94 protein-coding genes, 2 tRNA genes and 1 riboswitch (1 of these 97 running past the window's edge) are annotated in these 115,343 nt (G+C 60.8%); of the genes, 35 read left to right on the top strand and 61 right to left on the bottom strand.

The genetic code is table 11. The features are described 5' to 3' along the window. The first annotated feature begins 76 nt into the window (after positions 1-76). The 7 genes from AC4IHP_RS11015 (at position 77) to AC4IHP_RS10985 (ending at position 5,437) form a co-directional block, all read left to right on the top strand. Positions 77-625 carry a hypothetical protein gene (locus AC4IHP_RS11015; RefSeq protein ID WP_490831693.1) on the top strand — a complete coding sequence of 183 codons (549 nt, stop codon included), beginning with the start codon at positions 77-79 and terminating at the stop codon, positions 623-625. A 154-nt stretch (positions 626-779) separates the two neighbouring features. Beyond that, positions 780-1,412, top strand: a complete 633-nt coding sequence (locus AC4IHP_RS11010) for a TetR family transcriptional regulator (protein ID WP_039756961.1) — start codon at positions 780-782, stop codon at positions 1,410-1,412. 300 nt (positions 1,413-1,712) lie between these two features. Then, entirely contained in the window at positions 1,713-2,213 is a 501-nt protein-coding gene (gene ureE, locus AC4IHP_RS11005; RefSeq protein ID WP_490831692.1) for an urease accessory protein UreE, read from the top strand. Further along, positions 2,210-2,884, top strand: coding sequence for an urease accessory protein UreF (locus AC4IHP_RS11000; RefSeq protein ID WP_490831691.1), 675 nt, complete (start codon positions 2,210-2,212; stop codon positions 2,882-2,884). Before ureE ends, AC4IHP_RS11000 begins: the two co-directional genes overlap by 4 nt. Positions 2,885-2,908: 24 nt before the next feature. Continuing rightward, positions 2,909-3,523 (top strand): urease accessory protein UreG, encoded by a 615-nt coding sequence (gene ureG, locus AC4IHP_RS10995; RefSeq protein WP_434767560.1) that lies wholly within the window; start codon positions 2,909-2,911, stop codon positions 3,521-3,523. A gap of 27 nt (positions 3,524-3,550) precedes the next feature. Then, positions 3,551-4,123, top strand: coding sequence for a HupE/UreJ family protein (locus AC4IHP_RS10990; protein WP_490831690.1), 573 nt, complete (start codon positions 3,551-3,553; stop codon positions 4,121-4,123). Between the two features lie 180 nt (positions 4,124-4,303). Next, a complete protein-coding gene (locus AC4IHP_RS10985) occupies positions 4,304-5,437 on the top strand; it encodes an AGE family epimerase/isomerase (RefSeq protein ID WP_490831689.1) in 1,134 nt (377 codons plus the stop codon). 95 nt (positions 5,438-5,532) lie between these two features. On the opposite strand, the gene AC4IHP_RS10980 is transcribed toward AC4IHP_RS10985, so the two are convergent. The 9 genes from AC4IHP_RS10980 to amaB all read right to left on the bottom strand — a co-directional run bounded on the left by AC4IHP_RS10980 (position 5,533) and on the right by amaB (position 16,698). Then, positions 5,533-6,438, bottom strand: coding sequence for a cation diffusion facilitator family transporter (locus tag AC4IHP_RS10980; RefSeq protein WP_490831688.1), 906 nt, complete (start codon positions 6,436-6,438; stop codon positions 5,533-5,535). A gap of 177 nt (positions 6,439-6,615) precedes the next feature. Further along, entirely contained in the window at positions 6,616-7,380 is a 765-nt protein-coding gene (locus tag AC4IHP_RS10975; protein ID WP_130900404.1) for an SDR family oxidoreductase, read from the bottom strand. A gap of 841 nt (positions 7,381-8,221) precedes the next feature. Beyond that, on the bottom strand, positions 8,222-8,938 hold the full coding sequence (locus tag AC4IHP_RS10970) for an ABC transporter ATP-binding protein (protein WP_490831687.1): 717 nt from the start codon (positions 8,936-8,938) through the stop codon (positions 8,222-8,224). Beyond that, positions 8,935-9,807, bottom strand: a complete 873-nt coding sequence (locus AC4IHP_RS10965; RefSeq protein ID WP_490831686.1) for an ABC transporter ATP-binding protein — start codon at positions 9,805-9,807, stop codon at positions 8,935-8,937. The genes AC4IHP_RS10970 and AC4IHP_RS10965 overlap by 4 nt, the downstream gene beginning before the upstream one ends. Further along, entirely contained in the window at positions 9,804-11,105 is a 1,302-nt protein-coding gene (gene livM, locus AC4IHP_RS10960; protein WP_024011385.1) for a high-affinity branched-chain amino acid ABC transporter permease LivM, read from the bottom strand. The genes AC4IHP_RS10965 and livM overlap by 4 nt, the downstream gene beginning before the upstream one ends. Positions 11,106-11,108: 3 nt before the next feature. Beyond that, a complete protein-coding gene (locus AC4IHP_RS10955) occupies positions 11,109-12,023 on the bottom strand; it encodes an ABC transporter permease subunit (protein ID WP_016771918.1) in 915 nt (304 codons plus the stop codon). Positions 12,024-12,268: 245 nt separating this feature from the next. Further along, positions 12,269-13,402 (bottom strand): ABC transporter substrate-binding protein, encoded by a 1,134-nt coding sequence (locus AC4IHP_RS10950; protein WP_041480713.1) that lies wholly within the window; start codon positions 13,400-13,402, stop codon positions 12,269-12,271. Positions 13,403-13,770: 368 nt separating this feature from the next. After that, positions 13,771-15,054 (bottom strand): L-pipecolate oxidase, encoded by a 1,284-nt coding sequence (amaA, locus tag AC4IHP_RS10945; protein WP_490831685.1) that lies wholly within the window; start codon positions 15,052-15,054, stop codon positions 13,771-13,773. Positions 15,055-15,207: 153 nt separating this feature from the next. After that, positions 15,208-16,698, bottom strand: coding sequence for an L-piperidine-6-carboxylate dehydrogenase (amaB, locus tag AC4IHP_RS10940; RefSeq protein WP_490831684.1), 1,491 nt, complete (start codon positions 16,696-16,698; stop codon positions 15,208-15,210). Positions 16,699-16,862: 164 nt separating this feature from the next. Here amaB and AC4IHP_RS10935 point away from each other — a divergent pair, with 164 nt between their 5' ends. The 3 genes from AC4IHP_RS10935 (at position 16,863) to nadE (ending at position 20,032) form a co-directional block, all read left to right on the top strand. Beyond that, entirely contained in the window at positions 16,863-17,762 is a 900-nt protein-coding gene (locus AC4IHP_RS10935; RefSeq protein WP_460123451.1) for a LysR family transcriptional regulator, read from the top strand. 214 nt (positions 17,763-17,976) lie between these two features. After that, positions 17,977-19,200, top strand: coding sequence for a nicotinate phosphoribosyltransferase (pncB, locus tag AC4IHP_RS10930; RefSeq protein ID WP_460123448.1), 1,224 nt, complete (start codon positions 17,977-17,979; stop codon positions 19,198-19,200). 4 nt (positions 19,201-19,204) lie between these two features. Continuing rightward, a complete protein-coding gene (gene nadE, locus AC4IHP_RS10925; protein WP_460123445.1) occupies positions 19,205-20,032 on the top strand; it encodes an NAD(+) synthase in 828 nt (275 codons plus the stop codon). A gap of 161 nt (positions 20,033-20,193) precedes the next feature. Here the strand turns inward: nadE and azu are convergent, their stop codons facing one another. Continuing rightward, positions 20,194-20,637 carry an azurin gene (gene azu, locus AC4IHP_RS10920; RefSeq protein ID WP_016771925.1) on the bottom strand — a complete coding sequence of 148 codons (444 nt, stop codon included), beginning with the start codon at positions 20,635-20,637 and terminating at the stop codon, positions 20,194-20,196. 341 nt (positions 20,638-20,978) lie between these two features. Here azu and AC4IHP_RS10915 point away from each other — a divergent pair, with 341 nt between their 5' ends. Next, positions 20,979-21,566 carry a cytokinin riboside 5'-monophosphate phosphoribohydrolase gene (locus AC4IHP_RS10915; protein WP_024011379.1) on the top strand — a complete coding sequence of 196 codons (588 nt, stop codon included), beginning with the start codon at positions 20,979-20,981 and terminating at the stop codon, positions 21,564-21,566. 68 nt (positions 21,567-21,634) lie between these two features. After that, positions 21,635-21,823 carry a hypothetical protein gene (locus AC4IHP_RS10910; protein ID WP_130910695.1) on the top strand — a complete coding sequence of 63 codons (189 nt, stop codon included), beginning with the start codon at positions 21,635-21,637 and terminating at the stop codon, positions 21,821-21,823. 211 nt (positions 21,824-22,034) lie between these two features. Here AC4IHP_RS10910 and AC4IHP_RS10905 read toward each other — a convergent pair whose 3' ends face one another. The 4 genes from AC4IHP_RS10905 to AC4IHP_RS10890 all read right to left on the bottom strand — a co-directional run bounded on the left by AC4IHP_RS10905 (position 22,035) and on the right by AC4IHP_RS10890 (position 31,419). Further along, a complete protein-coding gene (locus AC4IHP_RS10905) occupies positions 22,035-22,925 on the bottom strand; it encodes a transglutaminase family protein (protein ID WP_490831683.1) in 891 nt (296 codons plus the stop codon). After that, a complete protein-coding gene (locus AC4IHP_RS10900) occupies positions 22,925-25,411 on the bottom strand; it encodes a circularly permuted type 2 ATP-grasp protein (protein ID WP_490831682.1) in 2,487 nt (828 codons plus the stop codon). The genes AC4IHP_RS10905 and AC4IHP_RS10900 overlap by 1 nt, the downstream gene beginning before the upstream one ends. 88 nt (positions 25,412-25,499) lie before the next feature. Further along, positions 25,500-28,775, bottom strand: a complete 3,276-nt coding sequence (locus tag AC4IHP_RS10895; RefSeq protein WP_490831681.1) for a transglutaminase family protein — start codon at positions 28,773-28,775, stop codon at positions 25,500-25,502. A gap of 340 nt (positions 28,776-29,115) precedes the next feature. After that, positions 29,116-31,419 (bottom strand): YgiQ family radical SAM protein, encoded by a 2,304-nt coding sequence (locus AC4IHP_RS10890; protein ID WP_460123434.1) that lies wholly within the window; start codon positions 31,417-31,419, stop codon positions 29,116-29,118. Positions 31,420-31,649: 230 nt separating this feature from the next. Here AC4IHP_RS10890 and AC4IHP_RS10885 point away from each other — a divergent pair, with 230 nt between their 5' ends. Both AC4IHP_RS10885 and AC4IHP_RS10880 read left to right on the top strand, forming a co-directional pair. Beyond that, positions 31,650-34,310: a hypothetical protein gene (locus AC4IHP_RS10885; protein ID WP_490831680.1), complete on the top strand. Its 2,661-nt coding sequence runs from the start codon at positions 31,650-31,652 to the stop codon at positions 34,308-34,310. A 117-nt stretch (positions 34,311-34,427) separates the two neighbouring features. Beyond that, entirely contained in the window at positions 34,428-39,077 is a 4,650-nt protein-coding gene (locus AC4IHP_RS10880; protein WP_490831679.1) for an NEL-type E3 ubiquitin ligase domain-containing protein, read from the top strand. Positions 39,078-39,115: 38 nt separating this feature from the next. On the opposite strand, the gene dnaB is transcribed toward AC4IHP_RS10880, so the two are convergent. From dnaB to rnr, 7 genes are all read right to left on the bottom strand, one after another. Continuing rightward, complete coding sequence (gene dnaB / locus AC4IHP_RS10875) at positions 39,116-40,513, bottom strand: replicative DNA helicase (RefSeq protein WP_016771936.1); 1,398 nt, start codon at positions 40,511-40,513, stop codon at positions 39,116-39,118. A 119-nt stretch (positions 40,514-40,632) separates the two neighbouring features. Beyond that, positions 40,633-41,079, bottom strand: a complete 447-nt coding sequence (rplI, locus tag AC4IHP_RS10870) for a 50S ribosomal protein L9 (protein ID WP_003221136.1) — start codon at positions 41,077-41,079, stop codon at positions 40,633-40,635. 18 nt (positions 41,080-41,097) lie between these two features. Further along, positions 41,098-41,991 (bottom strand): hypothetical protein, encoded by an 894-nt coding sequence (locus AC4IHP_RS10865; RefSeq protein WP_122508589.1) that lies wholly within the window; start codon positions 41,989-41,991, stop codon positions 41,098-41,100. Between the two features lie 36 nt (positions 41,992-42,027). After that, positions 42,028-42,258: a 30S ribosomal protein S18 gene (gene rpsR, locus AC4IHP_RS10860; RefSeq protein ID WP_002551829.1), complete on the bottom strand. Its 231-nt coding sequence runs from the start codon at positions 42,256-42,258 to the stop codon at positions 42,028-42,030. A 29-nt stretch (positions 42,259-42,287) separates the two neighbouring features. Further along, a complete protein-coding gene (gene rpsF, locus AC4IHP_RS10855) occupies positions 42,288-42,710 on the bottom strand; it encodes a 30S ribosomal protein S6 (RefSeq protein ID WP_016771938.1) in 423 nt (140 codons plus the stop codon). A gap of 305 nt (positions 42,711-43,015) precedes the next feature. Beyond that, positions 43,016-43,780: a 23S rRNA (guanosine(2251)-2'-O)-methyltransferase RlmB gene (rlmB, locus tag AC4IHP_RS10850; RefSeq protein WP_024011372.1), complete on the bottom strand. Its 765-nt coding sequence runs from the start codon at positions 43,778-43,780 to the stop codon at positions 43,016-43,018. Continuing rightward, positions 43,777-46,407 (bottom strand): ribonuclease R, encoded by a 2,631-nt coding sequence (gene rnr / locus AC4IHP_RS10845; RefSeq protein ID WP_490831678.1) that lies wholly within the window; start codon positions 46,405-46,407, stop codon positions 43,777-43,779. Before rnr ends, rlmB begins: the two co-directional genes overlap by 4 nt. Before the next feature lie 225 nt (positions 46,408-46,632). On the opposite strand from rnr, the gene AC4IHP_RS10840 reads away from it, so the two are divergent. The 4 genes from AC4IHP_RS10840 to AC4IHP_RS10825 all read left to right on the top strand — a co-directional run bounded on the left by AC4IHP_RS10840 (position 46,633) and on the right by AC4IHP_RS10825 (position 49,873). Beyond that, positions 46,633-46,719 (top strand) — tRNA-Leu (locus tag AC4IHP_RS10840). A gap of 180 nt (positions 46,720-46,899) precedes the next feature. Then, positions 46,900-46,986 (top strand) — tRNA-Leu (locus AC4IHP_RS10835). Between the two features lie 311 nt (positions 46,987-47,297). Next, the gene (locus AC4IHP_RS10830) at positions 47,298-48,308 is read left to right on the top strand and encodes an extracellular solute-binding protein (protein WP_016771941.1); all 1,011 of its coding nucleotides are present in this window, start codon (positions 47,298-47,300) and stop codon (positions 48,306-48,308) included. After that, complete coding sequence (locus tag AC4IHP_RS10825; protein WP_490831677.1) at positions 48,308-49,873, top strand: ABC transporter permease; 1,566 nt, start codon at positions 48,308-48,310, stop codon at positions 49,871-49,873. Before AC4IHP_RS10830 ends, AC4IHP_RS10825 begins: the two co-directional genes overlap by 1 nt. A 91-nt stretch (positions 49,874-49,964) precedes the next feature. Here the strand turns inward: AC4IHP_RS10825 and AC4IHP_RS10820 are convergent, their stop codons facing one another. The 3 genes from AC4IHP_RS10820 to AC4IHP_RS10810 form a co-directional block, all read right to left on the bottom strand. Next, positions 49,965-51,899 (bottom strand): methyl-accepting chemotaxis protein, encoded by a 1,935-nt coding sequence (locus AC4IHP_RS10820; RefSeq protein WP_460123415.1) that lies wholly within the window; start codon positions 51,897-51,899, stop codon positions 49,965-49,967. Between the two features lie 139 nt (positions 51,900-52,038). Then, a complete protein-coding gene (locus AC4IHP_RS10815; protein WP_490831676.1) occupies positions 52,039-53,328 on the bottom strand; it encodes an adenylosuccinate synthase in 1,290 nt (429 codons plus the stop codon). Positions 53,329-53,382: 54 nt separating this feature from the next. After that, positions 53,383-54,570, bottom strand: a complete 1,188-nt coding sequence (locus AC4IHP_RS10810) for an ATP phosphoribosyltransferase regulatory subunit (RefSeq protein WP_016771944.1) — start codon at positions 54,568-54,570, stop codon at positions 53,383-53,385. Positions 54,571-54,659: 89 nt separating this feature from the next. On the opposite strand from AC4IHP_RS10810, the gene AC4IHP_RS10805 reads away from it, so the two are divergent. Next, positions 54,660-54,866 (top strand): hypothetical protein, encoded by a 207-nt coding sequence (locus AC4IHP_RS10805; protein ID WP_490831675.1) that lies wholly within the window; start codon positions 54,660-54,662, stop codon positions 54,864-54,866. 17 nt (positions 54,867-54,883) lie between these two features. Here AC4IHP_RS10805 and hflC read toward each other — a convergent pair whose 3' ends face one another. From hflC to AC4IHP_RS10760, 9 genes are all read right to left on the bottom strand, one after another. Continuing rightward, a complete protein-coding gene (gene hflC, locus AC4IHP_RS10800) occupies positions 54,884-55,753 on the bottom strand; it encodes a protease modulator HflC (RefSeq protein WP_016771945.1) in 870 nt (289 codons plus the stop codon). Then, on the bottom strand, positions 55,753-56,919 hold the full coding sequence (gene hflK / locus AC4IHP_RS10795; RefSeq protein ID WP_024011368.1) for an FtsH protease activity modulator HflK: 1,167 nt from the start codon (positions 56,917-56,919) through the stop codon (positions 55,753-55,755). Before hflK ends, hflC begins: the two co-directional genes overlap by 1 nt. A gap of 96 nt (positions 56,920-57,015) precedes the next feature. After that, a complete protein-coding gene (gene hflX / locus AC4IHP_RS10790; RefSeq protein WP_042607805.1) occupies positions 57,016-58,317 on the bottom strand; it encodes a ribosome rescue GTPase HflX in 1,302 nt (433 codons plus the stop codon). Between the two features lie 12 nt (positions 58,318-58,329). After that, positions 58,330-58,596: an RNA chaperone Hfq gene (hfq, locus tag AC4IHP_RS10785; RefSeq protein ID WP_016771947.1), complete on the bottom strand. Its 267-nt coding sequence runs from the start codon at positions 58,594-58,596 to the stop codon at positions 58,330-58,332. A 95-nt stretch (positions 58,597-58,691) separates the two neighbouring features. Further along, the gene (miaA, locus tag AC4IHP_RS10780; RefSeq protein ID WP_460123409.1) at positions 58,692-59,663 is read right to left on the bottom strand and encodes a tRNA (adenosine(37)-N6)-dimethylallyltransferase MiaA; all 972 of its coding nucleotides are present in this window, start codon (positions 59,661-59,663) and stop codon (positions 58,692-58,694) included. Further along, positions 59,663-61,570 (bottom strand): DNA mismatch repair endonuclease MutL, encoded by a 1,908-nt coding sequence (mutL, locus tag AC4IHP_RS10775; protein WP_490831674.1) that lies wholly within the window; start codon positions 61,568-61,570, stop codon positions 59,663-59,665. The genes miaA and mutL overlap by 1 nt, the downstream gene beginning before the upstream one ends. After that, on the bottom strand, positions 61,567-62,946 hold the full coding sequence (locus AC4IHP_RS10770) for an N-acetylmuramoyl-L-alanine amidase (protein ID WP_370593506.1): 1,380 nt from the start codon (positions 62,944-62,946) through the stop codon (positions 61,567-61,569). The genes mutL and AC4IHP_RS10770 overlap by 4 nt, the downstream gene beginning before the upstream one ends. A 51-nt stretch (positions 62,947-62,997) precedes the next feature. Beyond that, the gene (tsaE, locus tag AC4IHP_RS10765; RefSeq protein WP_130910048.1) at positions 62,998-63,468 is read right to left on the bottom strand and encodes a tRNA (adenosine(37)-N6)-threonylcarbamoyltransferase complex ATPase subunit type 1 TsaE; all 471 of its coding nucleotides are present in this window, start codon (positions 63,466-63,468) and stop codon (positions 62,998-63,000) included. Further along, entirely contained in the window at positions 63,456-64,955 is a 1,500-nt protein-coding gene (locus AC4IHP_RS10760) for an NAD(P)H-hydrate dehydratase (protein WP_490831673.1), read from the bottom strand. The genes tsaE and AC4IHP_RS10760 overlap by 13 nt, the downstream gene beginning before the upstream one ends. A 63-nt stretch (positions 64,956-65,018) precedes the next feature. Between AC4IHP_RS10760 and queG the strand changes: the two genes are divergently transcribed. After that, positions 65,019-66,083, top strand: coding sequence for a tRNA epoxyqueuosine(34) reductase QueG (gene queG / locus AC4IHP_RS10755; RefSeq protein WP_490831672.1), 1,065 nt, complete (start codon positions 65,019-65,021; stop codon positions 66,081-66,083). A gap of 33 nt (positions 66,084-66,116) precedes the next feature. Here the strand turns inward: queG and AC4IHP_RS10750 are convergent, their stop codons facing one another. Both AC4IHP_RS10750 and orn read right to left on the bottom strand, forming a co-directional pair. Continuing rightward, a complete protein-coding gene (locus tag AC4IHP_RS10750) occupies positions 66,117-66,728 on the bottom strand; it encodes a trimeric intracellular cation channel family protein (RefSeq protein ID WP_186531741.1) in 612 nt (203 codons plus the stop codon). Positions 66,729-66,861: 133 nt separating this feature from the next. After that, positions 66,862-67,404 carry an oligoribonuclease gene (gene orn, locus AC4IHP_RS10745; RefSeq protein WP_016771957.1) on the bottom strand — a complete coding sequence of 181 codons (543 nt, stop codon included), beginning with the start codon at positions 67,402-67,404 and terminating at the stop codon, positions 66,862-66,864. A gap of 107 nt (positions 67,405-67,511) precedes the next feature. Here orn and rsgA point away from each other — a divergent pair, with 107 nt between their 5' ends. The 3 genes from rsgA (at position 67,512) to AC4IHP_RS10730 (ending at position 70,301) form a co-directional block, all read left to right on the top strand. Then, positions 67,512-68,543 carry a small ribosomal subunit biogenesis GTPase RsgA gene (gene rsgA / locus AC4IHP_RS10740; protein ID WP_024011360.1) on the top strand — a complete coding sequence of 344 codons (1,032 nt, stop codon included), beginning with the start codon at positions 67,512-67,514 and terminating at the stop codon, positions 68,541-68,543. Between the two features lie 313 nt (positions 68,544-68,856). Next, entirely contained in the window at positions 68,857-69,816 is a 960-nt protein-coding gene (locus tag AC4IHP_RS10735) for a caspase family protein (protein WP_460123394.1), read from the top strand. Then, positions 69,816-70,301, top strand: coding sequence for a toll/interleukin-1 receptor domain-containing protein (locus AC4IHP_RS10730; RefSeq protein WP_490831671.1), 486 nt, complete (start codon positions 69,816-69,818; stop codon positions 70,299-70,301). The genes AC4IHP_RS10735 and AC4IHP_RS10730 overlap by 1 nt, the downstream gene beginning before the upstream one ends. A 107-nt stretch (positions 70,302-70,408) precedes the next feature. Here AC4IHP_RS10730 and motB read toward each other — a convergent pair whose 3' ends face one another. After that, positions 70,409-71,455, bottom strand: a complete 1,047-nt coding sequence (gene motB, locus AC4IHP_RS10725) for a flagellar motor protein MotB (protein WP_490831670.1) — start codon at positions 71,453-71,455, stop codon at positions 70,409-70,411. A gap of 3 nt (positions 71,456-71,458) precedes the next feature. Continuing rightward, positions 71,459-72,310 carry a flagellar motor stator protein MotA gene (gene motA, locus AC4IHP_RS10720; RefSeq protein WP_024011357.1) on the bottom strand — a complete coding sequence of 284 codons (852 nt, stop codon included), beginning with the start codon at positions 72,308-72,310 and terminating at the stop codon, positions 71,459-71,461. Positions 72,311-72,475: 165 nt separating this feature from the next. Here motA and AC4IHP_RS10715 point away from each other — a divergent pair, with 165 nt between their 5' ends. The 4 genes from AC4IHP_RS10715 (at position 72,476) to AC4IHP_RS10700 (ending at position 77,565) form a co-directional block, all read left to right on the top strand. Beyond that, positions 72,476-74,014: an HDOD domain-containing protein gene (locus tag AC4IHP_RS10715; RefSeq protein ID WP_490831669.1), complete on the top strand. Its 1,539-nt coding sequence runs from the start codon at positions 72,476-72,478 to the stop codon at positions 74,012-74,014. Between the two features lie 42 nt (positions 74,015-74,056). Continuing rightward, complete coding sequence (gene rhdA / locus AC4IHP_RS10710; protein WP_490831668.1) at positions 74,057-74,890, top strand: thiosulfate sulfurtransferase; 834 nt, start codon at positions 74,057-74,059, stop codon at positions 74,888-74,890. Then, positions 74,890-75,750 (top strand): archaetidylserine decarboxylase, encoded by an 861-nt coding sequence (gene asd, locus AC4IHP_RS10705; RefSeq protein ID WP_024011354.1) that lies wholly within the window; start codon positions 74,890-74,892, stop codon positions 75,748-75,750. The genes rhdA and asd overlap by 1 nt, the downstream gene beginning before the upstream one ends. Positions 75,751-75,816: 66 nt before the next feature. Further along, the gene (locus AC4IHP_RS10700; protein ID WP_490831667.1) at positions 75,817-77,565 is read left to right on the top strand and encodes a cyclic-di-GMP receptor FimW-related protein; all 1,749 of its coding nucleotides are present in this window, start codon (positions 75,817-75,819) and stop codon (positions 77,563-77,565) included. Positions 77,566-77,668: 103 nt separating this feature from the next. Here AC4IHP_RS10700 and serB read toward each other — a convergent pair whose 3' ends face one another. Further along, positions 77,669-78,883, bottom strand: a complete 1,215-nt coding sequence (serB, locus tag AC4IHP_RS10695; RefSeq protein ID WP_460123379.1) for a phosphoserine phosphatase SerB — start codon at positions 78,881-78,883, stop codon at positions 77,669-77,671. 134 nt (positions 78,884-79,017) lie between these two features. Here serB and AC4IHP_RS10690 point away from each other — a divergent pair, with 134 nt between their 5' ends. Then, entirely contained in the window at positions 79,018-80,529 is a 1,512-nt protein-coding gene (locus AC4IHP_RS10690) for an AhpA/YtjB family protein (RefSeq protein WP_490831666.1), read from the top strand. Positions 80,530-80,760: 231 nt separating this feature from the next. On the opposite strand, the gene AC4IHP_RS10685 is transcribed toward AC4IHP_RS10690, so the two are convergent. The 9 genes from AC4IHP_RS10685 to AC4IHP_RS10645 all read right to left on the bottom strand — a co-directional run bounded on the left by AC4IHP_RS10685 (position 80,761) and on the right by AC4IHP_RS10645 (position 90,127). Beyond that, positions 80,761-81,471: a PqiC family protein gene (locus AC4IHP_RS10685; RefSeq protein ID WP_039756820.1), complete on the bottom strand. Its 711-nt coding sequence runs from the start codon at positions 81,469-81,471 to the stop codon at positions 80,761-80,763. A 185-nt stretch (positions 81,472-81,656) separates the two neighbouring features. After that, on the bottom strand, positions 81,657-83,921 hold the full coding sequence (parC, locus tag AC4IHP_RS10680) for a DNA topoisomerase IV subunit A (protein ID WP_024011349.1): 2,265 nt from the start codon (positions 83,919-83,921) through the stop codon (positions 81,657-81,659). A 7-nt stretch (positions 83,922-83,928) separates the two neighbouring features. Further along, complete coding sequence (locus AC4IHP_RS10675) at positions 83,929-84,453, bottom strand: retropepsin-like aspartic protease family protein (RefSeq protein WP_151552195.1); 525 nt, start codon at positions 84,451-84,453, stop codon at positions 83,929-83,931. Next, the gene (locus tag AC4IHP_RS10670) at positions 84,450-85,439 is read right to left on the bottom strand and encodes an esterase-like activity of phytase family protein (RefSeq protein ID WP_460123368.1); all 990 of its coding nucleotides are present in this window, start codon (positions 85,437-85,439) and stop codon (positions 84,450-84,452) included. The genes AC4IHP_RS10675 and AC4IHP_RS10670 overlap by 4 nt, the downstream gene beginning before the upstream one ends. After that, positions 85,439-87,346 carry a DNA topoisomerase IV subunit B gene (parE, locus tag AC4IHP_RS10665; RefSeq protein ID WP_024011346.1) on the bottom strand — a complete coding sequence of 636 codons (1,908 nt, stop codon included), beginning with the start codon at positions 87,344-87,346 and terminating at the stop codon, positions 85,439-85,441. Before parE ends, AC4IHP_RS10670 begins: the two co-directional genes overlap by 1 nt. Positions 87,347-87,387: 41 nt before the next feature. Next, complete coding sequence (locus AC4IHP_RS10660; protein WP_490831665.1) at positions 87,388-87,996, bottom strand: YqiA/YcfP family alpha/beta fold hydrolase; 609 nt, start codon at positions 87,994-87,996, stop codon at positions 87,388-87,390. A gap of 157 nt (positions 87,997-88,153) precedes the next feature. Continuing rightward, entirely contained in the window at positions 88,154-88,969 is an 816-nt protein-coding gene (cpdA, locus tag AC4IHP_RS10655; protein WP_490831664.1) for a 3',5'-cyclic-AMP phosphodiesterase, read from the bottom strand. 97 nt (positions 88,970-89,066) lie between these two features. Then, complete coding sequence (locus tag AC4IHP_RS10650) at positions 89,067-89,519, bottom strand: DUF1249 domain-containing protein (RefSeq protein WP_039756811.1); 453 nt, start codon at positions 89,517-89,519, stop codon at positions 89,067-89,069. Continuing rightward, positions 89,510-90,127 (bottom strand): NUDIX domain-containing protein, encoded by a 618-nt coding sequence (locus tag AC4IHP_RS10645; protein WP_460123355.1) that lies wholly within the window; start codon positions 90,125-90,127, stop codon positions 89,510-89,512. Before AC4IHP_RS10645 ends, AC4IHP_RS10650 begins: the two co-directional genes overlap by 10 nt. 227 nt (positions 90,128-90,354) lie before the next feature. On the opposite strand from AC4IHP_RS10645, the gene AC4IHP_RS10640 reads away from it, so the two are divergent. Beyond that, entirely contained in the window at positions 90,355-91,101 is a 747-nt protein-coding gene (locus tag AC4IHP_RS10640; protein WP_071174221.1) for an RsiV family protein, read from the top strand. On the opposite strand, the gene cytX is transcribed toward AC4IHP_RS10640, so the two are convergent. Beyond that, positions 91,070-92,362, bottom strand: a complete 1,293-nt coding sequence (cytX, locus tag AC4IHP_RS10635; RefSeq protein ID WP_262138711.1) for a putative hydroxymethylpyrimidine transporter CytX — start codon at positions 92,360-92,362, stop codon at positions 91,070-91,072. The two genes, AC4IHP_RS10640 and cytX, sit on opposite strands and share 32 nt — an antisense overlap. Before the next feature lie 230 nt (positions 92,363-92,592). Further along, positions 92,593-94,482 (bottom strand): phosphomethylpyrimidine synthase ThiC, encoded by a 1,890-nt coding sequence (thiC, locus tag AC4IHP_RS10630; protein ID WP_490831663.1) that lies wholly within the window; start codon positions 94,480-94,482, stop codon positions 92,593-92,595. A 145-nt stretch (positions 94,483-94,627) separates the two neighbouring features. Continuing rightward, positions 94,628-94,733: riboswitch (TPP riboswitch) on the bottom strand. Between the two features lie 204 nt (positions 94,734-94,937). Between thiC and AC4IHP_RS10625 the strand changes: the two genes are divergently transcribed. Then, the gene (locus AC4IHP_RS10625; RefSeq protein ID WP_490831662.1) at positions 94,938-96,371 is read left to right on the top strand and encodes a TolC family outer membrane protein; all 1,434 of its coding nucleotides are present in this window, start codon (positions 94,938-94,940) and stop codon (positions 96,369-96,371) included. 91 nt (positions 96,372-96,462) lie between these two features. Here the strand turns inward: AC4IHP_RS10625 and waaA are convergent, their stop codons facing one another. Continuing rightward, positions 96,463-97,737 (bottom strand): lipid IV(A) 3-deoxy-D-manno-octulosonic acid transferase, encoded by a 1,275-nt coding sequence (gene waaA, locus AC4IHP_RS10620; protein ID WP_490831661.1) that lies wholly within the window; start codon positions 97,735-97,737, stop codon positions 96,463-96,465. A gap of 11 nt (positions 97,738-97,748) precedes the next feature. Further along, entirely contained in the window at positions 97,749-98,645 is an 897-nt protein-coding gene (locus tag AC4IHP_RS10615; protein WP_460123341.1) for a LysR family transcriptional regulator, read from the bottom strand. Between the two features lie 108 nt (positions 98,646-98,753). Between AC4IHP_RS10615 and AC4IHP_RS10610 the strand changes: the two genes are divergently transcribed. The 4 genes from AC4IHP_RS10610 to AC4IHP_RS10595 all read left to right on the top strand — a co-directional run bounded on the left by AC4IHP_RS10610 (position 98,754) and on the right by AC4IHP_RS10595 (position 102,185). Next, on the top strand, positions 98,754-99,086 hold the full coding sequence (locus tag AC4IHP_RS10610) for a DMT family transporter (protein ID WP_460123338.1): 333 nt from the start codon (positions 98,754-98,756) through the stop codon (positions 99,084-99,086). Between the two features lie 116 nt (positions 99,087-99,202). Continuing rightward, entirely contained in the window at positions 99,203-100,378 is a 1,176-nt protein-coding gene (locus AC4IHP_RS10605) for an NAD(P)/FAD-dependent oxidoreductase (RefSeq protein ID WP_490831660.1), read from the top strand. Beyond that, positions 100,375-101,187 carry an aldo/keto reductase gene (locus tag AC4IHP_RS10600; RefSeq protein ID WP_122601460.1) on the top strand — a complete coding sequence of 271 codons (813 nt, stop codon included), beginning with the start codon at positions 100,375-100,377 and terminating at the stop codon, positions 101,185-101,187. Before AC4IHP_RS10605 ends, AC4IHP_RS10600 begins: the two co-directional genes overlap by 4 nt. A gap of 32 nt (positions 101,188-101,219) precedes the next feature. After that, positions 101,220-102,185 carry a metal ABC transporter ATPase gene (locus tag AC4IHP_RS10595; RefSeq protein WP_460123332.1) on the top strand — a complete coding sequence of 322 codons (966 nt, stop codon included), beginning with the start codon at positions 101,220-101,222 and terminating at the stop codon, positions 102,183-102,185. Here AC4IHP_RS10595 and AC4IHP_RS10590 read toward each other — a convergent pair. The 7 genes from AC4IHP_RS10590 to msbA form a co-directional block, all read right to left on the bottom strand. Continuing rightward, a complete protein-coding gene (locus AC4IHP_RS10590; RefSeq protein WP_490831659.1) occupies positions 102,182-102,982 on the bottom strand; it encodes a hypothetical protein in 801 nt (266 codons plus the stop codon). The genes AC4IHP_RS10595 and AC4IHP_RS10590 overlap by 4 nt on opposite strands. Before the next feature lie 57 nt (positions 102,983-103,039). Beyond that, positions 103,040-103,726, bottom strand: coding sequence for a hypothetical protein (locus tag AC4IHP_RS10585; protein WP_490831658.1), 687 nt, complete (start codon positions 103,724-103,726; stop codon positions 103,040-103,042). Then, on the bottom strand, positions 103,727-104,701 hold the full coding sequence (locus AC4IHP_RS10580; RefSeq protein WP_460123322.1) for a glycosyltransferase family protein: 975 nt from the start codon (positions 104,699-104,701) through the stop codon (positions 103,727-103,729). Between the two features lie 130 nt (positions 104,702-104,831). Continuing rightward, a complete protein-coding gene (gene hldE / locus AC4IHP_RS10575; RefSeq protein ID WP_039756793.1) occupies positions 104,832-106,253 on the bottom strand; it encodes a bifunctional D-glycero-beta-D-manno-heptose-7-phosphate kinase/D-glycero-beta-D-manno-heptose 1-phosphate adenylyltransferase HldE in 1,422 nt (473 codons plus the stop codon). Between the two features lie 64 nt (positions 106,254-106,317). Beyond that, entirely contained in the window at positions 106,318-107,718 is a 1,401-nt protein-coding gene (locus AC4IHP_RS10570; protein ID WP_490831657.1) for a PIG-L deacetylase family protein, read from the bottom strand. A 4-nt stretch (positions 107,719-107,722) separates the two neighbouring features. Next, positions 107,723-108,619, bottom strand: a complete 897-nt coding sequence (locus tag AC4IHP_RS10565) for a GNAT family N-acetyltransferase (RefSeq protein WP_490831656.1) — start codon at positions 108,617-108,619, stop codon at positions 107,723-107,725. Then, positions 108,613-110,433, bottom strand: a complete 1,821-nt coding sequence (gene msbA / locus AC4IHP_RS10560; RefSeq protein ID WP_460123313.1) for a lipid A export permease/ATP-binding protein MsbA — start codon at positions 110,431-110,433, stop codon at positions 108,613-108,615. The genes AC4IHP_RS10565 and msbA overlap by 7 nt, the downstream gene beginning before the upstream one ends. Positions 110,434-110,558: 125 nt before the next feature. On the opposite strand from msbA, the gene AC4IHP_RS10555 reads away from it, so the two are divergent. Beyond that, positions 110,559-111,212, top strand: a complete 654-nt coding sequence (locus tag AC4IHP_RS10555) for a lipopolysaccharide kinase InaA family protein (RefSeq protein WP_490831655.1) — start codon at positions 110,559-110,561, stop codon at positions 111,210-111,212. 3 nt (positions 111,213-111,215) lie between these two features. On the opposite strand, the gene AC4IHP_RS10550 is transcribed toward AC4IHP_RS10555, so the two are convergent. The 3 genes in view from AC4IHP_RS10550 to AC4IHP_RS10540 are tightly spaced (at most 52 nt apart) and all read right to left on the bottom strand, a layout consistent with a single transcriptional unit that may run on beyond the window. Next, positions 111,216-112,676, bottom strand: coding sequence for a hypothetical protein (locus tag AC4IHP_RS10550; protein WP_490831654.1), 1,461 nt, complete (start codon positions 112,674-112,676; stop codon positions 111,216-111,218). Positions 112,677-112,728: 52 nt separating this feature from the next. Beyond that, positions 112,729-113,637, bottom strand: a complete 909-nt coding sequence (locus AC4IHP_RS10545; protein ID WP_490831653.1) for a glycosyltransferase family 2 protein — start codon at positions 113,635-113,637, stop codon at positions 112,729-112,731. After that, on the bottom strand, positions 113,630-115,343 hold the 3' portion of the coding sequence (locus tag AC4IHP_RS10540; protein WP_490831652.1) for a carbamoyltransferase family protein. 41 nt of this gene lie beyond the right edge of the window; the window shows 1,714 of its 1,755 coding nt (coding positions 42-1,755); the start codon falls outside the window, past its right edge; it ends in the stop codon at positions 113,630-113,632. Before AC4IHP_RS10540 ends, AC4IHP_RS10545 begins: the two co-directional genes overlap by 8 nt.

Raw genomic sequence — 115,343 nt, 5'->3', positions numbered from 1 at the left:
TGAACTTTTATATCGACTTATCGAGAGTAGCATTGCCCTCGTACCCACTTTATCGCCCTCCCAAGGAGCCACTATCATGAAACGCCAATTACTGCTCAGCCTTACCCTGTCGATGCTAGCCAGCACTGCTTTCGCCCTGCCCGCTGCCGATCAGGCTACTCCGCAAATCAAATCGAGCCACTCGGTGTTCAGTCAGACCGTAGCTTCCGACGGTTCCGAGCGCACTCCACAAGGTCAGACCCTGGCTGAAAACGGCCGCAACCGCCTCGAAGAAAAAGGTCTGGTTCAAGACGGCTCGGATCGCACCCCACAAGGTCAGGCCCTGGCTGAAAACGGTCGCAATCGCCTCGAAGAGAAAGGCCTGGTCCAGGACGGTTCGGATCGCACACCACAAGGTCAGATCCTCGCTTCCGACGGTACCGAGCGCACCCCACAAGGCCAAACCCTCGCATCCGACGGTACCGAGCGCACCCCACAAGGCCAGACCCTCGCAGCCGATGGTTCCGATCGCACTCCACAGGGCCAGACCCTGGCTGATGACGGCTTCGATAAAACCCCACTGGGTCAAGCCCTCGCTGAAGGCGGTGGTGACCGTGTGATCGAACGCAACAGCAAATTGAGCTGAGCCCATGACGGCCCGGCAAAAAAGCCCAATCAGCGGATTGGGCTTTTGACTTTTCAGCTTCTGTAAAACCCTCGCTGCACGACTCCCCGTTCGACGCCGACAAAGCCGATTTGCTAGAGTGCGGCGCTTGTCCTGCCGAAGAACACACCCTGCGATGCTGCCCCGCGCCGAACAGAAACAACAGACCCGCAACGCCCTGATGGACGCTGCCCGCCACCTGATGGAAAGCGGCAGAGGATTCGGCAGCCTGAGCCTGCGCGAAGTGAGCAAGACCGCCGGCATCGTGCCCACCGGTTTCTACCGGCACTTCGCCGATATGGACGAGTTGGGGCTGGTGCTGGTCAGTGAAGTCGGCCAGACCTTCCGCGAGACCATCCGCCTGGTGCGTCACAATGAGTTCGTCATGGGCGGCATCATCGATGCCTCGGTGCGCATCTTCCTTGATGTGGTCAACGCCAACCGCTCGCAATTCCTGTTTCTCGCCCGCGAACAATACGGCGGCTCGCTGCCGGTGCGCCAAGCGATCGGACGCCTGCGCGAGAACATCAGCGCCGACCTCGCGGCGGACCTGGCGCTGATGCCCAAGCTGCAACATCTGGACATCGCCGGGCTCAGCGTGATGGCCGACCTGATCGTCAAATCGGTGTTCGCCACCCTCCCCGACATCATCGACCCGCCCGCCGAAGCCTTGCCGGAGCATCTGACCCCGCAGGCGAAGATCACCCAGCAACTGCGCTTCATCTTCATCGGCCTCAAGCACTGGCAAGGGCTGGGCAGTACCGAGTAACTCCCTCCTCTCTCTGCTACCCCACAAATCCCCTGTGGGAGCGAGCCTGCTCGCGAAAGCGCTGGGTCAGTTGAATACATCTGTCTGACACGGCGCATTCGCGAGCAGGCTCGCTCCCACATTGAACATCCGCCATGGCCTCGCTTTGGTGCATGACAAATCCTTCATGCACCAAAACCTTTCAGAATCGCCGCACCTATTGAAAGATCAGGCACGCGCCGACAGCTATTTCCTACACATCGCCCGATTGGCGCGGCGCTTGCTCTAGCCCAATCAACGTTCATTGCTGGAAGCTTTCCGATGCTGGTGATTCATCGCAGAATCGAACCTCAACCCGTCTGGGCCGCTGAGTTGCACCTGACCTTCGAAGCGCGCAGCAAAAGCCGTTTGCGCTGTTTCAGTGCCGAAGGCGAAGACGTCGGGTTGTTTTTGGAGCGCGGCCAGCCACCGCTGTATGACGGCGAATGTCTGCAGGCTGAAGACGGCCGTGTGGTGCGCGTCTGCGCCCGTCCCGAACAACTGCTCCACGTCACGTGCGCCAATGCGTTCGAACTGACGCGCGCGGCCTACCATCTCGGCAACCGCCATGTCGCCCTGCAAGTCGGCGATGGCTGGCTGCGCCTGCTCGACGATTACGTGCTCAAGGCCATGCTCGAGCAGCTTGGCGCACAGGTCGAGGCTATCGAAGCGCCGTTCCAGCCGGAACACGGCGCTTACGGCGGCGGCCATCATCATTCCCGCCACGGTGACGAAGACTTCAACTACGCGCCAAAACTCCATCAGTTCGGCGTGCGCCTGTGAATCCGGCCTGGGCGCTGCTGCGTCTGGCCAGTCCGCAATTGCCGATTGGCGGCTACAGCTATTCCCAAGGCCTGGAAATGGCGGTGGATAACGGCCGGGTCCACAACCCTGACGCCGCCCGCCGCTGGATCAGCGATCAACTGCTGCTCAATCTCGCCCGCTTCGAAGCGCCGCTGCTGTTGGCGCATTGCCAAGCCGCAGCCGATGAAAACTGGGCCGAACTGCGGCAACTTTGCGAAAGTCATCGTGCCAGTCGTGAAACCCGTGAGCTGCATCTGGAGAGCCGGCAGATGGGCTACTCGTTGCAGCAACTGCTCAACGGTTTACCAGAACTCGATGCGCCCGCTCGCGACTTTCTTGAACAGATCACAGAACCGCATCTGGCCCTGTGCTGGGCACTGGCCGCGCGGGCCTGGGGCATCGGCCCGCAGGACGCCCTCGCCGCATGGCTGTGGAGCTGGCTGGAAAACCAGCTCGCCGTATTGATGAAAACCCTGCCGCTGGGCCAGCAAGCCGCCCAGCGCCTGACCAGCGAACTGCTGCCGCTGCTGCAACAGGCGCAGCACGATGCGATCCGCATAAATCCCGAACCCATCGGCAGCGCCGCTTTCGGCCTGTCCCTGGCGTGCATGGCCCATGAGCGCCAGTACAGCCGTCTGTTCCGTTCCTAGGGCCCGTCTACTTTGGAGAATCACATGAACACACAACCTCTGCGCGTCGGCATCGGCGGCCCGGTCGGTTCCGGCAAGACCGCGTTGACCCTGGCCTTGTGCCTGGCCCTGCGCGAGCGCTACAACCTCGCCGTGGTTACCAACGATATCTACACCCGCGAAGACGCCGATTTTCTGGTGCGCAACGAAGCCCTTGCGCCGGAACGCATCATCGGCGTGGAAACCGGCGGCTGCCCGCACACGGCGATCCGCGAAGACGCCTCGATCAACCTTGAAGCGGTCGATCAACTGAACCGGCGCTTTGCGGGGCTGGATCTGATTCTGGTCGAGTCCGGCGGCGACAACCTTTCAGCGACCTTCAGCCCCGAGCTGTCCGACCTGACCATCTACGTGATCGACGTTTCCGCCGGCGACAAGCTGCCACGCAAGGGCGGGCCGGGGATCTGCAAGTCCGACCTGCTGGTGATCAACAAGATCGACCTTGCGCCACTGGTGGGCGCTTCGCTGGAAATGATGGACAGCGACACCAAACGCATGCGCAACGGCAAGCCGTTCGTGTTCAGCAACCAGAAAACCGGTCAGGGCCTCGAAGAAATCATTGCCTTCATCGAACGCCAGGGCCTGCTGACCGCCGCCTGATCCACTTATCAACAAGGAAGCTTATCCATGACACTCAAACGTATTCTTGGCGCCCTAGGGTTGCTGCTGACACCGGCACTGGCCTTCGCTCACCCGGGGCATGGCGACAGCGGCCTCGTCGCGGGCATCAGCCACCCGATCGGCGGGCTCGACCACTTGCTGGCAATGCTCGCCGTCGGCTTATGGGCGGCGCAGCAACAAGGCGCGGCGCGCTGGGCGCTGCCGTGCACCTTTGTCGGCACCATGTTGCTGGGCGGTTTGCTCGGTTTTGAAGGGCTGCAGTTGCCGGCGCTGGAAAGCGGGATTGCCGCCTCGGTCTTGGCGCTGGGCCTGGCCGTGGCACTGGCCGTGCGTCCGCCACTGGTGATGGCGGTGGCAGCGACGGCGCTGTTTGCGCTGTTCCATGGCGTGGCGCATGGGCTGGAGTTGCCGGAAATGAGCAGCCCGTGGGCGTATGCGACCGGGTTTGTCGCGGCGACAGCTGTTTTGCATGCGCTCGGTTATGGCGTGGTCCGCGTGTTGCCGCAGGCAGCGGCGCCGCTGGTGCGGTTGGCGGGTGCGGCTTCGGCGGCGACTGGGGTGTGGTTGTTGGCAGGCTGATTTTTTATTGCCTGAACCGGCCTCTTCGCGAGCAGGCTCGCTCCCACAGGTTTTGTGTACGCTGCAAATCCACTGTGGGAGCGAGCCTGCTCGCGAAGACGGCCTGACAGACACCGCCTCTCTCAAGCGGTGCTCTCTGCTACCATGTCGCGCAATCGCCCCAGCCCGTGACGCCCGCCCATGCCCCACGCTTCCCGCTCCACCGCCCTGCCCGAATTGACCGCCCTGTTTGGCCAAGTGCAGCAGCACTTCCTCGACGTGATCGTGCCGCTGTGGCAAGGCCCGGGCTGGAACGCCGACATGGCGTTGCCGTACGAGGCGCTGGACGCCGCGCATCAACCGCTGCCAGCGCAACGCTATCGGGCGATGGCCTGCGCACGGCAGCTGTACCTGTTCTCCAGCCTGATCGGGGTTGTGGATAACGCCGAAGCCCGCGCCGCCGCCCTGTTTCGTTCTCTGCAACGGTATTTCCATGATGCCGAGCATGGCGGCTGGTTCTACAGCATCGATGCACAGGGCAAGCCGCTGGACCAGCGCAAGGATCTCTACACTCACGCCTTCATTCTGTTTGCCTGCGCGCATTACTGGGGCAAGTCCCGGGATTCGCTGGCCGAATCGACACTCAACGCCGCGCTTGAAATCATCGGCCGCCGGTTCGCCACCGGTGACGGTTTGTACGAAGCCTGCCTCGAGCGCGACTGGCTCACCCTGCAAACCGGCCCGCTGCAGAACCCGCTGATGCATCTGGCCGAAGCCTTTCTCGCGACTCTCGCCGTACGCGAAGACGCGCACACGCAAAAAGCCCTGCTTGAGTTATGCACAGCCATGCACAAGCAATTCGTCGACCCGCAATATGGCGTGTTGATGGAGAAGCCGCTGGGTGCTGTGGATAACTGGTACGAGCCGGGGCACCAGTTCGAATGGTATTTCCTGCTCGAATCCTCGCCGCTGTTGCGCGATTCGAAACTGCACCGGGCGCTGGATCGGGCATTTGCCTTTACCGAGCAGTACGGCGTACTGGAGTCCTGCGGCGCGGTTCGGGCGATGCTTGATCTGGAAGGCAATGGCCGTCCAAGGGACTCGACCCAGCGCATCTGGGCTCAGGCCGAATACCTGCGCGCGTTGACGTTGCGGGCGGACAGCGAAGCGGTGGTGCTGCGCCAGTTGCAGGCGCTGCAGCAGCGGTTTCTGCATGCCGGCGGCTGGCATGAGTGTCGCGATGAGAATGGAGAGGTCAGCCGCAAGGACATGCCTTCGACCACGCCTTATCATTTGGCGACCTGCTATCACGGTTTGGCTGAATATCTGCGTTGACCGAACGATTGCCTTCGCGAGCAGGCTCGCTCCCACAGCTTGAAATGCATTCACCTGGGGGAGCGAGCCTGCTCGCGAATGCCGTTACGCGGTCATCAGGCAATCCACTTTTTGTCCCCGGTGAAGCTGATCGTCAACCAGCGCGCCGCATCCGGCTCGCCCAACTGCGCCGATATCTGCTCACGTAAGGCATCCAGCTGTGCGACATCGCGCAGCGGATAATCCGCCGGCAACACCACATGAATTTCGATGAACCGCGCCCGACCGTGCTTTTGCACGTAGGACACGTAATCGTCGAAACCATGCTCGACCTTCGCCAACTCCATCACCTGCCGTACCTGATCATCCAGCGTATCGGGGGCAATACCCAGCACATCACGCAAGGCCGGGCCGAGGATCTTCAACGCCGGGAGCAGCATGGTCAGCGCCAGCACGATCAGGATCAGCGAGTCGACATAAACCGCCCACTCGCCATAGCCCTGGGACTTGAGCAGCAGCGCGGCGAGAAAACTGATCAACAAGCCCACCGAGAGCATCGCGTCGACCAGCCAACTGATGTTGTCGAACTGGATCAGGCTGGATTTGAGCGTGCGATTACGGCGGCGTACGTAGATGAAGTAGGCGAACTCGACGACGCTGAAGACCGCCGCGTAGACGATCACCAGACCCAGCTCGATATCGCGGCCACCATTGATGATGCCGAACACGCCGTTGAGAAATGCATAGATGGCAATCAGCAGCAGGAAGCTGCCTTCAATCACCAGCACCATCGGTTCCAGATGCCAGAAGCCGAACTGGAAACGCTGATTGCTTTGCTTGGCAATCAGTCGGGCGGTGATCAGCATCAGGATTTTGATAAATGTCGCGATCAGCGAAAAAAAGCCATCGAACAGGATGGATTGCGAACCTGAAACAAACCCGGTGACGATCCCGGCAATCGACACCGCCAGCATCAGCAGCGTCGACTGTTTGAGCAGTGCCTGCTCACCTCGGTTACTCACTTGAACGCCTCATGAAACCTTGAGCGCCGCGGGGTGCGGCGTGGTGGTTGAGTGAGGAGTTTAGCTTATCGACTTGGTTTGCCTGTGCCGGCCCTTTCGCGGGCAGGCTCGCTCCCACAGTTTGAAATGCATTCTCCTGTGGGAGCGAGCCTGCTCGCGAATGGCGTCAACGCGGTATCAAGCCTTGTTACGCTCGATGGCAAACCCGGCCCAGGTCTGACTCACGGGCATCAGCTCCAGGCTGTTGATGTTGATGTGTGCCGGGGTGTTCATCACCCAGAAAATCGTCTCGGCGATGTCTTGCGGCTGGATCGGTTCGGCGCCGGCATAAGTGGCGTTGTAGCGTTCCTGATCACCGGCGAAACGTACCAGCGAGAACTCGCTTTCGCACAGGCCGGGTTCGATGTTGCTGACCCGCACGCCAGTGCCTTGCAAGTCGCAACGCAGGTTCAGCGAGAACTGTTTGACGAAGGCTTTGCTCGCGCCGTACACGTGGCTGCCCGGGTACGGATAGTTGCCGGCGATGGAACCGAGGTTGACGATGCTGGCGCCACGGCCGTGGGCGATCAGCCGTGGCAGCAGCAAGCGAGTGGCGTACATCAGGCCTTTGACGTTGGTATCGACCATGGTGTCCCAATCATCCAGATCGCATTTCGGCGCAGGGTCAACGCCGAGCGCCAGGCCAGCGTTGTTGATCAGGCCACGAAGTTTGGCGAACGACGGCGGCAGGTTGGCAATCGCCTCCTCCATCGCCTTGCGATCACGCACATCGAGCACCAGACCGTGCACTTCGGTCTGCTTCGACAGTTCGGCGCACAGGGCATTGAGGCGCTCTTCACGACGGCCGGTGAGAACAAGCTTCCAGCCAGCCTCGGCAAAACGCCGGGCACAGGCTTCACCAAAACCGGACGTCGCGCCGGTGATAAACAGGGTGTCGGACATCGTGTTCTCCTTGCTTCGGCCGCCACGGCAGCCCTTGGAATAGAAAATCAGCAGGCAGCATGCCCGCCCTCGCGGATACGGGCAACACTTGCCAGCTGTACAAAAATCAACCAGACATGCCAAGGCCATAGCCCGCGTGGCCTGTAGCCATGTGCACGCATGTTATCCACAGTCTGCTCCACAGTTTCCGGGGGCAAGTGCAAACGCGCAAAGCCGCGCCATACAAGGCTTTGCGGGCGAAATGGAAAGTTTTTTGCTTGACCGTGAAGCGGAGGATGTGCGGGACAGGGCATTTTGCACGACGGACGGTGCAACCGGGTGATTGCGCGAGGCCAGCAATTACGGCCCTCAGCGAGGTATTTCCAGAGTTTAGTCACAGACTTATCCACAGGGTTGCCCACTTGGATTTGCTACGTCTTTGCTCCCCAGAAAAAGGTTGACAACCACGCGGTCCACTCCTGCAAAAATGCCTGATCAAAAAACAACCACACCCATACAAGCCACGGTTTACAAGGCGTGCAGCCAGATACACCCACGTTATTCACAGCCAGCTCCACAGTAACCGGGGACAAGTCAAAACTGTGGAAAAACAGCCATTTGCAGCGTCTATATGTCGCGCTTTGGCAGCTTGGGGAATTTGTTTTCCACAATTCTGAATTCCGCTTGATGTCATGCCTTGATTCCATGTAAGAGCTGCCGAAGGCTGCGATCTTTTGATTTTGTTTCTCAAGATCAAAAGATCGCAGCCTTCGGCAGCTCCTACACAGACATATGGTGAGTTTGAGGGATAAAAAAGCCCCGGGACTCTCGTCGCCGGGGCTGTATACAACCGCGAGAAAAATCAGTGCCCGCCCAGATAAGCGTTACGCACCTCCTCATTCACCAACAACTCTTTACCGGTGCCGGTCAGGCGAATCTCGCCGTTGACCATCACATACGCGCGGTCCGACAGCTTCAGCGCATGGTTGGCATTCTGCTCCACCAGGAAAATGGTCATCCCGGTTTTCGCCAGGTCACGCAGGGTGGCAAAAATCTGCTTCACCACAATCGGTGCCAGGCCCAGGCTCGGTTCATCGAGCAGCAACAGCTTCGGCCGACTCATCAACGCACGGGCGATGGCGAGCATCTGCTGCTCACCGCCCGACATGGTCATCGCCCGCTGATTGCGCCGTTCTTCAAGCCGTGGGAACAGCTCGAACATGCGCTGCATGTCCTCTTTGGCGTACTTGTCGCCAATCGGGATGGTGCCCATCAGCAGGTTTTCCTCGACGGTCATGTCCGGGAACACCCGGCGCCCTTCCGGCGACTGCGCAATGCCGTTGGAGGCGATGTAGTGCGAGGACTTCTGCGTGATATCGACGCCTTGATAGAGAATCTGCCCACCCGCCGCTCTCGGCTGGCCGAAGATCGACATCAGCAAGGTTGACTTGCCGGCACCGTTGGAGCCGATCAGGCTGACGGTCTCGCCTTCGTTGATCTGCAGGGAAACGCCTTTGAGCGCCTGAATGGGGCCGTAGAACACGTCCAGATTGCGCAGTTCGAGGATCGGTTGGCTCATACCAGCTCCTCTTCGTCGGCGCCCAGATAGGCTGCGATCACTTTCGGATCGTTGCGGATCGCTTCCGGCCCGCCTTCGGCGATGACGATGCCGTGGTCGAGAACCACGATGTGATCGGAAATGCTCATGACCATGCCCATGTCGTGTTCGATCAGCACCACGGTCAGATCGTGCTCGTCGCGCAGCAGCCGGATCATCGCGCTGAGCGCTTCGGTTTCCTGAGGATTGAGGCCGGCGGCCGGTTCGTCGAGGCAGATGATCTGCGGCCGTGTGCACATGGCCCGAGCGATCTCCAGACGGCGTTGTTGGCCGTACGAGAGTTCACCGGCCAGACGGTTGGCGCAGTCGACCAGATCGACCACTTCCAGCCAGTAGAACGCGACATCCAGCGCATCGCTCTCGGCCTTGCGATAGCCCTTGGTGTTGAGGATGCCGGCGAGCATGTTGCGGTTGACCCACATGTGCTGCGCGACCAGCAGGTTTTCCAGCACCGACATTTCCTTGAACAGGCGAATGTTCTGGAACGTACGGGCGAGGCCGGCACGGTTCACCAGGTGAGTACCGCCGAACATTTTGTAGTACATGCGGCTGAGGAAGGATTTCGGCGAAACGAAATCCGTCGGTTTGAACGACTCGCCCAGCAACTGAATGACGTTGGTCTGCCGGCCGCGCACGTTGAGTTCGATCTTGCCGCCCGTGGCCTTGTAGAACCCGGTCAGGCAGTTGAACACCGTGGTCTTGCCGGCGCCGTTGGGGCCGATCAGGGCAAAGATCGAATTGCGTTTGACCTTCAGGCTGACATCACTCAAAGCCTTGATGCCACCGAAATGCATCATCAGTTTTTCAACAGAGAGTACGACTTCACTCATGGCGCAGTCCTCTCGTAGTGAATGGCACCTTTGCGTGGTTTGACCCCGGTGCGGCTGATGCGAATCAGCCCGCGTGGTCGCCAGATCATCATCAACACCATCAGGATGCCGAACAGCAGCACGCGGTATTCAGCAAAGCCGCGCAGCAGTTCAGGAGCGACGGTGAGCACGAATGCGGCGATGACTACGCCAATGGTCGAGCCCATGCCGCCGAGCACGACGATGGCGAGGATCAGCGCCGATTCGAAGAAGGTAAACGAGGTCGGGTTGACGAAGCCTTGATAGGTGGCGAAGAACACCCCGGCCAGACCCGCCGTCGACGCACCGATGGTGAACGCCGAGAGCTTGACCAGGACGTGGTTGAGACCCATCGAACGGCAGGCGATTTCATCTTCACGCAGGGCTTCCCAGGCGCGACCGACCGGCATCTTCACCAGCCGATGCTTGACGTACAGCACCGCCAGCACCACCAGGAACAACACCGCGTAGATGAAGTAATACTTCACGTCCGGGTTGTATGTCAGGCCGAAGAACTCGTGAAACGGCACCCCGCCATCCTTCGCCCGCTTGCCGAACTCCAGGCCGAAGAACGTCGGCAGTGGCGCCGGCATGCCGTTCGGGCCGCCGGTCAGGGACAGCCAGTTGTTCAGCACCAGACGAATGATTTCACCGAAACCCAGGGTCACGATCGCCAGATAGTCACCATGCAGACGCAGCACCGGGAAACCGAGAATGCAGCCGGCCAGGCCTGCGGTGATCGCCGCCAGCGGCAGCACCGTCCAGAAACCCAGCCCGAGATATTGGTAACCCAGCGCCAGACCGTAGGCACCGATGGCGTAGAACGCCACGTAACCGAGATCGAGCAGCCCGGCCAGGCCGACCACGATGTTCAGCCCCAGCCCCAACAGCACGTAGATCAATCCGAGGATGACCACGCCCAGCAGATAGGAGTTGGAAACAAACGGCACGATGATCGCCAGCACAATGATCAGCGGGATGATCCAGCGCAGCCGCGATTTGTAGTCCGCCGGCAGCACGTGCACGCCGGAACCAGTGCTCTCGAATCCGTCGAGGATCTTCAGGCCCTTGGGGGTTTGCAGGAACAGGCTGAGGGCAAAGCGACCGGCCATGACGATGGCAATGATCCACGCCACGCGTGTCGCTTCGAGGTTGAAGCTGTAGCCGTCGAGGACCACGCCGACAATCGGGCCGAACACGATCAGCGCAATCAGGCCGGCAAGAATCGCCTCGACCAGACTTTTTTTGATATCGATGGATTTTTCAGTGGTTGCAGACATCGCTTACACCTTCGACACAAGAGGACGGCCCAACAGGCCCTGCGGCCGGAAGACCAGTACGAGGACGAGCAGCGAGAAACTGAACACGTCTTTGTAGTCGGAGTTGACCAGACCGGAGAACAGCGACTCGGAGATACCGAGGATGATCCCGCCGAGCATTGCACCGGGCAGTGAACCGATGCCGCCAAGCACCGCTGCGGTGAACGCCTTGATGCCGATGATGAAGCCGGCATAGAAGTCGAACGTGCCGTAGTTCATGGTGATCAGCACACCGGCCAGTGCCGCCATGGCTGCACCGATGATGAACACATAGGAAATCACCCGGTCGGTGTTGATCCCCAGGATCGAGGCCATCTTGCGGTCTTGCTGGGTCGCGCGGCACATGCGGCCGAGCTTGGTGTATTTGATGACGTAGGTCAGCAGCCCCATGCCGACGAACGCGGCGATCAGGATGAAGACTTTAGTGTAGGTCAGTTGCACGAAGCCGGTGCCGACTTCAACACGCCAGGCACCGGTCAGCAGCGTAGGCACGCCCTGTTGTTTGGCGCCCTGAGCGATCTGTGCGTAGTTCTGCAGAATCAGCGAAATACCGATAGCGCTGATCAGCGGCGCCAGGCGGGTCGAGTTACGCAGGGGTTTGTAGGCAACACGCTCGATGACCCAGCCATACACCGCCGTGACGACGATGGTGAAGATCAGCGTGCCGAGCATCAGCAGCGGGAAGGATTCGATACCGAAGTAAGCCAGCAGAGCCAGACTGATTGCCGCCAGGTAAGCGGAAATCATGTAAACCTCGCCGTGGGCGAAGTTGATCATGCCGATGATGCCATAGACCATTGTGTAGCCGATGGCGATCAGGCCATAGACCGACCCGAGGGTCAGGCCATTGACCAGTTGCTGCAGGAAAATACCATCCATAACGCAATCTCACGCAGTGAGAACCTGCGCGCCCATGGCGCGCGGTTCTTCTAGGAAAAATACAGATGTACGTCGGAGCAATGTCGGAGCGTGATCAGCCCTGACCACACGGAACCCCTTTGTGGGAGCGAGCCTGCTCGCGAAAGCGGTTGAACATTCAACGCAGAGGTTGTTTGTCAGTGCGTCTTCGCGAGCAGGCTCGCTCCCACAGGGGATCGGTGGTGATCAGATGATCGCTTCAGCCCTTACTTCTGCTTTTCCAGCTGGTGGTATTTGCCGTCCTTGTCCCACTGGTAAACCACGTAGTCGGAGACTTTCAGGTCGCCCTTGGCATCCCAGGTCTTCTCGCCCATCACGGTTTTCACCGGGTTGGCCTTCAGCCACTTGGCAGCGGCTTCGCCGTCGTTTTTCTTCGCGCCGTTGAACGCTGCCGCCAGGGTCTGAACCGAGGCGTAGGCGTACAGGGTGTAGCCTTCAGGCTCGGTGCCGGCCTTGCGGAACGCGTCCACTACGGTCTTGCTTTCCGGCAACAGGCGCGGGTCGGCGCCAAAGGTCATCAGCACGCCATCGGTGAATTGCGGGCCGCCAGCGGTGGTCACCAGTTCGTCGGTCACAATGCCGTCATCGGACATGAACTTGACGTCTTTCAGGCCTTGCTCACGCAGCTGACGAACCAGCGGACCGGCTTCCGGGTGCAGACCGCCGAAGTAGACGACATCGGCGCCGGCGCCACGGATCTTGGTGACGATGGTGCTGAAGTCTTTCTCGCCACGGGTCAGGCCTTCGTACAGCACAGGCTTGACGCCGCGTTTTTCCAACTGAGCCTTGGTGGCGTCCGCCAGGCCTTGGCCGTAGGTGTCCTTGTCGTGCAGCACGACAACCTTCTTGCCCTTGAGCATGTCGACGATGTAGTCGCCGGCGACGATGCCTTGCTGGTCGTCACGTCCGCACATCCGGAACATGGCGCTGAGGCCACGCTCGGTCACCTGCGGGTTGGTCGAGCCCGGAGTGATCGCGATGATCCCGGCTTCGTCGTAGATCTCGGACGCTGGAATGGTCGACGAGGAGCAGAAGTGCCCGACCACACCGGCGACTTTCTGGTTGGTGAGGTCCTTGGCGACCGTCACTGCCTGCTTCGGTTCGCAGGCATCATCGCCTTTGACCAGGACGATTTTCTCCCCATTGACGCCGCCCGCCGCGTTGACCGCATCGGCCGCCGCCTGTGCACCCTTCATGTACTGCTCGCCGAATGCCGCGTTGGCACCGGTCATAGGACCCGCTACACCGATCTTGATATCAGCTTGAGCAAACGCAGAAACACCCAGCGCAGTAGCGACTGCGAGGGCCAGAAAGCCTTTCTTGTAAAACGTCTGGGACATGAGGTGGTGCTCCAAGGTTTTTTTTAGTTGGCACTGCGACTTCACTTCACTCAAAGCTCAGAGCAAGGCCCGTGCCATCGGTTTTTTATTCTTCAAAAAGTCGCTGCGTTGTTGTTATTTCGACTGTTTCGGTCCCATTTTCATTGGGCGTGCAACCGTCTAAACCGCGGAAGGTGAAACCATTTGTTTTTTCAGGCGCAACCCGCACGCGCCATCATTGCAACCGCAGCGGCAAACGACGTGCAACCAGCCTGTAACAGCCCGCGTCACCGAACTGCACACTGCTGGTGCGGGACTGCTACAACCCGCACCATTACAGGCTAGTCGCTGGATGCAAAAGCGCCGCTTGCGGCAACAATTTTCAACACTCAAATGACGATGCGCAGGCACTGGCCCGCGTGATACAGGGAAAATCCGGCCTCGTACAGGCAACTGCGCAAGCCCACACCGGCCAGGGGCTGCATCGGTGCGAAGGGAATCGGCAGCGCCTGCGCATCGCCGTTGCACAGGTAATCGGCGAAGGCTTTGCCGACCACCGTGCCGGTGGTGACGCCGCGACCGTTATAACCGGTGACAGCCACCAGCCCCGGCGCCGGTTCGAACAGACGCATCAGGTGATCAGGTGTAAACGCAATGCGCCCGGTCCAGGTGCATTCCCACTCGACCGGCTTCAGATTGGGGAAATAATGCTGCTGCACCCGATCGGCCCAGGCTTTGAGAAACCAGGTCGGTTTCTGATTGCCATTGCCGAGGCTGCCGAGCAACAGGCGCCCATCCTTATCGCGACGGATGCTGCTCAATACCTGACGGGTATCCCACGAGCCCTGCCCGCCCGGGAGAATTTCTTGCGCAGCGTCTTCGCTGAGGGGCACCGAGGCGACCTGGTAGTAATAGCCGGGAAAGAAATTGCGCTTGAGCTCGGTCCAGTCGCCTTCGGTATAGGCATTGGAGGCGATGACCACTTGTTCAGCGAGTACCGAACCCTGCGCGGTCTGCACCGACCAGTTCTGCCCGATGCGCTCAAGGCGAGTCACTGGCGAATGATCGAACATCTGCCCGCCGAGCCCGCGCACGGCAGTGGCCAGCCCGGTGACATAGGCCATCGGATTGAGCGTGCCGGCGCGGCGGTCAAGCAACGCGGCGGCGATTTTCTGCGTGCCGGTGGCTTGCTCGCAGGCCTTGCCGGTCAGCAGTTCGACCGGCGCGCCACGACGTTTCCATTGCTGCTCGCGACTGCGCAGATCCGCCTCGCCCTTGGCGTTGTGCGCCATGTGCAAAGTGCCTTCGCGGCGCAATTGGCAATCGATGTTGTATTTATCCACAAGGCTGAACACCAGCGCCGGCGCCGCACCGAGCATGCGGTTCAGCTGACTGCCGACCGCCTCGCCGAAACCGGCCTCGATCTCGTCTGGAGGAATCCACATGCCGGCGTTGACCAGCCCGACATTGCGCCCGGAACCGCCATGACCTGCACGATGAGCCTCCAACACGCAGACGCTTTTGCCTTTTTCCAACAGATGCAGCGCCGCCGACAACCCGGTGAACCCGGCACCGATCACGCAGACATCGACCTTGACCTCGCCCTTGAGCGCGGTGTTATCCGGGCGTTGTGGCGTGAGCTTTTCCCACAGACATTCTTCGCGTAACGGCATTGCCAGACTCCAACAGAAACCCAACAAACACAGTGCAGATCCTGTGGGAGCGAGCCTGCTCGCGAAAGCGGTAAATCAGCCAACATCAGTGTCGACTGACCTGACGCATTCGCGAGCAGGCTCGCTCCCACAGGGCAATCGCATCAAGCTTCGTCAGTCGAATGTAATGCCCTGCGCCAACGGCAATTCCAGCGAGTAGTTGACGGTGTTGGTTTGCCGGCGCATGTACGCGCGCCAGGCATCGGAGCCGGATTCACGGCCGCCGCCGGTTTCTTTCTCGCCACCAAACGCGCCGCCGATTTCCGCGCCGCTCGGGCCGATGTTGACGTTGGCGATGCCGCAGTCACTGCCGACCGCCGACATGAACCGCTCGGCCTCACGCACGTCGGTGGTGAAGATGCACGATGACAGGCCTTGCGGCACGGCGTTGTTCAGGCGCAGCGCTTCCTCGAAATCGCTGTAGCCCACCACATAGAGAATCGGCGCGAAGGTTTCGCTGCAGACCACGTCGCTCTGCTCGGGCATTTCCACGATGGCCGGCGACACGTAGTAGGCATTGGGGAATTGCTCTTCCAGTTGGCGCTTGCCACCAAACACCCGACCGCCTTCGCTCAGCGCTTGCTCCAGCGCATCCTGCATGTTTTCGAAGCTGTGCCTGTCGATCAGCGGGCCGACCAGATTGCCTTCCAGCGGATGGCCGATGCGTACCTTCGAATAGGCCGCCTTGAGGCGGGTGACAATTTCTTCCTTGACCGACTCATGAGCAATCAACCGACGCAATGTCGTGCAGCGTTGCCCGGCGGTACCGACGGCGCTGAACAGAATCGCCCGCACCGCCATGTCCAGGTCGGCGCTCGGGCCGAGGATCATCGCGTTGTTGCCGCCCAGCTCGAGAATGCTGCGGGCGAAACGTGCGGCGACTTTCGGCGCCACTTCGCGGCCCATGCGCGTGCTGCCGGTCGCGCTGATCAGCGCAACACGCGGATCATCGACCAGCGCTTCGCCGGCATCGCGACCGCCGATCACAACCTGGCACAGGCTCGGTGGGGCATCACTGAAATTTTTCACTACGCGATCAAACAGCGCCTGACAGGCCAGCGCGGTCAGCGGGGTTTTCTCCGACGGTTTCCACACCACCGGGTTGCCGCAGACCAGCGCCAGGGTGGTGTTCCACGCCCACACTGCGACCGGGAAGTTGAACGCGCTGATCACCCCGACCACACCAAGCGGATGCCAGGTTTCACGCATGTGGTGGCCCGGGCGCTCGGAGGCGATGGTCAGACCGTACAACTGGCGCGACAGGCCGACGGCGAAGTCGCAGATGTCGATCATCTCCTGCACTTCACCCAGACCTTCCTGAGTAATCTTGCCGGCCTCCCACGACACCAGCTCACCGAGGTCAGCCTTGTACTCGCGCAACACTTCGCCAAACTGGCGCACCAGCTCACCGCGACGCGGCGCCGGCACCTTGCGCCAGTGCTCGAATGCATGATCTGCGCGACTGATGTGCTGCTCGACTTCGGCAGCGCCTTCCCAGTTCACCGAGGCAATTTCGCTGCCGTCGATGGGCGAATGCACCGGCACTTTGCCGTTCTGGTACAGGGCCGGGTTGACTCCCAGACGATCAAGCAATGCGGCTACCATCGGTCTCTCCTCAAGCAAAAACAGAATGTGTGCGACCGTCGTTTCAGCGGCCGGGCAGGCCTTTAGTTGTAGCGTCACTGCGGCGATGCAACAAACGACCTTTACGCCAGATATCATTCCGTTTATTCATGCTGCGTATAGAAAGACAAGAAAAAGGACTGGCCATGCTGAACAAACGCCACTTGCCCTCAATCACCGCGCTGCAATGCTTTGAGGCCGTGACTCGGCACCTGAGTTTTACCCGCGCTGCCGAAGAGCTGAACCTGACCCAGAGTGCGGTGAGCAAACAGGTCGCCCAGCTTGAAGAACTGTTGCAGCATTTGTTGTTCCGCCGCGTGCGACGGCGCTTGCAGATGACACCGGCCGGGGATTTGTATCTGGTCGAGGTCAGAAAAATCCTCAGCCAAGTGGAGATGTCGACGCATTACCTGCGTTCCTACGGCGGCGAAACCGAAGTCCTGCGCGTCTCCACTCCGTCGACCTTCGGCGCCCGTTGGCTGGTGCCGCGCCTGAAAGGCTGGCGCCTGCGCCATCCGTCGATTCATCTGGATCTGTGCAACGAGCAGGAAGCCGATGATCTGTTGCAGGGGCGCAGCGATCTGGCCTTCTATTTCGGCCAGGCTTCGCGACCGGGCACCGAATGCCTGAAATTGTTCGGCGAAGAACTGGTGCCAGTCTGCGCCCCGAGCAGCCTGCCGGACACGCCATTCACTGACCCGACGCAACTCACCGACCTGGTGCTGTTGCAGAATGCCTCGCGACCGCAGGCCTGGCACGACTGGTTCGACAGCCAGGGCTACCACACCGAGCACAGCTACCACGGGCCGCGTTTCGAAACCTTTTACATGTGCATCCGTGCCGCCCAGGTCGGCTGCGGCGTGGCCCTGCTGCCACGGTTTCTGGTGGAAGAGGAATTGGCCGAAGGCAAACTGGTCATACCTTGGCAGCATGCGATGCCCAGCAGCGATGCCTATTACCTGGCCTACCCCGAACACGCGGCGGAAGTGCCGAAGGTGCGCGATTTTGTGAAGTGGATGCTTGAACAAATCGATAGCCCGCTGTGAGTTCAACCGGGATCCCTGTGGGAGCGAGCCTGCTCGCGAATGCGGTGTGTCAGTTAAAGATGATGTGGCTGACCCGACGCTTTCGCGAGCAGGCTCGCTCCCACAGTGGAACTGCGGCGCTCTGAAAAAATGCTGGCAATCCCCACCGCTGATATGCGCCACTAGCGCCATCGATTTAGACCGCGCCAGGCGCGGCGCAACTGGAGACCCGTTTATGAGCGAGAGTGTGTTTGCCGATCGCATCGTGCAGAACCTGCTCGACACCGACTTCTACAAGCTGACGATGATGCAGGCGGTGCTGCACAACTACCCCAACGTCGAAGTCGAATGGGAGTTCCGCTGCCGCAACGCCGAAGATCTGCGCCCGTATCTGGCCGAGATCCGCCATCAGGTCGAGCGTCTGGCCGAGCTGAGCCTGAGTGCCGATCAGTTGAGCTTTCTCGAGCGCATCAGCTTCCTCAAACCGGACTTCCTGCGCTTCCTCGGTCTGTTCCGCTTCAACCTGCGCTACCTGCACACCGGCATCGAAAACGGCGAGTTGTTCATCCGTCTGCGCGGGCCATGGCTGCACGTGATCCTTTACGAAGTGCCGCTGCTGGCGATCGTCAGCGAAGTGCGCAATCGCTATCGCTACCGGGAGACTTCGCTGGAGCAGGCACGCGAACAGCTGTATCGCAAGTTCGACTGGCTGACCGCCAACGCCTCGGCCGATGAGCTGTCGCAATTGCAGGTCGCCGATTTCGGCACGCGTCGGCGCTTTTCCTTTGGCGTGCAGGCCGAAGTGGTCAACGTGCTCAAGCATGATTTCCCCGGGCGTTTCGTCGGTACCAGCAACGTACATCTGTCCCGCGAGCTGGACATGAAACCGCTGGGCACCATGGCCCACGAGTGGATCATGGCCCATCAGCAACTCGGCCCGCGCCTGATCGACAGCCAGATCGCCGCGCTCGACTGCTGGGTTCGCGAATACCGTGGCCTGCTCGGTATCGCCCTCACCGACTGCATTACCACCGATGCGTTTCTTGGCGATTTCGATCTGTTCTTCGCCAAGCTCTTCGACGGTCTGCGCCACGATTCCGGGGACCCGGTGGCGTGGGGTGAAAAGTGCATCGCGCACTATCACAAGCTCGGCATCGACCCGATGAGCAAGACCCTGGTGTTTTCCGACAGTCTGACCCTGCCCAAATCGCTGGAGATTTTCCGCGCGCTGCACGGTCGCATCAATGTGAGCTTCGGCATCGGTACCAACCTCACTTGTGATATCCCGGGTGTCGAACCGATGAGCATCGTGCTTAAAATGACCGCCTGCAACGGCCAGCCGGTGGCGAAGATCTCCGACGAGCCTGGCAAGACCCACTGCAAAGATCCGAATTTCGTCGCCTATTTGCGACATGTGTTTCAGGTTCCTGCCGAATCCAGTCTATCTAGCAAGGAGTGAATTCATGCAAGCCGTACAGCGTGAGATTGCTGAGCAGCTCAAGGTGCAACCACCGTTCGCCGACGATCAGGCCCTGCAGGCCGAAGTCGCCCGGCGCCTGACGTTCATTCAGGATTGTCTGGTCAATTCCGGGCTCAAGACCCTGGTGCTGGGCATCAGCGGCGGCGTCGACTCACTGACCGCCGGCCTCCTGGCCCAGCGCGCGATACGTGAACTGCGCGAAAAAACCGGCGACGACCGCTACAAATTCATCGCCGTGCGCCTGCCCTACGAAACCCAGTTCGACGAGCACGACGCCAAGGCCTCGCTCGACTGCATCGGCCCTGATGAAATCCACACCGTGAACATCGGCCCGGCGGTCAAGGCACTGGCGGCTCAGGTGTCGGCGTTCGAAGGCAAACCGGCGGCGTCGGTGGATTTCGTGCTGGGCAATACCAAGGCGCGGATGCGCATGGTGGCGCAGTACACGATTGCCGGGGTGGCAGGCGGTCTGGTGATTGGCACCGACCACGCGGCGGAAGCGGTGATGGGTTTCTTCACCAAATTCGGCGACGGCGCCTGTGACCTCGCCCCGCTCAGCGGCCTGGTGAAAAATCAGGTGCGTGCGATTGCCCGTAGTTTTGGCGCGCCGGAATCGTTGGTCGAGAAAGTGCCGACTGCTGACCTGGAAGACCTGTCACCGGGCAAGCCGGACGAAGCGGCGCACGGCGTGACCTATGCCGAGATCGATGCGTTTCTGCACGGGGAAACGGTGCGGGACGAGGCGGCGAAGATCATCGTCGATACGTACAACAAGACTCATCACAAGCGCGTGATGCCGTTTGCGCCTTGAGGTATGGAAATGCCTGTAGGAGCCGGTAGGAGCTGACGAGTGCAACGAGGCTGCGATCTTTTGATCTTCCTTTATTAAGATCAAGATCAAAAAATCGCAGCCTTCGGCAGCTCCTGCACAAAAAAAAGCGTCCCCGGGGGGACGCTTTTTTTGTGCCTGGTTTATTTGACGACGATGGTGCCTTTCATCATCGAGATATGGCCAGGGAACGAGCAGAAGAAGCCGTAGCCACCGTCAGCTACCTTGGCCACATCGAAGGTCACCGAGTCGGTTTCCTTGGCGCCGATGATCTTGGTGTGGGCGATGATGCGGGCGTCGCCGTCCTTCAGGTAGTTCTTGTCGATACCGGCTGCCAGGCCGTCGGTAGCAATCGGCTGCATGTCAGCTTCTTTGCTGATCACCAGGTTATGGCCCATGACGTTCTTCGGCAGGCTGCCGGAGTGGGTCAGTTCGACGGTGAAGGTCTTGCAGCTCTTGTCGATCACGATTTCCTTGGTGTTGAAGGACATCTGATCGGTGGAATCAACGGTGGTTTTGCACTCGGCAGCCATCAATTGGCTGCTGGCCAGCGCCAGCAGGGATACCGCAACAACTTTGGAAAACATGGTGAATCTCCAAGGCAGGGTTAACAAAAACACTAGTGGTGGAAAGACTGCCTGAAATCATCGCAAGTTCATATGACTTGAGTCAAAAATTGTATACAACTTTCAGGCTATGACACTCATCGACACAATCTACCGGCCATTTCGTTCGGCCAGCCCTATGATCGGCCCACCTACGAAACGGAGTAACTGTCATGTTCTTTAACGGCCTGTTCTGCAGCTTGCTCGCCGCCTACGCCTGTGGCGCCAGCGGTACTTTTGAATCACCCGAACGCGAAGTCTAGTCCTTGGAGCGCGACGTGCCAGCCGTTACCCTGTGCGACTGATCGACCCAGGAGTAACCCATGTCGCTGAAATCCGTTTGTGTGTTTTGCGGTGCCAATGCCGGTACCGTGCCGGCCTATACCGAAGCTGCCGTCGCCCTTGGCCGGGCACTGGCCGAGCGTAATCTGACGCTGGTCTACGGCGGTGGCGCCGTCGGCTTGATGGGCATTGTTGCTGATGCCGCGCTGGCCGCTGGCGGCGAAGTGATCGGCATCATTCCGCAAAGCCTGATGGACAAAGAGATCGGCCACAAGAGCCTGACGCGCCTGGAAGTGGTCGACGGCATGCATGCGCGCAAGGCGCGGATGGCCGAACTCAGCGATGCATTCATCGCCCTGCCCGGCGGCCTTGGCACGCTGGAAGAGCTGTTCGAAGTCTGGACCTGGGGCCAGCTCGGCTATCACGGCAAGCCTTTGGGACTGCTGGAAGTGAACGGCTTTTACAGCAAACTCACGGCTTTTCTCGATCATATCGTCGGCGAAGGCTTCGTTCGCGCGCCACACCGTGACATGCTGCAAGTGAGCGAATCGCCAGATTCCCTGCTCGATGCCCTCGATCAGTGGCAGCCGACCGTCACGCCCAAATGGGTCGACCAGAAACCCGGCTAACCCCCGGACACCGATACAGGGCAGAATACGCGCCGCTCAACCTCACCTTCGACCCCAGAGGATCGCCCATGGCCAAACCCAATTACTCCTTCGCCAAACGTCAACGAGACCTGGCAAAGGAACAGAAGAAAGAGGAAAAGCTTCAGCGCAAGAAGCAAACCGCTGAAGAAGCGGCACTGAACCCTGACGGTGAAGTGGCGACCGATGATGATGTTGATGCAACCGATGCACCGAAAGATCAGACGCCCGACGCCTGAGCCCCACCGGGTTTGATGATCGAATCAGACCCTGCGGATTTGTGACGGGGCTGGCAGTTTTGCTGCCGGCCCTCACAGCCCTGCTTTCTCCATGACGCACCAAAATTCCCTGTGGGAGCGAGCCTGCTCGCGAAAGCGGTGTATCTGTTACAAATCTATTGGCTGACCTGACGCTTTCGCGAGCAGGCTCGCTCCCACATCTGAAAACTCATCAATTCTGAGGCATCACCGTAACCCGCACTTCCGGGTCGTGATTACCGCCACCGAGAATCACCCCACGCAGGGGCGACACATCGGAGAAATCCCTTCCCCACGCCAACGTGATGTGTTCCAGCGCTGGCTGCACATTGTTGGTCGGATCGAAATCCACCCATCCCGATACCGGACAGAACACCGATACCCACGCATGCGAGGCGTCGGCGCCGATCAGGCGTGGTTGCCCCGGCGGCGGCTGCGTCAGCAGGTAGCCGCTGACATAACGCGCCGCCAGCCCACGCGAGCGCAGGCAGGCCAGCATCAGATGGGCAAAGTCCTGACAGACCCCACGGCGGCGCTCCAGCACCTCCACCAGCGGCGTCGCCACTTGGGTGGCTTCGGCATCGAAGGTGAATTCGCTGAATATCTTCTGCATCAGCGCTTGCACGCCGAGCAGCAATGGTCGCCCCGGCGCAAAGCAGCTTTGCGAGAACTCGACGAAGCTGCGCTTCAAATGCACATAGGGTGACTGGAACCGGTAGCGACAGGCTTCGAGCAAGTCGGCGGACAACGGCTGACTGCTGTAGGTCAGCGCATCGCGGGTCTGCTCCCACGGCGGCGACTGATTGAAATCCAGCGCCGGCCGCGCCAGCACCTCGACCGTCAGCCGGGCGTTGACCTGCAATTGGTCATGGGGCCGCTCAAAGGCCAAGCGCGTCAGCGGATTGCCGAACACGTCCAGTTCATCGCGGCGCATGGTCGGCTCGGGACTGATCAGCAGTTGCTGCTCGATGCAGCGCTGCCAGCTGCATTCGCGCGGCCACAGGTGCGCCAGTTGCTGTGCGAGGGAAACCGGGCTGTCGTAGTGATAACAGGTGTCGTGGAAGATCTGATATTGAGCGCTCATCACACGGACACCGTTCGCTGGCTGACATCATCGACATGGGCGAAATGGCGCAGGGCCAGACGATCCGAGACCTGGCCGCTGGCCTCGGCGATTTCCTGCAACAGATCGGCCAGACCATCCAGCGCGGCACGTACGCTGGATTTGCCGAACAGCGGATTCTCCAGACAACCGAGATCAAACCGCGACAGGCGCTCGACCAGTTGCGGCAGCGCGGTTTCGCGAGGCGCAGCGAAGTCGTCGTTCAGGCGTTTCAGCGTGCGGGTGACCAGTTTCAGTTGAAACAACACCGCGTGGGGGTTCTGCTCATCCAGCAACAGCAAATCGAGCACCGGAATCAGTTGCGCCACCGCCAGATAGCGCGAGCGATAGGTGATGCTGCTGTTACCCAACTCCAGCAACCACTCAAGCCCGGCCTGATCGAACGCACCCGCACCGCGCAGAAACGCGGCGAGGCTGCTGCTGAGAAACTGCAAGCGTTCGATGCGTCGGCCGATCATCAGAAAACGCCAACCTTCGTCGCGGGTCATGTCATCCAGGGCAAACCCCGACAGCGCCGCCAGCGACATCACCAGACGGTTGAGGAAATCCAGCAGTTCGCCGAAGTCCGGCTCATCGACTTCCAGCTCCAGCGCCTCGCGCTGCAACTCGACCAGGGCCTGCCAGTTTTCCCGGGACAGCTTGCCGCGCACTTGTGACGCCGCCCACTGCAAGCGCTGCAAGTTGGAGCGCAGGCTGAACGACCAGTCCTCGCCCAGCAGCGCAGCGAGCAGGCGCTCCGGCAGTTCGCCTTCATCCGGCAACAGCGCCAGGCGCTCACCGAGATCGACTGCCGCCTGCAACGCTTGCGGATCATCGCCATCGACGTAACGCGTGAGCATGATGCGCAGCAGCCGCGCGCTGTCGTCGCAGCGCTCGCAGTAGCGGCCGAACCAGAACAGGTTTTCCACCACCCGCGACGGCAGATATGGATCGCGCCGCACCAGATCGTGCACGCCGACATTGCGCTGCGCCTTCCATTGCTCGCCGCTCGGCGCACGGTCGCTGAGCACCCAGGTGTCCTTGCTCGCCCCGCCGCGCTGCATCGACACGACTTCTGCATCGGCTTCGGCCGCCACTCGGGTCAGACCACCCGGCAACACGCGGTAGCCGTCGTGGCTGGCAACCGCATACATGCGCATACCGATCGCGCGGGGTTGCAGATGACCGTCTTCGGCTTGCCAGACCGGCGCCTGCGACAGTTGCGCCAGCTCTTGCGCGACATAGGCATAAGGCCGCGCCTGCATACGCTGCGCCAGTTCCAGGCGCTGACTGTCGCTCAAATCACGGCCAAACACCGGGGCGAAGCTTTGCGACGGAAACGCCGGTTTGATCAACAGCTCCGGAAGTTTTTCCAGCGCCTGCGCCAGCACTGGCGCTTCACCGCACCACCAAGTGGCGATCGACGGCAGGATAAGTTCTTCGCCGAACAGGAATTGATTGATCTTCGGCAGAAACCCCAGCAGGCCCGGCGATTCCAGCACCCCGCTGCCGAGCGCATTGGCCACCAGCACCCGTCCCTGACGCACCGCTTCAAGCAGGCCGGGGACGCCAAGCGCCGAGTCGGTTCGCAGTTCCAGCGGATCGCAGAAATCATCGTCGAGGCGGCGCATGATCGCGTGCACCCGGCGCAGGCCGCTGAGGGTTTTCAGGTACACCGTGGCATTGCGCACAGTCAGATCACCGCCCTCGACCAGCGGGTAGCCGAGCTGACGGGCCAGATACAGATGCTCGAAATAACTTTCGTTGAACCGCCCCGGCGTCAGCAGTACCACCAGCGGTGCGTCATCGCCATCAGGAGCCTGACGCGCCAAAGTTTCCTGCAAGGTGCGGAAGAATCCGGCCAGATGCTGCACCTTCAGATCACGGTACAAATCAGGAAAGGCACGGGAGACGATGGTGCGGTTTTCCAGCGCATAGCCGGCACCGGACGGCGCCTGTGTGCGATCGGCAGTGACCCACCAGCGACCGTCCGGCGTGCGCGCCAGATCCACGGCGTACAAATGCAAAAAAGCTGACTCGGGCGGAGCAATGCCCTGACAGGGCCAGAGAAAATTGTTGTGCCCGAAGACCAGCTCGGCGGGCAGCAGGCCCTGGCTGATCAACCGTTGCGGACCGTACAGATCCGCCAGCACTGCATTGAGCAAGCGCGCGCGCTGAGCGATGCCGGCGGACAAGTGCTGCCATTCATCTGCCGCGATCACATGGGGCAGCAGATCCAGTTCCCACGGCCGATCAGCGCCCTTGGGATCGGCATAGACGTTGTAGGTGACGCCGTTTTCCTGAATCTGCCGCGCCAGCAAGGCCTGACGCTGCACCAGTTGCGCGGGGCTGCTGCGCTGCAACTGATCGAACAGCCGCTGCCAATGCGCACGCACTGCGCCGCTGCCGTCGAGCAGTTCGTGATAGGTGCCCGCAGTCAGCGGGTAGCGGTCTAACAGGTCAGGCATGGAAAGCTCGGCAGACAGCAGGGAACGGTCAGACTAACGCAGGCACATGACGCGCGGATATACACAAAATCCGCGTGTCATGCCGGTTTCAGAAACGTCGCAGATCAAGGGTCATCGGCAACTCGTCACTGACTTCAACTTTCGGTATCGGGAGTTTGCCCGGTGTATGTCCGAGGCGGAAAAACCGCGCCATGCGCCGGCTCTCTGCTTCGTTGGCATTGACCGGCAATGTTTCGTAATTGCGCCCGCCGGGATGGGCGACGTGGTACTGGCAACCGCCCAGCGAACGCCCCATCCAGGTATCGAGCAGGTCGAACACCAACGGCGCGTGCACCGGTATGGTCGGATGCAGACAATTGGCTGGTTGCCAGGCCCGAAAGCGCACCCCAGCGACAAACTCACCCACCCGCCCGGTCGGGTGCAACGGTACCGCGACGCCATTGCAGGTCAGCAGATAGCGTTGTGGCGGCAGGCCGTTGAACTTGACCTGCAAGCGCTCCAGCGATGAATCGACGTAGCGCACCGTGCCGCCCGCCGCACCCTCCTCGCCCAGCACATGCCAGGGTTCGAGCGCCTGACGCAGCTCCAGCTCGATGCCATTGACGGCGTAGTCGCCGACCTTGGGAAAACGAAACTCCAGATGCGCCGCGAACCACTCCGCACGCAACGGATAACCGGCATTGTTGAGTTCGACGATGACGTCGGCGAAATCCTCTTCGATAAAGTGCGGCAGCAGAAAGCGATCGTGCAGCTCGGTACCCCAGCGTGCCAGTTTCGCCGGCGCATAAGGCTCGCGCCAAAAGCGCGCGACCAGCGCCCGCAGCAGCAACTGCTGAGCCAGACTCATGCGCGCATGGGGCGGCATTTCAAAAGCGCGCAGCTCCAGCAAGCCGAGACGCCCGGTGGCGCCGTCCGGTGAATACAGTTTGTCGATGCAGAATTCGGCGCGATGGGTATTGCCGGTGACATCGATCAGTAGATTGCGCAACAGCCGATCGACCAGCCACGGCGCACATTCCTCGCCCGGCTCCGGCATCTGCGCGAAAGCGATTTCCAGTTCGTACAAGGCGTCATTGCGCGCCTCATCAACCCGTGGCGCCTGTGACGTCGGGCCAATGAACAGCCCGGAAAACAGGTACGACAGCGAAGGATGGTTGTGCCAGTAGCTGATCAGACTGCGCAGCAGATCCGGCCGCCGCAGAAACGGTGAGTCCGCCGGTGTCGCGCCGCCGAGGACGAAATGGTTGCCACCGCCGGTGCCGGTGTGGCGCCCGTCGATCATGAACTTCTCGGTGGTCAGGCGGGTTTGCCGCGCCTGTTCGTAGAGAAACTCGGTGCGCTCGACCAACTCGTCCCAGGTCGCCGATGGCTGCACGTTGACCTCGATCACGCCCGGGTCCGGAGTGACACGGAAATTGCTCAGGCGCGGATCACTCGGCGGCTCATAGCCCTCCAGCAACACCGGACAACGTAACTCTTCGGCAGTGGCCTCGATGGCCGACACCAGCTGCAGATAATCCTCGACACGCTCCAGCGGCGGCATGAACAGGTACAGCCGCCCTTCGCGGGCCTCGGCACAGAATGCGGTGCGGGTCAGCCAGTCGGCGGACTCATCGATTTTCGGCACGCGGTCATCCAGCGCCGCAGGTTCGCCGTGAACACCAAGCTGCGCGGCATCCGGCAGCTCGGCTAAGTCCTGATTCGGATCGTTGGGATGGATGAACGGATATTCCGCCGCTGTCACCCACGGCTGCGAGGCCAGCGGCAAGCGATAACCCAGCGGCGAATCCCCCGGCACCAAGCGACAGTGCTCATCGCGCAGATACCAACGCCCGCTCTGCCATTGATCGCCCTTGGCCGTGCGTGCCAGCGGCAGCACTTGGCCGATCACCTTGTTCAGGCCCTGACTGAAGACCTTGCGCAATCGCGCGCGCTCCAATGGCTCTTCCAGGCGCGAATCTTCGGCGCTGACGTTGCCGGGCAACGCGCCCTCGCGCCAGAGGTAATAGAGATGATCCTCGTAAGCCGGGAACACAAAGCGTGCAGGCAACTTCAGGCGCTCGGCAACACTGGCCAGAAAGCGCCCGGCCAGTTCGCCGTCGGCGCCGTAGTCCTGCTGTTCGTCGGCGATCAACGCGTCGTTGTGCCAGATCGGCTGACCATCGCGGCGCCAATAACAATTGAGCGACCAGCGCGGCAACTGCTCGCCGGGATACCACTTGCCCTGGCCGAAATGCACCAGCCCCTGCGGAGCGTATTGCTTGCGCATGCGCTGGAACAGTTCGGCGGACAGCCGACGCTTGTCCGGCCCCAGCGCGGCGGTGTTCCATTCGGCGCCGTCCGGGTCGTCGATGGAGACGAAGGTCGGCTCGCCGCCCATGGTCAGGCGCACATCGCCTTCGAGCAGATCGGCATCGATCTGCCGGCCCAGTGCCTGGATCGCCCGCCACTGTTCATCGGTATAGGGCTTGGTGACCCGTGGCGCTTCCCAGATTCGCTCGACCGACATTTCATGGCTGAACTGCGTCTCGCAAGGTTCGACCAGACCACTGATCGGCGCCGCCGAGGACGGATCGGGACTGCAGGCCAACGGGATGTGCCCCTCCCCGGCGAACAGCCCGGATGTGGCGTCGAGGCCGATCCAGCCGGCGCCCGGCAGATACACCTCGCACCAGGCATGCAGGTCGGTGAAGTCGACGTCGGTACCGGACGGGCCGTCGAGGCTTTTCACATCGGCGGTCAGTTGAATCAGGTAACCGGAAACAAACCGCGCCGCCAGACCGAGATTGCGCAACAGCTGCACCAACAACCATGCCGAATCACGGCAGGAACCGGAGGCGTGCTGAAGGGTGTGCTCCGGGGTCTGCACGCCGGGCTCCATGCGAATCAGGTAGCCGATGTCTTCGCTGAGGCGCTGATTGAGCGCCACCAGAAAATCCACCGCAGGCAGCGGCGTGCGGTTGATGCTGTCCAGGTAAGTCTTGAAGGTCGGGGTGAGCGGCAGGGTTTCGAGGTACGGCGCCAGCTCCTTGCGCTCGTCGGCGGCGTAGTTGAAAGGGATTTTTTCCGCATACGGTTCGAGGAAGAAGTCGAACGGATTGAACACCGCCATTTCCGCTACCAGATCGACTTCGATGCGCAGCTCGGAGGTTTTTTCGGGAAACACCAGACGCGCCAGGTAATTGCCTTGGGGATCCTGCTGCCAGTTGATGAAATGCTGCTCGGGCGAGACTTTCAGCGCATAGGACAGAATCCGCGTGCGACTGTGAGGCGCCGGGCGCAGGCGGACGATCTGCGGGCCGAGTTCGACAGCGCGGTCGTAGCGATAATGCGTGACGTGATGCAATGCGACATGAATCGACACGGCGTGCCTCCTGCGAGCCTTGGGCGTATGGGAAAGCGCGCAAGACTTATGCCATGCACAGGCTTGCGCGCTTTCGCGAAGTGCTCAAGGCAGTACAGCACCAAAACCGGGCGATGCGAGGAAATGCTTGGACTCAGTTGCACGCAAATGTTGCGAACGCTGATTCATGCGGTGTTTGATCGCACGCTTTCGCGAGCAGGCTCGCTCCCACATATGGAATGCGTTCCCCTGTGGGAGCGAGCCTGCTCGCGAAGAGGCCAGCGGCAACAACTCATTTCCCGAGGCCTGAAATGCAAAACGCCAACCCGAAGGTTGGCGTTCTGCTCAGCTCAAACAGTGTTTAGCGCGGCACGACTGGCTTGCGCGTCGGCTTCGGCCCTTTGCCTTTGGCCGCATCCTTGCGCTCCTTGGCCGCCTGCTGGTTGCGGGCGAACGCCGCAGCCTTGGCCTGTTCACGCTTGTCCCACGGATTACCGCCATCACTGGCACGCGGCGGCAGACCGGTGTGCTGGGTGAGAATCTTGGTGGTCTTCTCTTTGGCGACCTTGTGGCTGCCGGCCGGCGTCGAGTTCTTGCGACGGGCGCTCTGGTAGCTGTCGGTGGCTGGCTGATGCGCCGGGATCAGTTGATCCTTGCCCGGCCCGATCAGATCGGCGCGGCCCATGCGGATCAGCGCTTCACGCAGCATCGGCCAGCCTTTCGGGTCGTGATAACGCAAGAACGCCTTGTGCAGGCGACGCTGATCTTCGCTCTTGACGATGGTCACGCCGTCGCTCTTGTACGTCACCTTGCGCAGCGGGTTCTTGCCCGAGTGGTACATCGCCGTGGCGGTGGCCATCGGCGACGGGTAGAACGCCTGCACCTGGTCGGCACGGAAGCCGTTACCCTTGAGCCACAGGGCGAGGTTCATCATGTCTTCGTCGGTAGTGCCCGGGTGGGCGGCGATGAAGTACGGAATCAGGTACTGCTCCTTGCCTGCTTCCTTGGTGTACTTCTCGAACATGCGCTTGAACTTGTCATAGCTGCCGATGCCCGGCTTCATCATCTGGTTGAGCGGACCTTCCTCGGTGTGCTCCGGGGCGATCTTCAGGTAACCGCCGACGTGGTGGGTCACCAGCTCCTTGACGTACTCCGGCGACTCGACGGCGAGGTCGTAGCGCAGGCCTGAAGCGATCAGAATCTTCTTCACACCCGGCAGCGCACGAGCGCTGCGGTACAGCTGAATCAACGACGAATGGTCGGTGTTCAGGTTCGGACAAATGCCCGGGAACACACAGGACGGCTTGCGGCATGCGGATTCGATTTCCGGACTCTTGCAGGCGATGCGGTACATGTTCGCAGTCGGGCCGCCGAGGTCGGAAATGACGCCGGTGAAGCCTGGGACCTTGTCGCGGATCTCTTCGATTTCGCGAATGATCGACTCTTCGGAACGGTTCTGGATGATGCGACCTTCGTGCTCGGTGATCGAGCAGAAGGTGCAGCCACCAAAGCAGCCACGCATGATGTTCACCGAGAAACGGATCATGTCGTAGGCCGGGATCTTCTCCTTGCCATACGCCGGGTGCGGCACACGGGCGTATGGCATGCCGAACACGTAGTCCATTTCTTCGGTGGTCATCGGAATCGGCGGCGGGTTGAACCAGACATCCACCTCGCCATGCTTCTGCACCAGCGCACGGGCGTTGCCCGGGTTGGTTTCCAGGTGCAACACGCGGTTGGCGTGGGCGTACAGCACCGGGTCGTTACGCACCTTCTCCATCGACGGCAAGCGGATCACTGTCTTGTCGCGGGTCATGCGCGGGCTGGCCAGGATCTGCACAACCTTGGCTTCCTGCGGATCTTCGACCGGGCCCTTTTCCTGCTCAATGGCGCAGGCCTGGGTGTCCTGGGTGTTCACGTACGGATTGATGATCTTGTCGACCCTGCCCGGACGGTCGATGCGCGTGGAGTCGACTTCGTACCAGCCCTGCGGCGTGTCACGACGGATGAACGCGGTGCCGCGCACGTCGGTGATGTCTTCGATCTTGTGGCCCCACGACAGGCGCTGGGCGACTTCAACGATCGCCCGTTCAGCGTTGCCGTAAAGCAGAATGTCGGCGCTGGCGTCGATCAGGATCGAATTGCGCACGCGATCCTGCCAGTAGTCGTAGTGGGCGATGCGGCGCAAAGAGGCTTCGATGCCGCCGAGCACGATCGGCACGTGCTTGTAGGCTTCCTTGCAGCGCTGGCTGTAGACCAGGCTCGCGCGATCCGGACGCTTGCCGGCCATGCCGCCGGGGGTGTACGCGTCATCGGAACGGATTTTCTTGTCCGCGGTGTAGCGGTTGATCATCGAGTCCATGTTGCCCGCCGCGACGCCGAAGAACAGGTTCGGCTCGCCGAGCTTCATGAAGTCGTCTTTGGACTGCCAGTTCGGCTGCGCAATGATCCCGACGCGGAAGCCTTGCGACTCCAGCAGCCGGCCAATGATTGCCATGCCGAACGACGGATGATCGACGTAGGCATCTCCGGTAACAATGATGATGTCACACGAATCCCAGCCAAGCTGATCCATCTCCTCCCTGCTCATCGGCAGGAATGGCGCTGGCCCGAAACATTCGGCCCAATATTTTGGATAGTCAAATAACGGCTTGGCTGCTTGCATGTCGACGACCGGTGTTGAAGTGAAAAATCGCGGGCGCGGAATATAGCACAAATTTTGACCAATTCCGACGGCAATGGTCGGTTTCTCCATGAACCCGCCCGCCTCGTCATGCCGGGCTGACATTACGCTTTTGAATTGAACGCACGACACACGAAACGGCAAGGAAGCCGACCGCCTGTCGCCTCCATTTGGGGAATGGCGCAGCGTGAAACGTTAAAGGATGACATCCAATGCCCATCAAACCGCCCATCAGAGGCGCAACAACGGTCTCGGTGCATGTGCCGCGACTCAGCGAACCGACGCCCCTCTCCGTTTTTCGACTACCTTTCGATAGCGGGGTGGCGCACACGCACACCAGCCGCCTGCCTTCAGCAGCGACGCATACGTCGCCCGATACGGTGCATACCAGCATTACCTCTGTGCCGCCGCTGATATCGGTCAGCCCGATTGGCCGTTCAGCATCAGCAGCGGTCACGCAACCACGCTCGCTGAAGGATTACCGGATCACGCCGCTGGCCGTGCTCCCGGCTCCCGACGCCCAGGGTATTTCCCTGTTCAAGGGACGTCAGTATGTGGACCTGCCGGATGGCGGTACGGTACAGATCGCAGCAGACCCCGTCAGCGGCCTCTATCGCGCGAAATTACCCAGCGAATTAAACCCTTCGGGGCCGGTTTTACAGCCGGACGCCGACGGCTCGCTCTGGCGCCCGGTTGAACCCGTGGCGCCATTGATCTACCCGCTATCGACCACGCGTCTGCAGGCATTTCGTACCGACCTGGATTTCAGCACGGTCGATCCGGGCAGCGATCGACTGTACCGCCTCAATGGCAAGCTCTACGTCGTCATCGAACAACGTGCCTATCAGGTCCTGCACGACCTGGACGCGTCGACGCCGCGCAGGACAGTGATGCGCATCGTTCGCGCCGAAGACCCGGTCGCCACCCACGAGAACAATATCTACGTGGCCTCTCGTCCCGGCCGGTCGGAACCCATTGTTTTCGATAAGCACCACGGATGGCGGGGCACCAATGTCTTCGGTGCTGCGGGTATGCCGCGAAGAGTCGCCCAACCTTCCGGTGCGGCATTTGAGTACATGGAAATGAAGGCTGAACTTGCCGGCATTCACTATCACATCAACCACGACCACGTCGAACGTCAGCGGCTGCTGGACGCATGGGCGGAGGTGAAGGATCTGGTGGGTGAAAATGGCAGGGTGGGTGTTGGCGAGTTAAGCCTCCAATTGACTGCCATTGTGAACCGCGAATGGCACAGTCGCGAGGAGCTGATGCGACTGGACAGAGCCCTGAAATACTATGAGCGCAACAAATCAGCCATCAGATTGGTGAGGACGAAGGATGAGTATAAAAACGACGTGATCGCCTTGCACAAAGGGCAAATGTTCGCCCACCAGCAGCTCATAGAATTTGGCCTGACTCGCCGCTCACTGCAAGGACCATTGCTTGATCTGCACCCTCAGCGGCTGCCACGGACGGTCAGTTTCCTCGGCCGATTGCTGCACCGCATGAAGAAGCGCCAGGTCATTGCCGACAACCTGATGAAAAAATGGAAGGTCTCGGCAGACGATTTGGGCCAGGACATCATTTCACCGAAGGATATACATAACGTAGTTGCCTCGTGGATCCTGACGAAAAGCGTGCTCCTGGATAACCCCCAATCGAGTGGCGATGCCCCTCAGGCTTCTGATCTCGCCGTCCAGTTCGGTCAGGTGACGTACATCTACGCGGCGCTCGACAGCATTCCCCCCGCTTCACACGCTTCTGTGCTCAGTGGCCTGTCACAACAATGTGCAGCCATCCGCGACTGGTACGACCGGCTGGAACTGCCCGTCGGGCCTGTGCACGAGACCTCACGCAATGAGATCAATGTGGAAATCAACACATTCGAGCAAACGCTGGCCACTCGCCTGACCCGCGACTACAACGAACAGTCCGAAAGGCTGGCACAGCCCTTTCATGAGCAACCGATTGACTTCGACTTCGTCCCACAGCAAGACAGAAGCGGCCCTGATGCAAGACCCTGGCGACTTTTTCGCGCGAAAAAAAACGGCATCTCCAGGATCAATGTCGGCCACCCTCGACGTACCGACCGGGGAGAAGAAGTCATTGACGTGCGCGACCCCTTCGATCCGACCCGGCCGGCACAGACTTATGAGCGCAAAGACGGAGAGTGGCGCCCGGCACCAACGGTTCAGCACAAACGCGGGGCTGCTCTCAGCGCCGAGGCCAGGCATCTTTTGCGGCAGTGCGACTCGTACGTGGATGCTGCCCTCAAGCAGGAGCGCAACAAAAACAATCCGGACAACATCGTCGAGGCGCTTGAGGCCAAAGCCAGAGTACTCGAAGGCACCGCGCTCCAGCTAAGGCAGCTTGAAACGGCCGATGCCAATGTTGCGCCGCTGATCCGGAATCTCGAGCTGCAGAGTCAGCGCCTGCAAGACGTCGGCGAAGAGATTCGCCTGCGGATCTACAAGGACAAGGATTTCCTGAGCATCGACAGGCTGATTTACCTGATCGACAAAGGGCAGATAAAAGTGCGCAAGCATGGCGATCGAAAGAAAGACGGCGAACAAGACTTTCTGGACGTCTATTCGCTCATCGACGCCATGAGTAACAAAGATCTCTGGCATGCACATTTCCATTATCCGGCCAAGGACACGGAAGATCTGAGCTTCAATGTGCGAGGCGCCCATCTGAAAACCCTTGAGCAAAGCCGCATGGGCAGCTCATCACAGCGCGCAGAAGAACGGGCGGGGCGCGAACACGTCCGCATCTGGCGCGAATATTTCGATGGACGTACTGCGCAGAGAATTTTTGCCTTGGCGAAAAATTCTCTGCGCGTCGATGCCGGGCAGTCACCCCGCCCGACGTAGCCGCCGGGCCTATACAACTGTGGCAATCAGCGACACCTCCCAGGCAATGATGCCGAACAGCGCGGGAGCACCGGCTATCGAGTGCTGCCGGGCAACCTCTACAAGGAATGTAAAGACATGCCAATCAAATCACCACCCAAAGGCACTACCACCGTGGATGTCCACCTGCGACCGGACACGTCAGTGGATTCGCCCGCGCTACACTCCGATCTGACGCTGCGACCGGGTTTTGAAATCGCAACCTCGATTGGCGCGCAGCCACGGCCAGGCAGGCTGACAGAGCGCGCCGATCCTGATGCGATCGTTCCAGCGCCGAGCGTTACGGTGCACACCATTCGAACAGTAACGGACGAGGCGGATATCGTCGTCCGGCCGCTGGCGGACTATCGCCTCGCTTCGACGGACAACTTGCCCGCGGCCAATGCCGAGGGCTTGAGGCTGTTCAAGGGACGTCAGTACATCGAGGTGGCCGACGGCGGCTTCGTGCAGGTCGGCAAAGATGCGCAAAGCGGCTTGTGGCGAGCCAGACTGGCGAGCGAATCGACGCCCTCCGGCCCCGAGATGCTGCGCGACCCAGAAGGCGGACTGTGGCACGCATTGAAGGATTTGCAACCCAATACCTTCGCACTGTCAGCGACGCGTCTGGAGGCCTTTCGCACATCGCTGGATTTGAGCAACGCCCTGCGCGACAGCGATGGGCTGCATCGTCATGACGGCAAGCTTTACGCGGTGATCGACAAGCACAGCTATCAAGTGCTGCACGATCATGAAGCCTCGACACCGTGGACGCAGGTGATGCGCATCGTTCGACCCGATGATCCGGTTGCCGTTGATAGTGACAATGCCTATGTCGCAACCAGACCCGGCAGGTCGGAGCCGATTGTCTTTGATTCCGGCGCCGGCTGGCGGGGCGCCGAAGTGGGTGGCCCGGGCGGTATGAATCGCGGCGACAATGAAAGCCCGGAACAAAGAAGCCTGCGCAGCCGACTGTCGGCGCTGTTCAACCCGCGTCCCACTGCGCAATCGCGCGCGCGAAAACTTTTCCCGGGCCTTAATGACGAAGGCCTCGGCACGCTTCTGCGGCCCCAGGGTGATGACGTTCTCGCCTACCTGGCGCGGTGTGAAAGCGAATACAAAACGCTCAAGGAAGATCTGGCAGCCTGGGTCAGAACATCCACCGTGGACGGCACTGACAAAACCCGGGCGGTCGCAGCAGAACGCAGCGCTGCGGCAATCAGGCGCAGCTGGAAACGGCAGAGTGGCGACGTGCTCAGACTCGAACTGGGCAACGGCGTACTTCCCGCGTTGAGTGCTGATTTCAGTCACGTGCACGTGCTGGAGTTGGGCGCGGTGGGCTGGTCGGCTGCGGCCGACGACTTCCTCAACGGTTTTACTTCGCTCGAGCGCCTGACAGTCGCTCGCTCTACCCTGGATACGCTGCCCGCCAGCATCGTGGAAATGCAGGGGCTGACCGAGCTTACCCTGACCACCAACCGGCTGCAGCTCACGGAGCACACAGCGGCGCAGTTGAGCGGACTGAGCCAATTGCAACTCCTGAACCTGTCGCACAATCCACTGGGCAAAGCGCCGGACTTCAGCGCCATGCGCCTGCTCAGATCGGTGAGCCTGCGCGACACCCGACTCGAGCAATGGCCAAACGGGCTGCAGAATCTGCAAGCCGCGGTAAGCGTGGACTTGCGCGATAACCTTCTGCGTGAAATACCGCAGACCATCCTCTTCCCTGCAAGCGCGCAATCGCTGGCCAGCGCCCGAGTCAACAGCGTTACGCACATTGAAGGCAATCCGTTCCCGGCAGGCTACTGGCGAACCCTTGAGAAGTATTGGCAGCGGGTGAGCATCGAGCATCCACAGGCGCACGTTGGCAAACAACCGAAGACCTTCAGACTCGACGGAGCCGTCGAGGACATCGCCATGGTGCAACGCATGTATCCCGATAAAGATGCACGGGCAGCCAGGGATTATCTGCTCGGTCTGGAGGAAGGCGCGCATGGCGAGATGTCCCGGCGCTTTACGCAATTCAACGTGCTCGAGACGCAACTCGAAGCCTATATAACCGACAGTCAGAACGGTTCATCCACTGCCACCGGATCGGAGGCCATCAAGGCCCGCCGAATTGCCAGACTGATTCGCGGCTGTTGGCTGCAAGAGTCGGGGGGCGTACTGAAACTGTCTGAAGTGTACGGACATCTTCCCGCTCTGACGGCGGACTTCAGCCACGTCAAATCGCTCAGTCTCGATGCTGTAACCTGGTCCGATGCTGCCGACGCATTTCTTGGCCGGTTTGCCAATCTGGAACAACTGACCCTGACGTCGTGCAATATCGGCAAGCTGCCTGCGGTCGTCGCCAGCCTGTCGCGACTTACCGAACTGCATCTGCGTGCAAACAAAATAAAACTCGATCAGCAAGATGCCGACGCGCTGAGCAAACTGCACTCACTCAAGCACATCGACCTGGGCAACAACCCGCTGGAAATCCTGCCTGATTTCAGTGCCATGCCCGGCCTGCAGACACTCAATCTGCAGAACACCGGGATCACCGAATGGCCCAAGGGACTGCTCGACAAGACGGCTTTGACCACACTTGATTTACGCGACAATCGTTTACGTGAAGTGCCGCAGGCCAATCTCGACCCGTTACCGGATGACCTGCCGCGCGTTGCCCGGATCAATAACGTCACGCGCCTGGAAGGCAATGACTTCCCTTCCAACTACTGGAGAAAATTCGATGGTTACTGGCGTCGCCTGAAAGCCGCGCACCCTGAACTGATGACCCCCGCCCACCCCGCTGCGTTCGACAGCGAAAACTCGCGAGCACAGCGTTATCACAGTCTATACCCGCACAAAACCATCGAGACCTGCCGCGAATTCATCTGGAATCACGACAAGGCTACGGTGGCGCACCGGCTGGCGGCGCTGGAGGAGGAATTTGCCGTCCTCAAAGGCCAGCTCGATGACTGGGTTTTCTCGGGCGGTAACAACCGTCAGCGTTACATTCGAGCCAATCAGCTGCAGCACAACGTTCATACCCGAAATGACCGCAATGAAGCGCGGGATCGCATCCTCAGTTGCTGGCGCCGGGACACGCCGCAACAACACGCGAACGACGGTAGCGAAATAGGCGTTGAACTGGACCTCAGCGGCCTGACGTTGCCGACGCTGCCTGACCTGAGCATCGACTTCAGCCACGTAGGTTCGCTCAAACTGAACAACATGAACCTGACCGAGTCGCCGGAAGGCTTTCTCACGCGTTTTCGTCATGTGCGCTGGCTGAACATGGCCAACAATCGGCTCAGGGATTTGCCGCCGGCGGTTGGAGAGATGCATGGCATGACCCGCTTGTTCCTGCAGGGCAATCAACTTGAACTCAGCGCTGAAACGGCGCAGATACTGGCCGGGCGCACGACCCTCAGAGCCTTGTGGCTGCAGAACAATCCGCACCTGGGCGTGGTGCCGGATTTCAGCCTGATCACGGACATTCGCGAGGTCGATCTGGCGAACACAGGAATCGACAGCTGGCCGACAGGCCTTTTCGACCAACCGCAACTCGCCAAGATCACCCTGAGCAACAATCAGATCAGCACGCTCCCGGACTTTGTCATTGCCCCACCAGCAGACCGGCTGGCGCACTCGGTGCAGGTCAACAGCGGCACGCGAATAACCAATAATCCCTTGAGCGATGCGACTCATGAACGCCTGCGTCTTTACAGTGAGCAGTTGGCCGCCGCCGGGACCCCGCTTCGCCACCGATTGAATCTGCTGACAACGGCTCGTCCCGTCTTTCGCATTCAAGTGCCTGTCGCCAGCCCGGTGGCGCTGAACCCGCAGTGGGTTGCCGGGATGTCGGCACAACAGGCCGCAACGAAAATCACGCAGTTGAACAACCTGAGAGCCCAGGACGGCTCGGATGGATTTTTCAACATCATCACCGGCCTTGCCCATCATCAGGATTTCCGCCGGCAGGTCTGGGATGTGATCGATGTCATCAGCGAAAACGATCCGCAATCACGTGCCCTGCGCAGGGAACTCTTCGACCGCGCCTGCGAAGCAGGTTGCACGGATCTGGCCGCCGCGACCTTCACCGACCTGCAAGTGCTTGCCATGACCCACAAGGCTCGCGCGAAAGCCCGAGAGGACGGCAACGGCGCGCCCCTGGTGGAATTGTCCAAAGGTCTGTTTCGACTCAGACAAGTGGATGACATCGCCGCCGCGCAGGTCGCCGCAAGCAGGGCCATTGCCGATGATCCACAGGTGGCGGGGGGCGAGCGGAACCGCCATCGCTTGCGCATCCGCGACCCGCACGAGATGACCATGGCGTATCGCTTCGGTCTCAAGGATCGGTTGCAATTACCCTTTCAACCGCAGTCGCTGTCGTACATCGGCATGGCTGACGTCACAACAGAAATGCTTGAGGTGGCGTTTCGCAAAGTGATCGCGCTGAACGGCTCGCCGGAGGAGGTTCAGGCATTGGTTGCGACGGACTTCTGGCAGGATTTCATCACGCACAAATACTCATCGCAGTTCGATGCTGCCCGCCAGCCCTTTCAGGAAAAGCAGGCAGTGCTGGACGAGCAGTTTTCGAACAAGACATTGAACCAGGCCCGGTACGACACGCAAACCGATAACGTCACCGCACAGTTGGCAATCAGCGAAGCGACGCTGATTCAGGCGCTGACACACCAGGAACTGCAAGCGGAACATCCTGGCGCAGTGCCTGCTGAAGGCGAAACGGCTACACAGGCCGATTGAGGCAAGAGCTATGGCAGGCCGGGCTGATCGGTCTGCTGTCACTCGTCGTCGTCGAAGTTGTAGCTGCCCGGTGCGAGGTTTTCGAAACGCGTGTACTTGCCGATGAACGCCAGCCGAATGAAACCGATCGGGCCGTTACGCTGTTTGCCGATGATGATTTCGGCGATGCCCTTGTGCTCGGTTTCCGGGTGATACACCTCGTCGCGATAAACGAACATGATCACGTCGGCGTCCTGCTCGATCGCTCCGGATTCGCGCAAGTCGGAGTTCACCGGGCGTTTGTTCGGACGTTGCTCAAGGGAGCGGTTGAGCTGCGACAGGGCGACCACCGGGCAGTTGAATTCCTTGGCCAAGGCTTTCAGGGAGCGCGAAATCTCGGAAATTTCGTTGGTACGGTTATCACCACTGGAACCAGGGATCTGCATCAACTGCAGGTAGTCGATCATGATCAGGCCGACGTCGCCGTGCTCACGCACCAGACGCCGGGTCCGCGCGCGCATTTCCGACGGGCTGATACCAGCGGTGTCATCGATGAACAGTTTGCGATCGTTGAGCAGGTTGACCGCCGACGTCAGACGCGGCCAGTCATCGTCTTCGAGCTGGCCGGAACGCACCTTGGTCTGGTCGATCCGGCCGAGCGAGGACAGCATACGCATGATCAGCGATTCGCCTGGCATCTCGAGGGAGTAAACCAGCACCGCTTTCTCGCTGCGCAACACGGCGTTTTCCACCAGGTTCATCGCGAAGGTGGTTTTACCCATCGACGGACGGCCGGCGACGATGATCAGGTCGGACGGCTGCAAGCCACTGGTCTTCTCGTCGAGGTCGGTGTAGCCGGTGGACAGGCCGGTGATCGCGTCGGCGGTGTTGAACAGGGTATCGATGCGGTCGATGGCCTTGGTCAGCAATTCGTTGACGCCGACCGGGCCACCGGTCTTCGGCCGCGCTTCGGCGATCTGGAAGATCTGCCGTTCGGCTTCGTCGAGGATCTCTTCGGCGGTACGGCCTTCGGGGTTGAAGGCGCTGTCGGCGATCTCGGTGCTGATGCCGATCAGTTGGCGCAACGTCGCACGCTGGCGGACGATCTGCGCATAGGCCTTGATGTTGGCGACGGAAGGCGTGTTTTTCGCCAGTTCGCCAAGATAACCGAGGCCGCCCACCTGCGACGTCTGACCCTCCTTGTCCAATTGCTCGGCAAGGGTCACGACGTCGATCGGCGAGTTCTGATCGGCCAGTTTGGCGATCGCGCGGAAGATCAGGCGGTGGTCATGTCGATAGAAATCGCCGTCGGAGACTTGATCGAGCACGCGTTCCCAGGCGTTGTTGTCCAGCATCAGACCACCGAGTACAGCCTGTTCGGCCTCGATGGAATGCGGCGGCACCTTCAGGGCAGCGGTTTGCAGATCGTATTGCTCGGGAGCGGAGATATCGTTCATGGCCACTTGAGTATTAGTGAAAAGCAGGGAATTCAGAAAGACAAAGGGCACGACCTGTAAACAGGATCGTGCCCGATGTTAACCGCCTGGCGGACAAGCCGCCAGCCGATCCGTGTTGCTTAAGCTGCTACCACGACAACGCGTACGGTGGCTTCAACTTCGGCGTGCAGGTGCACGGCCACGTCGAATTCACCCACGTTGCGGATGGTGCCGTTCGGCAGACGAACTTCGCTCTTCTGCACTTCAACGCCGGAAGCGGTCAGTGCGTCAGCGATGTCGTGAGTACCGATCGAACCGAACAGCTTGCCTTCGTCGCCAGCGGTGGCAGTGATGGTCACTTCCAGCTCGGCCAGTTGGGCAGCACGGCTTTCAGCCGATGCTTTACGGTCTGCGGCAGCTTTTTCCAGCTCGGCGCGACGCTCTTCGAACGCAGCCAGGTTGGCAGCGGTCGCAGCGGTAGCCTTACCGAAAGGCAGCAGGTAGTTACGACCGTAACCGGCCTTAACGTTTACTTTGTCGCCCAGGTTGCCCAGGTTGGCGATTTTTTCCAGAAGGATCAGTTGCATGTGAAAATCCTCTAACTTTTAACCTTCACCGTTCGCGCTGTCGGTGTCTTTCGACACGTGACGACCGCGAAAATCAATCAGGCTGTCGACAATGGCCAGAACCACGAGCAACGGATAGATCAGCTGCATGAACAACAGCAGCGTGACGTACAACCCCACCAGCCAGAAACCGGCCAGTCGCTTCTGCCCGACCAGCCCGTGAATCAGGGCCAGCCCGGCGAACACCAGCGGTACACTGCACAACGGCGTCAACATGGCCATCTGTGCACCGAGATTCGGGCCCAGAAGCATCAACGCCAGCAGTAACATCGCCGGCCCCAGCGGGATGCGGATGGCGCGAAACTCGCGACCGAAACCACCCGGGTTGTACAACAACGCCTGCCAATGCCGCCCGACAATCAGGCTCAGCACGCTGACGATCTGCAACAAGGCCGCAATCAGTCCGGTCAGGACCGGTGCAATCAGGGACGCGAAACGCGCTTGCTCATCGACCGACAATTGCTTGTAGGTCTCACCGAGAAGTGCCGGCATGACCTTTATGAGGGCCTGTGCAAGCATCTCGATCTGGGCCGCAAACGCGACCCCGAGCACCACTGAAAACACCACTCCGATCACTACGCTGACCAGCAGCGTGCGGACCCAGGATTCGCTTGCGCGCAAAACCAACGCAAGCACCGCAGAGCCCAGCAGCACCAGAAGTGCCCGTGGGTCGTCGGCATACAGCCACCAGATCAATGCCGGCAGCAGTCCCAGCGACAGAACGCCAAGGGCGTCCGTCAATCCGCGCCGCAGCAGCACAAGGCTCCCGGCGGCAGCACCCAACCAATACAACAACGGCAATGTTGCACATCCGGCCACCACGAGAGTGGCCTGCATTCGGCCTCGCATGATGAACTCAGCTAAGGCGCGCATGCATTCAATCCTTTGCTACTTGTCGACTGCCCGGTCTCAGCGGCCGTGGCTGTCGGTGTAGGCCAGCAGGGCCAGGAAGCGGGCGCGCTTGATAGCGGTGGCCAGCTGACGCTGATAACGAGCTTTGGTACCGGTGATGCGGCTTGGAACGATTTTGCCGGTCTCGGATACGTAGGCTTTCAGAGTGTTGAGATCTTTGTAGTCGATCTCTTTCACGTCTTCAGCGGTGAAGCGGCAGAATTTACGACGACGGAAGAAACGTGCCATTTGATAGGCTCCTTAATAAGGTCCGTGGATTACTCGTCAGCGTTATCGCTGTTGTCGCTGTCATCACTGTCGGTGCCTTCGGCGCCTTCGTGCTCAGGACGGTCGCGACGCTCACGGCGCTCACTGCGGTTTTCTTCAGCCTTGAGCATCTCGGACTGGCCGGTAACGGCTTCGTCGCGACGGATGACCAGGTTACGGATCACTGCATCGTTGTAGCGGAAGTTGTCTTCCAGCTCGGCCAGGGCCTTGCCAGTGCACTCAACGTTCAGCATCACGTAGTGAGCCTTGTGAACATTGTTGATTGCGTAGGCCAGTTGACGACGGCCCCAGTCTTCCAGACGGTGGATTTTGCCGCCGTCTTCTTCGATCAGCTTGGTGTAACGCTCAACCATGCCGCCGACTTGCTCGCTCTGATCCGGGTGGACCAGAAAGATGATTTCGTAATGACGCATGAATGCTCCTTACGGGTTGTAGCCTGCCGCTCAAAAACGGTCAGACAAGGAGTGAATGACACTTATGGACTTGCTGGCGCGGGGCACATGCGTGCCTGCCGTCACAGCAAGGGGCGCAATTGTAGAGAAGGGACTGCGGGGGCGCAAGGCAATTGGTGATTATTTGAACAACCACCGATCTTCCAGACACCGTAAGCGAATGTGGGAGCGAGCCTGCTCGCGAATGCGGCCTGTCAGGCAACAATGACGTCGACTGACACTCCTCTTCGCGAGCAGGCTCGCTCCCACAGTTGATTGCGTGAAGCTTATTTCTTCGCGGCAGCCTTGGCCTTCGCACCGCGCTGGCGTTGGGCTTCGAACAGGCACACGCCAGTGGCGACCGAGACGTTGAGGCTGCTGACGCTACCGGCCATCGGCAGGTTCACCAGATAGTCGCAATGCTCGCGGGTCAGGCGACGCATGCCTTTGCCTTCGGCGCCCATGATCAGGATGGTCGGGCCGGTCAGGTCCTGGTCATAAATGCTGACTTCGGCTTCGCCGGCCGTGCCGACGACCCAGAGGCCGCGCTGCTGGAGTTTTTCCAGAGTGCGCGCCAGGTTGGTCACGGCCACCAGCGGAATCACTTCCGCCGCGCCGCAGGCGACTTTACGCACCACCGGAGTCAGCGTGGCCGACTTGTCCTTCGGCACGATCACCGCCAGCGCACCGGCTGCATCGGCCGAACGCAGGCAGGCGCCGAGGTTGTGCGGATCGGTCACGCCATCGAGCACCAGCAGCAACGGCGCGCCTTCGGTGCGATCGAGCAGCTCGTCGAGCATCGCCTCGCCCCAGACCTGGCTCGGGCTGACTTCAGCGACTACGCCCTGATGCACGCCTTCAACCCAGGCGTCCATTTCGCGGCGCTCGGCCTGGCCGACCTGAACACGGTTTTCATTGGCCAGTTCGACCAGCGTCTGCACGCGCGGATCGTTGCGGCTTTCCGCCAGCCAGATCTGCTTGACGCGCTTGGGGTGATGACGCAGCAACGCTTCTACCGCGTGAACGCCGTAGATTTTTTCCAACTGACTCATGACTTCGCCTTCGGTTTACGCGCCCCGCCACTCTTGGCTGGAGCGGAACCCGCTTTTGGCGGGCCCTTACGGTGTTTGCTCGGTTTGGCTGGCTTGCCGTCGGTCGCCCTGTCAGGCGCCGACCGCCCGGTCTTTCCCCCGGACGCCGCTTTACCACCGTTTTTCGCATCGGCCAGCAAGGCCTTCTTCAATTCACGGCTTTTGCGCAGCTCGGCGTTTTTCGCCACGGCGTCGCTCGGGCGATAGGCTTCGGCAACCTTTTCCTTGGCTGGACGACGGCTGGCGGTTTTCGCTGGAGCCTTTTCTTGCGCTTCCTTGGCAGCAGGCGCAGCGGTTTCGGCGCCACGTTTCTTGCGACCGATCGGCGCGCTGATGGTTTTTTCCGCCATCTCGAAGTCGATCTTGCGTTCGTCGAGGTCGACACGCATGACCCGTACTTCAACGGTGTCACCAAGCCGGAAGCTGCGACCAGTGCGCTCACCCGCAAGACGGTGATGCACAGGGTCGAAGTGGTAGTAATCGCCCGGTAGCGCGGTCACGTGCACCAGGCCTTCAACGTAGATATCGGTCAGCTCGACGAACAGACCGAACCCGGTCACAGCGGTGATCACGCCCGGGAACGACTCGCCGACGCGATCCTTCATGAACTCGCACTTGAGCCAGTTCACCACGTCGCGGGTCGCTTCGTCGGCACGGCGCTCGCTCATCGAGCACTGCTCGCCGAGCTGCTCCAGCGCCGCTTCGTCGTACGGATAAATGCGCGCCTTCGGAATGGTCATCGCACCGGCACGACGAACGTGCGGGGTGTCTTGTTTGGAATGGATCACGCTGCGGATCGCGCGGTGCGTGAGCAGGTCCGGGTAACGACGGATCGGCGAGGTGAAGTGGGTATAGGCTTCGTAATTCAGGCCGAAGTGGCCGTCATTTTCAGCGCTGTACACCGCCTGACTCAACGAACGCAGCATGACGGTCTGGATCAGGTGGAAATCCGGACGATCCTTGATGCTCGCGAGCAGAGCCTGATAATCCTTCGGCGACGGACCATCCTTGCCTTTGTGCAGGGACAGGCCGAGCTCACCAAGGAATGCGCGCAGTTTTTCCAGACGCTCTGGCGGCGGACCAGCGTGAACGCGATACAGCGCAGGAATTTCGTGCTTCTTGAGGAATTCGGCAGTGGCCACGTTGGCCGCCAGCATGCATTCCTCGATCAGCTTGTGCGCATCGTTGCGCACAGTCGGACGGATTTCGGCAATTTTGCGCTCGGAACCGAAGATGATCCGGGTTTCCTGGGTTTCGAAATCGATCGCGCCACGCACATGACGGGCAGCCAGCAATACTTTGTACAAAGCGTAGAGCTGCTTGAGGTGCGGCACGACGTCGGTGTACTCGCCGCGCAATTTGCGCGCTTCGGTAGCCTTCGGCGTTTCCAGCATCGCGCTGATCTTGTTGTAGGTCAGACGGGCGTGGGAATGGATCACCGCCTCATAGAAGCAGTAGTCGGTCATTTCGCCGGACTTGGAGATGGTCATCTCGCAAACCATGGCCAGACGATCGACTTGCGGGTTCAGCGAGCACAGGCCGTTGGACAGTTGCTCCGGCAGCATCGGAATCACGCGTTCGGGGAAGTACACCGAGTTGCCGCGAACCTGAGCTTCGTTATCCAGCGCCGAACCGATCTTCACGTAGCTGGAAACGTCGGCAATCGCCACGTAAAGCTTCCAGCCACCGGAGAACAGACGCAGCTTGCCCGGCTTGGCTTCACAGTAGACCGCGTCGTCGAAGTCGCGGGCATCTTCGCCGTCGATGGTAACGAACGGCAGATGGCGCAGGTCGATGCGCTTCTCTTTGTCTTTTTCTTCAACTTCCGGCTTGAGCTTGGCTGCTTCTTTCACAACCGCGTCAGGCCAGACGTGCGGAATATCATACGTGCGCAGGGCAACATCGATTTCCATGCCCGGTGCCATGTAGTTGCCGACCACTTCGACCACATCGCCTTGCGGCTGAAAGCGCGGCGTCGGCCAATGAGTGATTTTCACCTCGACGAACTGCCCGATCTGCGCATTGGCGTTGCGGCCCGGCGTGACCAGCACTTCCTGCTGGATCTTCGGATTGTCGGCAACGACGAAACCGATACCGCCTTCTTCGAAGTAGCGGCCAACGATGGTTTCGTGAGCGCGGGAGACCACTTCGACGATCACGCCTTCGCGGCGACCACGACGGTCGAGACCGGACACTCGTGCCAGCGCGCGGTCGCCGTCGAACACCAGACGCATTTGCGCCGGGCTCATGAACAGGTCATCGCTGCCGTCGTCCGGCACCAGGAAGCCGAAGCCGTCGCGGTGACCGCTGATGCGGCCGAGGATCAGGTCGAGCTTGTCCACCGGCGCGTAAGTGCCACGGCGGGTGTAGATCAGTTGAGCGTCGCGCTCCATGGCGCGCAAGCGGCGGCGCAGGGCCTCGATCTGGTCTTCTGTGGTCAGACCAAACTCTTCGACCAGTTGCTCGCGGGCAGCAGGCGAACCCCGATCGGCGAGGTGCGCCAGGATCAGTTCGCGGCTGGGAATAGGGTTTTCGTATTTTTCCGCTTCACGAGCGGCCTCGGGATCGAGGGACTGCCAATCGGCCATTAGAGAGTTTTCACCTTGTCTATATGCGGGTTAGTTTGGCATAGGCGCCGGGAAACGGGAAATTTCCGCTTCTATAAGGCTTTGCATGGCCCTGTATCGACGCTCTGATACCGTTTTGAACGCCGCTGGTAAAAAAATTCAGTTTTTTCTGCGGCAGGGGTTTACAGTTAAAAAGGCGCTCCGTATAGTGCGCGCCATCGACGACGCACAAGCGCTTTCGATGATGCCCAGGTGGTGAAATTGGTAGACACGCCAGCTTCAGGTGCTGGTGACCTTACGGTCGTGGAAGTTCGAGTCTTCTCCTGGGCACCAATTTCGAGTTTGAGACTAGATCAGTTTCAAGACTCACACAAAACCCGCGAAAGCGGGTTTTTTGCATTTGCGGGAAAGCTTTTGTTCACACTGATTTATTAAAACCAAATCAGGGGTTTACAGATCAAAAAGGCCTCCGTATAGTGCGCCACATCAACAGCGGCAACGCTTGCGATGATTGCCCAGATGGTGAAATTGGTAGACACGCCAGCTTCAGGTGCTGGTGACCTTACGGTCGTGGAAGTTCGAGTCTTCTTCTGGGCACCAATTCAAATTCAAGGTTCAGGCCTTGGATTTCACAAAAACCCGCGAAAGCGGGTTTTTGCGTTTCTGGCTTCCTGAATTCTCACAGGTCTTCTAGGAGCGTGTAGGAGCTGACGAGTGCAACGAGGCTGCGATCTCTTGATCTTGCTTTTCCCCGTAACTTGCAGGAGGCAGATCAAAAGATCGTCCAAACGCGGCCCGAGCCTTCGGCAGCTCCTACACAATCACCAGTCGCCCCATAAGGCGCACTTGAGAAACAATATCGTTTATCATTGTTGCAAGTTTTTGCAATGCGACAGTGAGGAACCCTGCGAATGACGTTTCGAAATACCCTGCGCCGAGGCCTGACCTTCACCCTCCTCGGCCTGGCGCTCGCCACTCCCCTCACCCAGGCTGCCGATGCGGTTTCCCTGACTCTCTACAACGGCCAGCACAAGGAAGTCGGCGACGCGATTGCCAAGGCCTTTGAAGCCAAGACCGGCATCCACGTCAACGTGCGCAAAGGCAGCAGCAACCAGCTCGCCAGCCAGATCATCGAAGAAGGCGATCGCTCCCCCGCCGACGTGATCTACACCGAAGAGTCGCCGCCGCTGAACAACCTCGGCGAACAGGGCCTGCTGGCCAAGGCCGATGACGCCACGCTGGCGGTTCTGCCGGAAAAATACGTCGCCGCCAATGGCACGTGGATCGGCGTTACCGCGCGCGTACGCGTGGTCGCGTTCAACCCCAAACTGATCGACGAAAAAGATCTGCCGAAATCGGTGATGGAATTCTCCGAGCCGCAATGGCAAGGCAAAGTCGGTTTTGTCCCGACCAGCGGCGCCTTCCAGGAACAGGCCGTAGCGATCATCAAACTGCACGGTCGTGACGCTGCCGAAGAATGGCTCACCGGTCTGCGCGCGTTCGGCAAGACCTACAGCAACAACATGGTCGCCCTCAAAGCCGTGGAGAACGGCGAAGTCGCCACGGTGCTGGTGAACAATTACTACTGGTTTGCCCTGCAGCGCGAGAAAGGCAAGCTCGACTCCAAGTTGCATTATTTCACCGGCGGCGACGCTGGCGGCCTGATCACCGTATCCAGCGCTGCCGTGCTCAAATCCAGCAAACATCCAAAAGAAGCCCAGCAATTCCTCGCCTTCATGGCCAGCGAAGAAGGTCAGCGCGTGATCACTCAGACCACCGCCGAATACCCGCTGCACAAAGGCATGGAATCGGATCGTGGCCTCAAGCCGTTCAGCGAACTGGAAGCGCCGAATGTCACTCCGGCGGATCTGGGCAATGCTGAAGAAGCGCTGGAACTGGAACGCGAAGTTGGCCTGAACTGATGGCAGCATCGTTATCGGCCCCCGCCGCGCGCGGGGGTTATGTACCAAGGCGCAAACGTCCGTCGATCTGGCTGGTGCTGCCGGTATTGCTACTGGTGGTCATGAGCTTGCTGCCACTGGCCTATGTCGGGGTGAAAGCCTGGCAGGCGGGATGGGCCGAGGCGCTGCACCTGTTGTGGCGCCCGTATGTGTTTGGCCTGCTGCGCAACACCTTGGCACTGATGGTCGGCGTGACGATCACCTGTGGCGTGATCGGCCTGTCGCTGGCGTGGTTGCTGGAACGCAGTAACCTGCCGGGTCGACGCCTGTGGGGCGTAATCCTGTGCCTGCCGTTTGCGGTGCCGGCGTTTGTCAGCAGCTTTACCTGGGTGTCGCTGAGTGCGCAATTCGAAGGCCTCGGCGGGGCGATTCTGGTGATGAGCCTGTCGAAGTATCCGCTGATCTTCCTGCCGGTTGCTGCCACCCTGCGCAATCTCGATCCGTCCCTCGAAGAATCCGCCCGCACACTGGGACAGAATCGCTGGGGCGTATTTTTCCGCGTCACCCTGCCACTGCTGTGGCCCTCGCTGTTGGCCGGTTCGCTGCTGATTGCCCTGCACATGCTGGTGGAGTTTGGTGCGCTGTCGATCATCGGCCTGCAGACCTTCACCACGGCGATTTACCAGCAATTCGAATTGGAATTCAGCAACGCCAATGCCGCGATGCTTTCGGCGGTGTTGCTGGCGCTGTGCCTGCTGTTGTTGTGGCTGGAGTTGCGCGTGCGCGGCAAGGGCCGGCATGTGCGCACCGGCCAGGGCGCGGCGCGACAGGCTGAACAGGTAAAGCTTGGACCGTGGGCGGCGTTTGGTCAGTTGTATTGCCTGTTGCTGGCGATTATTGGTAGCGGCATCCCACTGGGGATGTTGGCTTATTGGCTGGCGGTCGGCTCATCAGCAGCCTTTCCGATCGCGGCGATCAGCGAGGCGCTGCTGTCATCGCTGGCATTGTCGTTGGGCGGCGCGGCGTTGTGCCTGGTTTTGGCAGTGCCGGTCGGGCTACTGGTGGTGCGCTATAAGGGCCGGTTGGCAATCTGGGCCGAACGCTTGCCTTATCTACTGCACGCGCTACCGGGGCTGGTGATTGCGTTGACGCTGGTGTATTTCGCCCTGCATTACGTGCCGGCGCTGTATCAGACGTCGGGCTTGCTGCTGATCGCCTATGCGCTGCTGTTTCTGCCACTGGCGCAAGCGCCGATCCGTACCGCGCTGAACAAGGCTGCGCCGCAGTTGGAAGAAGCGGCGCGGACCTTGGGCGCATCGTCGTTCACGGCGTTTTGCCGGGTGACCTTGCCGATCATTTTCCCGGCATTGGGCGCGGCGTTTGCGCTGGTGTTTCTCGATGCGATGAAGGAATTGACGGCGACGTTGCTGCTCAGCCCGACTGGACTGAATACATTGGCGACCGAGGTCTGGGCGCACACGGCGAATGTCGAGTTTGCGGCAGCGGCACCTTATGCGGCGTTGTTGATCGTGGTCTCGGGTTTGCCGGTTTATCTGCTGACGACACGGATGTATCTGAGCCGCTGATACCGTTTTCGCGAGCAGGCTCGCTCCCACATTGAATCGGGTTTTCCATGTGGGAGCGAGCCTGCTCGCGAAGAGGCCAGCCCGGATAACATCAAGCCCGGAACTGCCCCAGGCTGGCTTTCAATTGCGCAGCCAGACCATCCAGCACCTTGCCACTGGCCGTGGTCTCCACCACCGCCTGAGCCGCTTTCTCGGCCTGCGCATGAATCGTCTCGACCCGCCCACGCACCGCCTGCGCGCCCTGCGCCTGATGCGCTGCTGCTTGCGTGGCCAGACCGATCGCCGCGTGCACCTGCTCAACCGAAGCCTGCACCGACTGCTGCAACCGCGCACTGTCGCGCAACACTAGCAAACCTTCGCTGGCCTGCCGTCCGGCCTGACCAATCGCTTCGACCGCCTCACGTGCGCCCTGTTGCAGCGCAACAATGTGCGCCTGAATATCGCCGGTGGAGCTTTGCGTTTTGCTTGCCAGGGCACGCACTTCATCCGCGACCACGGCGAATCCGCGCCCGGTCTCACCGGCCCGCGCCGCCTCGATCGCTGCGTTCAATGCCAGCAGGTTGGTTTGTTCGGCGATGCCGTGAATCACCGTCAGCACCACCTCAATCTGTTCGCTCTGCTGCGCCAGTCGCTCGATGACTTTCGCTCCGGTATCGACCTGCCCGGCCAGCGCTTCGATCAGCCCGCCAACCTTGGCTGAAGTACGCGTGTTTTCATCGGTGGCCTGCCGGATTTCCACGACTTGTTTGAGTGCCGCTTGCATGGCATGACTTTCCGATTGAGCTTCGTCAGCCATTTGCGAGAGCGCACGCAGGCTTTCTGCGACCTCATCACGCTGCATCCCGGCGGCCGCATCGGCGCCGGCATTGCGCAAAGTCATCGCGCCAATTTCCACGCCAGTGCGCTGAGCGACATCGCCCGCCTCGCGCACGATCGGCTGCAACTTGTCGACGAAGCGATTGACCGCCGAGGCCATGTCGCCGATTTCATCCTTGCTGTTGATCTGCACACGCTTGGTCAGATCGCCCTCGCCCGCTGCCAGATCGTCCATCGCCGCATTGAGCATTTTCAGGCGATTGACCACCCGATGACCGAGCACCACAGCCAGCAACAGCAGCACGCCGCAACCGACCAGCGCCAAGCCGAGGCCGATGCGCCAGCGCAGTGTCGCAGCCGCCTCTTGGACGGTTTGTGCGGTGTTGGCTTTCATCTCGCCAGCGGTGCCCTGCGCCGATTGCAGACGCGCCTGCATCGCTTTGGCACTGTCCGCCGCCGCGCCTTTGAGGCTGTCGCCGACCAGTTGATCGCTGCTGGCAATCAGCGCCAGAAAGCGCTTGTCGAGCTCGGCCAGATCGGTTTCCACCGAGGCCGTTGACACGCCCATCAGCACCTTGCCGATTTCCACGCCGTTAGGATTGATCGAGGCTTCAAGGTAGTAAACCGAAGGATCGTTTTTCGCCGCATCCAGCACCTTGTCCAGCGCACGCTCGCCCTGACCTTTTTCCAGCAAGGCCTTGTTGATCGGGTTTTCACGGTTGAGATAACGGGTCAGATGCTGGCCAGTGGCGTCGTCATACACCACGAACAGCACATTGGGATTGCGCTGGGCGCGACGAGCGAACTCCGAGAGCGTCGGCACGTCGCTGTCCCACATGGCACGCGGCGCTACCGAGGCAAGCAACTGCGCCATGTCGTTGGCGGAATCTTTGAGATCCTTTTCCAGCGTGGCGCGCAATTGCGCCTGCTCATCCTTAAGGCGCGCAGAAAGGCCGGTCGTCAGGCGCTGACGAGTGCTAGCGGAAAGCGCATCCAGACTGGAAGTGACTTCACGTCCGGCCTGCTCCAGTTCACCGGAGAGCTTCTGGCTGTCGGCACCCAGGCGCACAGCCAGATCGGCTTCCAGCGCCGTGACCGTGCTCCGCGTCAGGGCAACCGCCACCAACACCTGCACCAAAAGGGCGATACCAAGGGTAACGAACACCGGCCGCAACAAACGGCTTTGTAACAGTGAGAGAACGGCTGACACTTTAAATCCCTCTACTTCTGACGCCATTAATTTGATGGCACTCTTGTAGACAGATTCACAGCAAAGGTCATGCCGTCCAACAGGCATAAACGACAAAGGCCCCGATTAAGGGGCCTTTGTTTTTTACATCAACGACTTATCAGGCAAACGGATGACGCAGAACGATGGTTTCGTTGCGGTCCGGGCCCGTCGAAATAATGTCGATCGGCGCACCGATCAATTCTTCAACGCGCTTGATGTAGGCACGAGCATTCGCCGGCAGCTCTTCCAGGGTCTTGGCACCCACGGTCGATTCGCTCCAGCCCGGCACTTCTTCGTACACCGGCTGCAGGCCGACGTAGCTATCAGCATCAGTCGGAGCAACGGCATTGCCCTGCGCGTCTTTGTAGCCGACGCAGATGTTGATGGTTTCCAGACCGTCGAGTACGTCCAGCTTGGTCAGGCAGATACCCGAGATGCTGTTCACATCGATAGCGCGACGCAGGATGACGGCGTCGAACCAGCCGCAACGACGGGCACGGCCGGTAGTAGCGCCGAACTCGTGACCCTGTTTGGCCAGGTGGGCGCCGACTTCGTCAAACAGCTCGGTCGGGAACGGGCCGGAACCCACGCGCGTGGTGTAGGCCTTGGTGATGCCCAGGATGTAATCGAGGAACATCGGGCCAACGCCCGAACCGGTCGCCACACCACCAGCGGTGGTGTTGGAGCTGGTCACGTACGGGTAGGTGCCGTGGTCGATGTCCAGCAACGAACCTTGCGCGCCTTCGAACATGATGTCTTTGCCGGCGCAACGCAGGTCGTGCAACTCGGCAGTCACGTCGAGCATCAGCGGCTTGAGCAGCTCAGCGTATTCCTTGCACTCGGCCAGGGTCTTTTCGAATTCGATGGCTGGCTCTTTGTAGTAACCGACCAGCATGAAGTTGTGGTAATCCACCAGTTCACGCAGTTTGTCTTCGAAGCGCGGCATGTTCAGCAGGTCGCCGACACGCAGGCCACGACGGGCAACCTTGTCTTCGTAAGCCGGGCCGATGCCGCGACCGGTAGTACCGATCTTCAGCTCGCCACGGGCCTTTTCACGGGCCTGGTCCAGCGCAACGTGGAAGGACAGGATCAGCGGGCAGGACGGGCTGATACGCAGGCGCTCGCGCACCGGTACGCCTTTCTCTTCCAGCTTGGTGATCTCGCGCAGCAGGGCGTCAGGTGCAACCACCACGCCGTTGCCGATCAGGCATTGCACGCCTTCGCGCAGCACGCCCGACGGAATCAGGTGCAAGACGGTTTTCTCGCCGTCGATCACCAGTGTGTGACCCGCGTTGTGGCCACCCTGGTAGCGCACTACGGCGGCAGCATGTTCGGTCAGCAGATCAACGATCTTGCCTTTGCCCTCATCACCCCACTGGGTGCCCAGGACTACGACATTCTTACCCATAACACTTGTCCTCATTCGCGCAAACTTGGTGCCGGCGAAGGCCGGCAGGAAAACTCAAGAAGCCAGTGGCGATACTTGCCAAAGCCCGTTCTGCTGAATCAATTGCCGGTCGCAGTCCGCATCACGGGCGGCGGCCAAAGGTTGTCCAGGCAAGGCCTGAACGACACGCTGACCCTCACTGCGCAACTGGCAAACCTGCTGCCAGAGTGCCGCATCCGTACTGTCAGGCATCCAGATACCGCCAGACGGTAGCTCGATCTCAGCACGCCCCAGGGTCACCAGGGTTTTCAAATCGGTAGAGAAACCAGTCGCCGGACGGGCGCGACCGAAATCGGCGCCGATGTCGTCGTAACGACCACCCTGAGCGATGGACTGGCCAACGCCGGGCACGAACACCGCGAACACCACACCGGTGTGGTAGTGGTAGCCGCGCAGCTCGCCGAGATCGAAATACAGCGGCAACTGCGGGAAACGCACGGAAAGACGCTCGGCAATCGCCAGCAGATCTTCCAGCGCCGCCAGAACCGGCGCCGGCGCATTGGCCAGTCGCTCGCGGGCAGCGCTCAACACTTCACGGCCGCCGCACAGATCAACCAGTGCGCGCAGCATGCCGGACAGATCAGCCGGCAGGCCTTCGGTCAAAGTAATTACTTCATCGATGGCCTTGCGCTGCAGGGCATCGAACAACTGTTGCTCGACTTCACCGGACAGACCGGCGGCACGGGCCAGACCACGGTAGATGCCGACATGCCCGAGGTCCATGTGCACATCCGGCACATCGGCCAGCTGCAGCATGGCCAGCATCAGACTGATGACTTCGACGTCGCTGCTCGGGCTGGCATCGCCGTACAGCTCGGCGCCCAGCTGGATCGGACTGCGCGAGGACGACAATGCACGCGGCTGGGCGTGCAGAACACTGCCGGCGTAGCACAGACGACTCGGGCCTTCGCGACGCAGGGTGTGTGCGTCGATGCGCGCAACCTGCGGCGTGATATCGGCACGGAACCCCATCTGCCGGCCCGATTGCGGGTCGATGACCTTGAAGGTACGCAGATCCAGGTCCTGGCCCGCGCCGGTCAGCAGGGATTCCAGGTACTCGATATGGGGAGTCACGACAAACTCGTAACCCCAGCTCTGGAACAGATCCAACACCTGGCGACGCGCAACTTCAATGCGCGCAGCCTCCGGTGGCAGTACTTCTTCGATGCCATCTGGCAGCAGCCAGCGGTCTACCGTTGCCATTACGCCATTCCCCTTTGATCCGGGCGGCCAGCACGAGGGCGAGCCTTGAGTGAAGCAGAAAATGACCGAGGCGTTCAAAACGCACGCGCATGAACGACGCAGCGAAAGGCCGGCTGGCGGCTTCGCCCATCACTTTCCTCGAAAAACGCTCGGGCCGTTCAAACCCGATGCCTGCAACAAAAACAGCAATCAAACGTGCAGACGCAAAAAAGCCGGGAATTTCCCGGCTGCCGCATCATACACACGTTTTCCGAAAGGATCACCCCGCCCGAGGTTTTAGCCGCCGGGCGGAATGATTCAGGTCAACGTCGTATCAAGGTTTGGCTTTTTCCAGGTAACGGAAGAAGTCGCTGCTTGGGTCGAGGACCAGGACGTCGGATTTATTCGCGAAGCTTTCACGGTAGGCACGCAGGCTACGGTAGAAACCGTAGAACTCCTGATCCTGACCGTAGGCCTTGGAGTAGATCGCAGCAGCCTGGGCGTCACCGTCACCGCGAACCTCTTCGGATTCACGATAGGCTTCGGCCAGCAGCACGCGGCGTTGACGGTCGGCATCGGCACGGATGCCTTCGGCCAGCTCGTTACCCTTGGCGCGGTGCTCGCGAGCTTCACGCTCACGCTCGGTGCTCATACGCTCGAACACACTGCGGTTCACTTCTTTCGGCAGATCGATGGCCTTGACCCGGACATCGACCACTTCGATACCCAGCTCTTTTTCCGCCATCTTGTTCAGCGATGCAGTGATGTCAGCCATCAGCGCATCACGTTCACCCGACACCACTTCGTGCAGGGTGCGCTTGCCGAACTGGTCACGCAGACCGGATTCCAGACGACGGGACAGACGCTCGTCGGCGATCTGCTTCAGACCCGAAGTCGCGGTGTAGAAGCGCTCGGCATCTTTCACCCGCCACTTGGCGTAGGCATCGACCATCACGGCTTTCTTTTCCAGGGTCAGGAAGCGCTGCGTCGGTGCATCCAGCGTCAACAGACGCGCATCGAATTTGCGCACCTGGTTGACGTAAGGCACTTTCACATGCAAACCCGGCTGGACATCGGCCTGAACCACACGACCGAATTGCAGCAGCACCGCGCGCTCGGTCTGAGCGACGATGTAGAAGCAATTCCAGCCCACCAGTACCACAACGACGCCAACGATCAGGGCGATCAGCGATTTATTGCTCATCAGCGGGTCTCCCTAGTACGCGTCTGCGGCACGTCAGTGACATGCGGCGTGACGTCCGTGTTGTTGCTGGCGGCCGAACCGGTCACCGGTGCATTACCCGAACTGTTCTGGATCATTTTATCCAACGGCAGGTAGAGCAGATTGCTCTGGCCGTTCTTGTTGCCGGTCACGAGAACCTTGCTGGTGTTGCTGAAGACTTCCTGCATGGTGTCCAGGTACAGACGCTCGCGGGTGACTTCAGGTGCCTTGCGATACTCGGCGACCAGCTTGGTGAAGCGATCGGCCTCACCCTTGGCGCGCGAGATGGTCTCGTCGCGGTAACCGTTGGCATCTTCGATGATGCGCTGGGCCTGACCACGGGCTTCCGGCACCACGCCATTGGCGTAGGTCTCGGCCTGGTTGCGCGAACGCTGCTCGTCTTCACGGGCGCGGATCACGTCATCGAAGGCTTCCTGTACTTCACGCGGTGCCGCTGCGCTCTGTACGTTGACCTGGGTGACGGTGATACCGGTGCGATAGGTATCGAGGAAACGTTGCAGACGCTCCTTGATTTCGCTGGCCATCAATTCACGACCTTCGGTCAGCACCTGGTCCATGGCGGTGGAACCGACCACATGACGCAGCGCACTTTCGGTCGCGTGTTGCAGGCTGATTTCCGGCTGATCAACGTTCAGTACGAAGTCCTGCAGGTTGCTGATCTTGTACTGCACGGTCAGCGGCACTTCGACGATGTTCTCGTCTTCAGTCAGCATCTGGCCCTGCTTGGTGTACGCACGCTCACGCGTCACGTTCTCCATGTACTTCTTGTCGATCGGCGGGAAGTAGATGTTCAGGCCCGGGCCGACTGTCTCGTAGTACTTGCCGAAGCGCAGCACCACGGCTTGCTCCTGCTCATCCACAACATAGACCGCGCTGTACAGCCAGACGGCCGCCAGCACCACCAGGCCGATGCCGAGCAGACCGCCGAAGCCGCCACTGCTGCGCCCCGACCCGCCGCCGTCATCACCGCGTTTCTTACCACCACCGAACAACCCGTTCAGGCTTTCCTGCAGCTTTCGGAAGGCCTCGTCGAGATCCGGTGGTCCCTTGCGGTCGCCGTTATTGCGGCGCTTGCCACCCCAGGGATCCTGATTATTCGAGTTGCCACCCGGCTCATTCCAAGCCATAGCGCTCTCCATCTGATAAAGCAAAGACGCACCCACGGCGCGCCGACCAATGCTACAGAATGCCTGCCGTTGCGGCACAACCGCTTTGTCAGGCTTTTATTGCAAAGTGTGTTGCTCGATGAATTCCATCGGCTGCAATCCTTCGCGGCTTACCAATCGATTCAGCTCGATCCGGGGCAAACGAACGGCCAGCAGGCTGACACCTTCTTCATCGTATTCTTCTTTCTGCACCGCACCGAGTTCGAAGAACTGCGCACGCAGTCGAGCGAAGCGTTGCGGCAAGCGCAAGGTACCAACGAACAGATCACTGCCGAGCAACTCGGCGATGGCCTGTTCAAGCAGTTCCAGACCGCTGCCATCACGTGCCGAGAGCCAGACCCGTTGCGGCTTGCCATCGGCATCGCGCTGGATCTGCGGCTCGACACCTTCGAGCAAATCGAGTTTGTTATAGACCTCGAGGATCGGCAAGTCCTGGGCACCAATCTCGCCCAGCACCACCATCACCTGCTCGATCTGCAACATGCGATCCGGTTCGGCCGCATCGATCACGTGCAACAACAGGTCGGAATTGCTCGACTCTTCGAGCGTAGACCGAAATGCCTCGACCAGCTTGTGTGGCAGGTGACGAATGAAGCCCACGGTGTCGGCCAGGACGATCGGACCGAGGTCGTCAAGCTCCAGCCGGCGCAGGGTCGGGTCGAGCGTGGCGAACAGTTGGTCGGCCGCATACACGTCGGATTTCGTCACGTTGTTGAAGAGTGTCGATTTGCCGGCGTTGGTGTAGCCGACCAGCGAAACGGTAGGAATGTCCGCACGGGACCGGCCGCGGCGCGACTGCTCGCGCTGACTGCGCACCTTCTCCAGCCGCCCCTTGATCTGGCGCAGGCGGACCCGCAGCAGACGGCGGTCGGTTTCCAGCTGGGTTTCACCCGGACCGCGCATACCGATACCGCCACCCTGACGCTCAAGGTGAGTCCAGCCGCGAACCAGCCGCGTGCTCATGTGGTCAAGCTGGGCCAGTTCGACCTGTAGCTTGCCCTCATGGGTACGTGCGCGCTGAGCGAAAATATCGAGAATCAGCCCTGTGCGGTCGATCACGCGACACTCGAAAACACGTTCGAGGTTGCGTTCCTGACTGGGCGTGAGGATGTGATTGAAAATCACCAGATCGGCTTCTTCAGCCTTGACCAGGTCGCGCAGTTCCTCGACCTTGCCGCTGCCGATCAGATATTTGGCGGTTGGCCGATGACGCGGCACGTTAAAAAACGCAACGGTCTCGGCGCCAGCCGAATTTGCCAACTCCTGAAACTCCTGCGGATCTTCGCGCGCCTCAGGGTCCTGTCCATCCAAGTGAACGAGGATGACTCGTTCACCACCACCGTGGCGCTCAAAGAACAAAGGAGACTCCTATCAGGCGTTACCCGGCGCTGCATCGGCATCGCCCTGTTCGTTTTCGGTTGCGCTAGGCAGACGAATTGGACGAACCGGCACGACGGTCGAGATAGCGTGTTTGTAGACCATCTGGCTTACGGTGTTTTTCAGCAGGATCACGAACTGGTCGAACGACTCGATCGTCCCTTGCAGCTTGATACCGTTGACCAGGTAGATGGAAACCCCGACTTTCTCTTTACGTAAAGTGTTCAGGTAAGGGTCTTGTAGCGAATGCCCTTTTGACATGTGCCGCACTCCTTTAAGGATTCAATAATAAAAACAGATAAATTCAGATGGCTTCGGCCGTCACACCCCCAAGGATAGACGGCAATTGCAAGGACTCAGCTCAATATGGAGATGGTCCCAAGGTATTTCAAGGCGCGTGGCAGATTGTCGCAATCAAGACTGTCCAGCCAGTGCAAATCGTCCCAGCTGCGCAGCCAGGTAAACTGGCGTTTGGCCAATTGGCGCGTGGCGATGATGCCGCGCTCCTGCATCTGGGCCAATGTCAGCTTGCCGTCCAGGTAATCCCAGACTTGGCGGTAGCCTACCGCACGTATAGACGGCAACCCCGAATGCAGGTCACTTCTTTTACGCAGGGCTACGACCTCGTCGATGAACCCCTGTTCCACCATATTTGTGAATCTTTGTTCAATTCGCTGGTGCAGAACCTGCCGATTCGCCGGAGCAATGGCCAGGTTCGCGACAGTATAGGGTAATTGTTGGCGTCCCGAAGCGGCTGCTTCAGTACTTTGCGCAGATTGTTGCTCACGCAGGGCGGTCATGCTCTGTCCGCTGACTCGATAGACTTCCAGTGCCCGACTCAAGCGCTGCGGATCATTGGGATGAATGCGCGCCGCCGACACCGGATCGATCTGCGCCAACTGCTCGTGCAGCGCTTGCCAACCCAGGCGTGCAGCTTCTGCCTCGATCTGCGCACGGACCTCGGGATCGGCTGCCGGCATGTCCGCCAGACCTTCGACCAAAGCCTTGTAATACAGCATCGTGCCGCCGACCAGCAGCGGGATTTTTCCCCGCGCAGTGATTTCGGCCATGGCCTGCAGGGCGTCGCGGCGGAAATCTGCAGCGGAATACGCCTCAGCAGGATCGAGAATGTCGATCAGACGGTGCGGATATTCGGCGAGCAGTTCTTTCGAGGGTTTGGCCGTGCCGATGTCCATGCCGCGATAGACCAGCGCCGAATCGACACTGATCAATTCGCACGGCAGCACCTTGGTCAGCTCAATGGCCAGGTCGGTCTTGCCCGCAGCGGTCGGGCCCATCAGGAAAATCGCTGGTGGAAGCTGGCTCATCAACGACCGCGCAGGAACAGTTTGTCCAGATCGTCCAGGCCCAATTGGGTCCAGGTCGGTCGGCCATGGTTGCATTGACCGCTGCGCTCGGTGTTTTCCATATCACGCAGCAGGCCGTTCATTTCCGGCAGAGCCAGACGCCGGTTGGCGCGGATCGCGCCGTGGCAGGCCATGGTGCCGAGCAGTTCGTTGAGGTGCGCCTGGATACGGTCGCTAGTGCCGTATTCCATCAAATCCGAAAGCACGTCGCCGACCAGTCGATTGGCTTCGGCCTGCTTGAGCAATGCGGGAATCTGCCGGATCGCCAGGGTTTCCGGGCCAAGGCGCTGCAATTCGAAACCGAGACGCTGAAACCACGCCGCATGTTCTTCAGCGCAATCGGCCTCGCGCTGACTGACCGCCAGCGACTCCGGCACCAGCAACGGCTGGCCGCTGAGACCTTCGCTGGCCATGGCGATCTTCAGGCGCTCGTACATGATCCGCTCGTGGGCGGCATGCATGTCCACCAGCACCAGGCCATGGGCGTTCTCGGACAAGATATAGATGCCCTTGAGCTGCGCCAGTGCATAGCCGAGCGGCGGAATATCTTCCTGACCGGTCGGCAGCGCGCTGGCATTGGCTTCTGGCAGTGGCGCGAAGAACTCTTTGTAAGCAGCTTGGGCCTCGGCAGCGGGCACCGTCGATTGCGGACGCGGCGTGTATTGATACTGATAAGCGCCGCCAGCGCTGGCGCCGGATGACGTGTTGAACGCCGGTTGCGCCTGCGACTGCTCCAGCAGCGCATTGGCGGCCAGACGCATCTCCCCCTGTGGGCCGAATTCGCCCGCCTCGATCCCGCTCGGCCGAACGATCGCCGTGGTGACCGAGCCGGCCAGTTGATCTTCCGGGCGCACATCGCCCAGCGCACGGTGCAGCGTGCCATACAGGAAGTCGTGGACCATGCGCCCGTCACGGAAACGCACTTCGTGTTTGGTCGGGTGCACGTTAACGTCTACCGCTGCCGGATCGACCTCGAAAAACAGCGCGAAGGTCGGGTGCCGACCGTTGAACAGCACGTCGCGATAAGCCTGACGTACCGCGTGGGCGACCAGTTTGTCGCGCACCGCACGGCCGTTTACAAAGAAATACTGCAAGTCCGCCTGACTGCGGTTAAAGGTCGGCAAACCGACCCAGCCCCACAGGTGCAAGCCATTGCGTTCGATCTCGATCGGCAGAGCCTGTTCGAGGAACCCCGAACCACAGATCGCCGCCACACGCCGCGCACGAGCCGCATCATCGTGGGCCTCGTGCAGGCTGAGGATGGTCTTGCCGTTGTGGCGCAAATGAAAAGCCACATCGAAACGCGCCAGCGCCAGACGCTTGATCACTTCCTGGAGGTGATCGAACTCGGTTTTTTCAGTCTTGAGAAATTTGCGCCGGGCCGGAGTGTTGAAAAACAGGTCGCGGACTTCCACCGAAGTGCCGACCGGATGCGCCGCCGGCTGCACGCGCGGCGCCATGTCCCGGCCTTCAGTCTCGACCTGCCAGGCCTGATCGGCATCGCGGGTGCGCGAGGTCAGGGTCAGACGCGCCACGGAGCTGATCGACGCCAGCGCCTCACCACGGAAACCCAGGCTCATCACCTGCTCGAGGTCTTCGAGGTTGCGAATCTTGCTGGTGGCGTGCCGGGCCAGGGCCAGCGGCAGGTCATCGGCAGAAATACCGCTGCCGTCATCGCGCACGCGCAGCAACTTGACGCCGCCTTGCTCGACATCGACGTCGATACGCTTGGCGCCGGAGTCGAGGCTGTTTTCCAGCAGTTCCTTGATCACCGAAGCCGGGCGCTCGACCACCTCACCAGCGGCGATCTGGTTCGCCAGCCGTGGGCTGAGCAGCTCGATGCGCGCCGTGTTCATTACCTGGTTCATTCTTTCGACGCCAGTTCGGTGCCGGGAATGGTCAGGTGCTGACCGACTTTCAGTTCATCGCTTTTCAGGTTGTTGGCGGCACGCAGAGTGGCCGGCGAAACCTGATAGCGCACGCCGATCATTGCGAGGGTTTCCCCCGGACCGACACGGTGATCGCGCGGGCCTTGAGCAATCTTGCCGGAATCACGCAGCCAGGCGATGTAGGTGCCCGGTGGTGGATTCTGCTGGAAGAACTGGCGCACGCCGCTGCTGATCGAACGGGCCAGCGCCTGCTGGTGGCTCGACGCAGACAGCTTGTTCGCTTCGTTGGCGTTGGAAATGAAGCCGGTTTCTACCAGGATCGACGGGATATCCGGCGACTTCAGCACCATGAAGCCAGCCTGTTCCACGCGCTGCTTGTGCAGCGGCGTGACGCGACCAATGTTGGTCAGGACCTTCTGGCCGACGTTGAGGCTGGAGGTCAGCGACGCGGTCATCGACAGGTCGAGCAACACACCGGCGAGCATGCGGTCCTTGTCGTCGAGGCTGACGTTGCCGGCACCGCCGATCAGGTCGGAACGGTTTTCACTGTCGGCCAGCCAACGGGCGGTCTCGGACGTAGCGCCACGATCGGACAGAGCGAACACCGACGCACCGAACGCGGCTGCGGACGGCGCGGCGTCGGCGTGGATCGAGACGAACAGGTCAGCGCCCTTCTTGCGGGCGATTTCGGTACGCCCGCGCAATGGAATGAAGTAGTCGCCGGTACGGGTCAGCTCGGCGCGGAAGCCTTTCATGCCGTTGACCTGACGCTGCAATTCGCGAGCGATCTGCAGCACCACGTCCTTCTCACGCTGGCCGCGCGAGCCGGACGCGCCCGGATCTTCACCACCGTGGCCGGCGTCGATCACGACGATAATGTCACGCTTGCCGGCCGGGGCTGGCGGCAACTTGATCGCCGGTTCGGTCGGGGTCACCGGCACTGCCGGCACGGTCGCCACCGACGGCGTCGGTGCTGGCGGCGGCGCGGCATCGGCCGGGTTGTCGAACAGATCAACCACCAGGCGGTTGCCGTACTGCGCGTTCGGCGCCAGCGAGAAGCTTTTCGGGGTGACGGCTTTTTTCAGGTCGATAACCACCCGCAGGTCGGTCGGCGTGCGCTGGGCCGAGCGCATCGCAGTGATCGGCGTGTTCGCGGTCTGCACGTTCAACGGCGCGCCGAGGGTGGCGCCATTGATGTCGATCACCAGCCGATCCGGTGCGGTCAGGGTGAACACGCTGTGCTGCACCGGGCCGCTCAGGTCGAAGACCAGTCGCGTGTTGTCCGGCGCCCGCCACAGGCGCACGCTGTTGACCTTTGAATCGGCCACAGCGTTGACGGTTACTGCCATCAACATCAGTCCAGCGGCAGCCACCAACGCGCGAAAGCGCATACCAAACCCCATCATTTAATTGGATTCCAATGCCAAAGCGGCACACCAGGCCTCGCCACGCGAGCCCTGGGCTAAAATTTTCAGCGAACGCCCGCTGTCTTGCGGGCCAATGGTAATGGTCAGGTCGGGCTTTGGCAAAAAGCCTGCACCTTTATCGGGCCACTCGATCAGGCACAGGGCATCATCTTCGAAGTAGTCGCGGATGCCGAGAAACTCCAGTTCCTCCGGATCGACCAGGCGATACAGGTCGAAGTGAAAGGCGCGAATGTCACCGATCTCGTAGGGCTCGACCAATGTGAAGGTCGGACTTTTTACCGCGCCGACATGGCCCAAACCGCGAATGATGCCCCGCGACAGGGTGGTTTTGCCCATGCCCAGGTTGCCTTCGAGAAAAATCAGGCCATGACCCTGGGTGACGCGGGCGATCCGTGCGCCAAAGTCGCTCATCGCCTGTTCATCGGCCAGGTACAGGGTTACTTCAGACACGGTGCTTGCTCCTCCAACAACTGACGAATGGCTGGAATCAGATCACTGGCCGCCAGCCCACGGCCGAATTTGCCTTGTTGCATACCCGCGTTGGCGTGCAGCCAGACGGCCAGGCATGCCGCGCCAAATGCGTCCATGCCTTGGGCCAGCAATGCGCCGATCAGACCGGCCAGCACATCACCCAACCCGCCCGTGGCCATCGCCGGATGGCCCTGATGACACAGGGCCAGACGTGCATCGGGATGGGCGATCAAACTACCGGCGCCTTTCAGAACCACTACCGCTGAATACTTTTTGCTCAACGCTAATGCAGCGGCCGGGCGATCGGCCTGCACTTCGGCGGTACTGATGCCAAGCAAGCGTGCCGCTTCACCCGGATGCGGGGTAATCACGCAATCCTTGGGCAACTGGACAAAATCGCTGGCCAGCAGGTTCAACGCGTCAGCGTCCCACACCTGTGGCAACGGTGCATTGGCGGCGGCCGACAACAAGGCGCGCCCCCAACTGGCCTGACCGAGGCCCGGCCCGACCACCAGCACTGAAACCTTTTCCAGCAGCCCCATCAGTTGATTGGCTGACGAAGTGCCGAGCGCCATCGCCTCTGGGACCCGAGTCAGCGCCGCCGGCACATGCTCTGGGCGAGTCGCCAGCGAAACCATGCCCGCTCCGCCGCGCAAGGCCATTTCCGTGCTGAGCAGAATCGCTCCGCCGAAACCATGATCGCCGCCGATCAACAGCACATGGCCAAAGCGGCCCTTGTGCGAAGTCGGCGCACGCGGCGCAAGTGCTGGAAGATTGGCGGCGCTCAAGCGGCGAGCGCAGACGGGAATGTCAGTGAAGGTTTCGGCAGTGGCTTGCAGATCGTTGAAGACCAGCTCACCGATATGATCTGCCGCATCGCCGGTCAACAGCCCGACCTTCATACCAATGAATGTCACCGTGAGATCGGCGCGTACCGCGACACCCAGTTCACGCCCGGTATCGGCGCACAGCCCGGAAGGAATATCGACCGCCGCTACCGGCCAACCGCAGGCGTTGATAGCCTTGATCGCCGACGCATACGGCTCACGCACTTCGCCGCTCAGGCCAGTGCCGAGCAATGCATCGAGGACGACACCGCGCAGCTCGTTCTGCGCCTGCCAGCCTTGCACCACAACACCTGCGGCCACCGATTCGGCATGGGCCAATGCGGCATCACCCTGCAAACGCTGCGGATCGCCGACGGCGAGCACGCGCACCGCCCAACCGGCCCGCAGCGCCAGCCCGGCCACCAGATAACCGTCGCCGGCATTGTTGCCGTGCCCGGCGAGCACGGTCAGCTCGTTCGCGCCCGGCCATTTGCGCACCACGGCGCGCCACGTGGTGCGGGCGGCGCGCTGCATCAATTCGAAGCCCGGCGTACCGGCGGCGATCAGCCGCGCGTCGAGCTCGCGCACCTGCGCGGCGCGATACAGCGCGTCGGGTAATTCATCTTTCGTCTGCGGCATGCGTCTTCGGGCTCCGATGTCTGGCAGAATTATACGCACCTCAGCTCCGGTTTCTCTCGCCTCATGTCCGCCATCACCACAGACCTGCCCGCCCTCGCCCAATCGATCAAGGATTGGGGCCGCGAGCTGGGCTTCCAGCAAGTCGGCATCAGCGGCCTGGACCTGGCCGAGCACGAGCAGCATCTGCAACGCTGGCTTGAGGCCGGCTATCACGGCGACATGGACTACATGGGCGCCCATGGCAGCAAACGTTCACACCCGGAGGAACTGGTGCCGGGCACTTTGCGCGTGGTTTCCCTGCGCATGGACTACCTGCCGGGCGATACCGAAATGACCAAACGCCTGGCTGAACCGGAAAAGGCCTACGTGTCGCGTTATGCCTTGGGCCGCGATTACCACAAATTGATCCGTAAACGTGTTCAACAATTGGCCGACAGGATCCAGGCGCAGATCGGACCCTTCGGTTTCCGCGCCTTCGTCGACAGCGCGCCGGTGCTGGAAAAAGCCATCGCCGAACAGGCCGGGCTGGGCTGGATCGGCAAAAACACTCTGGTGCTCAATCGCAAGGCTGGAAGTTATTTCTTCCTCAGCGAGCTGTTCGTCGATCTGCCGCTGCCGGTGGACGAACCGCACAGCACCGAACATTGCGGGCGTTGCACCGCATGCCTCGATATTTGTCCGACCAACGCCTTCGTCGGCCCATACGTGCTGGACGCTCGGCGCTGCATTTCCTATTTGACCATTGAGCTGAAAACCGCGATTCCCGAAGAGTTGAGGCCGTTGATTGGCAATCGGGTATTCGGCTGCGATGACTGCCAGATCGTCTGCCCGTGGAACCGTTTCGCCCGTCCGACCGGGGAAAGCGACTTCAAGCCTCGGCACAATCTGGATAACGCCGAACTGGCCGAGCTGTTTTTGTGGAATGAAGAAAAGTTCCTCAGCAGCACCGAAGGCTCGCCGCTACGCCGGGCCGGTTATGAGCGCTGGCTGCGGAATCTGGCGGTGGGACTGGGTAACGCACCGTCGAGCATTCCCGTGCTGGAAGCCTTGAAGGCGCGCCGGGACTATCCATCAGAATTGGTGAAAGAACACGTCGAGTGGGCTTTGAAACAACACGAAATCGGATAACCCCCCTTCGGCAGCTCCTGTACAGGGATCGCGTCAGGGCTGATCGTTATAGACAAACTTGGGCATTTCCCAATGAAAACGGATCGCCAGCAGGCGTAGCAGGAAGCCACCGAACAGCGTAATCAGAATCGCCTGCTCGCCTGGCACATTCAGATACAGGCAAAGCATGTAGCACCATGCAGCGGCAAACGAGACGCTGGCGTAAAGCTCACGACGGAAGATCAGCGGAATGTCGTTGCAGAAGATGTCTCGCAGAATTCCGCCGAACACTCCGGTAATGACGCCGCTGACCGAGGCCACCAGCATGCCGTGGCCCATTTCCAGCGCCGTCATGCAGCCAATCAAGGTGAATGCAACCAGTCCCACTGCGTCGAGCACCAGAAACAGCGAACGCAGATGGCGCATCCAGCGGGCCGTGAACACGGTAAACATCGCCGCCACAGAGGTCAGCACCAGATATTCCGGGTGTTTGACCCAGGTCAGCGGGTAGTGCCCGAGCAAGACGTCGCGCACCGAACCGCCGCCCAGCGCGGTGATGCAGGCGATCAGCACCACGCCGAACCAGTCCATGCCACGTCGTCCGGCGGACAGCGCGCCAGTCATGGCTTCGGCAGTGATGGCGATCAGATAGAGCATCAGCAACATGGTGGCAGTCCAGGCAGGAAGGCGCGCAGTCTAGCCATTTCAGCGCCGCACCAGAAGAGGGCGGACTTTCGCGAGCAGGCTCGCTCTCACATGAGGTGCATTCTGTGTGGGAGCGAGCCGGCTCGCGAAACCATCAGAACTTGATGAAGTGCTTGCGGTAGTGCTGCAGCTCGGCAATCGATTCGCGGATGTCATCCAGTGCCAGGTGGGTGCTGCCCTTCTTGAAGCTGTCGCGCACGTCCGGCGCCCAGCGCGCGGCCAGTTCCTTGAGCGTCGAGACGTCGAGGTTGCGATAGTGGAAGTAGCTTTCCAGCGCCTTCATGTGGGTATAAAGGAAGCGACGGTCCTGGCAGATGCTGTTGCCGCAGATCGGCGACTTGCCCTTCGGCACCCACTTCTCCAGGAAGGCGATGGTTTCAGCCTCGGCTTCGGCCATGCTGATGCGGCTGTCACGCACCCGCTGGGTCAGGCCGGAATTGCCGTGGGTGCGGGTGTTCCACTCGTCCATGCGCGCGAGCACTTCGTCGCTGTGGTGGATGGCAATCACCGGGCCTTCGGCCAAGGTGTTCAGCTCACTGTCGGTGACGATGGTGGCCATTTCGATGATCACGTCGTTGTCCGGGTCCAGACCGGTCATTTCCAGGTCGATCCAGATCAGGTTCTGCGGGTTTTGCATATTCGGGCTCCTAGGCAATGCTGCGCAGTTTAGCCTAGGCCGGTGGCCGGGCGTGCTAAACTCGCGGCCGTTTTACCTAATCGCTGCATTCTTCAGACGGAACACCCATGGCCAAACGCCAACTCAATCGTCGTCAAAACTGGCGCATCGAAAAGATTCAGGGCGAGCGCGCCGCACGCGCCGCCAAACGCGAGTCCTCGGCGGTCGAGGCCCTCGAGGGCGGCGACCTCGGCCCTGAGCAACACGGCCTGGTGATCGCCCACTTCGGTGTGCAGGTCGAAGTCGAGGCCGTTGACGGCGAACTCGCCGGTCAAGTGTTCCGCTGCCACTTGCGCGCCAACCTGCCGGCGCTGGTCACCGGCGATAAAGTCGTCTGGCGCGCCGGCAACCAAGGCATTGGCGTGATCGTCGCGCAACTGCCGCGCAGCACCGAACTGTGCCGCCCCGACAGCCGTGGCCAGCTCAAGCCGGTTGCCGCCAACGTCGACATGATCGTTATCGTGTTCGCGCCGCTGCCCGAGCCGCACGCCAACCTGATCGACCGCTACCTGGTCGCCGCCGAACACGCCGGCATCCGTCCGCTTCTGCTGCTGAACAAATTCGACCTGATCGACGAGCAGAACGCCCCGGCGCTGAACGCGTTGCTGGCGGTGTACCGCACGCTCGGTTATCCGGTGCTGGAAGTCTCGGCGCATCACGGCGACGGCATGGAGCAACTGCAAAAGCAGCTCGACGGGCGCATCAGCGTATTCGTCGGCCAGTCCGGCGTCGGCAAGTCGTCGCTGGTCAACAGCTTGTTGCCGGAAGTCGAAACCCGTGTCGGGCCGTTGTCCGAGCTGTCCGGTCAGGGCACCCACACCACCACCACTGCGCGGCTGTTCCATTTCCCCGGTGGCGGTGAACTGATCGACTCCCCGGGCATCCGCGAATTCGGTCTGGGCCACGTCAGCCGCGCCGACGTCGAAGCCGGTTTCATAGAGTTCGACGATCTCCTCGGCACTTGCCGTTTCCGCGATTGCAAGCACGACCGCGAACCGGGCTGCGCCCTGCTCAAGGCGCTCGAAGATGGCCGCATCCAGCAGCAACGGATGAACAGTTACCGTTCGATCATCGCCAGCCTGCCTGAAAACGGCTATTAAACAGCCACGCCGGCAGCCCTGCGCGATGGGCTGCCGGTTGTCGGACTGCATCTGACGCACGCCTCTCCCTCTTAAACATCAGCCTTGTCTGTAGGCTTTTGCGCGCCTGCTTGCAGGACCTTTCTGTTTTACTGCGCAGAGCTTGTAGGCCTGCGCCAGCGGCCTACATTCCTTTCCTCCTTCGCTCACAGCGACCTTCGAGGAAAGCCATGCCAACCTGTGTTTTATACATCAGCCATTCGTCTCGCTACGCCCACTTGTGCAACGCCCCCAGCATCGTCGGCGCGATCCGCCTGCAAACGGCGGTGTGACCATGCGCAAGGGACTGTTCATCGGCATCAACGATTACACGCATATCGGCGGGCTGAGCGGCTGTTGCAACGACGCCATGGCCATGGCCTCGGTATTGAAAACCAACGCCAACGGCGACCCCAACTTCAAGAATGTCCTGTTGACGTCCGCCGAGGATTATCTGAGCCGGCAAAAACTCGAAGACCAGATTCGCGAGTTGTTTTCCGGTGACTGCAACGTCGCCCTGCTGTATTTCGCCGGTCATGGTGGTTTCGACGCCGATACTGACGAAGGCATGTTGATCGCGCAGGACTACCGCAACGCCAAGGACGGCATCCGCATCAGCGACATCCTCAACTGGGCGGACAAGGCCACGCGAATCAAAAACAAAGTGATCATCCTCGACTGCTGCGAAAGCGGTGCGGCCGGCGAAGTGCGCGCCTTGCGCAGCGAGAGCAGCATGGTCGGCGAGGGCATGACCATCCTCACGGCGTGTAAAAAAGCCGAGCCGGCGCTGGAGGGCGCGCAGCATGGCGTGTTCACCGGCCTGCTCCTGCAAGCGTTGCATGGCGGCGCGGCGAATATTCTCGGCAGGATCACCCCCGGCAGCCTGTATTCCTTCGTCGACAACGCGCTCGGCGCCTGGGAGCAGCGCCCGGTGTTCAAGACCAATGTGTCGCAGTTCATTTCCCTGCGCGAAGTCTCGCCACTGATTCCCAAGGAGATCCTGCGCAAATTGCCGGACTGGTTCGCCGAAGCCGAATCGGTCCTGCCGCTCGACCCCAGCTATGAACCCACCGAAAAGGCGTTCGTGCCTGAGCACGGCGAGGTCTTCGCCCAGTTGCAGAAGTGCAACCGCCACAGCCTGATCGAGCCGGTCGATGCCGAGCACATGTACTACGCCGCCATTCACTCGACCGGCTGCCGCTTGACGGCACTCGGTGCCTATTACCGCGAACTCGCCCTCAAAGGACATTTCTGATGCCAGTTTTCATCAGCTACCGCCATGTGGATCGCAGCCATGCGATCGCCATCAACACCCGCCTGACCCAGGCGAAGATCAGGACTTACCTCGACGTGCTGGATCCGGAATCGCAGACCACCGACGACATCACCGGGGTCATTACCCGCAACATCACCGAGTGCACGCATCTGCTGGCGGTAGTGTCGGAGAAGACTGCACTGTCGTGGTGGGTGCCATTCGAAATTGGCGAGGCAACAATCAGCAATCGGCGGATCTGTACGTTCAAGACCGGGCCGGCGCAATTGCCGATCTATCTGGACAAGTGGCCGAAGCTGAGCACGGCCAGCGATCTGGATTTCTTTATCGATGCGTATCGTGAGGAGGTGTCAAACCAGCGCTCGATCACCCTGGATTCGTTCAGCGACTCGGTGAAAGGCGCGTACAAGCGCGATGCAGAGATGTTTCATGAACAGCTGAAGAACCGGATTCGTCGGGGATTCTGAGCCCTCACAGTCCCGCCCCCGATCATTGTCGTAGCGCTACGAAAAAATCCGCGACATGAAAGCGACAGCCACAAAAAAGCCGACATCACTGTCGGCTTTTTTGTCACTTACTGCTTCGGCGCAGGCGCTGGCGTCGCCCCACCCGGCTCAGCCGGTTTCGGCGCCGCATCGTCAAACAGATTCAAGCGCTCGCGCAGCTCATGGGCCGGCACTGGCTGTTTGTCCGCCGGCAACGCATTCGGATCAACCGGGGCTGCCGGAGCAGCACCGTTCTGACCCTGATCCGCCGGTTTCGCTGCCTCAGGACCCTGCGCACCTTCAATAGCGGCCTGGGCTTTTTTGGTCAGTACGACGATGTCGATCCGGCGGTTGACCGGGTTGAACGGGTTTTCCCGATCGAACAGGGCCGACGAGGCATAACCGACCACTCGCGCGACCTGCGCATCCGGGTAGCTGCCGGCGACCAGTGCCCGACGCGCGGCATTGGCGCGGTTGGCCGAGAGTTCCCAGTTGCCATAGTCGCCAGTGCCAATGTACGGCTTGGCGTCGGTGTGGCCGCTGATGCTGATCTTGTTCGGCACCGCTTTGATGGTGTCGGCCATGGCCAGCAGGATGTCTTCGAAGTACGGCTTCAGGCGCGCGGAACCGGAGTCGAACATCGGCCGGTTCTCGGCGTCCATGATCTGGATGCGCAAGCCGTTCGGCGTGATCTCGAAAAGGATCTGATCCTTGAACTTCTGCAGTTGCGGGTTCTCGTCGACCTTGTTCTGCAATTCTTGCAGCAGCAGTTCGAGACGCTCCTTCTCGACCTGCTCGGCCATGCCTTCAACCTGATCGGTATCGACCGTAACCTTGTCCGGTTGCGGCTGTGACTTCACTTCCGGGTTGAGGGTGTTCTCCGGCGCCAGGGTCGGCGTACCACCGAGATCGATGATGTACGGCGTGCCGCTTTCGGAGAAGCCGACCGGGTCCTTGAAATAACCGGCGATGGCGATCTTCTGTTCCGGTGTGGCGGTGGACAGCAGCCACAGCACCAGAAAGAACGCCATCATTGCCGTGGCGAAGTCGGCGAAAGCGATTTTCCACGCCCCGCCGTGGTGCCCGGCGGCAATGCGCTTGACGCGCTTGACGATGATCGGCTGATTATTTTCCATTTCTTAACGACCGCGAACCGCTTGTTCCAGCTCGGCGAAGCTCGGACGGTGCGCCGGGTACAGAACCTTGCGCCCGAACTCGACCGCCAGCGACGGCGGCATGCCGGACGCCGAAGCCACCAGCGAGGCCTTGATGGCTTCGTAGACGTTCAGTTCTTCCTTGGCATCGTGGGCCAGGGAGTGCGCCAGCGGACCGAAGAAACCGTACGCCGCGAGGATACCGAAGAAGGTCCCGACCAGTGCCGCACCCACGTGCAGACCGATCGACGCCTGGTCACCCTCGCCCAGCGAGGCCATGGTCACCACGATACCGAGTACCGCCGCAACGATACCGAAACCGGGCATGCCGTCGGCGATGCCGTTGACTGCGTGCGATGGGTGCTCGAGGTCTTCCTTGAGGCTGTACAGCTCCATGTCGAACAGGCCTTCGAGTTCGTGCGGAGCCATGTTGCCGGAGGACATGATGCGCAGGTAATCACAGACGAACGCGGTCATGCGTTCATCCTTGAGCACCGCCGGGTACTTGGCGAAAATCGGGCTCGCGGCCGCATCTTCGATGTCGCCTTCAATCGCCATCATGCCTTCGCGGCGGCTCTTGTTGAGGATCTCGTAGATCAGCCCGAGCACCTCCAGATAGAAGGTGTGGGTGAAGCGCGAACCGAACATGCTCAGGGATTTCTTGAGCACGTGCATCGTCATATAACCAGGGTTGGCCTGGAGGAATGCGCCGAGGGCCGCACCGCCGATGATCATCACCTCGAAAGGCTGGATCAGGGCGGCAATCTTGCCGTGGGAGAGCACGTATCCGCCGAGCACGCTCGCGAATACGACGATGATGCCGATAATTTTAGCCATAGGTAGAAGGTACTTACTGAGTCGGGTTCAAGGTCATATTCGGAAGTTAAAAAATCTCTTCTTCTACTTATCGGCAAAACTGCGCCAGACTATAGCCAGTTCAGGCGAAAAGCCAATTTAGCCCATGCCGGGCGCGTCTACAGTCAGTGAAGATCTTGTCCAGACATGGCTAATGAAACGAACATTGCGTCGGTAAAACCGACCACCCTCCAGGCGTGGGTCAAGCTGCTCGACAGCGTCCGTCTGCCCGTGCCGCAAGAGGCTCACGACAAAGTCTGCCGGGCGATCCGCGACAATCGCAGCTCGCTGCGCGACATTGCCGATCTGATGCAGGACAGCCCGGCGCTGGCCTTGAGCATCATCCGTGAGGCGAATCGTCACACCCACGGCACCATGGCCGCGCCAGCGGAAAATCTCGAGGTTGCAATCAATCGCCTGGGCCTTGCGCGCACCGAAGAATTGCTCGCGCGCCTGCCCGCCGAACCGCACCGGCAGATCCCCAAGGCTTTGCGCCAATTGCAGTTGATCAGCCAACACGCGACACAGCAGGCCAACGGTTTTTTTGCCAGTCGCCTGGCGCGACTGTGGCAGGACATCCACTGGGGCAGCTTGCTGTTTTTGTCGCCGCTGTGGCCACTGGCACTGACCTACCCGCAACTACTCGAAGAGTGGGAATTGCGCGTGATCCACAAGGGCGAATCGGCGCGTGTGGTCGAAAAGCAGTTGTTCGGCGTGCGCCTGCTGAGGATTGCCGAGGCACTGGTCCAGGCCTGGCACCTGCCGATCTGGGTCGAGCAAGGCTACAAATTGCTGCTCAGCGAACAACGCGAACTGGTCAAAGTGCTGCGCATCGCCCGCGACAGTGAACACCCGCTGCGCCAGCAGAATCGCCTCGACGAAGACCCGACGCTACGCCGCTGGCTCAACCAGCCGGCGAATACCGTGCTGCTCGCCAACGGCCTGGCGCTGTCGGCGCAACAGGCCTGGGACAGTCCGCACAGCAAGCGCTGGCAGTACCTGACCAGCCTCTATCTGCAGATCTCCATGGACGAAGTGCAGCAACAGTTGCACCAGCAAGCGGCGAACAGCGCGCGTCAGCATGCGATGCCTGATTTGTGGCACCCGGCGGTTTCGCTGATCTGGCCGTGGGGCACTCGCCGGTTGCCGGCCGGCATGCTCCCGGCCGCAGCGCCAAATGCGGATGATCTGAGCCAGTGGCGTCGGCAATGCGCTGAACTGCTCGCCGAGCCCAGCCGCTTCACCAACGCCATGAGCCTGACCGTCGCCGCCCGCGAGGCACTGTTGGCCAGCGGCATGCGCCGGGTGATGATTCTGATGGCCGACCGCACGCACTCGACTCTGCGCGCACACCAGACCGCCGGCTTGCCGAAGGAGGCAGCGGCGCTGAGTCTGGTCGTCAGCCAGAGCAAAGTCCTGCAGCGTCTGCTCGCTCAACAGGCGCAGGTGCGGATCACGCCGGAGAACAACGCGCAATTTTCTGCCTTGTTACCGGCGAGCCTGCGCACGCTGTTTCGTGGTGAGCATCTGTTCCTGCGTTCATTGGTCAACAACGGCCGGGTGATCATGATCGTCGTTGCCGATCAGGGCGGTGGGCCGTTCGCCGACATCACCGTGCAAGCCTTCGGCAAAACCGCGCAGTGCATTGAAAAAGCCCTGCACAGCTTTAGCAGCCGTGGCCAATGAGCCTGCGCTACAATCCTCCCCTTTGTGCTCTGGAGACCTCACATGTCTGACTTCTCTGGCTTGCCGCTTGTCATCGAGCCGAGCGACCTGCTGCCGCGTCTGGAGTCCCCGGAACTGATTCTGGTGGACCTGACCAGCCCTGCCCGGTATGCCGAAGGTCACTTGCCCGGCGCACGTTTTGTCGACCCGAAACGCACCCAGCTCGGCCAGCCACCGGCGCCGGGGCTGATGCCGGCGAAAGCCGATCTGGAAGCGTTGTTTGGTGAGCTCGGTCATCGCAAAGACGCGGTCTATGTGGTGTATGACGACGAGGGCGGTGGCTGGGCCGGGCGTTTCATCTGGCTGCTCGACGTCATTGGCCACGACAAGTACCACTATATAGACGGTGGTTTGCCGGCCTGGCTGGCGGACGGTATGCCGATGTCGATCCAGGTACCGCCCGTTGTCGGTGGCCCGCTGTCGCTGAGCCTGCACGACGAACCGACCGCCACCCGCGAATACCTGCAAAGCCGCCTCGGTGCAGCGGATCTGGCGATCTGGGATGCGCGCGGGCCGCTGGAATATTCCGGCGAAAAAGTCCTCGCTGCCAAGGGTGGACACATCCCCGGCGCGGTCAATTTCGAATGGACCGCCGGCATGGACCAGACGCGTCAGTTGCGCATCCGCAGCGACATGCCGCAGATCCTCGAACAGCTCGGGATCACCAAGGACAAGGAAATCATTACCCACTGCCAGACCCATCACCGGTCGGGCTTCACTTATCTGGTGGCCAAAGCCCTCGGTTATCCGCGGGTCAAGGGCTACGCCGGTTCCTGGGGCGAATGGGGCAACCACCCTGACACGCCTGTCGAGATTCAAGGTTTTAAGGACAACTAATGAAAGAGCGTCTGTTTATCCTCAGTCAGTACCTGCTGCCGCATCACCTGCTGTCGCGCCTGGCCGGCTGCATCGCCGAATGCCGCGTGCGCTGGTTCAAGAATGCCTTCACCCAATGGTTCGCCAAGCGTTATCAAGTGGACATGTCGCAAGCATTGGTCGAAGACCTGACCGCTTACGAGCACTTCAACGCATTCTTCACGCGCGCCCTGAAAGACGGCGCGCGTCCACTGGACGAAACTCCGGGCGCAATCCTCAGCCCGGCCGACGGTGCGGTCAGCCAGCTCGGCCCGATCGAGCACGGTCGCGTGTTCCAGGCCAAGGGCCACAGTTTCAGTGTGCTCGAATTGCTCGGCGGTGATGCGGCCAACGCAGCGCCGTTCATGGGCGGCGACTTTGCCACCATTTACCTGTCGCCGAAGGACTACCACCGCGTGCACATGCCGCTGGCCGGCACCCTGCGCGAAATGGTCTACATCCCGGGGCGGATTTTCTCGGTGAACCAGACCACCGCCGAAAACGTCCCGGAGCTGTTCGCCCGCAACGAGCGTGTGGCGTGCATTTTCGATACAGAACGCGGGCCGATGGCCGTGGTGCTGGTGGGCGCGATGATTGTCGCTTCGATCGAAACCGTGTGGGCCGGCCTGGTCACCCCACCGAAGCGCGAGCTGAAAACCTTCCGCTACGACGAGGCCGCACGCGCACCGATTCATCTGGAAAAAGGCGCGGAACTGGGACGCTTCAAGCTCGGTTCGACCGCAATCGTGCTGTTTGGCCCGGATCAGGTGAAGTGGGCCGAAGAACTGGTGGCCGGTTCGCCAGTGCAAATGGGCCAAGGGCTGGCACTGCCGAAAGCGTGACCCTGTTCGCGGAAGCAGCCGAGGCTGCTTCCGCAAACCGCGGCATTTGCTGCTATGGTTTTGCTCATGAGCCAGACCAACTTTTCTCCCACGCTGCGCGTGCCGATTCCCACGCAAACGCGTCTGTCGTTCTGCGACGCCAGCCCGCGCGACCTCAAGCGCTGGATCGCCGGCCTGCCCAAGGCCAACATCAGCGAAACCGCCCGCCTGCTCTATCAAGGCCTGGGCGAACTGAACCTGTTGCTCACCCCCAGCGATAATCGCCTGCAACTCCTGGAACTGCTGCGGCCCGAGGTGTATTTCGTCTGCCAGCATCTGGAGCGGCACTTTCTGCATCAGGCGATCATGCTCGACGAACGTTCGCGCAAAGTCAGCAATCTGTGTCAGGCGCTGCAAGGTCAGTTGGCCATCGGCTATCAACAGATCGTTCTGCGCATCCTGCCCAAATACAGCAAGGATCGGGCGACGCTGGTCAGCACAGCAGTGCAACGCGCGGCGCATGCCCTCAAGGCGCAACTGGTGCGCGCCACGCAGCTGTACAGTTCACCGCCGGAGTACCTGTGGTTCGCATTGCATCAGCTGTATCGCAGCGCTGCGCAATTGCAGCTGCAACAACGACGGCTGCGCGATGATCTGGCCTTTTTGACCAGCGAACTGAGCGTCGAACAGACCTACATCGCCGCACTGCTATTGGGCAGCGCCCGTTGCAATCAATTGCGTCAGAGCCAGATTGCCAGACTGGCGGAGGTAATCGAGCCGTGGAGCGCCCTGCTCAAGCTGCATCCCGGAAGCGCCGACGACGGCCTGTTTGCGGTCAGCCCGGAACTCGATGTCGGCCCACGCTATCGCAAGATGTTTCGCAGCGAACAACAGAGCGGACTGCTGGGCTTCGATCCGCAACCGCTGGTCAAACAGCTCGAAACGCACTTGCTGCACCAGCCGACCTCGACACCCTTGCCCGTCTCTGCCGGTCTCAGCATCGATACCCTGCAACATCTCCATGCCACTTGGGGCCAAGCGGCGGAACGCAGCTTTCAGCGCATCGCCGGCCAAGGCACCTTGACTGTGTGCGTCGGCATGAGCGCCCTGCACTTCTACCTCGGCGGCGAGCGCACCTTCAGCGAGTTGCTCAAACATCCCGGTGCCCGCGCGGCAAATTTCAGCAGCGTGGTGGCCAACGGCGAAAAGGACAGCTGGAGCCAAGCGTTCGACGCCGCCCCGCAAAGCAACAATGAGCTGTTGCCGTACGAGGAAATCCAGTACGACCAGTTGAGCGAGGACGACGGCCCCGGCAATGCGCCGAATTATCCGACGTACGCCTTGCCGGTGATCAATCACAGCCCCGGCGGCTATTGCCTGGCCTGGCCGAGCGAGGTGCCGGCCGAATTGCAGGCCGGGGAAATGCTCGGCATTCAGGACAGCGAGAACACAGGCTGGAGCATTGCGGTGATTCGCTGGATCCGCCAGGTGCGGGGCAGCGGCACGCAGATGGGCATCGAACTGGTCGCGCCCCACGCACAGCCGTGCGGTCTGCAACTGGTACGGACGAAAGACGATCACAGCCAGTATTTGCGCGGCTTGCTGCTGCCGGAAATCAGTGCGATCGATGTGCCGGCCACCTTGCTCGCGCCGCGTCTGCCATTTCAGGAAGGCAACAAGGTGTTGATCAACACTCAGGGCGAGGAACACCGCGCCGGGCTGGATCGGCGGGTGGCGAGTACGCACAGCTTCAACCAGTTCGCCTATCGCTCGCTGGATCCTGCGCAGAATGGCGGGGGCGAGGAGGATTTTGATTCGTTGTGGAATTCGTTGTAGGCCGAGGCGCGGCCTTCGCGAGCAGGCTCGCTCCCACACTGGAATGAGATTTCCTGTGGGAGCGAGCCTGCTCGCGAAGAGGCCAGATCAGCTTATGGAGATCTCAGAGCTGCCCGTCGCGATCCCGGAAGCCCAGCAGATACAACACACCATCGAGCCCCAGCGTCGAAATCGCCTGCTTCGCCGACTGTTTGACCAGCGGTTTGGCGCGGAACGCCACGCCCAGCCCGGCAATCGCCAGCATCGGCAGATCGTTGGCGCCGTCGCCGACGGCAATGGTCTGCTCCAGACGCAAGCCTTCCTTGTGTGCCAGTTCCTTGAGCAAGTCAGCCTTGCGCTGCGCATCGACAATCGGCTCGATCGCCACGCCGGTGCACTTGCCGTCGACCACTTCCAGCTCGTTGGCGAATACGTAATCGATGCCAAGCCTGGCCTGCAGTTGCTTGGCGAAATAAGTGAAGCCGCCAGACAGAATCGCGGTCTTGTAGCCGAGACGCTTGAGCTCGGCGAACAGGGTTTCGGCGCCTTCGGTCAAACGCAGCGAAGCGCCGATCGAGTCGAGCACGCTGACGTCGAGGCCCTTGAGCAGCGCCAGACGCTCCTTGAAGCTGGCGCGGAAATCCAGCTCGCCGGCCATGGCGCGCTCGGTGATTTCGGACACTAGATCACCCACGCCTGCTGCCTTGGCCAGCTCATCGATGACTTCTGCTTCGATGAGGGTCGAGTCCATGTCGAATACGGCCAGACGCCGATTGCGTCGGAACAGCGAGTCTTCCTGGAAGGCGATATCGACGTTCAATTCCTGGGCAACGCTGAGGAATTCGGCGCGCAGCGCCTGCGGATCGGCCGCTTCGCCGCGTACGGAAAATTCGATGCAGCCCTTGCCCTTGTCGGCCGGTGTGTCCAGCGGCATGCGCCCCGACAGACGGTCGATATGGTCGATGTTCAGCCCATATTTGGCGGTGATCGCGCTGACCGCCTGCAACTGGCCGGCAGTGACCTTGCGCGTCAGCAGGGTAACGATATGGCGTTTCTTGCCCTGATTGCCTACCCACTGCTGGTAGTCCTCTTCGGACACCGGGGTGAAACGCACCTGCTGATCCAGTTCGTAGCCCTTGAACAGGATGTCCTTGAGCACCGATTTGCCTTGTTCGGAATCGGGAATTTCAACCAGGATGCCGAACGACAGGGTGTCGTGGATCACCGCCTGACCGATGTCGAGAATGTTCACCCCACCCTGCGCCAGAACACCGGTGATGGCCGCCGTCAGACCCGGACGGTCGACTCCCGTGATGTTAATCAGGACGATTTCGCGCAACGCGCACCCCCGCAACTGGAAAAAAACCGCATTCTACCCACTTTCAGTGACCATCGGGCACCGCGAGCGCTTTGCCGGTCTGGGGCCTGTCGCTATACTGCGCGTCAACTTCACGGACAAAGAGCCGAGCTCAAGTGAACCGGCCCACGCCAGTCAAAACCGATAACTTCTTCCTGCTGATCTTCCGTGCACTGCGCCACCGCCGTGTACCGATTGCATTGCGCATTGCCAGCCACAACGTGATCCTGGTCGCTCTGGCCCTGGTGATCTATGCCGGGGTGATGGGGCTGCAATTCAAGCAGGCCATGCACGAGCAGGCCGATGCGCTGGGCGAAAGCCTGACCACGCAGACCGCCACGTCAGCCACCGAGCTGCTGGTGTCCAACGACATCCTCAGCCTCAATGTGCTGCTCAACAACCTGACCAAGAACAAACTGGTCGCCCATGCGGCGATCTACAGCGTGGACAACCGCATCCTCGCCGAGTCCGGTCAGCGTCCCAAGCACAGCCTGCTGGGCGAAGCCGAGGGCATGTACGAGAGCAAGATCACTTTCCAGGACGTGACCGCCGGGCAACTGCGCATCAGCCTCGATATGGATCAGTTCCAGCAGCCGATGACGATCAGCCTGCAGAGCATGGGCATTTTGAGCGCGATTCTGTTGGCGCTGTCGCTGGCCCTGAGCTTGCGCATGGGCCGCTATCTGTCGACGCCATTGCTGCAATTGCGCGTGTGGCTGCGCCGGATCGACGCGCACACTCCGGGCATTGATCGTCAGGATGAAATCGGCGATCTGGCGCGCCAGCTGCACGCCAGCTATGCCCCGGAGCCCGAGCCCGAGCCTGAACCCGAGCCGGAATTCGCCGAGGAGGAAGACGAGCCTGAATTCGAGGTGCGTAACCTGCGCGATCCAAGCTTCGATGAAAGCCGCCCGCTGGCCGCGAAGAAACCGGCACCGCGTCACTTGGTCAGCACCGTCGAAGACGATGATGACGATGACGCTTTCGCCGACCTGCGCGACGAATCGCTCAACGGCGCCGCCCAACCGCTCACGCGCAAACCGAGCCCGGACGTTGCGCAGCACACCGCCGTACTGGCCGTGCAACTGGGTTCGCAGGAACAACTGCGCCGCTTGCCGCGCGCACGTCTGGAAGAATTGCAGGAACGCTATCGCGACTGCCTCGAGCAGGCCGCTTCGCTGTATCAGGGCGAAATCGAAACCCTCAACGATGGCAGCACGCTGTTGCTGTTCCACACCGAAGATTGCGGCGACGATTACCTGACCAATGCCATCTGCTGCGGCGAACTGCTGCGTGCTCTGGGCCATCAGTTGCAGATCGAGGTCGCGGACAGCGGCATCACCCTGCAATTGCAGTTGGGCCTGACCTTGGGCGACGAACTGTTCGGTCTGAGCCAGATCGATCTGCTGCTGACCGATTCAGCCCAGGATGCACTGGCCTTGTCGCAACACAGCCGCAATCTGCTGCTGGTCGAGCGCAAGATCAGCGATGACGCGCTGATTCGCCAGCGTGCGCGGATCCGGCCGATCGCCAGCCCCGAGGGTGCTTGCTGTGTGGAGCGGTTGATGGAGCCTTATCCGTCGATGCTGGAGCGGCAACTGGCGCGGATGCATGAGCGCCGGGCGTAAGGCTTAGGCCAGATACGCAAAAGCCCGCAGACGAGTGATTGTCTGCGGGCTTTTTGTTGCCTGCGCTGGCCCCTTCGCGAGCAGGCTCGCTCCCACATTTGATCGGCGACGTGCAGGCCCTGTGGGAGCAAGCCTGCTCGCGAAGGGGCCAGCGCTGAAGACGAATAATCTCTGCCCCCCAGATACAACAAAGCCCGCACAAGGCGGGCTCTGTTCTGACTCGTTCCAGCCTCAGAAGCGGAACACTTCCATATCGGTACGGATCGGCGAGGCCATTGGAATCTTCGGTTGCTTCTCGGCATCCGCCGCCGGCGCTGCGGGTTTCGGCGCGGCTTTACGCGGTGCCTCGGCCACTGGCGGCTGGTTGGCCAGAGGCTTGAGCGCCACCGACAACTGCTCGGCCAGACGCTGCAACAGGATACCTTGTGCCTGCACCTGCGAAGCGGTGCTGCCGGCGTGCAACTCCTGCAGATGAATGATGCGGTTATCGCGCACCTTGCCTCGACGGTCGATCAAACGCCATTGCGCATCGAGAATAGCCGGTTGCTTCGCTCCGGAATCCAGACGAGTGATGGTCAGCAACACCTGCACATCCGGCGTGAACCCGGCCGTGGCAGGCGCCAGCACCACACGCTGGCTGTCCAGATGACCGGCGACCTGACGCATCAGCAGCTGATCGATATCCGACGAAAGGCTGCCAGCCCAACGACCGTCGGTCGCCGCTTGCAGGCTGCCGTCGGGTTGACGTTGCAGCAGGGTTTCGCGTTGCAGGTAATCGGCCACTACCACTGGCCCCAGCAAAACCGCCATGCCCGCGCTTTGCGCAGGCTGAACCGGACTTCCGCTGTCCAGTTGATACAGCGACACCGGCTGGTGAACGCTGCAACCCGCCAGGCCAAGAACGCCGGCGAGCAACAAAATAAGGGGGCGTAGAGCAGTCATCATCCCGTCCAGGTGGCCGCCACAAGGCTGACCACAGTGAAAATACTCAATAAATATGAAGAACGCTCGGCCACGCCGGCGCTTGAAAGGCCATATCATCCGTGAATATGCGTTCCGACTCCAGCGCCAAAGCGTCGATCTACGCGTTTAATCGCAGATCGAACGCTCTAGGAAGGCGTTCTTGCCTAATTGAGGTTTTCGACGAGCAGCGCATCGACCCGCTGAAAGCCGCGCGGAAGTTTGTTTCCGCGCCGGCCACGCTCACCTTTGTAGTGCTCGAGGTCGTCGGCTTTCAGTGACAGGGTCCGTTTGCCAGCCTGCAACACCAGGGTGGCGCCTTCCGGCAGGACGGCGATGTCCGTGACATATTCTTCGCGACTGGCCACGCGTTCACCGGAGATACCGATGATCTTGTTGCCTTTGCCCTTACCTAATTGTGGCAGATCGCTGATTTTGAAGATCAGCAGGCGACCTTCGGTCGTGACCGAGGCCAGCCAGTTCTGCTCACGATCGGCCACAGGGCGCGGCGCGATGACCTTGGCGTTGTTCGGCAAGCTCAACAGCGCTTTGCCGGCCTTGTTCTTCGCTTGCAGATCTTCGCCTTTGACCACGAAGCCGTAACCGGCATCGGAGGCAATCACGTACAGCGCATCGTCTTCGGGCATCAGCACGCATTCGAACGATGCGCCCGGTGGCGGCGTCAGACGGCCGGTCAGCGGTTCGCCCTGTCCACGGGCCGACGGCAAGGTGTGCGCGGCGACCGAATAGCTGCGGCCGGTGGAGTCGATGAACACCGCAAACTGGTTGGAGCGCCCCGCCGCCGAGGTCTTGAAGCCATCGCCAGCCTTGTACGACAGACCGGTGGCGTCGATGTCATGGCCCTTGGCCGAACGCACCCAGCCTTTTTCCGACAGCACGACAGTGACTTTTTCGTTCGGCAGCAGATCGTGTTCGCTCAACGCCTTGGCTTCCGCGCGCTCGACGATAGGCGAGCGGCGGTCGTCGCCGTAGGTTTCGGCGTCTTTGAGCAGCTCGGTGCGCACCAATTTCTTGAGCTTCGCTTCGCTGCCCAGCAGGGCTTGCAGCTTGGCTTGTTCCTTGAGCAGTTCGTCCTGCTCGTCGCGCAGCTTCATCTCTTCCAGTCGCGCCAACTGACGCAAACGGGTGTCGAGGATGTAATCGGCCTGTATTTCACTGAGGGCGAAACGCTCGATGAGCTTGGCTTTCGGATGCTCCTCGGTACGGATGATGTGGATCACTTCATCCAGATTGAGGTAGGCGATCAGCAAACCATCCAACAGGTGCAGACGACGTTCGACCTTGTCGAGGCGGAATTGCAGGCGGCGACGTACCGTCAGCACGCGGAACTCCAGCCATTCGACCAGCAGCGCACGCAGGTTTTTCAGTTGCGGCTTGCCGTCCAGACCGATGATGTTGACGTTGACCCGGTAGGTCGACTCCAGCTCGGTGCTGGCGAACAGGTGCTGCATCAGCGCTTCGTGATCGACGCGGCTGTTGACCGGGATGATCACGATGCGGCACGGGTTTTCGTGGTCGGATTCGTCGCGCAGATCGGCGATCTGCGGCGCTTTCGACGGCTTGGCCTGCATCAGCGCGGCGATCTGCTCCAGCACCTTGGCGCCGGAGACCTGATGCGGCAGCGCGGTGACGATGATGTCGCCATCCTCGACGTGGTACACGGCGCGCATACGCACCGAGCCCTTGCCGGTTTCGTACATCTTCAGCAGGTCGGCGCGCGGGGTGATGATTTCCGCTTCGGTCGGATAGTCCGGGCCCTGAATGTGCTCGCAGAGCTGCTCGACCGTGGCTTTCGGCTCATCGAGCAGACGCACGCAGGCGGTGGCGACTTCACGCAGGTTGTGCGGCGGCACATCGGTGGCCATGCCCACGGCGATACCCGTGGTGCCGTTGAGCAGAATGTTCGGCAGGCGCGCCGGCAACACCAGGGGTTCCTGCAGGGTGCCGTCGAAGTTTGGCCCCCAGTCGGCGGTGCCCTGGCCCAGTTCGCTGAGCAGCACTTCGGAATAGCGCGACAGCCGCGCTTCGGTGTAACGCATGGCGGCGAAGGACTTCGGATCGTCCGGCGCACCCCAGTTGCCTTGGCCGTCGACCAGCGTGTAGCGATAGCTGAACGGCTGCGCCATCAGCACCATCGCTTCGTAGCACGCCGAGTCGCCGTGGGGGTGGAACTTGCCGAGCACGTCACCGACGGTACGCGCCGATTTCTTGTGCTTGGAATCGGCGTCCAGCCCCAGCTCGCTCATGGCGTAGACGATACGCCGCTGTACCGGTTTCAGGCCGTCGCCGATATGCGGCAAGGCGCGGTCCATGATCACGTACATGGAGTAGTTGAGGTAGGCATTTTCGGTGAAGTCAGCCAGCGAGCGGCGTTCTACACCGTCCAGGCTGAGATCAAGGGAGTCGCTCATGCGGGCCTCATCGGTTCGTTGTCTGGCGCAGCAGCATGGTGCCACCGCGCTGGGTAAATTCAAGTTTGTTCAGGGCGCTCATGCCGAGCAGCACCTGGTCGCCATGCAGCCCCGGCGCCACCAATGCACGGACATCCCGCAGCACGATGTCGCCCAATTGCAGGCGGGCAATCTTCGTTCGATAGCCCTGGCTCAGGCCGTTGGCCGTGCTCAGGGTCACGCCGAAACCTTCTTGCAGCTTCAAACGCTTGGCCAGATCCGCCGGGATCGCCACATCGGTCGCGCCGGTGTCGAGCATGAACTCCACCGGCTCGCCGTTGATCTGGCCGCTGGCGACAAAATGCCCTTGGGCATTGCTCACCAGTTTCACTTCGATAAAACCTTCGCCCTGCTCCGACGTCACGACAATGTTCGGATTCTGCTGGCGCTGCTCCCACTGACCGAAAAACCTTGTCGCGAGAAACAGCGCCGCGCACCAGGCGAGGATCATCAGCACCCGACCGGCACGCTTGCCCGGCGGTTGCTGGCTCATGGCCTGGCACTCCAGCCACCGTCCGGCGCGGCAAAGCGCCAGACCACCGGGCGGACTTCGCCGTCGGCACGCGGGCCAAAATTGTTGTCGACGCCGATCCACGCACCTTCGGCATCAATGATCAGCGCTTCTTCCAGTCCGTAGTTCTGCGAGTAGCGGCGATTTTCCCGCAACAGTTCGCCGGCGTACGACCAGCATTGTTCGACCTTGGCCGTCTGTGCATCGCGCCGGCAGATCTCGAAAGCGTTGCGTTCAAGGGTAAACAGCTTGCCGTTGAACAATGAAATGTCGGAAAAGTCGCGATGAACCGCTTTCGCTTTCGGAAACTGTGGCGGCTGCATCTCCTTGCCGCCTTCACTGAGCAGCACGCAGCGACCGTCACAATCCCACACCGTCTGCTGGCGCTTGATCAGCAGCAAACCGCGCTTTTGCCGTTCGGCGGCCAGCCACATCTGATCACCGGCCGGGTTGATCGCCAGGCCTTCGAAGATCGAATTGAACTTGAGCAGCATGCCGCTCGCCCGCGCTTCGCGAACCAGCAGCGGCGATATTTTCAGCCAGTTCGGCGGGCCACTGACCGGCACTTGCAGTACCGCCGCATGGGCTTCACTGACGATGTAGCGATTGCCAGCGCTGTCGCAACTGATGCCTTCGAAATCCAGATCGCCCCCGCGAATGAACGACGCCGCCCAGGTGCGCGAACTCAAGCCCCACGGCAAGCCGCTCTCCGGCACGGGCGGCACATCGATGTGCACGGTTTGCGCCTGCCAGACCGGATCGCGGGTATCGAGCCGGTAGATCTGCTCGTCATCGCGATCGGAAACCGTCCACAGCTCATTGCCGCACAGGGCCAGACCCGACAGGTTGCCGCCGCGCATGCCCTCGACCGGGTGTTCGGAGAGCAGCCGCAATTCTTGCAGCGGCTCGGCCGACACACTCAGCGCACTCAGCAGCAACGCACCCGCCAAGGCCCAGCCAAACTGCATCAGGCCAGCACCTCGGCGAGGTTGCCTTTGGATTCCAGCCAGGATTTGCGGTCGCCGGCGCGTTTCTTCGCCAGCAACATGTCCATCATTTCCGAGGTTTCGGCGAAGTCTTCGCCCAGCGTCAACTGCACCAGACGCCGGGTGTTCGGGTCCATGGTGGTTTCACGCAGTTGCGGCGGGTTCATCTCGCCCAGACCCTTGAATCGGGTGACCTGCGGCTTGCCGCGTTTCTTCTCGGCGACCAGGCGATCGAGAATGCCGTCGCGCTCGGCTTCATCGAGCGCGTAGTAGATCTCTTTGCCGAGGTCGATGCGGTACAGCGGCGGCATCGCCACGTACACATGACCGGCATCCACCAGCGGGCGGAAATGCTGGACGAACAGCGCGCACAGCAAGGTCGCAATGTGCAGACCGTCGGAGTCGGCGTCGGCGAGGATGCAGATCTTGCCGTAACGCAGCTGGCTCATGTCCGCCGCACCCGGATCGACGCCAATGGCCACGGCAATGTTGTGCACTTCCTGGCTGGCGAGCACTTCGCTGCCGTCGACTTCCCAAGTGTTGAGGATCTTGCCGCGCAACGGCAGGATCGCCTGGAACTCCTTGTCCCGCGCTTGCTTGGCCGAACCGCCGGCGGAGTCACCCTCGACCAGGAACAGTTCGGAACGCATCGGGTCCTGCCCGGCGCAGTCAGCCAGTTTGCCCGGCAGCGCCGGACCTTGGGTGACGCGTTTGCGCTCGACTTTCTTGCTGGCCTTGAGACGGCGGCCAGCGTTATTGATCGCCAGTTCGGCCAAGGCCAGCCCGGTTTCCGGGTTGGCGTTGAGCCACAGGCTGAAAGCGTCTTTCACCACACCGGAGACGAACGCCGCCGCTTCACGGGACGACAGACGCTCTTTGGTCTGACCGGAGAATTGCGGTTCCTGCATTTTCATCGACAGGACGAACGCGATGCGCTCCCAGACGTCTTCCGGCGCCAGCTTCACGCCGCGCGGCAGCAGGCTGCGGAATTCGCAGAACTCGCGCATCGCGTCGAGCAGGCCCTGACGCAGACCGTTGACGTGGGTACCGCCCTGCGCGGTCGGGATCAGGTTGACGTAGCTTTCCTGCACCGCGTCGCCACCTTCCGGCAGCCACAGCAGCGCCCAGTCGACCGCTTCCTTGTTACCGGCAAAGGCGCCGCAGAACGGCTCGTTCGGCAGACGTTCGAATTCGCTGACCGCATCGACCAGATAAGAGCGCAGGCCGTCTTCGTAATGCCACTCGACTTTCTCGCCGGTACCTTTGTCTTCGAAGCTGACCAGCAGCCCCGGGCACAGCACAGCCTTGGCCTTGAGCACGTGCTTGAGGCGGCTGATGGAGAATTTCGGGGAGTCGAAGTATTTCGGGTCCGGCGCGAAGTACACGCTGGTGCCGGTGTTGCGCTTGCCGACGGTGCCGACGATTTCCAGCTCGGAGGCCTTGAAGCCGTCCTTGAAGGTCATCTGGTATTCGTTGCCGTCCCGTTTGACCCGTACGCGCACTTCGGTCGACAGCGCGTTGACCACGGAAATACCCACCCCGTGCAGACCGCCGGAGAACTGGTAGTTCTTGTTGGAGAACTTGCCGCCCGCGTGCAGCTTGGTGAGGATCAGTTCGACGCCGGACACACCCTCTTCCGGGTGAATGTCGACCGGCATGCCACGGCCGTCGTCGCTGACTTCCAGCGAATGGTCGGCGTGCAGGATGACCTGCACCGATTTGGCGTGGCCGGCCAGGGCTTCGTCGACGCTGTTGTCGATGACTTCCTGGGCGAGGTGGTTCGGCCGACTGGTGTCGGTGTACATGCCGGGGCGTTTGCGCACCGGGTCGAGGCCCGAGAGGACTTCGATGGCGTCGGCGTTATAAGAACTAGCGCTGGGAGTGGCCATAAGGTCTCGTCGTCAGTCATTCATGAAAGAGGGGCAAGACTTCACAGCGTGGTGAAATCGATTGCCTGATACATATCGGCAGCCATGCCGGCAAAACTCAGCAACGCCGGCAATTGCCCGGCAAAGCCCTGGAAACTGTGGTCGCCGCCGGCCTGGATGCGCAAGGCACAGGCGCGGTAATACTGTTGGGCGAGGCGATAATCCAGCGTTTCGTCGCCAGTTTGCAACCAGACCTGATAACGCTGAGAGTCCTGCGGTGGTGGCACTTCCAGTTCGGCCAGCGCCGTGACGTGGTCGTGGGTCAATTCCCAGGTTTCATCGGTGTAGAGGTTCTTCTGCGTGCCCAGATAACCATCGAACATCCGGTGCGGGCTGACCGCCGGGTTGACCAGCAGGGCTTTCAGGCCATGGCGCTCGGCCAGGTGAGTCGCATAGTAGCCGCCGAGCGAACTTCCCACCAGCAACGGCCGGCCCAGCTCGGCGATTGCCTGCTCGAGCTGACCGATGGCTTCGCGCGGATGGTGATGCAGCGCCGGCACGCGCAATTGCTCGCTCAACCCCAGCCGCTCCATGACCGCGACCAACTGACAGGCCTTCTTCGAGGCCGGCGCGCTGTTGAAACCGTGGATATAGAGGATCGAACCGGACATTTGAGCTCCCTGGCTGTCGGCGAAAGATAGCGGAGTTTACAGGGAGTCAGGGGAATCGTGGGTGTTTGTGCGGCCGCCTTCGCGAGCAAGCCCGCTCCCACAGGAGAACGCATTCCAATGTGGGAGCGAGCCTGCTCGCGAAGAGGCCCGTATGGTCTCAGTAACCGTTGGAACCGTAATCAACCTGAAAGTCGAATCCAGCCACGCGCTCAACCCCGGTTTCCAGCCGCCCATCCGGCAACAGCCTTAACCAGCGATACCCTGGCGCCTGCTCGCCCACTTTGAAATCCGCACTGCCCGGCTCGAACTGAATGCACGTCGAAGGCGAGGCCATCAAGCGCACGCCATTGCGCTCGCGATCGATTTGCTGATGCACATGGCCCCACAACACCGCGCGAACCTGGGGAAAGCGATCCAGCACTTCAAAGAACGCTTCCGGGTTGCGCAGGCCGATCGGCTCCATCCACGCGCAGCCGATCGACACCGGATGATGATGCAGACACACCAGATGATGACGTTCGGGCGCTTCGCTCAGTGCGCGGGCCAGCAACTGCAATTGATCATCCTGCAGATAGCCCGGCACCGAACCCGGCACCGCCGAATCCAGCATCGTCACCCGCCAATTGCCGATTTCGACTACCGACTCGAGCAAGGTGCTCTGTACCGCCGCCTCGGCCATGACCATCGGCTCATCGTGATTGCCGGGAATCCAGCGCGCCGGTGCATTGATCTGCGCGCTCAGTTGGCGGAAGGCCTGATACGACTGCAGCGTGCCGTCCTGGGAGATGTCGCCGGTGGCCAGCACCAGATCGATCTGCGCCTGTTGCGCCAACACCAGGTCGATGACCTGTTGCAGGCTCTCGCGGGTCTTCATGCCCAGCAGCTTGCCGTCCGCTTCGGCGAACAGGTGGCTGTCGGACAACTGCACCAGCAGCGCCGGGTCGGCGCTGGTCAATGTCGATACGCTGGGCAAGGCGCTCTCCCGGGGCTAGGCACGCAATGGATGGGTGCGGCAATTATGCTGGGGGATGACACAAAGGGGAAACCGCCGAAGCGGACGCAGTTCACAACTAGCGAACGACTTCGTACTCGTGCCCCAACGCCAGGCAATGGCTCAGCCATTCGCCCAGAAACACATTGAGCTGGGCCTTTTCATCGGGCTGGTGCATGGCGGCGTTCGGGTAAGGATAGATGCCGCGAAAGCGTCGTGCATGTTCGGCGCTGATGACTTCGGCCATGCGCGCGTCGTGGTAGACCTGCACTTCCAGCTGCGGCACCGGCAACCATGGCAGGCTGTGTTCCTGGCGTACCTGCAAGGTCGTGGTGTACGGGCAGGTCTGCAGCACTTCGAGGGCGAGCACGCCGAGCATCTGTTCGCCCTGGGTCACGGCGATACGCCGCGCCTCGGGTTCGTTGCGCATGTCCGGCAGCAGTCGCATCAGGCGCGCGTAGTTGGCCTCGCAGGCGGCTTGCAGCCCCACGAGGTCAACCCGATAACGATCGCGCAGCTTGTTTACGACCATAGCCCCCTCACTTCGGCGCGGTTCAGCGCCAGCCACTGCAAGGCGATGATGCTCGCCGCGTTGGCAATCCGTCCGTCACGCACGGCCTGCAAGGCATCTTCGAATGCCCAGACCGTTACGCGAATGTCTTCGGCCTCTTCTTCCAGCCCGTGCAGCCCGCCGACGCCGTCGGTGTTGCAACGCCCCAGATACAAATGCACGAATTCGTTGCTGCCACCCGGCGATGGAAAGTACTTGGTCATCGGCCACAGCGCCTTGATGTCCAGCCCAGCTTCCTCCTGCGCCTCGCGGTGAGCAACTTCTTCCGGTTGCTCATCCTTGTCGATCAGACCAGCGACCAGTTCGACCAGCCACGGGTTGTCGGCCTTGCCCATGGCGCCGACACGAAACTGCTCGATCAGCACCACTTCATCGCGCTGCGGATCGTAAGGCAGGACGCACACGGCATCGTGGCGCACGAAGATTTCACGATTGATCTCGCGGCTCATGCCACCGGCGAACAACTCATGGCGCAGGTGCACACGGTCGAGCTTGTAGAAGCCCTCGTAGCATTTTTCGCGCCGCACGATATCGACGGCGGTCGGAATAGCGTTGGCAAAGTCAGTCATGATCGTCCTCTTTACTGCACATCCATTACGAGGTTGCTGTGTACAACCGGCAACCTCGACTTCGCGCCATCCTAACGCGCCCGCACCGTTTGATGCAGCCCCTTTACCGTCAGCGGGATGGACGGTGACGGTGAAACACACTCTAATCAGCTTAGTGGCGAACTGACTGCTTCGTTGAGAGTCGAAGCGGTATCTTTTTGCCTTCCCCTGCTTTCGAAAGGACGCCCATGTCGCTTTTCAAAATTGCCTCTGTGGCCGCTATTGCCCTGACTCTGGGCGCTTGTGCCAGCCTGTTCCAGCCCAACTATCGCACGCCGCTGGAAACCACCCGCGACGCCTCGGAACAACTCAAACCCGGCTGTTCCAACCCCGATTGCCCGCTGGTGAACATCGACACCCTGCGCTTCCCGGATGAGCCGGCATTGGACGGCATCATCGAAAAACGTCTGCTGCAAATGACCCGCACCGAAAAGAACGCACCGGTCGCGCCAACCCTGGCCGCCTACCGCGAGCAGTTCCTCGCCAGCGCCGGCCCGCGCCACAGCAGCTATCTGCAAGCGAAAGTACGCGAGCAGCATGACGGACTGGTGATCATCGAGCTGTCGAGCTACCTCGACACCGGCGGCGCCCACGGCACTCCGGGTCGCGGTTTCATCAACTATTCGCGCCAGCAGCACAAGGTGCTGAACCTGTCCGACATGTTGCTGCCGGGTCAGGAAGAGGCGTTCTGGAAAGCCGCGCAAGTGGCGCACAACAGTTGGCTGATCAGCACCAAGCTCGATCAGGAGGCGGAATTCGTCGCGAACTGGCCGTTCGTGAAAACCCCGCACGTGGCGCTGACCTACGGTGGCGTGATCCTCAAGTACGACGTGACCACCATCGCGCCTTATGCGCTGGGCCACGTCGAACTGAAGATTCCTTACCCGCGCCTGAACGGCATTCTCAAGCCTGAGCTGTTTCCCGGCCGTAACTGAAGGCCCGGCCCAGCACCAACTGCAACAGCCCTGCCAGCACCAGCGCCGGCAGGGTTGCGCCGACATCCGGATACAGATTCGCCAGCAAGTGGTAGGTGCTCACGCCACCCAGCCACGCCAGCAACGCCGGCCAGCGCAATGCGGCTGAGGCAACCTGAGCACTGCGCTTGCGCAGGATGAAGTGATCCACCAGCACCACGCCGAACAGCGGCGCAAACACCGAGCCGATCAGCAACAGGAAATTCTGGTACTGCGCCAACGGCGCCAGCAGTGCGATCAGCGTGCAGATCACGCCGATGGCCAAGGCCAGATGCTCGACTTTCAGACGCAACAGAATCCCGCTCGATACCGCTGCCGAATGTATATCGGCAAAAGCGTTTTCCGACTCGTCGAGCAGAATCAGCAACAGCGGAATGCCCAGACCGGCGCCTGCCAAGGCCAGTAGCAACGCATTGACTTCACCGCTCGGCGCGAACGCCAGGGTGTAGGCCACGCCAAGGCTCATCAGCCAGAAGTTACCGATGAAAAAACCCACAGCCGTGCCACCGAAAACATTCTTTGCGCGTTTGCCGAAACGCGAGTAGTCGGCAATCAGCGGCAGCCACGACAGCGGCATGGCGATGGCAATGTCGAAGCCCACGGCGAACGGCATCGAACCGTCACCGGCGCGCGCCCACAGCGCCGCGAGGTCGGCTTTGGCGAACAGGTTCCAGGTCAGCCACAGGCACGCGGCGAGCAACAGCCAGATGCCCCACTTGCGCAGAATCTGCCGCACGAACGTCAACGGCCCGCTCACCGCGAGCAAGGTCGCCAGCGTGCCGAAAAACAGCGTCCACAGCATCGGATTGGCCCACGGCGAACCTTCGCTGAAGGCGCGGGTGCCGAGCAGGCTGGCGGCGTCGCGCATGACGATGATTTCGAACGAGCCCCAGCCGATCAGTTGCAGCAGATTGAGCAGCGCCGGCAGGCTCGCGCCTTTGCTGCCGAGGCTGAGCTTCAGCGCGGCCATCGATGACAGGCCGGTGTCGCTGCCGATCACGCCGACAGCGGCCAGCAACAGCACGCCCACCAGCGTGCCCAGAAATATCGCCAGCAACGAACCGGACAGGCCCAGACCTGGCGCGAGCAAAGCGCCGGTCTGCAAAACCATCAGGCCGATGCCGAGGGAGAACCACAGGGAAAACAGATCGCGACCGCCGAAGACACGCTTGTCAGCGGGCACGGCGAGGTCGGGGGAATAAGTGCCGGGTTGAATGCTCAAGGGTGTTATCTCAAAGAGGAGCAGGAAAAAGCGGCAAGCTGCAAGCCGCAAGTTAAAAGCGGTACGCGGACCGCTTCTAATCTTGCAGCTTGCCGCTTGCCGCTTGTGGCTAGACTTTTGATCGTTCCCACGCTCTGCGTGGGAACGATCAGTGAAAAAGCTGCAAGCCGCAAGTTAAAGCGGTACGCGGACTGCTTCTAATCTTGCAGCTTGTAGCTTGCCGCTCGGGGCTAGACTTTCTTGTACAGCTGACTGCCTTCCTGTCTGAACCGCTCGGCCTGTTCCGCCAGACCTTTGGCGACGTCCACATCGACCGCGTCGATGCGCTGGTTGGCCGCGTATTCACGGACTTCCTGGGTGATTTTCATCGAGCAGAATTTCGGCCCGCACATCGAGCAGAAGTGCGCGACCTTCGCCGAGTCCTTCGGCAGGGTTTCGTCGTGATAGGAGCGCGCGGTGTCCGGATCCAGGCCGAGGTTGAACTGGTCTTCCCAGCGGAATTCGAAACGCGCCTTGCTCAGTGCGTTATCGCGGATCTGCGCGCCCGGGTGTCCCTTGGCCAGGTCCGCTGCGTGCGCGGCGATCTTGTAGGTGATGATCCCGGTTTTCACGTCATCCTTGTTCGGCAGACCCAAGTGCTCCTTCGGCGTGACGTAGCAGAGCATCGCGCAACCGAACCAGCCGATCATCGCCGCGCCGATACCGGAGGTGATGTGGTCGTAGCCCGGCGCAATGTCAGTAGTCAACGGGCCGAGGGTGTAGAACGGCGCCTCGTCGCAGCATTCGAGCTGCTTGTCCATGTTCTCTTTGATCAACTGCATCGGCACGTGGCCCGGGCCTTCGATCATGCATTGCACGTCGTGCTTCCAGGCAATCTTGGTCAGCTCGCCGAGGGTTTCCAGTTCGCCGAATTGCGCTTCGTCGTTGGCGTCGGCAATCGAGCCCGGACGCAGGCCATCGCCCAGCGAGAAGCTGACGTCGTAGGCCTTCATGATTTCGCAGATTTCGTCGAAGTGGGTGTAGAGGAAGTTCTCTTTGTGGTGCGCCAAGCACCACTTGGCCATGATCGAACCACCACGGGAGACGATGCCGGTGACGCGCTTGGCAGTCAGCGGCACGTAACGCAGGAGCACGCCGGCGTGAATGGTGAAGTAGTCGACGCCCTGCTCGGCCTGTTCGATCAGGGTGTCGCGGAACAGCTCCCAGGTCAGGTCTTCAGCGACGCCGTTGACCTTCTCCAGCGCCTGATAGATCGGCACAGTACCGATCGGCACCGGCGAGTTGCGGATGATCCACTCGCGGGTTTCGTGAATGTGTTTGCCGGTGGACAGGTCCATCACGGTGTCCGAGCCCCAGCGAATGCCCCAGGTCAGTTTCGCCACTTCTTCTTCGATCGAAGAGCCCAGGGCACTGTTGCCGATGTTGCCGTTGATCTTCACCAGGAAGTTACGGCCGATGATCATCGGTTCCAGTTCGACGTGGTTGATGTTGGCCGGAATGATTGCGCGGCCACGGGCGATTTCTTCGCGGACGAATTCAGCGGTGATTTCTTGCGGAATGCTTGCGCCGAAGCTGTGGCCGGCGTGTTGCTGCTTGAGCAGGCCGGCCGCGCGGGCCTCTTGCAGCTTCATGTTTTCGCGGATGGCAACGTATTCCATCTCGGCGGTGATGATGCCTTTGCGCGCGTAGTGCATCTGGCTGACGTTGGCCCCGGCCTTGGCGCGGCGCGGGTTGTTGACGTGGGCAAAGCGCAGTTTGGTCAGTTCGGCATCGGCCAGACGCTGTTGGCCGAAGTTCGAGCTCAGGCCCGGCAGGCGCTCGGTATCGCCACGGTCATCGATCCACGCTGAACGCACATCGGCCAGGCCTTTGCGCACATCGATGACCACGTTCGGATCGGTGTACGGGCCGGAGGTGTCGTAGACCGTGACCGGGGCGTTGATCTCGCCGCCGAAATCGGTCGGGGTTACATCGAGGCTGATTTCGCGCATCGGTACGCGAATGTCCGGGCGCGAGCCCTGAACGTAGACTTTTTGCGAACGGGTGAACGGCTTGACCGATTGCTCGTCGACCTTGGCCGAGTCACTCAGGTTGATCGCGCTTTTTTCTTTTGTTGTCATCACGGGCTCTCCAGACAGCATCCAGCAGTGGATTGTCGGAGCAGAACCTGAAAGGCACGGACGCACCAGGACCGGTGCTGTGCATTCGTCGTGAGCGTTCGATTGTCGAACAATATCCCGGACGAAGCACAAGAGGACTCGCCGGGTGACGAGAAATCTTGTTCCCTACGCAGGCGCTAACCTGATCAGGTTCAACGGGATCCGAAATTATTCGATCTCAGCCTCATAGCAAGGCACCCCGACAAGAACCCGGCCAGTCTAGACACAACCATCGAGGAACGCCAACACCGCTGCAAACGCCATGATGAATGGCGTAAATACACTGGCAGCCCGATTGTTGCCGGAGCAATGCGCAACTACACTCGCTGGGCCTGCTCAGCCTTGACGCTGTGCGGGCTGCGCCTTACCTTTGGCGCCCGGATTACTTCCATAATATTCATGCTAGGGATCGCCTCATGCTGCGCAAACTTTCATTGGCTGTTGCCGTGTCCTGTGCGTCCAACACAATGGCCTGGGCAGCGGAAGCACCCTTGTCGACCAAAACCGATCTGGTCAGCGTCTATCAGGAAGCGGTCAACAACAACGCCGACCTCGCGGCGGCCCGCGCCCAGTATGGCGCGCAGAAAGAAGTGGTGCCCCAGGCCCGCGCCGGTCTGCTGCCGAACCTGTCCGGTGGCGCCGAAGTCGCCGACGTGCGCACCTCGATCGACCAGCCTTCGGCCATCGCCAACCGCAGCGCGCATTCCTACCAGGCGACACTCGCGCAGCCGCTGTTCCGCGCCGATCGCTGGTTCCAGTATCAAGCAGCCAAGGACGTCAACGAACAGGCCGCGCTGCAACTGTCGGCGACCGAACAGAACCTGATCCTGCAATCGGCCGAGAGCTACTTCAACGTGCTGCGCAGCCAGGACAATCTGGCCTCGACCAAGGCTGAAGAAGCGGCGTTCAAACGTCAGCTCGATCAGTCCAATGAGCGCTTCGATGTCGGCCTTTCGGACAAGACCGACGTGCTGCAATCGCAAGCCAGTTACGACACCGCGCGAGCCAACCGCATCGTCGCCCAGCGTCAGGTCGATGATGCGTTCCAGGCGTTGATTACCCTGACCAACCGTCAGTACAACTCGATTCAGGGCATCGTACATACGCTGCCGATCCTGCCACCGGCGCCCAACGATGCGAAATCCTGGGTCGACACGGCGGCGCGGCAGAACCTCAATCTGCTCGCCAGCAACTACGCGGTCAGCTCCGCCGAGCAGACGCTCAAGCAGCGCAAGGCCGGCCACTTGCCGACCCTCGACGCAGTGGCGAAATACGAGAAAGGCGACAACGACGCCCTCGGCTTTGCCAACCCCAACTCTTTCGGCGCCCCCTACGGCGGCAACGTCGAGCAGAGCACGCTGGGCCTGCAACTGAACATCCCGATCTACAGCGGCGGCCTGACCAGTTCGCAAGTGCGCCAGTCCTATGCACAACTGGATCAGAGCGAGCAACAGCGCGAATCCCTGCGCCGGCAAGTGGTGGAAAACACCCGCAATCTGCACCGCGCGGTGAACACCGACGTCGAGCAGGTGCAGGCGCGTCGCCAGTCGATCATCTCCAACCAGAGCGCCGTGGAAGCCACGGAAATCGGTTATCAGGTCGGCACACGCAACATCGTTGACGTGCTCGACGCGCAGCGCCAGCTGTACACCTCGGTGCGCAACTACAACAACACCCGCTACGACTACATCCTCGACAACCTGCGCCTGAAGCAGGCAGCGGGAACGCTCAACCCGGGTGATCTGGAAGATCTGCGGCGCTATCTGAAAGCCGACTACAACCCGGACAAGGACTTCCTGCCGCCGGATCTGGCATCGGCGGCTGAAGCGCAGCTCAAGGCCCGGCCTTAAGCGTTAAAAACAAAAGATCGCAGCCTTCGGCAGCTCCTACAGGGAAATGCATTCCAACTGTAGGAGCTGCCGAAGGCTGCGATCTTTTTGCTTACTTGATCAATCTGCCCAAGCTATCCAGCAGCCGCTGCAACGCGCCCTGATTACGGCGCATCACCGCCAGCCCGGCCTCGGCCATGCGCTGCGCATCACGTGGCAGTTCGAACAAGCGCTGCACCTCGACTGCGAGGCCTTCGGCATCATCCACTTCGGCCAACGCCCCGGCTTCGCGCAATTGCGCGGCGATGTCGAGGAAGTTGAACAGGTGCGGGCCGCTGAGCACCGGTTTCGCCAGCGCGGCGGGTTCGAGCAGGTTGTGCCCGCCATTCGGCACCAGACTGCCGCCGACAAAAGCGCTGTCGGCCAGGGCATAGAGAAACAGCAACTCGCCCATGGTGTCGCCAAGCAGCACGCTCGTCTGCGCATCGACATTGGCCCCGGTCGAGCGACGTACCGTGGCGAAACCTTCGCGCTGGCACAAGTCGAACACCGAATTGAAACGCTCGGGATGACGCGGTACTAGAATCAGCAGCGCATCGGGATGACGGCCCAGCAAACGCCGATGGGCGTCGAGCACCACTTCGTCTTCGCCTTCGTGAGTGCTCGCGGCGATCCATACCGGGCGATCCTGCGCCTGCCACTGGCTGCGCAGTTCCGTTGCGCGTTGCAGCAGTTGCGGGTCGATCGTCAGGTCGAACTTGATCGAACCGGTGACGTCGACAGTTTCAGCCCGCGCGCCGAGATCACGAAAGCGCTGGGCTTCGGCTTCGGTCTGTACGGCCAGCAAACTCATTTCGGCGAGCATCGGCGCAGTGAGTTTGCTGAAGCGGCCATAGCCTTTGGCGGAACGCTGCGACAACCGTCCATTGGCCAGCGCCACCGGAATCCCGCGCTTGGCACATTGATGAATATGGTTGGGCCACAACTCGGTTTCCATGATCACCGCAAGCCTGGGCTGCACGCGATCAAGAAAGCGTGCCGCTGCGCAAGGCAAGTCGTACGGCAAATAGCAATGCTGGATGCGCGGCTCGTTGGCGAAAAGCGCCTGAATCCGCTCCGAACCGGTCGGGGTCATGCAGGTCACGGTGATCGGCAGCGCCGGATAGCGTTCCAGCAGCGCGCGGATCATCGGCGCAGCGGCAATGCTTTCGCCCACCGACACCGCGTGCACCCAAATGCCGCCGGGCTGCAACGTCGGCATGCGATAAGTGAAGCGCTCGCCAATGCGTCTGGCATACGCCGGCGCCTTGCGCGCGCGCAGCCACAGCCGAATCGCCACCAATGGCAGCCCCAGGTAAAACAGCGCGGTGTAGAGAGTTCTATTCATGGCGGCGGAGTTTATCGGCTTTTGTCGCCGATCGCCCGCAAGTGCACGGCAAAACGTTCTGCCAGCCAGCGCGCGGCGGGGCCGAGCGGTTCGTCGCGGCGCCAGACCAGTTCCACCACCAGCGCCGGCGGCGTCCATTCACTGTCGAGCTCAATCATCTGGCCCTGATACGCCGAGTACTGCACAACGTGACGCGGCAACCAGGCCCAGCCGAGATCGCGCACCAGCCATTCGGACATCACGTAAAAGCTGTCGGCGCGCCACACCTGCGGGCTGGCCGGCTCGTTGCCGGGATAGACGCTGGTCTGCGTCGACATCAGCAGTTGCCGGTGTTGCGCCAGTTGCTGGCAGGTCACGTAAGGCTGCTGCGCCAGCGGATGATTGACGCCGCAAACCGTAACCATTTCGACCCGGCCCAGTACACGCCGCTCAAGGGCTTCGGGGATTTCATCGTGATAGAACAGCAGGCCGAGATCGGCACGCCGCTCCACCAGTTTGCGCGCGACTTCGCCTTGGGCGGCGCTGGTCAGTTGCACTTCCAGGCTGGGAAACTGCTCGGCCAGCTCGCCGAAACTTTCCACCAGTGCCTGATACGGCATCGCCTCGTCCTGGGCCACCCGCAACTGCGCCTCCTGGCCGCGCAGCATGGCCATCGCGCGGCCGTTGAGGCGCTCGCACTGGCGCAAAACTTCCCGCGCTTCCTCCAGCAACGCCGCGCCCGCCTCGGTGAGCATCGGCTGCCGACCGCTGCTGCGCTCGAACAGGCTTACGCCCAAATCCTCTTCGAGCATTGCAACAGCGCTGCTGATCGCCGATTGCGCCTTGCGTTGTCGACGTGCCACGGCGGAGAACGATCGCTGCTCGGCGACGTCGACAAATACCCGCAGCTGCTCGAGATTCCATTGCATGCTTGCTTCCAACCCATCTTCAGAACAGATAGGTAATGACTTTACCCCATCTGAGCAATCCCTAGAATGTGGCCCCAGCAAGCAACGATTTATTTGAGGGTCGAAACCATGAACGCTTACGTCTATCTGGCCATCGCCATCTGCGCCGAAGTGATCGCCACCGTTTCGATGAAAGCGGTCAAGGGCTTCAGCACGCCGCTGCCGCTGATCCTGGTGATTGTCGGCTACGCAATCGCATTCTGGATGCTGACGCTGGTGGTGCGCACCGTACCGGTGGGCATTGCCTACGCCGTCTGGGCGGGGATGGGCATTGTCATGGTCAGCGTCGCCGCTCTGTTCATTTACGGGCAGAAGCTCGATGTGCCGGCGATGCTGGGGATGGCGTTGATCGTGCTGGGGGTCGTCGTGATTCAGCTGTTTTCGAAAACTGCCGGGCATTAAAAAGCAGCAGCAAGCTTCAAGCGGCAAGCCGCAAGCATTGCTGATTTGCTGGTCCGGGTTGCAGCTTGCAGCTTGAAGCTTGAAACTTGCGGCTTCTTCAACTCCGAGGTCGCTGCATGCCATCCGTTATTTCCACCGACGTTCTGATTGTCGGCGCTGGTGTCGCCGGCCTCTGGCTGAATGCGCGCCTGCGCGGTCAGGGTTTTTCGACCGTGCTGGTGGAAAGCGCCAGCCTCGGTGGCGGGCAGAGCGTGAAGTCCCAGGGCATCATCCATGGCGGCGCCAAGTACGCGCTGCACGGCGCGCTGACCGGCGCCTCGGAAGCCATCGCCGACATGCCGCGCCGCTGGCGCGAGGCGCTGGCCGGTAGTGGCGAGCTGGACTTGTCCGGCGTGCGCCTGTTGTCCGAAGCCCATTACCTGTGGTCGCCAGGCACTTTGGCCGGCAACCTCACCAGTTTCTTCGCCAGTAAAGCTGTGCGTGGCCGGGTCGATCAGGTCAAGGGCGACGAACTGCCGCTGGCCCTGCAAGACAAGCGCTTCAAGGGCAAGGTCTATCGCCTCGCCGAACTGGTGGTGGATGTCCCGAGCCTGATCCAGCGTCTGGCCGAGCTGGCCGGTGACGGTCTGCTCGCCGGGCAGGTCATCGAGCCGCTGCTGGAAGCTGGCATGCTGGTCGGCCTGAAAGTCGATGGCCGTGAGATCCGCGCCCAGCGCATCGTCCTCAGCGCCGGCGCCGGCACGGCCGAACTGCTTGAAGCGTTGGGCCTCAGTCGTCCCGCCATGCAGCGCCGCCCCCTGCACATGATCCTCGCCAAAGGTCCCGGCTTGAAACCGCTGTACGCGCACTGCCTGGGCGGCGGCACCAAGCCGCGCATCACCGTGACCACGCATCCGGCGGCTGACGGCCAGTGGGTCTGGTACATGGGCGGCGACATTGCCGAAAGCGAAGGCGTGGCCCGCGAGCCGGCCGAACAGATCGCCACCGCTCAAAAGGAAATCGCCCAGCTGCTGCCGTGGATCGACCTCAGCACCACGCAATGGGCGACCCTGCGCGTCGATCGCGCCGAGCCGCTGCAAACCGGCCTGACCCGCCCGGACAACGCGTTCCTCGCCGAGGAAGGTCGCTTGCTCGTCGGCTGGCCGACCAAACTGGCACTGGCGCCAGACTTCGCCGACCGCGTTATCGCCTCGCTGCAACGCGACGGCATCCAGCCGCAGGCGACTGAACCGCTGCCGCCATTGCCGAAACCGCCGCTCGGCGTACCCGCGTGGGAGCAACTGCTGCCATGACCATCGCCACTCTGCACGAACTGCATCGCCCACTGGGCAGTACCGGCCTGTCGGTTTCGCCGCTGGGCCTGGGTACGGTCAAACTCGGCCGCGATCAAGGGGTGAAATACCCCAACGGTTTTCAGATTCCCGGCGATGACGAGGCGCGCATGCTGCTGCGCCAGGCGCGGGATCTGGGCATCAACCTGATCGACACGGCACCGGCCTATGGTCGCAGCGAAGAACGCCTCGGCCCGCTGCTGCGCGGCCAGCGACAGGATTGGGTGATTGTCAGCAAGGTCGGCGAAGAGTTTGCCGATGGCGTGTCGCGCCACGACTTCAGCGCTGCGCACACGCGAATGTCGGTCGAGCGCAGCCTGCAACGTCTGGAAACGGATTTTATCGATCTGGTTCTGGTGCACTCGGACGGCAACGACATGGCCATCCTCGAGCACCAAGAGGTCTACGCCACCCTCGCGGCGCTGAAGGCCGAGGGCAAGATTCGCGGCTTCGGTTTTTCCGGCAAAACCGTCGAAGGCGGCTTGAAAGCGCTGGAGCAAGGCGACTGCGCGATGGTCACCTACAATCTGAACGAACAAAACGAAAAGGCAGTCATTGACTATGCTGCTGCCCACGGCAAAGCCATTCTGGTGAAAAAAGCCCTGGCCAGCGGTCATGTCTGTCTGAGTCCTGGAGTCGATCCGGTGCGCGCCAGCTTCGAGTTGCTGTTCACTCAACCCGGCGTCGCCAGTGCTATTGTCGGCACGATCAATCCGCTGCACCTCGCCCATAACGTAGCGACCGTTGCCCAGGTCCTGCGTAGTCACTGACGCCGCCCCGCGGCCTTAAGCCAGGAGCCGATATGCCGCGCACGCTCATCCGCAAGAACCCGAGCAACTTCAAGACACTGCCACTGTTCGTCGAAGCGACGCCCGAAGGCCTGAGCTATCAGAGCGTCGGCATGCCGCTGAACTTCGCCCAGACCCTGCAACGGCGCAAGCCTGTCAGCGTTGCCGACAGCGAACGCTTTGCCGTGGAGCTGGCCAACCTCGGCGTCTCTGTGCGCCTGACCCTGCATTGGCAGAACCGCGATTACTGGGTGCTGGTGCGCCAGCGTCGCCAGGATCGCGGTGACGTGGTACTGAAGCTGATTTCCGGCTACGTGCCGGCCCATGAGTTGAACATTCCGCTGCACACGGCGATTCAGGAAATTGCCGAAGAGTGTCTGCTGGAAACCCCGGAAGGCTGGCTCGGCGGACGCTTCAACGACACCTGGCTGCCAGCGCCCTACTCTGCCGCGCTGCATTATCGCGAGGCGCTGCCGTTTCGCCTGACACCGCTGTCCGGTTCGGCACGGCCGGTTCGCTGCGCCAATCTGCAACTGCTGGAGCGGCCACGGGCATATGTGCATCTACCGACCGCGTCGCTGCAATTGATCTACGATTTGCGCTTGGAAGTGCCCAAGGAAGCCAAATCGCTGAGCCTGTTTCATGTCGATGAACGCTTGGAAGGAGATCAGTTGGTCGCGCGTCTCGACCGAAAGCGTCCTGACCTGTATTTGATGCCGCTCAAGGACGGCGCGCCAACCGCCGAGCTGTTCACCCTCAAACGCGACAAGCTGATACCGGCCAGCACTCGCGGCATTCACCTGGCGGAGAGCTTCGCTACGCAACAAGGCTGGGTCGTGCACGACGAACGCATTCGCTGGAAGGACTGGCTGGTGCAACAGGGTCTGACACCGGCGAAAGCGCCACGCACCGGCCTCAAGCAGTTGAGCATCAAGGCACTGCGCCTGGTCGGACTGGGCAGGAAACGCGCGAGCCGCTAGCGGCGGCGATCCCACCAGGTGCGCAACTTCGCGAAGAAATGGAAGTAACGGTTTTCGCGCTTGCCCATGCCACGCTTGGGGGAGAAAGACTCTTCGGCAAATGCGCCGGTGATGCGCACGCGCGACGCCTGGATCGGCAATGTGCAGACCTTGGCGCCTGCCTCGAGCAGGGCGTATTTGAGCAAGCGCTCGGAGTGCAGCTTGCGGCCGGTCGCCTTGCAGAAATCGAAGATGCGTTCGATGCGTTTGCCGTACGCAACGTAGGTGTCGCGCCCGCATACGGCGAAACGGTCATTCAGACCGCCCCACCACTGCCAATCCGGAATATAGACGTTGTGCCGTCGCGCTTCGGCGTGGTTGAACAGGTAGCCTGGCAGCGCGGTGTGAAAGAAATTGTCCGGCCGCACAAACACCACGAAGTCGGGATCGAACGATTCGATCTCGCTGGTGACCATATGCAAGGAATTCAACTGATAGATCAGGTTGCGCAGCGATGCATAGTCATCGGCCCAGGTGTCACCCTGTGCCTTGACCCGCTCGAAATCCCAGCGCTCCAGCACGCCTTCGGTCGAGGTCAGCGCGCCGGTCATGGATTCGAAGGGTTGATAGTTGTCAGCAGCCAGTTCGCCTCTCTCTCCCGAGCGCGAGTTTTGCACTTCGTCGACTTTATACAGATGATAAAAGCACTTCACCTCGCTGCCCGCAGGCAACTGCGCCAGTACGTTCTGTTCGATTGAAGGGAAGCAGATCGGCGAATTTCTCGGAATCCCGAAAAACGCCACGGCAATTTTCACCACTCGATTGCACCTATGAAGAAATGATTCGGCCCGGCAGGCACCTGATTGCGGCGTCGCTTATTGGCGCTTGAACAGTTTCTGCCACCAGCGCCGGGGCTGCAGCGCTACGACTATCACATCGGACTTTTGCAACCAGTCCCGCTCGTAATCCCAGGCATGACCGCCCCACAGCTTCCCGGCCTCGTTGGAGAAGCCCAAAGTCATCAACTGATAGGTGTAACCGACATGCCCGCGCAGCCAGTCGAACAGCACCAGCGTGTTGAAGCCGGTGGAGGGGCCGACGTAGTGCTTGCCGCCCGGGCGGTCGACCGGGTAATTCCATAGCGGCGGCAACGGAATGCGATCCCAGTACATCGCAACGCGCGGCAATGGGCACATCGGTGCCGCGCAGCCCACCAGCATGGTGAAGCAGCGATCACCCGCGCGGTCGAACAGTCGCTGTACGTCCTGGCTGCAAGGCAGCCCGAAAAAATAGGCGTCCGGCGCGTTGTAGCCGTGCACGAAGACATTGACGCTTTGCTCATTGAGCAGCGTCGCCTTGATGCAGTGATTGAAACTGACGACGACGTCGTCAGCGCCGATATTCAGCGCCGCGAAGTCGGCTGCGCTAATGGCTGGGTTATTGGCGATCAGCACCACTCGGGCGGCGCGGCTCAGGCATTCGCGCAGTGCGTCGGGCAAGGCCTGCACAACCGACTGATCGCCACCGGGCAGCGCATCCAGCGCCATGTATTCGTCCGTCATTCAGGCCGGCACCTTCATGCCATAACGCAACTTCACCCAGAACCGAGTGAACGCCGACGGTGGCTGCCATGGACGCATCTCGCGCTGTATGGCTTCGGCGAGCGCCTGGCCGACCCGGGCAAACGAATAGCGACTTTCGGCGAACGCCTGGCCGTTGCTGGCGATACGTTGCGCCAGCTCGGGGTCGTCCTGCAGCATCTTGATTTTCGCCACCGCCTCGTCTTCGCTGCGATAAAACACGGTGTTGTGCATGTCTTCGAAACCGAGCAAGCGGTCTTCTTCGCCCTGGCTCCAGGCCAGCAGCACACAGCCGCACGCCATGGCCTCGAAGTTCTTGATCATGAACTCGTTCATGCCGATATCGGCGCTGACGAAGACTTTGATGCGATTGAGCGTTTCGAGATATTCCGCTCCGGACTTGGTGCGGGTCACGAGCATGCCGGTGCGCCGGGAGAGGGACTCGAGCATGGCCTTGCGCTCGGCGTACTCGGTGCTTTTCAGGCTGCCGAGAAAACCAATCGGGATGTCGCGCTCGACGCCGGTGTTGTGCAGCATCTGCTCGTCGTAGCCTTTGGAGACGAACACCGTATCAATGCCTTCAGCGAGCATCTTGCGCGCAACTACCGCGCCGGAAACCAGCGCCCGGCAGCTCGGCAATCGGCTATACAAGCGCGAGTAAACACCACGATATTTACTGGCGGGCATGTAGTTCTGGTAGGCGTCATGCTCCAGAAAGACCAGGCCGGGAATGCATTTGAGCACGCGTAATTGAGGCGCCAGACGTTTGACCCGGGAGAAAATCACCACACGGTCAAAGGTCTGGTAATCGACCGAAGCCAGAAACGCTCCGAGGTTCATCTGCTGCTGTTTGCTCAAACGGTAGATGAAACATTCATCGCAGTTCTGCTGAACGATGTCATAGAGCCGGTCGAGAATGACCCGCTGCTCGTCCATCACCAGAAGCATGACTTTCATAGATTAATCGACCACGTAACGTAGGCAGGCAAGCGCAGCGGATCCAAACCTGCCTACATCAGCGGAAACGATGAAATCCCCAAGGCAAAATCCGTTCACACGCGGTACACAACGGCAAAAACTCATCTGATCAGCGACTGCGTATTTTTTCGACAATCGCGGTCGTTGAGCTGTTTTCCACCAGCCCCAACACTTTCACGGTACCGCCGTAAGCGGTGACGATATCAGCGCCGACAACCTGATCGATGCCGTAATCGCCGCCCTTGACCAGCACATCAGGCTTGACCTCACGTAGCAGGTTCTCAGGCGTGCCTTCCGGGAAACTGATGACCCAGTCCACGGCACCGAGACCAGCGAGAACGGCCATGCGGCGGTCGACGCTGTTGATCGGCCGGCCTGGACCTTTCAGGCGACTGACCGAGGCATCGTCGTTGACCGCGACAATCAGTCGATCGCCTTGCGCTCGTGCCTGTTCAAGATAAGTCACATGACCGGCGTGGAGGATATCGAAGCAGCCGTTGGTGAAGACAATTCGTTCGTTATGCGCACGGGCGTCGGCGACAGCCAGCACCAACTGCTCAAGGCCCAGCACACCACGCTCGGAGCCTTCCTCGCGCTGAATCGCGCGACGCAGTTCCGGGGCGCTGATCGCTGCGGTACCGAGCTTGCCGACGACAATGCCCGCCGCCAGATTGGCCAGCGCCACCGCGTGCGGCAGTTCTTCGCCCGCCGCTATGGCCGCTGCCAAAGTGGAAATCACCGTATCGCCCGCACCGGTCACGTCGAAGACTTCCCGTGCACGGGCAGGCAAGTGCAGTGCTGGATGATCGGGCCGCAACAGCGTCATGCCGTGTTCGCCACGGGTGACCAGCAGCGCCCCGAGATCGAGATCATGCATCAGCGCTGCACCCTTGCTGACGAGCTCGTGCTCGTCAACGCAACCACCAACGATGGCTTCGAATTCGCTCAGGTTCGGCGTGATCAGGCTGGCGCCACGATAGATGGAAAAGTCCTTGCCCTTCGGATCAGCCAGTACCGGGATGTTTTTCGCCCGTGCCGCCTGAATCAGCGCCTGATGGTTTTTCAGCGCGCCTTTGCCGTAATCGGAAAGGACCAGCACCTTGATGCCCTCAAGCAGGTCGTCGACCTGCGAGCCAAGCGCCAAAGCGTCGGTGGCAAAGGGCTCTTCGAAGTCGATACGCAGCAATTGCTGGTGCCGACTCATGACCCGCAGCTTGACGATGGTCGGCTGGTGCGCAATGCGCTGGAACAATGCGCGTACGCCGGCGCCCTTGAGACTGTTGCTCAGGCTGTCGGCGGCTTCGTCATCACCTGTCACACCGACCAACGAAGCCGGTGCACCCAGCGCGGCAATGTTCAAGGCAACGTTCGCGGCACCGCCTGGACGATCTTCGATCTGCTCGACCTTGACCACCGGCACTGGCGCCTCAGGGGAAATCCGTGAGGTTCCGCCATGCCAGTAACGGTCGAGCATGACATCGCCGACCACCAAGACAGGGGCTTGATCGAAACGCGGCATGGACAACTTCATGGAGCAACCCACATACAAAATGAACAGGGGCGCGATATTAACACAGGGTAAAGCGCCGTCCGCCTCAATCTGAAAGGTCGCGGACCCAGAACAGTTCGTGGCGGCGAACAGCCTTGCGGAAAAACTCGTTACTGCCTGTGACAGGCCAGCGACGTCCGGCAAGCACCTGTTGAATGACGCGACGCAACTGCCGCTTGAATCCGAGCGGGCCCTGCAGGTCATGCTCCATGGCCAGCGCCATGGCCTTGTCCAACTGCACGTCCGCTGACAGCAGCGGACTCCACAAACGGTCGGACGGCAACGGTTCGATCGCCGGCGGCAGCGCAATCCCCCCTCCAGCCGGGCCCATTGGCCAACGATCATTGTCATGCAGGTGGTTGGCGTACATCAGCAAGGTCGACGGCTTCCACGTACTGGCGGCGATGGCTTCGAGCAGGGCACGGGTGGAAGCGACGTGGTCGCTGTGCGGATCCAGTTCGGGATGCGGAGTGACGACGACTTCGGGGCGAAAGTGCTCGAGCAATTGCCGTATATCGCCGACCAGATTGATCCAGGTCGGCGCGCCATCGCCATCGCCCGGCAGGTCGAACGGATTGTGCTGACGGACAGTGCGCACATCATTTTCGCCGGATTCCCGCGAGCAGAATGAGGTGTTCGGCTCTTCGGCCATCGCTGGCAATTGCAGGCAGTAGTAGCCCAGCTGTACACAACGACTGGCCGGCACCCCGCCCCACGACGGAATGCTCAGGCTGTCCCAACTGCGCAGGCGACCTTTCAAACGAGCAGCCTGAGCCTTGTCCAGACCCAGTCGCTGAAAATCTTCGGCTTCGATTTCGCCCTGGGTCAGGGTGACGATGCTTGCCTCTGCGCAGCGACTGTAGAGTCCGAACGCTGCCAGCTCGGCATCATCGGCGTGGGGCGCGATGACCATCACCCGTTGCTGCGCGTAATCGGGATTGCTCATGACCCACAGCGTGCCGCTGGAACTCAGCGTGCAATGCCGACCACGCAATGTCAGCGCGTTTTCGCCAAGCGCCGCGGCTTGCCCGGACAGATTGAGAAAGCGCCGCCCGCCGACGCCACGCTCGAAATCCTGGCGATCGTTACCCAGCTCGACATAAGGATCCCGCCAGCGGCCGAGCCACGTGGCTTTGATCTGAAGCTCCAGCAGCAGCGTTTCTCCCGGCGCCAGCGGCTCGCTCAGATGCACGATACCGCCTTCCAGTTTCACGGGGTGACGCGCCGTATCGCTGGGAAACTGGTACTGATAGTCGTCGCTTGCGCGATAGAACAGATGGTCGGCAAACCATGCTTCGTGCGCCACCCACGCCAACACCAGCAGCACCGGCACCAGCCACCAGCCCAACAGGAAGCCGGCCGCCAACAGCACGAGCAGGAACGCGATGAGGAACAAGCGCTTGCTGCGTCGATGGGCCTTGAGGAGCTGTTGCTTGCGAGCAGTCATGGTTTCAGACCTTGTAGACGGGCACCGTGTGGCACCAGCGATCCTTGTATTCGCGGTCGGCACGGCCGAACGAATAGCGCAGCGTCTTGCCCAGTGCCTGAGCATCCGCCCAGGCCTGCTGGGTGTTGACGAAACTCAATACACTGCCGGGGCTGAACTCGCGGCTTTGCGGATCGACGCCGCCATTGACGTATTCCAGCGATACCCACTGCGGCGCTTCGACACGGTAGAGAATCTGAATGGCGACCGGCGCCGACTCGAGCATCACAACCGAACCGGTCATGAACTCGCGCAGCAGCGTGAAGACTTCGACAAGTCCGGCCTTGCCGGGCACTTCGAAGCCCCAGCGCCGCTGGAACAGATCGCCATAAGCGGTGGCCTGCTCCTGTGGTGTCAAGTCGGACATCGGCACCAGCGAACCGCCCGCCTCTTCCAGCAGACGCTGTTCGCGACGCTGGTTGTAACGAAACTTCTTCGAGTAATCCTCAGGCAGCCGCGCAAGTGCCAGCCCTTCGGGCTGGGCTCGCAGGGTGCTGATCTGCCCGGCGTTGAGTTGCGACACGTAAGCCATGCGCTGGCGAACCGGAACCACGACATCCGCAGCAATCGGCAGAATCAGCTCAGCGTTGCCCATGTCCAGCAGCCCGCGCTTGCCCTCGCGCTTGAGCACTTCTTTGGACAGCGCGGCATGTTTTCCCCAGCAAGCAACAGCCGCGACGACTTCGCCGTCAACGATCCAGCCCAGGTAATGCAGCTTGATGCCGACAAACGTCGACAACCGCTCCACCACTTCGGGATGAGTTGCAAAACTGCCACCGAAGCGCTGCCAGGCCTGTGCGTAGGCCGCGTGATCAATCTCGCTCCAGCCGCGTTCTCGCCAGGCGCGAAATGCCGTCAGCATAGGTCGGTCACGTGGGTCGGTTGCGGCTCATCGCCTTCTTCGAATTCCTTCGCATGCAAGCGTGCGTAATAGCCATTCTGCGCCAGAAGCTGGGTATGAGTGCCGCGTTCGACAATCTTGCCTTCGTCCATGACCAGAATCAGATCAGCCTTTTCGATCGTGCTCAGGCGGTGAGCGATCACCAGCGTCGTGCGGTTTTGCACAACATGGTCGAGAGCCGCCTGGATATGCCGTTCCGATTCGGTATCGAGGGCCGAGGTGGCCTCATCGAGAATCAGCAGCGGCGCGTCCTTGAGCAATGCCCGCGCAATGGCAATGCGCTGCCGCTGGCCGCCGGACAGCAACACGCCATTCTCGCCGACCAGCGTCTCGTAGCCCTGCGGCATTTTGATGATGAACTCATCGGCGTAGGCTTCGGTGGCCGCGCGCTTGACCTCTTCGAACGGCGCCCCCGCCAGATCGCCGTAAGCGATGTTATTGGTCACCGTGTCGTTGAACAGCGTGACCTGCTGGGTCACCAGGGCGATCTGCCGACGCAGGCTGCGCATGGTGAAGTCCTGGACTTGCACGTCATCGAGCAGAATCTGTCCGTGCTCGTGCTGATAAAAGCGCGGTATCAGACCGGCCAGGGTGGATTTGCCACTGCCGGAACGCCCCACCAACGCAACCATCTGGCCTGGCTCGACAACGAAACTGATATCGTCGAGAACTTTCTTTTCACTGTCGGGATAACTGAAGCTGAGGTTGCGAACTTCCAGCCGCCCCTCGAGACGGTCGCGCTCGACCGTGCCGTGATCGACTTCTGCCGGCTCGTCCAGCTGCTCAAAAATACTCTCCGCACCGGCCACACCCTTCTGGATTGTCGAGCTGACTTCGGAGAGCTGACGAATCGGTTTTGGCAGCAGGCCGGCCATGGTGATGTAGGCCACCAGATCACCAGGCGATGCATCGCCACGAAGGTACAGGACCAGAAACATCACCACCGCCATGGCGCTATACGTCACCAATTGCAGCATCGGCGTATACACCGCGCCGGTCTTGGTCATCGTCAGTTGCTTATCGGTGTTGCTCTGGCTGGCGTCGCGGAAGCGGACCTTTTCGTAAGTTTCGCCACCAAAGCTGCGCACTACGCGGTAACCATGAATCGTCTCGGACGCCACATGCGTGACATTGCCCATCGACACCTGAATCTTTTTGCTCTGCTTGCGGAATTTCTTGCTGGTGCTGCTCACCATCAGACCAATCACCGGCAGGATGGCGACCATCACCAGGGTCAGCTTCCAGTTCATCCACAACAGGGTGCAGAACAGGAAAATCACGGTCATGCCTTCGCGGATCACCACTTTGATCGCGTCGGTGGCAGCGCCGGTGACCATCGTCACGTTGAAGGTGATACGGGAAATCAGGTGGCCGGAGTTATTCTTGTCGAAATAGCTGTTGGGCAGATCCAGCAGCTTGTTGAAAAGTACCACGCGCAGGTCATGCACCAGGCCCAGAGAGACCCGCGCCAGAAAGTAGTTGCCCAGATACGAACCGACGCCTTGCCACACGGCAATCAGCACGATCAACAACGGCACGCTCTCGAGCAATTGCAACTTGCCAAGGTAGGGATTGCCGGGGAACAGACTGGCCTCAGGATTGGCCAGGCCATCGACGAAATACTTGAGGATGTAAGCGAGCATCGGTTGGGTCGATGCGAAGATCAGGAAGCCGACGATACTCAGGATGAACAGGCCGGCGTAGGGACGCACGTAAGCCAAAAGGCGGAAATAGATCGCCAGCGTTGACTGGGCTTTCGGTTCAGGACTGCTCATGGGAATCCGCGTAAATCAGTGAGGCGGCGATGATATCACAGGCCCTTTTGCGCCGATAAACATCACCGGACGCCAGCCTTTGGCCAAGTCGGTTAAGATAGCCGGCTCACGATGGGGAGTCAGGCATGCAATCGATTGATCACAGCACTTACGAGGCACTGCGCAAGGGTGCTCAGGTACTCGAAGCCGACGGTTCCGGCGACAAGGTGCTCAGGTTGGCCGACGGTCGCATGCTCAAACTGTTTCGCCGCAAACGCCTGCTGAGTTCGGCGCTGTTCTTTCCCTACGCCCAGCGCTTCGCCAACAACACCAGAGCGTTACAGCAGCGCGGCATCCTCTGCCCAGACGTCATCGCGGTTTACCGTATTCCGAGCATTCAGCGCGATGGCGTGTATTACGCTCCGCTGGCGGGCGAAACCGTACGGCAATTGCAGGGCACGCCCGAAGAGGCCGAGACGTTGCGCGCTCAGTTGGGCGCGTTCATTGCGCAACTGCACGAAAAAGGCGTGTATTTCCGGTCCCTGCACTTCGGCAATGTCGTGCAGACGCCGCAGAATCAGCTCGGATTGATCGACATCGCCGACCTGCGCTGCCAGAGGCGCGCTCTGAGCGACAGCAAGCGACTGCGCAACTTCGCCCACTTGCTCCGCTACAAACAAGACCGGCAATGGCTGCTCGGCGCCGACGCCGGGCAGGCTTTCCTTGAAGGTTATCGCCAGGCGCTGCCGAGCAAGCGACAAGCTGCGCTGATCGAACGCCTGCGCCTGCTGCTGGGCTGACGTCTAACGGCCGATCACCAGAATCGTTGCGCCCTTGCGGTTGGCGAAGCGCTCGATGATGCGCATCTTGTGCGCCACCAGCCACTCGCTCAGCCACGGCTCATCACCCTTCCCCTCGATCAGGAAATAGCGATATTCATCGGCGTGCTCCGGCGACATCGCCTGTTCACGCGTGAGCGTAGGCAGGACATAACCGCGCCCCGCGTAATAGCTGATCCGACCGTCTTCGAACCAGGCGCTGGCCTCAGGCTCAACGTGCGCGGACATCCAGCGCCCGGCTGCCACGTAATGGGTCTTGCCTGCGCCAGTCGAAATCACATTCGACAGCATCACCAGTAACGCTGCCACGACCAGTACTTTGGTCCAGCGCGGAAACTGCCGGGCAAATGCCGCCAGCCCCATCGCCAGTACCGGTACGAAGAGCAAATTAAGGAAACTCAGATACCGGGCGTTCATGAACTGCTGCTTGATGAAAAACAGCATCAGCACGACGAGATACAGCAGTGCTGCCCAGGCGAACGGACGATAGTCTCGCCAGTAAACCCCCAAGACACCCCAGTTGCGACGCAGGACAAATGGCGCAGCGAACGGCCCCATCAGCTTGACGAATGTGATCATCATCGTCGCCAGCAGCCCGAAAAACACGATACGCCCAGCTTCATCCTGGGAGTACTTGTTGATCAGCGAGTTGCCAAACTGTTCAGACAGCATCTGAAACGACTGGTAGACGCCCTGCGGTGCAATCATGTCCAGATACAGGAGGAAGCGCGCCGACATGAAAAACCCGAAGGCCGATGCAACCAGCAGCCCCACCACCGGCAACAGAGCAAACTGCAGCAAACGCGTGCGCTGACCGGAGCGCCACAGCCCCGGCAATTGCCACAGCCCCAGCGCTGGCAATAACAGCAATGCTTCCAGCCGGAACAGCGCCGCAGCCACAATAGCCAAGTGAATCAGGCCGGCTCTGAGCCAACCGCCCAGGGCCTGCCAACGCAGCGCCTGCCACAACGCCAGCGTGCAGAAAAACCAGAAACCGCATTCACGGATGATGTCATTTCGAAAGGCGTTGACCGCGGGCATTGCCAGCACAGCCAGGCATGCCCAGCCAGCAAGCTGTGGCGAGCGTCGGCGAATACAATCGACCATCAGGGCACTGGTGCCGGCGAAAAACAGACCGCACCAGAGATAGGCGCTCAACTCCAGCGGCAACAAAAGAAAGCGATGGGTCAAAGCCAGAAGAATGGAGAACCACGGCCAGTCGAAATGCACCCAGGCCACGTCGGCCCCGTGCAAGACAACCTGATGGGCAATATCGATATACAGCGCGGCATCGCGACCGACCGTTGCGGTGCCCCACACGGCGATCAATGAAAGGAGAATGCTTGCCCAGAACGCGACACTGACCGGTCGCTCATTGATTAGCCGAGCTGCCTTGACCGCCCATTTACTATCCGTACCTTTCACCCAGCCCCCTCAACATCACGCGCCACAGGTACGCAAATAACAACAGACAGATTTATCGAAACAGCAGGCGCAAGGCTTTGCGCATGTAAGACCAACGCCCGAGAATGCGCCAGTCGGCACGTAGCGCCTGCATGTAAAATGCTTTCGCCAATGCGTATTCGCCATGCGAATAGCAATCTCGAAACAATGACAGGCATCGTTGAGCGAGATATGCCTGACGCAAATCGTGAAACTCTCGCGGCATCCGCTGACTGGAAAAAACCTCAGCTACCACCTGCTCGGCACCCGCCGCCAGGCTCTGGCGCAAATCATGGCGCATGCTGTCGGCGTGCTTGTAAATGAGCGCCAGTGGCTGCTCGATCACCGTGCAAGGAAAGCGCGCCAGCACTTGGGCGAATACCGGCAAATCCTCAACGTTGCGCAGATGCTCGGGATAGTTGCCCGGCGCGAATACATCACGATGCATTGCGCAAGCCCCGTTGGAGATCGACACCGTCTTGTCCAGCAGATAGCCCCTGACCCGCTGGCGCAACGTTGCCGGCAGTGGTTTGACAGCCTGCAGGCTGCGCTTGCCACCGGAGAAGACCGACCAATGAGCGCCGATGATCATCCGCGTTTCAGGGTGACTGGCGATGTGTTGCGATAACGCCGCCAGAGCCCCGGGAGCCATCTCGTCATCTGCGTCAAGAAACACCAGAAACTGCCCGGTGGCTTCCTCTATCCCGCGATTGCGCACGCAAGACAATCCGCCGTTGCTTTGGCGTATGGCACGAAAACGCCCGGCATGTTCGGCCAGCAACGCTTGCACCACTTCAGGCGTCGCGTCAGTGGACCCGTCATCGATTACCAGCAGATCCGCCTTCGCTTCATGCAACTGCGCCAGCACCGACTCCACCGCACGCGGCAGCGATCTGGCGTAGTTGTATGCGGGGATCACGACGCTGATCAATGTTTCAGTCAAGACCGTTTCCTTGCACGCCGTCTTTGACGACAAGAATATCTTCCATGATCAGATACTGCAGGTCAGAACCGAAAAACATGTTCAGCGCATCGGTCGGCGAACAGATCATTGGCTCGCCACGACGGTTGAGCGACGTGTTCAGCGATACGCCATTGCCGGTCAGGTCTTCCAGCGCCTTCATCATGTCGTAGTAGCGCGGATTGTATTCACGCTTGAGGACCTGGGCCCGGGAAGTACCGTCCTCATGGACGACTTCCGGCACACGGGTCTTCCATTCTTCGGCCACTTCGAAAGTGAAGGTCATGAACGGCGCCGGATGATCGATCTTGATCATCTGTGGCGCAACAGTGTCGAGCATCGACGGGCAGAAAGGCCTCCAGCGCTCGCGGAACTTGATCTGATGGTTGATGCGGTCCGCTACACCGGGGATGCTCGGGCAACCGATGATCGAACGTCCACCCAATGCGCGCGGGCCGAATTCCATGCGCCCTTGGAACCAGGCCACCGGGTTGCCTTCGACCATGATTTTGGCAATCTCTTGCGGCATGTTGTCGAGCTTGCGCCAGGTCGGCTTGTTCTCGTGACGGGCACACGCGGCAATCACGTCTTCGTTGCTGTAAGACGGACCGAGATAGACGTGTTCCATCTTCTCGACCGGCACGCCACGGGCGTGCGACACGTAGGCTGCTGCGCCGACCGCGGTGCCGGCATCGCCGGACGCAGGCTGCACGAACAACTCCTTGATGTCGTCGCGGGCGATGATTTTCTGGTTCAGCTTGACGTTCAGCGCACAGCCACCGGCGAAAGCCAGTTTGCCGGTTTCCTTGAGCACATCGCCCAGGTAGTGGTCGATCATCTGCAACGCGAGTTTTTCGAACAGCGCCTGCATGCTGGCGGCGTAATGAATGTAAGGCTCGTCGGCGATATCACCTTCGCGTTTGGGCCCCAGCCACTCGATCAGCTTTGGCGAGAAATAAAAACCCTTGCCCTTTTCTTTATAACGACGCAGGCCGATGACGTTGGCGTAGTCGGTGTTGATCACCAGTTCGCCATTCTCGAACGAGGCCAGACGCGAGAAATCGTACTTGCTGGCATCGCCGTACGGCGCCATGCCCATGACCTTGAACTCGCCGTCGAGCATTTCAAAACCGAGGAATTCGGTGATCGCACCGTACAGTCCACCGAGGGAATCGGGGTCGAAGAATTCCTTGATCTTGTGGATCTTGCCGTTTTCGCCATAGCCGAAGAAGGTCGTGGCGTATTCGCCCTTGCCATCGATGCCGAGAATCGCGGTTTTCTCTTTGAAACCCGAGCAGTGATAGGCACTGGAAGCGTGTGCCAGGTGGTGCTCGACCGGCTCGATCTTGATTTTCTTCGGATCGAAGCCCAACTGCTCGAGGCACCAGACGATCTTGTTGCGATAGCGTTTGTAGCGACGGTTGCCCATCAGGATTGCATCGAGGGCGCGATCCGGGGCATACCAATAGCGCTTGGCGTAATGCCAGCGGGCCTTGCCGAACAGGCTGATCGGGGCGAATGGAATCGCCACCACGTCAACGTCGGACGGTTTGATGCCGGCTTGCTCGAGGCAGAATTTCGCCGACTCGTAGGGCATGCGGTTCTTTGCATGTTTATCGCGTACGAAGCGCTCTTCTTCAGCCGCCGCGACCAGCTTGCCGTCGATGTACAAGGCTGCGGAAGGATCA

The sequence above is a fragment of the Pseudomonas sp. UF-293 genome, from assembly GCF_058245595.1.
This window is presented reverse-complemented; position numbering and strand designations above follow the sequence as displayed.

Bases quoted from the DNA above. Each gene is read 5' to 3' on its own strand.
- AC4IHP_RS11015 (WP_490831693.1), top strand. From the start codon at position 77: ATGAAACGCCAATTACTGCTCAGCCTTACCCTGTCGATGCTAGCCAGC.
- AC4IHP_RS11010 (WP_039756961.1), top strand. From the start codon at position 780: ATGCTGCCCCGCGCCGAACAGAAACAACAGACCCGCAACGCCCTGATG.
- ureE (WP_490831692.1), top strand. From the start codon at position 1,713: ATGCTGGTGATTCATCGCAGAATCGAACCTCAACCCGTCTGGGCCGCT.
- ureG (WP_434767560.1), top strand. From the start codon at position 2,909: ATGAACACACAACCTCTGCGCGTCGGCATCGGCGGCCCGGTCGGTTCC.
- AC4IHP_RS10990 (WP_490831690.1), top strand. From the start codon at position 3,551: ATGACACTCAAACGTATTCTTGGCGCCCTAGGGTTGCTGCTGACACCG.
- AC4IHP_RS10985 (WP_490831689.1), top strand. From the start codon at position 4,304: ATGCCCCACGCTTCCCGCTCCACCGCCCTGCCCGAATTGACCGCCCTG.
- AC4IHP_RS10975 (WP_130900404.1), bottom strand. From the start codon at position 7,380: ATGTCCGACACCCTGTTTATCACCGGCGCGACGTCCGGTTTTGGTGAA.
- AC4IHP_RS10970 (WP_490831687.1), bottom strand. From the start codon at position 8,938: ATGAGCCAACCGATCCTCGAACTGCGCAATCTGGACGTGTTCTACGGC.
- AC4IHP_RS10965 (WP_490831686.1), bottom strand. From the start codon at position 9,807: ATGAGTGAAGTCGTACTCTCTGTTGAAAAACTGATGATGCATTTCGGT.
- livM (WP_024011385.1), bottom strand. From the start codon at position 11,105: ATGTCTGCAACCACTGAAAAATCCATCGATATCAAAAAAAGTCTGGTC.
- AC4IHP_RS10955 (WP_016771918.1), bottom strand. From the start codon at position 12,023: ATGGATGGTATTTTCCTGCAGCAACTGGTCAATGGCCTGACCCTCGGG.
- AC4IHP_RS10950 (WP_041480713.1), bottom strand. From the start codon at position 13,402: ATGTCCCAGACGTTTTACAAGAAAGGCTTTCTGGCCCTCGCAGTCGCT.
- amaA (WP_490831685.1), bottom strand. From the start codon at position 15,054: ATGCCGTTACGCGAAGAATGTCTGTGGGAAAAGCTCACGCCACAACGC.
- amaB (WP_490831684.1), bottom strand. From the start codon at position 16,698: ATGGTAGCCGCATTGCTTGATCGTCTGGGAGTCAACCCGGCCCTGTAC.
- AC4IHP_RS10935 (WP_460123451.1), top strand. From the start codon at position 16,863: ATGCTGAACAAACGCCACTTGCCCTCAATCACCGCGCTGCAATGCTTT.
- pncB (WP_460123448.1), top strand. From the start codon at position 17,977: ATGAGCGAGAGTGTGTTTGCCGATCGCATCGTGCAGAACCTGCTCGAC.
- nadE (WP_460123445.1), top strand. From the start codon at position 19,205: ATGCAAGCCGTACAGCGTGAGATTGCTGAGCAGCTCAAGGTGCAACCA.
- azu (WP_016771925.1), bottom strand. From the start codon at position 20,637: ATGTTTTCCAAAGTTGTTGCGGTATCCCTGCTGGCGCTGGCCAGCAGC.
- AC4IHP_RS10915 (WP_024011379.1), top strand. From the start codon at position 20,979: ATGTCGCTGAAATCCGTTTGTGTGTTTTGCGGTGCCAATGCCGGTACC.
- AC4IHP_RS10910 (WP_130910695.1), top strand. From the start codon at position 21,635: ATGGCCAAACCCAATTACTCCTTCGCCAAACGTCAACGAGACCTGGCA.
- AC4IHP_RS10905 (WP_490831683.1), bottom strand. From the start codon at position 22,925: ATGAGCGCTCAATATCAGATCTTCCACGACACCTGTTATCACTACGAC.
- AC4IHP_RS10900 (WP_490831682.1), bottom strand. From the start codon at position 25,411: ATGCCTGACCTGTTAGACCGCTACCCGCTGACTGCGGGCACCTATCAC.
- AC4IHP_RS10890 (WP_460123434.1), bottom strand. From the start codon at position 31,419: ATGCAAGCAGCCAAGCCGTTATTTGACTATCCAAAATATTGGGCCGAA.
- AC4IHP_RS10885 (WP_490831680.1), top strand. From the start codon at position 31,650: ATGCCCATCAAACCGCCCATCAGAGGCGCAACAACGGTCTCGGTGCAT.
- AC4IHP_RS10880 (WP_490831679.1), top strand. From the start codon at position 34,428: ATGCCAATCAAATCACCACCCAAAGGCACTACCACCGTGGATGTCCAC.
- dnaB (WP_016771936.1), bottom strand. From the start codon at position 40,513: ATGAACGATATCTCCGCTCCCGAGCAATACGATCTGCAAACCGCTGCC.
- rplI (WP_003221136.1), bottom strand. From the start codon at position 41,079: ATGCAACTGATCCTTCTGGAAAAAATCGCCAACCTGGGCAACCTGGGC.
- AC4IHP_RS10865 (WP_122508589.1), bottom strand. From the start codon at position 41,991: ATGCGCGCCTTAGCTGAGTTCATCATGCGAGGCCGAATGCAGGCCACT.
- rpsR (WP_002551829.1), bottom strand. From the start codon at position 42,258: ATGGCACGTTTCTTCCGTCGTCGTAAATTCTGCCGCTTCACCGCTGAA.
- rpsF (WP_016771938.1), bottom strand. From the start codon at position 42,710: ATGCGTCATTACGAAATCATCTTTCTGGTCCACCCGGATCAGAGCGAG.
- rlmB (WP_024011372.1), bottom strand. From the start codon at position 43,780: ATGAGTCAGTTGGAAAAAATCTACGGCGTTCACGCGGTAGAAGCGTTG.
- rnr (WP_490831678.1), bottom strand. From the start codon at position 46,407: ATGGCCGATTGGCAGTCCCTCGATCCCGAGGCCGCTCGTGAAGCGGAA.
- AC4IHP_RS10830 (WP_016771941.1), top strand. From the start codon at position 47,298: ATGACGTTTCGAAATACCCTGCGCCGAGGCCTGACCTTCACCCTCCTC.
- AC4IHP_RS10825 (WP_490831677.1), top strand. From the start codon at position 48,308: ATGGCAGCATCGTTATCGGCCCCCGCCGCGCGCGGGGGTTATGTACCA.
- AC4IHP_RS10815 (WP_490831676.1), bottom strand. From the start codon at position 53,328: ATGGGTAAGAATGTCGTAGTCCTGGGCACCCAGTGGGGTGATGAGGGC.
- AC4IHP_RS10810 (WP_016771944.1), bottom strand. From the start codon at position 54,570: ATGGCAACGGTAGACCGCTGGCTGCTGCCAGATGGCATCGAAGAAGTA.
- AC4IHP_RS10805 (WP_490831675.1), top strand. From the start codon at position 54,660: ATGAACGACGCAGCGAAAGGCCGGCTGGCGGCTTCGCCCATCACTTTC.
- hflC (WP_016771945.1), bottom strand. From the start codon at position 55,753: ATGAGCAATAAATCGCTGATCGCCCTGATCGTTGGCGTCGTTGTGGTA.
- hflK (WP_024011368.1), bottom strand. From the start codon at position 56,919: ATGGCTTGGAATGAGCCGGGTGGCAACTCGAATAATCAGGATCCCTGG.
- hfq (WP_016771947.1), bottom strand. From the start codon at position 58,596: ATGTCAAAAGGGCATTCGCTACAAGACCCTTACCTGAACACTTTACGT.
- miaA (WP_460123409.1), bottom strand. From the start codon at position 59,663: ATGAGCCAGCTTCCACCAGCGATTTTCCTGATGGGCCCGACCGCTGCG.
- mutL (WP_490831674.1), bottom strand. From the start codon at position 61,570: ATGAACCAGGTAATGAACACGGCGCGCATCGAGCTGCTCAGCCCACGG.
- AC4IHP_RS10770 (WP_370593506.1), bottom strand. From the start codon at position 62,946: ATGTTGATGGCAGTAACCGTCAACGCTGTGGCCGATTCAAAGGTCAAC.
- AC4IHP_RS10760 (WP_490831673.1), bottom strand. From the start codon at position 64,955: ATGCCGCAGACGAAAGATGAATTACCCGACGCGCTGTATCGCGCCGCG.
- queG (WP_490831672.1), top strand. From the start codon at position 65,019: ATGTCCGCCATCACCACAGACCTGCCCGCCCTCGCCCAATCGATCAAG.
- AC4IHP_RS10750 (WP_186531741.1), bottom strand. From the start codon at position 66,728: ATGTTGCTGATGCTCTATCTGATCGCCATCACTGCCGAAGCCATGACT.
- orn (WP_016771957.1), bottom strand. From the start codon at position 67,404: ATGCAAAACCCGCAGAACCTGATCTGGATCGACCTGGAAATGACCGGT.
- rsgA (WP_024011360.1), top strand. From the start codon at position 67,512: ATGGCCAAACGCCAACTCAATCGTCGTCAAAACTGGCGCATCGAAAAG.
- AC4IHP_RS10735 (WP_460123394.1), top strand. From the start codon at position 68,857: ATGCGCAAGGGACTGTTCATCGGCATCAACGATTACACGCATATCGGC.
- AC4IHP_RS10730 (WP_490831671.1), top strand. From the start codon at position 69,816: ATGCCAGTTTTCATCAGCTACCGCCATGTGGATCGCAGCCATGCGATC.
- motB (WP_490831670.1), bottom strand. From the start codon at position 71,455: ATGGAAAATAATCAGCCGATCATCGTCAAGCGCGTCAAGCGCATTGCC.
- motA (WP_024011357.1), bottom strand. From the start codon at position 72,310: ATGGCTAAAATTATCGGCATCATCGTCGTATTCGCGAGCGTGCTCGGC.
- AC4IHP_RS10715 (WP_490831669.1), top strand. From the start codon at position 72,476: ATGGCTAATGAAACGAACATTGCGTCGGTAAAACCGACCACCCTCCAG.
- rhdA (WP_490831668.1), top strand. From the start codon at position 74,057: ATGTCTGACTTCTCTGGCTTGCCGCTTGTCATCGAGCCGAGCGACCTG.
- asd (WP_024011354.1), top strand. From the start codon at position 74,890: ATGAAAGAGCGTCTGTTTATCCTCAGTCAGTACCTGCTGCCGCATCAC.
- AC4IHP_RS10700 (WP_490831667.1), top strand. From the start codon at position 75,817: ATGAGCCAGACCAACTTTTCTCCCACGCTGCGCGTGCCGATTCCCACG.
- AC4IHP_RS10685 (WP_039756820.1), bottom strand. From the start codon at position 81,471: ATGACTGCTCTACGCCCCCTTATTTTGTTGCTCGCCGGCGTTCTTGGC.
- parC (WP_024011349.1), bottom strand. From the start codon at position 83,921: ATGAGCGACTCCCTTGATCTCAGCCTGGACGGTGTAGAACGCCGCTCG.
- AC4IHP_RS10675 (WP_151552195.1), bottom strand. From the start codon at position 84,453: ATGAGCCAGCAACCGCCGGGCAAGCGTGCCGGTCGGGTGCTGATGATC.
- AC4IHP_RS10670 (WP_460123368.1), bottom strand. From the start codon at position 85,439: ATGCAGTTTGGCTGGGCCTTGGCGGGTGCGTTGCTGCTGAGTGCGCTG.
- parE (WP_024011346.1), bottom strand. From the start codon at position 87,346: ATGGCCACTCCCAGCGCTAGTTCTTATAACGCCGACGCCATCGAAGTC.
- AC4IHP_RS10660 (WP_490831665.1), bottom strand. From the start codon at position 87,996: ATGTCCGGTTCGATCCTCTATATCCACGGTTTCAACAGCGCGCCGGCC.
- AC4IHP_RS10650 (WP_039756811.1), bottom strand. From the start codon at position 89,519: ATGGTCGTAAACAAGCTGCGCGATCGTTATCGGGTTGACCTCGTGGGG.
- AC4IHP_RS10645 (WP_460123355.1), bottom strand. From the start codon at position 90,127: ATGACTGACTTTGCCAACGCTATTCCGACCGCCGTCGATATCGTGCGG.
- AC4IHP_RS10640 (WP_071174221.1), top strand. From the start codon at position 90,355: ATGTCGCTTTTCAAAATTGCCTCTGTGGCCGCTATTGCCCTGACTCTG.
- thiC (WP_490831663.1), bottom strand. From the start codon at position 94,482: ATGACAACAAAAGAAAAAAGCGCGATCAACCTGAGTGACTCGGCCAAG.
- AC4IHP_RS10625 (WP_490831662.1), top strand. From the start codon at position 94,938: ATGCTGCGCAAACTTTCATTGGCTGTTGCCGTGTCCTGTGCGTCCAAC.
- waaA (WP_490831661.1), bottom strand. From the start codon at position 97,737: ATGAATAGAACTCTCTACACCGCGCTGTTTTACCTGGGGCTGCCATTG.
- AC4IHP_RS10615 (WP_460123341.1), bottom strand. From the start codon at position 98,645: ATGCAATGGAATCTCGAGCAGCTGCGGGTATTTGTCGACGTCGCCGAG.
- AC4IHP_RS10610 (WP_460123338.1), top strand. From the start codon at position 98,754: ATGAACGCTTACGTCTATCTGGCCATCGCCATCTGCGCCGAAGTGATC.
- AC4IHP_RS10605 (WP_490831660.1), top strand. From the start codon at position 99,203: ATGCCATCCGTTATTTCCACCGACGTTCTGATTGTCGGCGCTGGTGTC.
- AC4IHP_RS10600 (WP_122601460.1), top strand. From the start codon at position 100,375: ATGACCATCGCCACTCTGCACGAACTGCATCGCCCACTGGGCAGTACC.
- AC4IHP_RS10595 (WP_460123332.1), top strand. From the start codon at position 101,220: ATGCCGCGCACGCTCATCCGCAAGAACCCGAGCAACTTCAAGACACTG.
- AC4IHP_RS10585 (WP_490831658.1), bottom strand. From the start codon at position 103,726: ATGACGGACGAATACATGGCGCTGGATGCGCTGCCCGGTGGCGATCAG.
- AC4IHP_RS10580 (WP_460123322.1), bottom strand. From the start codon at position 104,701: ATGAAAGTCATGCTTCTGGTGATGGACGAGCAGCGGGTCATTCTCGAC.
- hldE (WP_039756793.1), bottom strand. From the start codon at position 106,253: ATGAAGTTGTCCATGCCGCGTTTCGATCAAGCCCCTGTCTTGGTGGTC.
- AC4IHP_RS10570 (WP_490831657.1), bottom strand. From the start codon at position 107,718: ATGACTGCTCGCAAGCAACAGCTCCTCAAGGCCCATCGACGCAGCAAG.
- AC4IHP_RS10565 (WP_490831656.1), bottom strand. From the start codon at position 108,619: ATGCTGACGGCATTTCGCGCCTGGCGAGAACGCGGCTGGAGCGAGATT.
- msbA (WP_460123313.1), bottom strand. From the start codon at position 110,433: ATGAGCAGTCCTGAACCGAAAGCCCAGTCAACGCTGGCGATCTATTTC.
- AC4IHP_RS10555 (WP_490831655.1), top strand. From the start codon at position 110,559: ATGCAATCGATTGATCACAGCACTTACGAGGCACTGCGCAAGGGTGCT.